The organism is Streptomyces sp. NPDC028907 (assembly GCF_055564995.1).
Genome location: NZ_JBVHVE010000002.1, coordinates 787452 through 902794, shown reverse-complemented (window position 1 = coordinate 902794; position 115343 = coordinate 787452). Strand labels below are relative to the sequence as shown.

Here is a 115343-nt window from a genome sequence, read left to right as displayed (position 1 = left end):
TCGTCGACTCGGGCCGCGAGGTTCAGGGGGCCGATCACGATGTCGTCGGGTTGGCGGCGGTGTGCGTGACCGGGAAGGCGCATGTGGGGAGCCTACAGGGGGGTTCGTGCTGAGTTCCGGGTGCGGCTCATCTGTGGTCGCGCGCGCAGTTCCCCGCGCCCTGAGGGCGTTGACCCGCTGTCCCTCCAGAAGGAAACGTCCTCAGAACAGAACGCTCATGAAGGCGCCGACTTCTTGGAAGCCCACCCTCGTATACGTCCGCCTCGCCGCCGTGTTGAAGTCGTTCACGTACAGGCTCACCACCGGGGCGACGTCCGCCAGGGCGTAGCGCAGTACGGCCGCCATTCCGGGGGCCGCGAGGCCCTGGCCGCGGTACTCGGGAGCCACCCACACCCCCTGGATCTGGCAGGCCCTGTCCGTCGCGGCGCCGATCTCCGCCTTGAAGACGACCTTGCCGTCCTGGTCGAGGCGGGCGAAGGAGCGGCCGGAGCCGACGAGTTCGGCGACACGGGCCTGGTAGAGCAGGCCGCCGTCCCCCGCGAGCGGCGATACGCCGACCTCCTCGGTGAACATCGCCACGCACGCCGGCATGATCGTCTCCATCTCGTCCTTGCGGATTCGGCGGACGTACGGATCCGGGGTGATGTCGGCCGGCATGTGGTCGGTGACCATGAGGGGCTGGTGGGGGCGGACCTCTCGGGCCGGGCCCCAGTTGGGTTCCAGCAGGCGCCACAGCTGGGCGGTGGCTTCGGCGGGGCCGACGATGGAGGAGCAGCGGCGGCCGGCCCGTCGGGCGCGGTCGGCGAAGGCGCGTACGGCGCGGGGGCCCGCGCAGATCGGGACGAGGTTGGCGCCCGCGTAGCACAGGGAGGTGAGCATGCCGCCCTCGTACCAGCCCCACATCTCGCCGCCGAGGCGCCATGGGTCGAGGCCGGCGATCTGGACCCGGGAGGTCACGAAGGCGTTCGCGACCGGCTCGCTGTCGAGGACGGCGAGCGCGGCGTCCAGGTCGCTCGGTTCGAGGACCCGGGAGGTGGTCTGGGTCAACACGTACGGGGCCTCACGCTGGGGTTCTGCTGGTCCCCGCACTGTACCTGCGGAAGCTGAGCCGCGCCGCCCTGTGGAGATTGGCCTGCGTCCAGGAGGCGACGGTGGGACGCGGCACCGTCCCTGGGGGCTGCCGCCGCTGGGCCGGGCGCCCACGAACTCGGGTGGTCGTGGACAGTTGGCGAGCGCGGGTCGTGTGCGGCTGGTCGCGCAGTTCCCCGCGCCCCTGGGGCTGCGCCCCGACCCCCGCTTTCGGGCCTGGAGGGCCCTCGTCCTCAAACGCCGGACGGGCTGGAAATCCAGCCCCGCCGTAGGCCCCTGCGGGTGGGTGGGGGTTCGGGACGGTAAGGGCCTCGCTCCTCGAACGCCGGGCCGGTACATCCAGCCCCTCCGGCGTTCGAGGAGCGGGGTCTGGGGCGGAGCCCCAGAAGGATGGGACGGGTAGGGGCGGCGGGGGCGAGGAAGCCCTCTCAGCCGGCCACCGCCACCGACGGCTCGCCCGACTCCACGCCGTCCGCCTCCATCTGTTCGGCCAGCTTCATGGCCTCTTCGATGAGGGTCTCGACGATCTTGGACTCGGGGACGGTCTTGATGACCTCGCCCTTGACGAAGATCTGGCCCTTGCCGTTGCCGGAGGCGACACCGAGGTCGGCCTCGCGGGCCTCGCCGGGGCCGTTGACGACGCAGCCCATGACGGCGACGCGGAGGGGGACCTCCATGCCGGTGAGGCCGGCGGTGACCTCTTCGGCGAGCTTGTAGACGTCGACCTGGGCGCGGCCGCAGGAGGGGCAGGAGACGATCTCCAGGCCGCGCTGCTTGAGGTTCAGGGACTCCAGGATCTGGATGCCGACCTTGACCTCCTCCGCCGGGGGCGCCGACAGAGAGACGCGGATGGTGTCGCCGATGCCCTGGGAGAGGAGGGCGCCGAAGGCGACGGCCGACTTGATCGTGCCCTGGAAGGCCGGGCCCGCCTCGGTCACGCCGAGGTGGAGCGGGTAGTCGCACTGGGCGGCCAGCTGCTTGTACGCCTCGATCATGATCACCGGGTCGTTGTGCTTGACCGAGATCTTGATGTCCCGGAAGTCGTGCTCCTCGAAGAGCGACGCCTCCCACAGGGCCGACTCGACCAGAGCCTCCGGGGTCGCCTTGCCGTACTTCTGGAGCAGGCGCCGGTCCAGGGAGCCGGCGTTCACGCCGATGCGGATCGGGGTGCCGTGGTCCTTGGCGGCCCGCGCGATCTCCTTGACCTTGTCGTCGAACTGCTTGATGTTGCCGGGGTTCACACGGACCGCCGCGCAGCCCGCCTCGATCGCCGCGAACACGTACTTCGGCTGGAAGTGGATGTCCGCGATCACCGGGATCTGCGACTTGCGGGCGATCGTCGACAAGGCGTCGGCGTCGTCCTGCGTCGGGCAGGCCACGCGCACGATCTGGCAGCCGGACGCGGTGAGCTCGGCGATCTGCTGGAGAGTCGCGCCGATGTCGGACGTACGGGTGGTCGTCATGGACTGGACCGACACCGGGGCGTCGCCGCCCACCGCCACGGTCCCGACCTGGATCTGCCGCGACACACGCCGCTCGGCGAGCTTGGTCGGAACGGACGGCATGCCGAGAGAAATCGCAGTCATGTGCTGTGCAACCCCAAGTCGTGGATCAAGGTCCGGTCCCGTCAGCAGCGGGCTCCAGGCTTCGAGATTACGGCACCAGGGCTCGCCCCAGCACATCACGGTCCGTAAACCCACTCAATGGAAGACGGCCCGGGACATACGATCCCGGGCCGCCTCGAACGCCGTATGACTAGGAGATTCTGACCGGGTTAACGACGTCCGCGACCAGTACGAGAAGCGTGAAGCAGACGAAGATTCCGGCCACCACGTACGCCACCGGCATCAGCTTCGCCACGTCGAACGGACCGGGATCCGGGCGGCGCAGCACCTTCGCCGTGTTGCGGCGCAGCGACTCCCACAGCGCGCCCGCGATATGGCCGCCGTCGAGTGGCAGCAGCGGGAGCATGTTGAAGAGGAACAGGGAGAGGTTGAAGCCGGCCAGGAGGAAGACGAACGTCGCCAGCTGCTGGGAGGCAGGGATGTCCAGTGTCGCGATCTCGCCGCTGACTCTCGCCGCGCCGACGATGCCCATCGGGGAGTCCGGCTCGCGCGGGCCGTCGCCGAAGGCCGCGTCCCACAGGGCGGGGATCTTGGAGGGCAGGGCCACGAGGGAGTCGACGGCCTCGCCGACCCGGTCGGTCATCCAGGTCACAGAGTCGCCGAAGTCCTGTTTGACGACGCCGGTGGCGGCGCTGAAGCCGAGGAAGCCGGCCTGGACGTAGTCGTCCTTGACGTACGCCCCGCTGGCGTCCTTCTTCACGACCCAGTTGGTGGCGATCTTCGCGTGCAGGGTCACTTCCTCGCCCTTGCGGTCGACGACGATCGGGACGTCCTTGCCGGCGCTCGCGCGGATGAGGTCGGAGAGGGTGTTCCAGTCGTCGGTACGCACCCCGCCGAAGGAGACGATCTTGTCGCCGGCCTTCATGCCCGCGGCCGCGGCCGGGGACTTCGCGTCGGACGCCTTGCAGTCGTCGCGGTTCTCCTTCTGGTCGATGACGCACTGGGAGACCGAGCTGACGGTGGTGGTCTGCTGCTGGATGCCGAAGCCCATCAGCACGGTGAGGAACAGGCCCACCGCGAGGACGAGGTTCATGAAGGGGCCCGCGAACATCACGATGACCCGCTTCCACGGCTTGCGCGTGTAGAAGAGGCGGGTCTCGTCACCCGGCTTGAGCTCCTCGAACGCGGCCGAGCGGGCGTCCTCGATCATGCCGCGCCAGGGAGAGGTCGAGCGGGCTTCGAGTCGGCCGTCGGGGCCCGGCGGGAACATGCCGATCATGCGGATGTAGCCGCCGAACGGGATCGCCTTGATGCCGTACTCGGTGTCGCCCTTCTTCCGCGACCAGATGGTCGGGCCGAAGCCGACCATGTACTGCGGCACGCGGATGCCGAACAGCTTGGCCGTGGACAGGTGGCCCAGCTCGTGCCATGCGATCGAGGCGAGCAGCCCCACCGCGAACAGCACTATGCCGAGGATGAACATCAGGGTCGTCATGCACGGGCCTCCGCCGTGTGTGCCGCCAGTTCCTGTGCCCGCCTGCGGGCCCAGGTCTCCGCTTCGAGGACGTCCGCGACGGTCAGAGAAGTTCCCGCGCCCGGCGTGCCGTGCTCCTCCACCACCCGGGTGACGGTCTCCATGATCCCGTTGAACGGCAGTGCGCCGGCCCGGAAGGCCTCCACGCACTCCTCGTTGGCCGCATTGAACACCGCCGGGGCCGTGCCCGCGAGCTGCCCCACGTGGCGCGCCAGGTTGACCGACGGGAACGCGTCGTTGTCGAGGGGGAAGAACTCCCAGGTCGACGCCTTGCTCCAGTCGAAGGTGGGCGCGGCGTCGGGAACGCGTTCGGGCCAGCCGAGGCCGATGGCGATCGGCCCGCGCATGTCGGGGGGCGTCGCCTGGGCGATCGTGGATCCGTCCGTGAACTCAACCATCGAGTGAACATACGACTGGGGATGCACGACCACCTCAATGCGGTCGAAGGAAATGTCGTAGAGCAGGTGCGCCTCGATGACCTCCAGGCCCTTGTTGACCAGGGTCGCGGAGTTGATCGTGATGACCGGGCCCATGGCCCAGGTGGGGTGCGCTAGGGCGTCCTCCACGGTCACGTTCGCCAGCTCGGCCTTCGTACGGCCGCGGAAGGGCCCGCCGGAGGCGGTCACCACGAGCTTGCGTACGTCCGCGCGTGTGCCGGACGCCAGCGCCTGGAACAGGGCGGCGTGCTCGGAGTCGACCGGGATGATCTGCCCGGGCTTGGCGAGGGCCTTGACCAGCGGGCCGCCGACGATCAGGGACTCCTTGTTGGCGAGCGCGAGGGTCCGGCCGGCCTCCAGGGCGGCGAGGGTGGGCGCGAGTCCGATGGAGCCGGTGATGCCGTTCAGAACGGTGTGGCAGTCCGAGGCGGCGACCTGGGTGGCCGCCTCCGGGCCCGCGAGGATCTCCGGGAGCGGCTCCCCCGCGCCGTACTGCGCGGCGAGCGCCTCGCGCAACGCCGGTACGACGTCCTCGCGGGCGACCGCGACGGTCCGTGCCTTCAGCCGGTACGCCTGCTCGGCGAGGAGGGCGACCCGGCCGCCGTTGGCGGAGAGCGCGGTGACCCGGAACCGGTCGGGGTTGCGCAGCACGAGGTCGATGGCCTGGGTGCCGATCGATCCGGTGGAGCCGAGGATCACCACGTCCTTGGGGCCGTCGCCCGCTACGGGGTCGTAGACCAGGTGGGGGTCGGCGAGTGGGGCTGGACTGTCGCTCATCCCCCCATTGTGTCCGGAACGACTGACGGGGAGGACAGGGCGTCCCCATCGGGCGGGTTACAGGATGGTGAGAGGTCACCGCAGGCCGTGACCGGCGGGCGGTGACCCCTCAGCTCTCGATCACCCGGTCATCTCTCGGTCACCTGATCGGACGGTGCACGTTCTCCCGCCGGCTCGGGCCCGGTGTCGCGTCCGCGATCCACGGGGAGCCGTCGTCCGACGGGTCGACGATGCCCTGCTCCAGCCACTCGTACGTGCCCGACATCACGCCCTTGACGACCTTGCGGTCGAGGTCGTCGGTGTTGGTCCACAGGCGGCCGAAGAGTTCCTCGACGCGCAGCCGGGACTGGCGGCAGAAGGCGTCGGCGAGCTGGTAGGCCTCGCGGCCGTGGTCGCCCTGGGTGCGCAGGTGCTCGGCGCGGACGCAGGCCGCGCTCATGGCGAACAGCTCGGCGCCGATGTCGACGACACGGCCGAGGAAGCCCTGCTTGGTCTCCATGCGGCCCTGCCAGCGGGACATGGCGTAGAAGGTGGAGCGGGCGAGTTTGCGGGACGTGCGTTCGACGTAGCGCAGGTGCGGCGAGAGGTCGACGCCCCGCTTGAACTCGCCGTACGCGTAGGGCAGTTGCCCCTGGCCCGCGACCAGCTTCGGCAACCACTTGGCGTAGAAGACACCGGCGCCCGCGCCCGCCTTCGCCTTGTCCTGGAGGGACTTGTCGGGGTCGATGAGGTCGCCGGCGACCGAGAGGTGGGCGTCGACGGCCTCGCGGGCGATCAGCAGGTGCATGATCTCCGTCGAGCCCTCGAAGATGCGGTTGATGCGCAGGTCGCGCAGTACCTGCTCGGCGGGGACGGCACGCTCGCCGCGGGCGCGCAGCGACTCGGCGGTCTCGAAGCCGCGGCCGCCGCGGATCTGGACGAGTTCGTCGGCGATCGTCCAGGCCATCTCGGAGGCGTAGAGCTTGGCGAGGGCGCCTTCGATGCGGATGTCGTTGCGGTCCTCGTCGGCCATCTGCGAGGCCAGGTCGGTCACGGCCTCCAGGGCGAAGGTGGTGGCGGCGATGAAGGAGATCTTCTGGCCGACGGCCTCGTGGTGGGCGAGCGGCTTGCCCCACTGCTCACGGGCCGCCGACCACTCGCGGGCGATCTTCAGGCACCACTTGCCGGCCGCGACGCAGGACGCGGGGAGGGAGAGCCGTCCGGTGTTCAACGTCGTCAGCGCGATCTTCAGGCCGGCGCCCTCGGGGCCGATGCGGTTCGCCGCCGGGACGCGGACCTGGTGGAAGCGGGTGACGCCGTTCTCGATGCCGCGCAGGCCCATGAAGGCGTTGCGGTTCTCGACCGTGATGCCGGGCGAGTTGGTCTCCACGACGAAAGCCGTGATGCCGCCCTTGTGGCCCTCGGACTTCGGTACGCGGGCCATGACCACGAGGAGGTCGGCGACCACTCCGTTGGTCGTCCACAGCTTGACCCCGTCGAGGACGTAGTCGTCGCCGTCGGGTACGGCGGAGGTGGCCAGGCGGGCCGGGTCGGAGCCCACGTCCGGCTCGGTGAGGAGGAAGGCGCTGATGTCGGTGCGGGCGCAGCGCGGCAGGAAGGTCTCCTTCTGCTCCTGCGTGCCGAACAGCTTCAGCGGCTGCGGTACGCCGATCGACTGATGGGCGGAGAGCAGCACACCGATCGCGGGCGAGGCCGAGCCGACCAGGGTGAGGGCCTTGTTGTAGTAGACCTGGGTGAGGCCGAGGCCGCCGTACTTGGTGTCGATCTTCATGCCGAAGGCGCCGAGCTCCTTGAGCCCGTCGATCACGTCGTCGGGGATGCGCGCCTCGCGCTCGATGAGGGCGCCGTCGACCTTGGTCTCGACGAAGTCACGCAGTTTGGCGAGGAACTCCTCACCGCGCTGGGCGGCCTCGTCGGTGGGCATCGGGTGGGGGTGGATGAGGTCGAGGCGGAAGCGGCCGAGGAACAGTTCCTTGGCGAAGCTGGGCTTGCGCCATTCCTGCTGCCGGGCCGCCTCCGCCACCTGGCGCGCCTCACGCTCAGTGACAGTGGGCTTCGTGGGTGCTGCGGACATGAGGCTCACCTCGCCGCGAATCGGGATCTTGGGCCGTTTGGTTACCGACGGGTGCTACCCGATCGTATGTACCCGATTACGGGCGACCCCACCACCCTGCGTGCAGCCGTTCAGCCGATGTCGGTGGAACAGGCCCCGGTGTCCGGCCGGCCTCGTGCCCTTGAAGACCGCGGTACGGACTCGATGCCGTCGACGTACTTGTCGTTGCCGAGCAGGTTGCTCCGTACGAGTGCCGGATGAAGTCGCCGAGGTTCGGCGCCCCTCCCCCATCCCGTTCCATGGCTCCCCACGTCCGGTCGTGGTAGGCAGGGACACGCGCCCCGGGCAGCCCGCACCGGGCCGCCGCGCGCCGATCGACGGCGTCCTCCCCCGAGTCGCGGCCCGGTTCGAAAATCGGAGTCGAAGCGCTTCGACAACCTATGGACACCCACTCCCGGTGGAGCTACTGTCGAACCACCCTCACACCCACCCCTGTACGTAGAGCGCACTGTCGAAGCGCTTCACAAAGCTTGGAGAGCTGGATGGTCACCCTCGCCGAGGTCGCCCAGCACGCCGGAGTCTCGGCGAGCACGGTGAGTTATGTCCTCAGCGGCAAGCGGTCCATCTCCGCGACCACCCGGCAGCGGGTAGAGCAGAGCATCCGCGAGCTCGGCTACCACCCGAACGCGGGCGCCCGCGCCCTGGCCAGCAGCAGGTCGAACATCATCGCGCTGATGATCCCGCTACGCACCGACATGTATGTGCCGGTGATGATGGAGATCGCCATAGCCGTGGCCACCACGGCCCGGACGCACGGCTACGACGTCCTGCTGCTGACCGGCGAGGAGGGCCCCGACGCCGTACGCCGCGTCACCGGCAGCGGACTGGCCGACGCGATGATCCTGATGGACGTCCAGCTGGACGACGAGCGGCTGCCGCTGCTGCGCGGCACCGACCAGCCGTCCGTGCTCATCGGTCTGCCCGCCGACACCACCGGGCTGACCTGCGTCGATCTCGACTTCAAGGCGACCGGCGCGCTGTGCGTGGAGCATCTGGCGATGCTGGGGCACCGCGACATCGCTGTCATAGGCGAGGCGCCCGCCGTCTACGAGCGGCACACCGGTTTCGCCGAGCGCACGCTCGACGGACTGCGGCTGCGCTCCCAGGAGCTGGGGATGCGGCTGCTGCACCGGCCGTGCGAGGGCGGGTACGACGCGATGGCCGTCACCCTCGCCCGGATCCTCGACGAGCGCCCGGGCACCACCGGGTTCGTCGTGCAGAACGAGTCGGCGGTCGAGCCGCTGCTCGCCCTGCTGCGCCAGCAGGGCCGGGCCGTGCCCGAGGACGTGTCGGTGGTCGCCGTCTGCCCCGACCAGGTCGCCGTCCAGGCCTCGGTGCGGCTGACGTCGGTCTCCATTCCCGCGCAGGAGATGGGCCGGCATGCGGTGGAGCAGCTGGTCGCCAAGCTCGACGGGCGTGGAAGCGACGAAGTCGTGCTGATCGCGCCCGAGTTGACGATCCGGGCCAGCACGGGCCCGGCGCCGTCCGCCACCATCCACTGACCGTCCCGCACACTCCCCCTCACTGACACTCCGCACTCACTGCCGCCTCATCGTGCCCCTCCCGGGCACGCCCTTGTCTGCACCCGCTGCCCTCTTCAGGAGCGCCCACGTGAACCAGCCTGCCGAAAACCAGCCCCAGCCAGGCACGGTCAGCCTCGCGCAGTCCTCCCCGACCGTCGGCACGTTCCGTGAGCGGGACGGCGCGCTGGAGTGGAGCGGCCGCCAGGAGACGCTGCGCGTCGAGCCGTGGGGTCCGGACGCGGTCCGGGTGCGTGCCCGGCTCGGCGGTCCGGTCCTCGACGGGCTGCCCGGCGCGCTGCTGGAGGCCGCCCCGGCGACCGAGTCCACCGTCAAGATCGAGGACGGGCTGGGAGTGCTGACCGTCGGCGCGCTGACCGTCCAGGTCGACGCCGAGGGCATGGTCCGGTTCCTGCGCACCGAGGACGGAACGGAGGTGCTCGCCGAGGAGCGCGCGCACTTCTGGTGGCCGGGCTCGCGGCTCTACACCGCCGTCGGCAACGGCTACCACCGTCTGGAGCAGCGTTTCGCCGCCTACGAGGACGAGAAGCTGTACGGCCTCGGGCAGCACCAGCACGGCCGGTTCGACCAGAAGGGTCTGGTCCTCGACCTGATCCAGCGCAACGCCGAGGTCGGCATCCCGGTGCTGGCCTCCAGCCGTGGCTACACCCTGCTGTGGAACAACCCGGCGATCGGCCGCGTGGAGCTGGCCGGCAACGGCACGCGCTGGGTCGCCGACTCGGCCCGGCAGATCGACTACTGGATCACCGCGGGCACCCCGGCCGACGGCCAGCGCCGCTACAGCGCGGTGACCGGCCGTACGCCGATGCTGCCGGAGTGGGCGGCGGGCTTCTGGCAGTGCAAGCTGCGCTACCGCACGCAGGACGAACTCCTCGAAGTGGCCCGGGAGTACAAGCGCCGGGGTCTGCCCATCTCGGCGATCGTCTGCGACTTCTTCCACTGGACGCATCTGGGTGAGTGGAAGTTCGACCCGGCCGAGTGGCCGGACCCGGCGGCGATGGTGCGCGAGCTGGACGAGCTCGGCATCAAGCTGGTCGTGTCCGTCTGGCCGTCGGTCTCCCCGCTCTCCGAGAACCACCCGGTCATGGAGCAGCGCGGCTACTTCATCGGCACCCAGTACGGCCCGATGGCGCACGCCGACTGGCCCGACAAGGAGGTGGCCTCCACGGTCCAGGTGGCGTTCTACGACGCCACGAACCCCGAGGCCCGCGAGTTCGTGTGGTCGAAGGTCAAGCAGAACTACCTCGACCGGTACGGCATCACAGCGTTCTGGCTGGACGCCTGCGAACCGGAGCTGAAGCCCGGCTTCCAGGAGAACCTGCGCTACTGGACCGGTCCGGGCCTGGAGGTCGGCAACATCTACCCGGCCGAGAACTCCCGCACCTTCTACGAGGGCCTGCAGGCGTCCGGCGAGGACGAGGTGATCACCCTGAACCGCTCGGCCTGGGCGGGCAGCCAGCGCTACGGCGCCGCCCTGTGGTCGGGCGACATCGGCACCGACTTCCCGACGCTGCGCCGCCAGATCGCGGCCGGGCTCAACACCGCGCTGTCCGGGATCCCGTGGTGGAACACGGACATCGGCGGCTTCCACGGCGGCGACCCGGACGACCCGGCGTACCGCGAGGTGATGGTCCGCTGGTTCCAGTTCGGTGCCCTGTCCCCGCTGATGCGCCTGCACGGCTTCCGCGACCCGGGCATGCCGCTCGGTCCGGACATGACCGGCGGCCCGAACGAGGTGTGGTCGTACGGCGAGGAGGCCGGCGCGATCCTGGAGCGGTATCTGCGGCTGCGTGAGCGCCTGAAGCCGTACGTCCTACAGGTCATGCGCGAGGCCCACGAGGAGGGTCTGCCGGTGATGCGGCCGCTGTTCCTGGAGTTCCCCGAGGACGAGGCGGCGTGGGCGGTCGACGACGCGTATCTCTTCGGCCGTGACCTGCTGGTCGCACCGGTCCTGACGGCCGGGGCGACGACCTGGACGACGTACCTTCCGGCGGGGGCGCGCTGGACGGACGCGTGGACGGGTGAGACGTACGAGGGCGGTACGACCGTGACGGTCGACGCCCCGCTGGACCGCATCCCGCTGTTTCTGCGGGACGGGGCACGGCTGCCTGTAGCGGAGTAGCCGTGTCGGAGGGGGTGGCCGGACGGTGGAGGTCTTCCGGCCACCCTCTTCGCATGTGCGGCCAACTTGCGCTGTCCGTCGACGAGTTCGCCGGGTTAGATTCCCTGGGTGTCCTCGACTCCGCTCTCCCTCACCCTCGCCAATCTGCTGGTGCGTCCGGCCTTCGGCTCGCGGCGCGATCCCGACCGGGTCTTCGACCGGATCGCCGCGGCCGCCGGGGAGGCGGCCGGTGACCAGCGGTTCGTCGACGACTTCCGGTCGCTGCTGGGCTGGTGGGCGAAGGCGGACCGGCTCACCCCGGTCGGCTGGCAGGCTGCTCAGGTGCATGTGCGGCGGCATCTCACCAACCGGGCCCGGGTGCGGAGGCTGATCGCCGAGCATCCGGAGATCGAGCGGGAGCCGATCGAGAGGCCGGTTTTCGTGGTGGGCCTGCCGCGCACGGCGACCACCGTCACGCACGCCGTCCTGTCCCTCTCGGACGAGCACCGCAGCCCGCTGCTGTGGGAACTGCTCACTCCCGACCTGGAGTTGCCGCCCCGGCGGCGGCGGACGGCGATCACGGCCGGGCGCCGGATGGTCCAGGGCACCGACCTCTTCGCACCGCGCTTCCGCGACATCCACGCGATGGCGGCCGAGGGCCCGGAGGAGTGCACGTTCGCGCTGCCGCACGCCCTGATGCCGTTCTCCCAGGCCTGGATCCCGGACTACCGGGACTGGCACTGCGAGCGGGACTTCGTCCCCGACTACCGGTATCTCAAGCAGGTCTACCAGGTCCTGCAGTACGGCCGGCCGCGCCGCCGCTGGATGCTGAAGTCGCCGATGCATCTGGAGAACCTGGACGCGCTGCTCACGGTGTTCCCCGACGCCACGATCGTGTGGTGCCACCGCGACCCGGTCACCGCGGTGGCGTCGTTCTGCAGCCTGATCGAGCACGGCATGGCCGTCAGCTCCCGCCCCCTCGACCTGGCCGGCATCGGCGCCACCTGGCTCGACCTGCTGAGCCGCGCCATGACACGCGGTCTGGCCGCCCGGCCCGCCATCCCGCCGGAACAACTGGTCGACGCGCCGTACTCCTGGCTCGGCTCCGACCCGGCCTCCGGCGCCCCCAAGCTCTACGCGGCCGTCGGCGCCCGCTGGACCGACTCCGAGGCGGCCCGCCTCGCGGGAGCCGTCGCCCGCCCGAAGGGCACCCGGCGTCACACCTACGACCTGGCCCGCTACGACCTGACGCGCGCCCAGGTGGAGTCCGCGTTCGCGGACTACAACGCGCTGCGGGCCGAGGTCGACCGCGCCTGACGGCACGGCCGGCCCCGGCCCGCGCCGGTTCAGCTGCTGGTGATGCTCATGCTGTTGGTGCGGAAGTCCAGGCCGCCGGACGACGAGGTGATCTCGAAGCCGAACTGGACGTCACCGATGGTCTCGTTGCCCATCCACCTCTTGGTGTCCTTGATCCACTTCAGGACGGGCAGGATCTGCACGGAACCCGAGGTCGAGTCGGAGGTGCGCAGGAACGAGATGACGTCCCAGTAGGTGCCGTCGGGCCGCTGGGCCCGGCCCTTGTAGACGTCCCAGGTGTGGCCGCCGACCGAGACACGCTCCTGGTAGCTGCCGAGCGCCCCGACGGCGCCGTTGTAGTTGACCCAGAGCATGATCTCGTAGTCCTGGTCCGTGTCCCAGACGTCGTACGAGGTGTTGTACGAGCCCGAGGACGGGACGGTGACGTTGTAGCTGCTGTTGAGCGACCCGAGCGAGGTGATGGACTTGTTCACCACCTTCTTGGCGTTCGGGTAGGACTTGATGCCGCCGGTGTTGGGGTGGTCGGCCCAGACACCCCAGTTGGTACCGGAGTTGGCCCAGGCGCACTGGCTGCCGGCCCCGCCGCCCCAGATGTTGTTGTAGAGCGTGTAGCCGTTCAGGTTGGTCTGGCCCCACTGGGCGCAGGAGTTCCAGACCGCGGCGGAGGCGGGGGCGGAGGCCAGTCCGACGGTGGCGCCGAGTGCCAGGGCGGGGGCCAGCAGGGCCTTGGTGACCCTGCTCAGGGTGCGTGATGCCATGGGTGTCCCTTCCATGGGTGGGGGGGTGGGGGGAACTACCACTCCCTCAGGGTGAGGATGTGGTCTTCTCCGGCGACCAGGTGGAGGGATTCCGGGCCGGAGGAAGTCCGGAGTTCGACGCGATGGGTGCGGCCCGGCCGGATGACGGCGGTGACGCTGTCCGGGGTCCAGCTGAGGTCGACCTCTGCCCCGAACCGGGTGCGCACACCGCGCAGCGCCCCGCTGGGGTACGCCGACGGCAGCGCGGGCAGCAGCACCAGTCGGTCCGGGGTCGACTGCACGAGCATTTCGATCAGTACGGCGGGCAGGGTGTGCGCGGCGTCCGCGTTGTAGACATCGCGGTTCGGGTAGTGGGCACTCATCAGGGAGGCGTGGAAGAAGTCGCCGCCCAGGACCTGGTCGAGGGCGTGGGCGACCCGGTCGGCGTCCCTGAGGCGGGCCGCGATGAGGGCGTGGTGGAGGTGGCCGTGCGCGGAGTCGTTCTCGGCGCCGCGCAGTTCGAGGGCGCGGTGGGCGGCCGCCGCGAGGTCGGGAGTGTCGTAGGGGTTGATCTCGTCGAGCGGCCAGACGCCGTAGAGGTGGCTGAGGTGACGGTGGTCGTAGGTGTCCGCCAGGCCGGGCCAGGCCCATTCGGCGAGGGCGCCGTCGGCGTTGATCCGGTGCGGTGGGAGGCGGTCGGCGAGGGCGCGCCAGCGGTCGGCGTCCGGGGTGCCCGGGTGGTGGTCGGCGGCGGTGAGCAGCGCGTGCCGGGCGGCCGAGAGGTCCATGGCGGCGTTGAGGGTGGCCCAGCTCGCGTTGGCCGGGCGGTTCTCGGGTGAGTAGGAGGGGACGACGACCAGGTGGCCGTCGTCGTCGGTCCGGGTGAGGAAGTCCGTGTAGAACAGCGCCACTTCGGCGAGGGCGGCGGCGGTGCGCGGGTCTCGGGTGCCGTGGGTCTCGTCGTGGTCGACGAGGGGTTTGAGCAGCCAGTCGGCGCCGGCGGTCCACAGATGCAGGGGGTATTCGCGGCTGAAGTGGTACGAGTGGCCCGACTCGCCGTCGGTGTGGGCGGGGGCCACCACGCCCCGGGTGCCGAAGACCGCCCGGGCGTTGTCACGCCAGTCGGGCAGCTGCCGTTGGACGAGCGCGGCGTGGGCCTCGGTGACCTCGGGGAGGGCGGCGGCCGCGGCGGAGGCGGTCTGCAGGTTGAGGTTGGCGTCGTTGGTGAAGGCACCCGACCAGGCGGTGTTCCAGTCGCCGGTCCACAGTCCGGTCAGCCGGGGCGGGAAGAGACCGCTCGCGGACAGCAGGTGGTAGCGGCCGGCCGCGAAGAGCCGCTCCAGCAGGGCGGCGGCGCTCGGGCGCTTCAGCAACTCCGATCCGGGGAGGGCCCGTTCGGCCGGATCGGCGGCCAGGTCGAGGGTGACGCGCTCGTAGGCGGCGCGGTGGAGGGCTGCATGGCGTGCGAGGAGTTCGTCGTACTCCATGGCCGCCAGGTCGCGCAGGACGCGGCCCTCCGCGGTCACGTCGAGTTCGCCGGTGTGGCGCCGGACCCGGGTGAGGAGCAGGACGGAGCGGGCGCTCTCGACGTGTGCGCCCGGAGGTGCCAGAGCCGTCCTTCCGCCGGTGACGGCGATCACCGTGACGCCGGTGAAGGCACGGTCGCTGTCGGGGTAGCGGGCGCGCAGGCTGAGCAGGGCGCCCTCGGGGGTGAGGACGGCTCCGTGGCCGACGCCGAGACCGACGGGGGCGCCTGACAGGGCGTGGTCCAGGGAGATGCCGAGGGCTGGGCCGGGGGCCGTGATGCGCTGGACGATCACGTCGTCGGCGCGGGACACGAAGGCCTCGCTGGTCCAGTCGGCGCACTCGGCCCGGACGACGCCCGTGGCGAAGTCGACGGACCGGCGGTAGCCGTGCCCTTCGCCGCAGGGTCGGTGCAGCTTGATCTGGAAAGCGGGGTGGAAGGGCCGCACCCACTGGAGCGGTCGGCCGTCGGTGAAGCCCTCCGCTGCGGTGTGGTCGCCGGCCAGGAGGCGGTCCTGGAGGGCTGGGAGGTCGGCGGCGAGCCGCGGGGGGCGGGTGTCGCTGCCGCCCGGGCGCACCAGGGTGTGATGCGTGACGATGACACGGTCGTCGTTCGGGTCGCCGAACACAAGGGTGCCGTGGTGGCCGTTGCCGCTGAGGAAGGCGTCCTCCCAGCGGGCGGCGGGCTGCGGCTCCCAGGTGCCGTGGACCGGAGTTCGGGTCATGGCCGCAGTACCGCCACGTCGTAGCGGCCGAGGGTGACCCGGTCGTTGACGGTCGCCCCGGTCAGCAGGTCTTGGTGGGTGCCGGGCACCTCGACGGTCACCGGCTCCCTGCCGTGGTTCAGCACGAACAGCACGTCGCCCCGGCGTACCGCCTCGACGTGCTCGGGGAGGCCGTCGAGTACGGGTCGGCCGCCCGCGCCTGCCGCGACGCGGGCCAGCAGGTCGCGCAGCGCGTCCGGTTCCGGGAGCGTGGAGACGTACCAGGCACGCCCCTTGCGCAGGACCGCGGGCAGTCCGTCGAGTTCGCCGCCCTTGTACGGGACGGTCTCGTCGGCGCTGCCGTCGGCCTCCAGCTCCTCGGACCACAGGGATCCCCGGAAGCCCTCGCAGGCGACGGTCTCCCCGGCGTCCAGCGGCCACCACTCGTGCAGGGTGCGGATGCCGAACAGCTCGCGCAGCCGGGCGTCCATGCCGCCGGGGCGGACCCGGTCGTCCTCGTCGGCGACGCCGGTGAGGAAGCCGCAGACGAGGGTGCCGCCCTGGCGGACGTAGGCGAGGAGGTTGTCGATCGCCGTGTCCGTGAGGAGGTACAGCTGCGGCACGACGACCACCGAGTAGGACGTCAGGTCGTGCTCGGGATGGGCGAAGTCGGTGGTGAGGTGGGCCTGCCACAGGGCGCGGTGCCAGGTCTTGAGTACGTCCGCGTGGTCGACCCGCTGGGAGAGGCGGCCGTCCTGGGCGCCGGCCCACCAGGCGTGCCAGTCGTGCAGGACGGCGACGTCGGCGCCGCTGTGCCGGCCGGACACCTCCGGGGCGATCCGCGCGAGGTCGGCGCCGAGTTGCTTGATCTCCTGGTACGTCCGTCCCCCCTCCCCCGCGTGACTGACCATGCCGGAGTGGAACTTCTCCGCGCCCTGCCGGGACTGCCGCCACTGGAAGTAGCAGACTGCGTCGGCGCCCCGGGCCACGGCCTGGAGCGACCACAGCCGGTTGAGTCCCCGGGGCTTGGGGTGGTTCACGCCGCGCCAGTTGACCGGCCCGGCCGCCTGCTCCATGAGCATCCACGGCCCGCGTGCCTGGGAGCGGGTCATGTCCTGCACGAGGGCGCCCTGCTGGGCGCCGAGCGGGTCGCGCGGGTCGGGGTAGAGGTCGACGGAGACGACGTCCTCCTCCTCGGCCCACCGCCAGGCGTCCTGCCCGAACCACAGCGGCATGAAGTTGCTGGTCACCGGCAGGTGCGGAGTGTGGCGCCGGACGATGTCCCGCTCGGCGACGAAGCACTCCAGGAGCATGTCGGAGGTGAAGCGCCTGAAGTCCAGGACCTGGGCGGGATTGCGCATGTAGTGCGGCAGACGGGCCGGCAGGACGCCGTCCCAGGTGTCGTAGCCCTGGCTCCAGAAGGCGGTACCCCAGGCCTCGTTGAGGGCGTCGAGGGTACCGTACTTCTCCCGCAGCCACCGCCGGAAGGCGGCCGCGGCCTCGTCGCCGTGATCGAAGGTGCAGTACTCGTTGTTGATGTGCCACATCGTCAGGGCCGGGTGGCCGCCGTAGCGGGCGGCCAGGTCCTCGGTGATGGCGGCGGCGTAGCGCCGGTAGGTGGCGCTGGAGTGCGAGAAGTGCTGTCGGCCGCCCCACCATTCGGTGCGGCCGTCCTCGGTGACGGGCAGGGTGTCGGGGTGCAGCCGGCCCATCCAGGGCGGCGGCGAGGAGGTCGGGGTGGCCAGGACGACGCCGATGCCGTTCTCGTGCATCAGGTCCATCAGCGTGTCCAGCCAGCCGAACTCCCGTGCGCCGGGCTCCGGTTCCAGCTTCGACCAGGAGAAGACGCCGAGAGTGACCGAGTTGACCCCGGCGGCCTTCATCAGCCGGACGTCCTCGTGCCAGGTCTCCTCAGGCCACTGCTCGGGGTTGTAGTCGCCGCCGAAGAGGAGCCGGCCCAGGGTGGCATCACTCAGGTCGGGCATCAGGCGGGCTCCCCGTACTGCACGCCGCGTCCGTTGGTGGCGATGTACACCCGGCCATGGATGCGGGGGTCGCCGGTGATGGTCGCGCCGATCCAGCCCCACTGGTGCTGGTCGTCGTTGATCCGCACCCAGCTCTTCGCCTCGTCGTCGGAGCGGTACACGGCGGTGATGCTCTCGGTGGAGCCGACCATGTAGAGCGACGGGTAGGAGGCGCCCTCGGCGGCCTTGCCGAAGCCGAGCGTGTACGAGGCCCAGCAGCTGCTGACCTTGGTGAAGGTGGCGCCGCCGTCGGTGGAGCGGTACAGCCCGTTCCACTTGAGACTCAGCCACAGGTCCCCCGAGCGGCCCGGGGTCGCGACCAGCTGGAACTGAGTGTCGCCCGAGTTCAGGCCGGTGGCGCGCGCGGTGAAGGTCCGGCCGCTGTCGGTACTGGCGAAAAGCGTCCCGGTCGTGGTGTCGAAGGCGTAGAAGCGCGTGGCGTCGACCGGATCCGCGACCGGGACTGCGCCCTTCGGGAAGGAGGCGACCTCGGACCAGCCGACGCCGTTGTCCGCCGAGCGGAAGCCCGGGTCGGCCGCGCCGAAGGACCACAGCAGCACGCTGCCGTCGGCGTTGGTCGCGATCGGGCCCGGCGCGGACTTGGCCATGGCCGGCTGGGCCTTGAAGGGCGCCCAGGTCTTTCCGCCGTCGTTGGAGTAGGCGCCGTTGCCGTTGTCTCCCCACCCGGCCCGGACGACGTACGACGGCTTTGCCGCGGCCAGCGCGAGTCCGGTCGCCGTTCCGAACACCGGGTTCGACGCCATGCCGCGGGAGGGGGACGCGGTGAGCCGCTCGTGGTACATCACGCCGATGTCCCCGGACCCGCTGATCAGGTGCGCCTTCCCGACCGGAGGGGAGATCAGCTGGCGGATGGACGCCTCCTCCAGGCCACGGATCTGCGGGGCCCAGTGCTTGAGGTCGCGGGTGCCGTAGAGGGTCGCACCGGTGCCGTAGACGACGTGCTTCGAGTCGTACGGGTCGACGCCGACCGCCTGGATCCACCAGCCGAACTTGGGCTCCTCGGCACCCCACTTGAGGTAGGGGGTCTCGGAGACGTCGAAGACGGCCTTGTCCTTCAGGGACTTCCAGCTACGGCCGCCGTCGGTGCTCCGGTACAGGGTGTCGACCAGCGACCAGCGGTTGTTGGTGGAGACGACGACGGTGCCGGGGCGACAGGCGTCGACGGCGACTCCGCCGTAGGCGAAGGTGTCGGTCCCGCCGTCGTCCGTCGGCCCGCCCGGCTTCACCGGCGTGACCTCGGTCCACTTCCCGTTGGTGGTGCGCAGCTTGTGCACGCTGCCGTCCGACTGGCCGTTGGGGCCGGGAGCGTTGCCGTACGTCACGTACAGCTCGCGCGCGTGCCTGTCGTACGCGGCGCGGATCGGCACCTTGGCCGCGGTGCCGGTGGGCTGTCCGGGAACGGCCTCCCAGGTCGTGCCGTCGGCGGTGCGGTACAGGTTGGGCTTGGCGGCGGTGCCGTCGGAGTCGCCCCAGCCGGCGTAGACGGTGCGGCCCGCGGCGATGAGGAGGGTGACGCCCTGACCGGTCGCGCTGGGGGTGGCCGGGAAGCTCACGGACTGCCAACTGGCGCCCCGGTCTGTCGACTTGAGCAGCCCGTCGTGCCGGGTGCCCAGCCACAGCGTGTCGCTGTCCCGCGGATCGACGAGGAGCCGCTCTCCCGCGCCCCGCCCGTCCTCGTTGGCACCGAGTTTCACGGTGAGGTCGAAACGGGTCCAGGTGGCACCGCGGTCGTCGGACCGCAGCACGGCTCCGTTGGCCGCCCAGGACTGGGTGTAGGTACCGAGGGCGAGGTAGAGGCGGTTGGGGTGGGCGGGGTCGACGGCGATGGCCTCCACACCGAGCAGGTTCCAGTCGTCCCAGCCGATGTGGTCGGTCAGCGGGATCCACCGGTCGGTACGGGCGTCCCAGCGATAGGCACCGCCCATGTCGGTACGGGCGTACGCAAGGCCGCGGACTGAGGGGTGGAAGAGAACACCGGTGATGAACCCGGTGCCGCCCATCACGGCGTTGCGCCACCGGTAGGTACCGCCGACGGGCGTGGCAGCCGTGGGCGCGGCGACGGCCGCCTGCCCCGCGACGGACGGAAGAGCGGTGAGCGCGGCGGCGGCCGCGGTGCCGGCGAGAACGGTTCTTCTGGTGGGCTGGGACGAGCGCATGACGTACCTCGACTTTTACAAAGGGGGACTGGAGAACCTAAGGGGCGCGGGGAACTGCGCGACCAGCCACGGACAGCCTGCAGCCGCCGGACGACAGGAGCACCGATTGCGCGGGCGAAAGATCAGCCCTTCACCGCACCGGTCAACATGCCCTTCTTGAAGTGCCGCTGGACGAAGGGAGACGCGACCGCGACGGGGATCAGCGCGAGGACCATGACGGCCATCTGCAGCCCCAGCGAGGAGAGCTGACCGGTACGCACCGCCTGCTGGAGGCCCGTCGGCGCCTCGGTGTTCTTCTGGACCAACTGGATGAGCACGTTCTGCAACGGCATCATCTGCTGGTCGGTGAGATAGATGGAGGCGTTGAACCAGGCACTCCAGTACCCGACCGCGTAGAACAGCGAGATGACGGCCAGCACAGCCCGCGACAGCGGCATGATGATGGTCAGCAGAATCCGCAGGTCACCGGCCCCGTCGATGCGGGCCGACTCGGTCAGCTCGGGCGAGATCCCCATGAAGAACGCCCGCAGCACAAGGATGTTGAAGACGCTGACCGCACTCGGCAGGATCAGCGACAGATACGTGTCGGTCAGCCCGAGCGACTGCACCAGCAGGTACGTCGGAATGAGCCCGGCGCCGAAGAACATGGTCGCCATCATGGTCATCAGGAAGAACCGGTGCCCCAGACTGCCCGGCCGGGACAGTCCATAGGCCGCGAGCACCGACACCGCCATGGAGAACAGCGTGCCGACGAGCGTGACCCCGACCGAGACCATGATCGCCCGGCTGACCTGGCCGCCGCTGAGCAACTCCGTGTAGTTGACGAAGGTGATGCCCTGCGGGATGACCACGAGGCCGCCGACCCGGTCGATCACCGGCTTCGGGGAGAGGCTGGTGACGATCACGATCCACAGCGGACCGAGCACGCCCAGGCAGCACAGGACCAGCAGGCCGCCCTTGGCGGTGAGTCCGGCCTTGCTGGGCGGCTCCTCCCACACCGGGCGGGCGGGCGCCTTGAGACTGCGGATGAGCTGCGTGTTGAGGCTCACTTCTTGTACACCCCCTGCTCGCCGAGGAGGTGCGCGAACTTGTTCGCGCCCAGGACGAGACAGACTCCGATGGCTCCCTTGACGAGGCCGACCGCGGCCGCGTAGCTGAAGTCGCCGTTCTGGATACCCATGTTCCACACGTAGGTGTCGAGGACCTCGCTGGCCCCCGCACCGACCGCGTACCGCTGGAGCAGGAACTGCTCGAATCCGACGCTCAGCGCGTCACCCACCCTCAGGACCAGCAGCAGTGCGATGACCGGGCGCAGCGCGGGCAGCGTGACGTGCCACATGCGGCGCCAGCGTCCGGCGCCGTCCATGGCGGCGGCCTCGTACAGGTCGGTGCTGACCGCGGCCAGCGCCGCGAGGAAGACGATGATCCCCCAGCCGGCGTCCTTCCAGACGGCCTGCGCGGTGACCAGGTACTTGAAGAGGTCCGCGTTGGTCATCAGGTCGAAGCCGCTCCAGCCGTGGTCCTCCAGGGTCTGGGCGATGATGCCCGCGCCGCCGAAGATCTGCTGGAAGACGGTGACGACGAGGACCCAGGAGAAGAAGTGCGGCAGATACATGATCGCCTGCGCCACGGCCCGCACCCGGGGCCGGATCACGCTGTTGATGAGCAGCGCGAGGGCGATCGGGACCGGGAAGAACAGCACCAGCTGGAGCACGAACAGCACGATCGTGTTCTTCGCCGCGCTCCAGAACAACGGGTCGTCGATCATCCGCGAGAACTGCTCCACGCCGACCCAGGGGCTGTGGAATATCGCGGTGACGCCGTTGCTGGAGACGTACGGGTCGTAGTCCTGGAAGGCGACGACGTTGCCCAGCAGAGGGACGTAGTTGAAGAGCAGGAGCAGGACCATGACGGGCAGCGTCATCAGGATGAGCGCGCGGTCGCGGCGCAGCCGGACCCGAAAGGGCACCTTGCCCGCCTTGCCCGCCTTGCGCGGCACCCGGTCCTTCGCCACCGCGGCGGCGACCGCGGCCGTCGGTTCCTCGACGGCCGCGGGGGGACGAGTCCCGTCGGGCCTGCTCCCGGCCGTGAGAGACATCAGTTGCCGCTGCCGTTCTTGTCGATGAGCTCCTTGTACCAGTCGCGCAGCTTGTCGCCGCCGGAGGACTTCCAGGTGGAGATGGCCTGCTGCACGTCGGACAGCTTCCGGTTGCCGCGTACGAAGTCGATCTCCAGCTGCTCGAACTGGCTGGAGAGGTTGGCGTAGCGGGACGGCTCGACGATGTTCATGCCGAACGTGGACGTCTTCTTCATGAAGGCACCCATCCGCTGCTGCCACTCCACCTGCTTGCGGGCGATGTCCGGGAGGTCGGGGTGGGCGAAGTAGGCGGCCGGCGCGGCCAGCATCACCCAGGCGTTGAGCACCTGGGAGTTGCCCAGGTCGTTCTTGACCGGGACACCGTCCTTGACCGTGTAGTGGGTGCCCTCGACGCCGTAGTCGACGAGCATCCGCTCCTTGGTGCCATAGGGCGCGGCCGCGAAGTTCGCCGCGGCCAGCGCGTTCTCGACCGTCTCCTTCGAGGCGCCCTTGCGGATCAGCGACCAGATGGTGGCGGGCTGGGACGCGTACAGCGTCGGGTTGCCGCCGTCGGCGCCGAAGATGTCCATGGCCTCGATCTGGAGATCCGGGTTGGACTGGGCCTGTTCGGAGGCCTTCCCGTACCAGTCGGCGATGTTGGTGTTGTAGACCAGGATCTGCCCGGCGGTGAACCGCTGGCCCTGGTCGCCCGTGCGCGCCTTGTCGTCGGGGTGGACCACGCCCGCGTCGAACAGCTTGCGCGTCCACTCCAGGGCTTCCAGGTACTCGGGCTGCTCGATGCGGTACGTCAGCTTGCCGTCGTCCCCGATATCCCATCCGACCGTCCCGGAGCTGCGGACACCGAAGAAGCTCCAGGCGGACCAGTTCATGTCGCCGCAGGCCCACACCTTGGCCTTGGCGCTGGTGGCCTCCTTGGCCCAGCTGAGGAACTCGTCGGGCGACTTGGGAACCGAGTAGCCCTTCTTGTCGAAGAGGTCCTTGCGGTACAAGGGCGCGATCCAGTTCGCGGTGGCGGCCGGCATCGGAATGCCGCGCAGCGCGCCGCCGAAGATGGACATGCGCCAGGCGTCGGAGGGGATGGCGGCCAGGTTCGGGTACTTCTTGACCTTGTCGCCCGCCAGGTAGGGGCCGAGATCCATGAACTTCGCGGTGACCGCGTTCGCGATCTTCCCGACCAGCTCCCAGCCCGGCACGACCACCATGTCGGGTATGGAGCTGGAGGCCAGGACGGCGCCGAGCTTCTCGCCGTAGGTGTTGCCGTCCTGGTTCTGCCAGGTGACCTTGGTGCCCGCCGCGGAGTCCAGCGCCGTGTAGTAGGGGTTCCCGGGCTTCGGCGGAGAGCCCCAGAACGGGGACATGATCTTGATGGGGGCGCCGGTGCCGAGCTTCTTCGGGACCGAGGTCTTCAGGGCCGCGAGGTCGACCTTGCCGGTGTAGCCGGCCGCCGAACCGTTCTTCGACGGCAGATCCGGCGTGGCGACCGCGCTGGCGACGAACGTCGGGAGCAGCTTGCCCGCCTCCTTGCCCGACGTGGCCCCCTCCCGTGAGCCTGAGTCCGAACCGCCGCAGGCGGCGAGCAGCGGCATTCCACCGGCCACCGCTGCGGTGGCGACCGCAGTGGAGGCTAGGAAGCTTCTCCGGCTGGGTCCGGAGGGGGCGGAGTCGGCGTTCGGCGTCATTGCGTCAACCCTTCATGGCGCACCTGGACACCCGGCGGTGGGCCGTCGGCTGCGGTGTCTTAAGTGGAACTGGCTGAGCTGAAGCGATCCTGCGACCACGTCCGAGGGGCACCCCGGAAGCGGGCGAGCCTCGTGGTCGAAGTAGTCGAAGCGCTTCGATGTTGCTGCGAGGTTAAGTGAAGGCATGGGGGCGCACAAGGGTCGATTCCAAGATTCCTCCGAGGTGCGGAGGATTCGACCGCCGTCTTACGGCACTTGAAATAACGGTCAGGAGTCGGAGTTGTTGCGCCGGGGTGTCTTGACACCCGCCCCTGGATCGAATCAGCATCGAAGCGCTTCGAAAGTGCCCCGCCGCTCCATCGCAAAGGGAACACCACGTGACCGCACAAACGCCGCCTACGCCGCCGTTCCGTGATCGGCGACTGCCGTTCGCGAAGCGCATCGACGACCTTCTGTCGCGGCTCACGCTCGACGAGAAGATCGCCTTCCTGCACCAGTTCGCGCCGGCCGTCGAACGGCTCGGCATCGACGCGTTCCGCACCGGGCAGGAGGCCCTGCACGGAGTGGCCTGGATGGGTCCGGCGACCGTGTTCCCGCAGGCGATCGGGCTCGGCGCCACCTGGAACACCGAGCTCGTGCGCCGGGTCGGCGAGGCCGTCTCCAAGGAGACCCGAGCGATGCGCGCCCGCGACGACCGCGTGGGACTGAACGTCTGGTCCCCCACCGTCAACCTGCTGCGCCACCCCCTGTGGGGCCGCAACGAGGAGGGCTACTCGGAGGACCCGAAGCTCACCTCGGCCATCGCCGTCGCGTACACCCGCGGCCTGCGCGGCGACCACCCGACGTACTGGCGCACCGCGCCGGTCCTCAAGCACTGGCTGGCCCACAACAACGAGACGGGCCGCGACGTGACCTCGTCCTCGGTCCGCCCGCGCGTCCTGCACGAGTACGATCTGCGCGCCTTCCGCGAGACGGTCGAGGCGGGCGCGACGGCCGGGGTGATGCCGGCGTACAACCTGGTCAACGGCCGCCCCAACCACGTCTCGCCGTATCTGCGCGAGCACCTGCGCACCTGGACCGACGAGGAGCTGCTGGTCTGCTCGGACGCGGGCGCGCCCTCCAACCTGGTCGACTCCGAGCACTACTTCGACACCCACGAGGAGGCCACGGCCGCCTCGCTGCTGGCCGGCGTCGACAGCTTCACCGATCACGGCACCGACAACTCGAAGATCACCGCACGGGTGCGCGGCGCCTTCGACAAGGGGCTGCTGACGGAGTCGGACATCGACACCGCGGTGCGCCGTCAGCTCTCGGTGCGCTTCCGGCTCGGCGAGTTCGACCCGGAGTACGACCCGCACGCGCTGACCAAGGACTTCGACACACCGGCCCACCGCGCGCTCGCCCAGGAGACCGCCGAACAGTCGGTCGTGCTGCTGAAGAACAGCGCGGGACTGCTGCCGCTCGCGCCGGACACCCGGATCGCCGTGGTCGGTCTGCTCGCCGACGAGTGCAAGCTCGACTGGTACAGCGGCACGCTCATCCACCGCTCCACCCCGCTGGAGGGCCTGTACGAGCGGTTCGGCGCGGACCGGGTGGAGTTCGCGGAGGGCGTGGACCGGGTCCGGCTGCAGACCTCGGCCGGAACCTTCCTGCACGTCCCCGAGGCCGAGGCCGACGGCGAGGTGCGCGGCGCCGAGGGCGCCCTCGACCCGGCCCTGCTGGCCGGCCGCACCGATCTGCCGCCGCTGACCACCGACCCGGTCGGCACCGAGTTCGCGCTCGTCGACTGGGGCGAGGGCGTGCTGACCCTGCGCGCCCCCGACGGCCGCTATCTGTCGGTCGCCGACGACGGCCGTGTCCGCGCCTCCGCCGACCAGCCCGGCGGCTGGGTCGTCCAGGAGACGTTCCGCCTGGAACCGCACGAGAACGGGCACCTCCTGAGGCACATCGGTACGGGTCGCCACGTCTCAGTCGCCGCCGACGGCGTGCGGGTTGCCGAAGCGGATCCGGAATCTTTCCAGCTCATCGTCGTCGAAAGCGGCGAAGACGCTGTAACCCGGGTCACTGCGCAGGCGGACGTGGTCCTGGTGGTCGCGGGCAACGACCCGCACATCCACGGCCGCGAGACCGAGGACCGCGCGACGCTGCGCCTGCCGGACCACCAGGAGCGCCTGCTGCGCGCCGCCCGCGCCGCCAACCCGAACACGGTCCTGGCGCTGGTCTCGGCGTACCCGTACGCCGTCGATCACACGGCCCTTCCGGCGCTGCTGTGGATGTCCCACGGCGGCCAGGCGGCCGGCACCGCTCTCGCTCGCGTCCTGGCCGGCGATGTCTCCCCCGCGGGCAGGCTCCCGCAGACCTGGTACGCCGACGACAGCGACCTGCCCGACCTGCTCGACTACGACGTGATCGGCAGCCGCCAGACGTACCTGTACTTCGAGGGGACCCCGCTGTTCCCGTTCGGCCACGGCCTGTCGTACGCGGCCTTCTCCTACGCCGACCTCGCGACCCGCACCACGGACGACTCGCTGCACGTCTCCTTCACGGTCACCAACACGGGCGATGTGCCGGCCGACGAGGTGGCCCAGCTCTACACCCGCGCCGTGGACCCGGCGGTGCCGCGCCCGCGCCGTGAGCTGGTGGCGCACAGCCGGGTGCGGCTGGCCCCCGGCGAGCGGACGGAGCTGGGCTTCGAGGTCCCGCTGTCGGCCTTCGACTTCTGGGACGTGGCACGAGGCGACTGGCGCCGCGAACCCGGCCCGTACGAGGTGCTGGCCGGCGCGTCCAGCGAGGACGTCCGGCTGCGGTCGACGGTGATCCTGGACGGCGAGGCGTCCGCCCCGCGTCCGGTGCTGCGCCGCGGACTGGACGCGGCCGACTTCGACGAGCAGAGCGGCGTCGCGATCGTCGACCGTACGCGGACGGCGGGCGACGCGGTGACGCCGGCTCAGGGCAGGTCGGGTGAACTGGTCTACCGGGACTGCGACTTCGAAGGCGGGGTCACCGCGGTGACGGCGGCGCTCTCCGGCGAGGGTGCGGTCGAGGTGTCGCTGGACGGGGGCGCGGTGCTCGCCGTGCTGACGAACGCGCCGGGGGACGGCGCGAGCCCGTACGACTACGCGACGAAGCGCGCCGAGATCATCGCCGAGGGCGTCCGGGACGTCCACCTCAGGCTGCGCGGGCCGGTGCGGCTCGCGCACGTCGGCTTCTCCGGTTGAGGGTCCGGAAGGAGCCGATGTAAGGAAGAGGCCCGGCACCGGAAGGCATCGGTGCCGGGCCTCTTTCGGAAAGCCTAACTGAAAATGGATCCCATTTACTAGAGTGCGAGACCGGTGAGGACGAGCACCCGCTCGTAGGTGTAGTCGTCCATCGCGAACTTCACACCCTCCCGGCCCACACCGGACTGCTTGGCGCCGCCGTACGGCATCTGGTCGGCACGGTAGGAGGGGACGTCGCCGATGACCACGCCGCCGACCTCCAAGGCCCGGTGAGCGCGGAAGGCGGTCTGCAGGTCGTGGGTGAACACACCCGCCTGGAGGCCGTACTTGGAGTCGTTGACGGCGGCGAAGGCGGCGGCCTCCCCGTCGACCTTCCGCACGGTGAGGACGGGCCCGAAGACCTCCTCGCAGGCGAGGGTGGTGTCGGCGGGTACGTCGGTGAGGACGGTCGGCGCGTACGAGGCACCGTCCCGCTTGCCACCGGCGAGGAGCACGGCCCCGGCCGCGACGGCCTCGTCGACCCAGGCCTCCACGCGCCGGGCGGCGTCCTCGCTGACCAGCGGACCGACGTCGGTCGCGTCGTCGCTCGGGTCACCGGTGACCTGGGCCTCGACGGCGGCGACGATACGCGGCAGGAGCCGGTCGTACACGGAGGCGTCCGCGATCACCCGCTGCACGGAGATGCAGGACTGGCCGCCCTGGTAGTTGGAGAAGGTGGCGATACGGGTCGCGGCCCAGTCGAGGTCCGCGTCGGAGGCGTAGTCGGCGAGCACGACCGCCGCGCCGTTGCCGCCCAGCTCCAGGGTGCAGTGCTTGCGCGGCACCGAGTCCATGATCGCGTAGCCGACCTTCTCGGAGCCGGTGAAGGAGATGACCGGCAGACGCTCGTCCTGGACCAGGGCGGGCATCTTGTCGTTCGGCACCGGCAGGATGCTCCAGGAGCCGGCCAGGAGGTCGGTCTCGGCGAGGAGTTCACCGATGACGAGCCCGGAGAGCGGGGTGGCCGGGGCGGGCTTCAGGATGATCGGCACACCGGCGGCGATGGCCGGAGCGATCTTGTGGGCGCACAGGTTGAGCGGGAAGTTGAACGGCGCGATGCCCAGGACGACGCCCTTGGGGAAGCGCCGGGTGAGGGCGAGCCGTCCCTGACCGCCGAGGTCGGTGTCGAGTCGCTGGGCCTCGCCGCCGTTGAACCGGCGGGCCTCCTCGGCCGCGAAGCGGAAGACGGACACGGCACGGCCGACCTCGCCCCGGGCCCACTTCATGGGCTTGCCGTTCTCGGCTGAGATCAGCCGGGCGATCTCCTCCGTCCGCTCGGCGAGCCGCCGGCTGACGTGGTCGAGGGCCGCGGCACGCGCATGGGCCGGGGTCGCGGCGAAGTCGTCGCGGACGGCGTACGCGGCGGCCACGGCCTCCTCGATCTGCGCGTCCGTCGGCACGCTCACCTTGCCGACGACCCGCCCGTCCCACGGGGAGGTCACATCAAAGCCGTCGTCGCCGCTGACCTGGCGGCCGGCGAGCCAGAAGGCGTGGCTGGCTGCCACATTTTCCATTGGCATCTCGTTTTCCCGGCCCTTCCGCGTTCGGGGGTGTCCTGGTGTGTCGTCGTCCACGGTAGGGGCGCCGGGGCGGAAGGGTGTTTGTCCGCGGTGTAGTGGTGCCGGTGGCGGGTGCGCCGGATTGGCGGAGAGCGGGAGGGGGCCGTGCGGCTACCGCGTCCGGACAGCGGCGTTCCGGCTCAGGAACAGCCACAGCGAGACCAGCAGCACCGTGCCGAGGCACCAGCTGGCCACCACGTCCAGCGGCCAGTGGTAGCCGCGCCGGACCAGCCCGAAGCCGACGCCGAGGTTGAGGGCGGCGCAGAGGGCGAGGAGTGCGCGGCGGGTGAACGCGGAGGTCAGCCACGGCAGTAGGAGCAGGGTCGCGGCGCCGTAGGCGATGACGGCCGTGGCCGTGTGGCCGGAGGGGTAGTAGCCGGTGGCGGGCGGTACGACGGGGGTGCCGGGGCGGTCGGTCAGCAGCTTGAGGGGGACCACCAGCACCGGGACCAGTGCCATGAGAAGGGCCCCCGACGCGGCCGGCAACCACCAGTGGTGTGTACCAATGCGGCGATGCCGCCAGGTGGCGTACCCGAGGGCGAGGGCCAGGACCGGTACCGCGACGGGCACATTGCCCAGGTCGGCGAGGAGTTCGGAGAGCCGGTCCGGGTGGGCCAGGGTCCGACTGAGCGCGGCGTCGGCGTCCAGCAACGGGCCGGCGCTCACCACCTGCCAGGTGATGAGCGCGAAGAGAAGGGCGGGCAGCCCGAGAAGGAGGAAGAGGGAGGTCGGCCGCCCCGGAACAGGGGGGGTGGTTCCGGGGCGGCCGTCCGGATCGGATCGTCGCACGCCCCGGGGGGTTTGGGGCGGGCGACTGTCCGATCGGTGAGGAGATCCGGAGCCGGAAGCTCCGGGTGTGTGCGCGAGGGCACGACCAGGTCGAAGCTGGGGAGGCCTCGGCCCGATGTCGCCCAGAGTCCCCTCTGGGCGGGGTGTATCTCTCATCTGGTTAGAACCTACGACAGGGCGATGGTGTCAGCCAGACGGAATCGCGTCCTGACATCCACCTCGCACACCTTCTTCACACGCTCTGACGGTAGCCGCCCCAGCCCCGGAATCGCGAGCGCTGACAGGGCTGGGGCGGGTGCGGTTCCCGGGACCCGGAATCCGTCGTTCACCAGTGGTTTCGCTGTGGCCTCAGATGCGGGTGAAGGCCTGCTCGATGATGTCGAGGCCCTCGTTCAGCAGGTCGTCGCCGATGACCAGCGGGGGCAGGAAGCGCAGCACGTTGCCGTAGGTGCCACAGGTCAGGACCAGCAGGCCCTCGGCGTGGCAGGCCTTGGCCAGCGCGGCGGTCGCCTCCGGGTTGGGCTCCTTGGTGGCGCGGTCCTTGACCAGCTCGATGGCGATCATGGCGCCGCGGCCGCGGACGTCGCCGATGATGTCGAACTTGTCCTGCATCGCGGTCAGGCGGGCCTTCATCGTGGCCTCGATCGCCTTCGCCTTCGCGTTGAGGTCGAGCTCCTTCATCGTCTCGATGGAGCCGAGCGCACCGGCGCAGGCCACCGGGTTGCCGCCGTAGGTGCCACCGAGCCCGCCCGCGTGCGCGGCGTCCATGATCTCGGCGCGGCCGGTGACGGCGGCGAGCGGCAGACCGCCGGCGATGCCCTTCGCGGTCGTGATCAGGTCGGGCACGATGCCCTCGTCCTCGCACGCGAACCACTGACCGGTACGGCAGAAGCCGCTCTGGATCTCGTCGGCGACGAAGACGATGCCGTTGTCGGCGGCGAACTTCCGGACGGCCGGCAGGAAGCCCTTCGCGGGCTCGATGAAGCCGCCCTCGCCGAGCACCGGCTCGATGATGATCGCGGCGACGTTCTCCGCGCCGACCTGCTTGGCGATCTGGTCGATGGCCTGCGCGGCGGCCTCCGGACCGGCGTTCTCGGCACCGGTCGGCCAGCGGTAGCCGTAGGCCACCGGCACGCGGTAGACCTCGGGCGCGAACGGGCCGAAGCCGTGCTTGTACGGCATGTTCTTCGCCGTCAGCGCCATCGTGAGGTTGGTCCGGCCGTGGTAGCCGTGGTCGAAGACGACGACGGCCTGCCGCTTGGTGTACGCACGGGCGATCTTGACGGCGTTCTCGACGGCCTCGGCGCCGGAGTTGAACAGCGCCGACTTCTTGGCGTGGTCACCCGGGGTGAGCTCGGCGAGGGCCTCGGCGACCTCCACGTAGCCCTCGTACGGGGTGACCATGAAACAGGTGTGGGTGAAGTCGGCGAGCTGGGCGGAGGCCCGGCGTACGACGGCCTCGGCGGAGGCGCCCACGCTGGTCACGGCGATACCGGAACCGAAGTCGATGAGCCGGTTGCCGTCGACGTCCTCGATGATCCCGCCGCCCGCGCGCGCGGTGAACACGGGCAGCACGGAGCCCACGCCCCGCGCGACCGCGGCGGTACGGCGGGCCTGCAGCTCCTGCGACTTCGGGCCGGGGATGGCGGTGACGACGCGGCGCTCCTGCGGAAGTGCGCTCATGAGGGGCTCCTGGGGTTCTGCTGATGGGGCTGTTGCGGACTTCTTGTCTTCTCTTTTCTCGCAGGCTAGGGCGGGGAGCGGGGCGTCGGCATGCGCCATGTGGGCGTTGTCAGGAGCGGCGGTTGTCCGTGGTGGACATAGCGACTCCGGGCGGCGGCCGTGCCGGTCGGGGCATCTCCGGGCGTTCCGTCGGCCGTGTAAGCGGTGAACTCCCCAGGAGAGGGCGTTAGATTGACTCGCTGATGGTGGATGGACCGGCTGGTCAGGGGAAGAGGGCGATGGACAGCGAGGGTGCGCAGGAGGCGCGAGGCACGCATGCGAACCCGGTACCGCGTCCGGCGAGCCCACCGGAGGTGCCGCCACTGCCGCCACGGCCGGCGCACGCTCCGGACCGGCCGACACCATCGGGAACCGCCGACTGGCTGAACGAGCCCCGTCCCGAGACCCGGCTCGGAATCTGGCGGCTGGGTTACCGGCCGCCCAAGGGCGCGGATCGACAGCAGCGGCTCAGCCCGATGACGATCGTCGGCATGGTGATCCCGGCAGTCGTCGGGCTGATCATCTGGTCTCTCTGGCTGCGTGGCGCGGTTCCGTACCAGTGGGCACCCCTGCGGCTGGTCACGCCCGACGACTGGTGGGAGACCGCGACCGAGATCAACGCCAAGCCCGGCGGGTGGGGCATTCAGGCCTTCATCGCCTACCGGGGCATCTCCCTCGCCCTGCTCGTCTGGGCCATGGCCCGTCTCGGCAGCTGGGGCAAGGCGTTCCGCTACTACTTCGCCCGCAAACCGCAGCCCCGGCGGGCCGCGCTCACCGCTCTGTGGGCACTCGTGGCGCTGGCACTCGTGTTCCCCAGCGCGTTCCCGGGTGCCTTCTGGGACCCCGTCCCGGTCGTCGACCCCCTCCTCAACCTGACCGTCGCCCTCTCCCAGGGCTACGAACTCCTCACGTCGCCGCTGTTCGTCTACAGCCTGTACGCCGTCATCACCTTGCTCGTGCTCTGGCCCTTCGCCCGGGTGGGCGACTGGCGGGCCTACGCCAGGGAGCGGCTCGCCGGCCGCCGGTCCGCGGGCGCGGACGGATCCGCGCAGCCGGCTCTCGTGCCGCCCGCCCAGTGGCCGGCCCTCCGCGACGCCGGGCAGCACCAGGCCGCCGACGTGCTCGCCGCCGAGGTGCTCGCCGGGCGGATGAACGACGTGGACTGCGCGCGCATCGAGAACGGCTGGGTCCGCGCCCGGCGCCAGGGTCGACTCGCCGCCTTCACGGACACGGTGCTGCGCCAGGGTGCCGCCGCGTTCACGCATCCTTCCGGCGCCCGCGACCTCCCCGGCAGGGCCGCCCGCCACGACTTGCTCACCGGGCAGGTACGCATCGGACGTTGGGCCGCCGCAGAGCGCACCCCGTCGGCGTACGACGGCGCGGGCGCGGCCCTCGGGCCGGCGGTCCTCGGCACCTCGCTGCTGCTCGTCGGACCGTCGGGAGCGGGCAAGACCCGGCATGTGATCGCCCCGGTGGCCGAGTCCCTCGCGCTGCAGTGCCTCACCGGCAGTTGTGCCGTCGTCGTGGTGTGCGGGGCGGGCACGCCCGTGGGGGCGGACTCGTCGTACGACGTGGTGGTGCGGATCGGCGACCCCGCCTCCGTGCACGACCTCGACCCGTACGCGGACGCCACCGACCCCGACGAGGCGGCCGGGTTCCTCGCCGAGGCGCTGGCCGGGGACCTGGAGACCGTCGGGGTCGAGCGCGCGGCCACGGCCCTGGCCCAGCTCCTGGGCCCTTACCGGGCCGCGTACGGCCGCTTCCCCGCCCTGCCGGTGCTACGTGGGTTGCTGGAAGGGGACCCTACGGCCCTCTCCGGTCTGCGCGAGCGGCTGGCCGACGACCATCACGCGGCGATGCGCCGCGAGCTCGACGCCCGTCTGCGCCAGGCCGGTACACCCAACGACCCCGCTCCGGCGCTCGCCGACCGGCTCGCCCTGTTGGACCGGCCGGTCTTCGCCGACTTCTTCGGCTCGGGTGGCGGCACGATCCGCCCGTTCTCGCTGCGCGCCGTCACCCACCATCCCCTTCGCGTCCGCATCGACCTGCCCGAACACGGACAGGAACAGGTCGCCCGCCTGATCGCCCGGCTGGTACTGGCCCAGTTCACGGGGGTCGTGCGGGAAAACTCACGCGACCACTTCGTCAGCCTCGTCCTGGACGACGCCACTGGAACCGTCACCCCCACGTCGGTACGGCGGATCCAGCGGCTGCGTTCGCAGAACGCAGGTGTCGTGCTCGCGCTGCGCACGGTCTCCGACGTGCCGGAGGCGCTCCACGGGCCGCTGTACGGGGCGGTCGGTTGCCGGATGGCCCTGGCCGGGGTCACGACCTGGGACGGCGGCCGTTTCGCCGATGCCTGGGGCACGGAGTGGGTGGAGGCCAGGGACGTCGCCCAGCACACCGTGTTCGCCGATCAGCCGATGACCCGGGCCATGCACGCCCTGCGCAAGCTGGTGACCGGCGAGGCGGTGACGACGGAAGCCGTCACCGTCCGACAGGTCGAGCGCGAGCGCTGGTCGGCGTCCGAGTTGGCCCACTCGGTGCCGCCCGGGCACGCGGTGCTCTCGCTCACCGGCGTGGACGGTGAGCACGCGCCGCCGTTGCTGGTGGATCTGCGGGGTTAGGTCCGGGCTTCAGGTCACCCCATGACCGTACGGTGAGGCAGAATCATCACAGGCTGTTCATACATGGCGGCCAAAAGATCACAACGATCACACCGACCTGAAGGTCCCATGCCACCCACGCTCGCCTCGCTCGTCCATCACTCCGCGCTGAAGCTGACCGTGCGAGCGGGCGAGGACCGCCTGGACGTGCCCGTGCGCTGGGCGCATGTCAGCGAGCTCGCCGACCCGGTCCCCTACATGGAGGGCGGGGAGCTGCTGCTGATCACCGCTCTCAAGCTGGACGCGGAGAACCCGGACGCGATGCGGCGCTATGTGCGGCGGCTGGCCGGGGCGGGGGTGGTCGGGCTCGGCTTCGCGGTCGGCGTCAACTACGAGGAGATCCCCAAGGCGCTGGTCGAGGCGGCGGACGCGGAGGGCCTGCCGCTGCTGGAGGTGCCGCGCCGTACGCCGTTCCTCGCGATCAGCAAGGCCGTGTCGGCGGCCATCGCGGCGGATCAGTACCGGGCGGTGACGGCCGGGTTCGCGGCGCAACGGGAGCTGACCAAGCAGGCGCTGACCGACGGCCCGGAAGGGCTGCTGGCCGCGCTGGCCTCGCAGGTGGACGGCTGGGCGGCGCTGTACGACGCCTCCGGTGCCGTGGTCGCGACGGCGCCGGAGTGGGCGGGGCGGCGGGCGGCCCGGCTCACGGCGGACGTGGAGCGGCTGCGGGAGCGGCCCGCGCCGGCGTCGTCCGTGGTCGGCGGCCCGGAGAACGAGGACCGGGTCGAGCTGCACAGCCTGGGCACCGGCCGCCGCGCCCGCGCCGCGCTGGCCGTGGGCACGGCGTCCGCACTCGGCACGGCGGAGCGGTACGCCGTCCACTCGGCCATCGCACTGCTGACCCTGACCACCGAGCGGTCCCGGTCCTTGCAGGCGGCCGAGCAGCGGGTGGGCGCGGCGGTGCTGCGCATGCTGCTCGCGGGCGAGCCGGATCACGCACGCGCCGTGGCCGGAGACCTCTACGGCGGGCTCCTGGACGCCCCCTTCCGTGTCATCGTCACCGAGGCGGCGTCGGTGTCGGCGGCGCGGGTCGTCGACACCGCGGCGCGCGAGGCGCTCCCCAAGGCCGCCGCGACCTCCGCCGCCGCGCTGGTCGCCGCCACCGGCACGAACGGCGATCCGCTGGGCGCGCTCACCGAGCTCGTGGAGTCCGCGGCGGCCCGGGCCGGGGAGGCGGTGCTGGTCGTACCGGAGGGCGAGGGGGAGACGGCGCGGCTGGTGGTGCTCGCGACGGACGGGGGCGCGGCGGTGACGGCGTGCACGCAGTACGCGGCGGCGTTGGAGGCGGCGCGTTCGGATGCCGTACCCGAGCAGCCGGGTGCCGACGACGAGGAACTGGTCATCGGCCTGTCGGCCCCGGCCGGGCCCATCGCAGCCGCGGCGGCCTACAAGCAGGCCGAGCAGGCGCTGTCGGTGGCGCGGCGGCGCGGGCGGGTGTGCGTGGAGCACGAGCAGTTGGCGGCAGGGTCCGTGCTGCCGTTGCTCGCGGACGACGCGGTGAAGGCGTTCGCGGACGGGCTGCTGCGCGCGCTGCACGAGCACGACGCGACGGGCCGCGGCGACCTGGTGGCCTCCCTGCGGGCGTGGCTGTCACGGCACGGGCAGTGGGACGCGGCGGCCGCGGACCTGGGCGTGCACCGGCACACGCTGCGGTACCGGATGCGGCGGGTGGAGGAGATCCTGGGCCGGTCGCTCGATGACGCGGATGTGCGGATGGAGCTGTGGCTGGCGTTGAAGGCGACGTCGTCGGAGTAGCCGACCCGGATTCCGCCCGGCCGCCGGCCGAAGCAGCCGTCGAACGTCCGCTGGGACTCCCGGCCGCCGTACCGGTCCGGTCGGGGGTTCAGGGCCCACAGGAGTTCTCGGGGCTAGCGCTCCTCTCCCGCGGCCAGCTCGGCCGCCGCCTCGTGCATGGCCAGTTCGAGCAGTGACGGGTCCGTGAGGGTGCCCGTGCCGTCCGGGGGGACCAGCCAGCGGACGGCGCCGATGGAGCGGCCCGGGTAGGGGACGACGATCCAGGTGCCGGCTCCTGCCGTACGGATGCCGGTGCCGAGCCAGCGGGCAGCCGTGCCGGGCGGCACGAAGAAGCCCATGCGCGAGTCGCCGAAGTCGACCAGGACCGGGCCCGGTTGGTCGAGGATGCGGGTGAGGACGTCGAGGGTCGGATAGCCGAGCTCGCCCGGCAGGATGAGTACGTCCCAGGCCTTGCCGGCCGGCAGCAGCGCCACCCCTAGAGGGTTGCGCTCCCACTCCCAGCGACAGGCCTCGGGATCCGGTGCGGCGGATGCCAGCCACTCGACCGCCGTCTTCGCCCCTGTCATGACGGTGACCTCCCTTTTCTTTCGTGGACGCCGATCGCGTCACGAGGGAGAGGGAGGTCACCCGGCATGCATTACGCGGGTTTTCGCCGCCAGTTCGCGGTGATCTGGGTCACATGCAGAGCCGTGCCGTGGTCAGCTGTCGAAACCCAGGCCCAGCCGGTCCATCGCCTTCAGCCACAGATTGCGCCGCCCTCCGTGCGCGTCGGCGCGGGCCAGCGACCACTTGGTGAGCGCGATGCCCGTCCAGGCGAACGGTTCCGGAGGGAAGGGCAGCGGCTTCTTGCGGACCATCTCCAGCTGGGTGCGCTCCGTGCGCTCCCCCGCCAGGAGGTCCAGCATCACGTCGGCGCCGAAGCGCGTGGCGCCCACGCCGAGGCCCGTGAAGCCGGCCGCGTACGCCACCTTGCCCTGGTGGGCCGTGCCGAAGAACGCCGAGAAACGCGAGCAGGTGTCGATCGCGCCGCCCCACGCGTGGGTGAAGCGGACGCCCTCCAGCTGCGGGAAGCAGGTGAAGAAGTGCCCGGCGAGCTTGGCGTACGTCTCCGGCCGGTCGTCGTACTCGGCGCGGACCCGGCCGCCGTACGGGTAGATCGCGTCGTAGCCGCCCCACAGGATGCGGTTGTCGGCAGAGAGCCGGAAGTAGTGGAACTGGTTCGCCGAGTCGCCGAGGCCCTGGCGGTTCTTCCAGCCGATCGAGGACAGCTGCTCCGCGCTGAGCGGCTCGGTCATCAGGGCGTAGTCGTAGACCGGGACGGTGTAGGCGCGGACGCGCCTGACCAGGTTGGGGAAGATGTTGGTGCCGAGCGCGACCTGGCGGGCGCGGACCTGGCCGTAGGGGGTGCGTACGGCCATGCCGGCGCCGTACGGCTTCAGGGTGAGGGCGGGGGTGTGCTCGTAGATGCGGACGCCCAGGTCGAGGCACGCCTGCTTCAGGCCCCACGCCAGCTTGGCGGGGTTGACCATGGCGACGCCCCGGCGGTCGTGGAGGCCGGCCTGGAAGGTCGGTGAGTCGACCTGGGCCCGGACCGCGTCGGCGTCCAGGAACTCGACGCCGTCGGCGAGGCCCTTGTCCCGCAACTCCTCGTACCAGTCGCGCAGTTCCCACGCCTGGTACGTCTCGGTGGCGACGTCGATCTCGCCGGTGCGTTCGAAGTCGCAGTCCAGCGAGTAGCGGGCGACCGCCTTCTCGATCTCGTCGAGGTTGCGGGCGCCCAGCTCCTGAAGCTTGTGGATCTCGCCCGGCCAGCGCGCGAGCCCGTTGGGCAGGCCGTGGGTGAGGGAGGCGGCGCAGAAGCCGCCGTTGCGGCCGGAGGCGGCCCAGCCCACCTCGCGGCCTTCGAGCAGCACGACATCCCGCTGCGGGTCGCGCTCCTTGGCGATGAGCGCGCTCCACAGTCCGCTGTAGCCCCCGCCGACGACCAGCAGATCGCAGGTCTCGGCGCTGGTGAGGGCGGGTTCGGGGTGGGGCCTGCCGGGGTCGTCCAGCCAGTACACGACCGGCTGGGCGTCGGAAAGGGATCTCGTCCAGCTGTTGCCACGACTCATGGCGCTCGGGGCCATGATTTCAACTCCCTACGGGGGTTTCCCTTTGGCTTTACGCCTTTGTCTTACGCCTTTTGCTTGGTACGGCGATTGCTGATGACCATGGAGGCCAGGACGAACAGTACGGCGACGACGAACATGGCCGTACCGATGACATTGATCTGAACGGGCGTTCCGCGCTGGGCCGATCCCCAGACGAACATCGGGAAGGTGACGGTGGAGCCCGCGTTGAAATTGGTGATGATGAAATCGTCGAAGGAGAGCGCGAAGGCGAGCAGCGCGCCCGCCGCGATTCCGGGGGCCGCGATCGGCAGGGTGACCCGCACGAACGTCTGGACCGGGCCGGCGTACAGGTCCTGCGCGGCCTGCTCAAGACGCGGGTCCATCGACATCACGCGCGCCTTCACCGCCGTCACGACGAAGCTCAGGCAGAACATGATGTGGGCGATGAGGATCGTCCAGAAGCCGAGCTGGGCGCCCATGTTGAGGAACAGGGTGAGCAGCGAGGCCGCCATGACGACCTCGGGCATCGCCATCGGCAGGAAGATCAGCGAGTTCACGGCGCCCCGCGCGCGGAAGCGGTAGCGGACCAGCGCGAAGGCGATCATCGTGCCGAGGACGGTGGCGCCGAGCGTCGCCCAGAACGCGATCTGGAGGCTGAGGGACAGCGATCCGCACAGGCCGGCCACGCCGCACGGGTCCTGCCAGGCCGCCGTGGAGAACTCCTGCCATTCGTAGTTGAAGCGCCCCTTCGGATTGTTGAAGGAGAAAACCGTGACGACGACGTTCGGCAGCAGGAGATAAGCGAGAGTCAGCAGTCCCGCGATGACGACGAGATGGCGCTTGAGCCAGTTGACGAAGGTCATTTAAACCAGATCCTCCGTGCCGGACTTGCGGATGTAGACGGTCACCATGACGAGGATGGCGGCCATGAGGATGAAGGAGAGCGCCGCGGCCGTCGGATAGTCCAGGATGCGCAGGAACTGCGTCTGGATGACGTTGCCGACCATGCGGGTGTCCGTGGAGCCGAGCAGGTCGGCGTTGACGTAGTCACCGGCCGCCGGGATGAAGGTCAGCAGGGTGCCGGAGACGACGCCGGGCATCGACAGAGGGAAGGTGACCTTGCGGAAGGTGGTGATCGGCTTGGCGTACAGGTCGTTCGCCGCCTCGTGCAGCCGGGGGTCGATGCGTTCCAGCGAGGTGTAGAGCGGCAGGACCATGAACGGCAGGAAGTTGTACGTCAGACCGCACACCACCGCGAGCGGCGTGGCCAGCACGCGGTCGCCGTCGGTCATGCCGAGCCAGCTTGTGACGTCCAGGACGTGCAGCGTGTTGAGGGCGCCGACGACGGGGCCGCCGTCCGCGAGGATCGTCTTCCAGGCGAGGGTGCGGATCAGGAAGCTGGTGAAGAACGGCGCGATCACCAGGATCATGATCAGGTTCTTCCAGCGGCCCGCGCGGAAGGCGATGAGGTAGGCGAGCGGGTAGCCGAGGACCAGGCACAGGACGGTCGCCGAGCCGGCGTAGAGCACCGAGCGCAGGAACTGGGGGTAGTACTCGGACAGCGCGTCCCAGTACGTCGCGAAGTGCCAGGTGACCTTGTAGCCCTCCTCCAGGGAGCCCGTCTGCACGGACGTGGAGGCCTGGTAGATCATCGGCAGCGCGAAGAACACCAGCAGCCAGAGGATGCCGGGGAGCAGCAGCCAGTACGGGACGAGACGGCCGCGCCTCCGCGGGGGCTTCTTCTCGGGGGCCGTCGGGGTCAGAGGCGGTGGCGCCTCGGTGAGCGTCGACATCAGGCGGCCGCACCTTCCTCGACCCCGGCGGAGCCCGTTGTCCCAGCAAGCAGGGACTGGGCGGCGTCGAGGCCGAAGGTGTGGGCCGGGCTCCAGTGCAGGACGACGTCGGCGCCGGGGACCAGGCGGGTGTCGCGGTCGACGTTCTGGACGTAGACCTCGAAGTCCGGGCAGACGGCGCTGTCGACGACGTACTGCGTGGAGACGCCGATGAAACTGCCGTTGGTGATCTTGCCGGTGATGCGGTTGCGGCCCTCGGGGATCTCACCCGCGTCGTCGGCGTGAGTGAGGGAGATCTTCTCCGGGCGCACCCCGACCAGCACCTTGCCGCCGGTCGTCGTGGCCGCTGAGCAGCGCGACTCGGGCAGGACGAGCTTGCCGCCGCCCGCCCTCAGCACGATGTCATCGCCGCTCCTGGAGTCGACCTCGGCCTCGATGAGGTTGGAGGTGCCGAGGAAGTTGGCGACGAAGGTCGTGCGCGGGTTCTCGTACAGGTCGGTGGGCGAACCGAGTTGCTCGACGCGGCCCGCGTTCATCACGGCGACCGTGTCGGCCATCGTCATGGCCTCCTCCTGGTCGTGCGTGACATGGACGAAGGTGATGCCGACCTCGGTCTGGATGCGCTTGAGCTCCAGCTGCATCTGGCGGCGCAGCTTGAGGTCGAGGGCGCCGAGGGGCTCGTCGAGGAGGAGCACCTTGGGGTGGTTGATCAGAGCCCGGGCCACGGCCACGCGCTGCTGCTGGCCGCCCGACAGCTGGTGCGGTTTCTTGCGGGCCTGCTCGCCGAGCTGTACGAGGTCGAGCATGTCCCCGACCTGCTTCTTCACCGACTTGATGCCGCGCCGGCGCAGACCGAAGGCGACGTTCTCGAAGATGTCGAGGTGCGGGAAGAGGGCGTAGGACTGGAAGACCGTGTTCACGGGCCGCTTGTACGGCGGCAGGGCGGTGACGTCCTGGTCGCCGAGGTGGACGGTGCCGGAGGAGGGTTCCTCCAGGCCGGCGATCATGCGCAGCGTGGTGGTCTTGCCGCAGCCGGAGGCGCCGAGCAGGGCGAAGAAGGAGCCCTGGGGGACGGTCAGGTCGAGCGGGTGTACGGCGGTGAAGGAGCCGTAGGTCTTGGCTATGCCGGAGAGGCGGACGTCGCCGCCGTGGTCGGTCTTGTTCGTCGTCACGGTGATCACGCCCCTGTCAGCTTCGCGAACTTCTGTTCGAACTCGGTCTCTTCCTTCGAGCTCAGCGAGCGGAAGGGGTGGGACTTCTCGGCCATCGCCTTGTCGGGGATGATCAGCGGGTTGTTCGCCGCATCCGGGTCGATCTTCTCCAGCTCGGCCTTCACGCCGTCGACGGGCGTCACGTAGTTGATGTACGCGGCGAGTTCGGCGGCCGGCTTCGGCTCGTAGTAGAAGTCGATGAGCCGCTCGGCGTTCGTCTTGTGGCGGGCCTTGTTGGGGATCAGCAGGTTGTCGGTCGACGTGATGTACCCGCTGTCCGGGATCAGGAAGTCGATGTCCGGGCTGTCCGCCTTCAGCTGGACCACGTCACCGGCCCAGGCTATGCAGGCCGCGAAGTCGCCGCTGGTCAGGTCGGAGGTGTAGTCGTTGCCGGTGAAACGGCGGATCTGGCCCTTGTCGACGGCCTTCTGGATGCGGGCGACCGCCGCGTCGAAGTCGTCGGTGGTGAAGTCCGCCGGGTCCTTGCCCATGTCGAGCAGGGTCATGCCGATGCTGTCCCGCATCTCCGACAGGAAGCCGACGCGCCCCTTGAGCCTGGGGTTGTCGAGCAGGTCGGAGAGCGACTTCACCTCGACGCCGTCCAGCGCCTTCTTGTTGTAGGCGATGACGGTCGAGATGCCCTGCCAGACATAGGAGTAGGCACGGCCGGGGTCCCAGTCCGGGTCGCGGAACTGCGCCGAGAGGTTGGCGTAGGCGTGCGGGAGGTTGGAGGGGTCCAGCTTCTGGACCCAGCCGAGGCGGATCAGGCGGGCCGCGAGCCAGTCGGTGAGGACGATGATGTCCCGGCCGGTGTCCTGCCCCGCCGCGAGCTGCGGCTTGATCTTGCCGAAGAACTCGACGTTGTCGTTGATGTCCTCGGTGTACTTGACCGAGATACCGGTCCGCTTCTTGAACTGGTCGAGCGTGGGATGGTGCTTCTCGCTGTCGTCCACGTCGATGTACTCGGTCCAGTTGGAGAAGTTCACGACCTTCTCCTTCGCCGAGTGGTCCTCCGCGGAGACACCGCCCTGGGTGTTTCCGGCCGCGGGGATCCCGCAGGCGCTGAGCGTGCCCAGTCCGCCCAGCGCGAGCGCGCCGCCCGTGGAGGCACGCAGCAGGGAACGGCGGGTCATGGCGGCCCGGCCGCCTCGCAGGCTGCGCCGCATGGCGGCCACTTGGGCCGGGGAGAGGCGGTCGGGCTCGTACTGCTCCATGCGCGTGGTGACCTTTCGGGAGATCGGGAGGGAGGGGAGGCCGGGCGGCTGGTCGGGCGGGCGGGCTCCCCCTGTCGTCTGGTCTGGCTAGCGGTCCCCGAAGACGGTGCGGTGCCAGTCCTTCCTGGCGACCGCGGTGTTGTCGAACATGACGTGCTTGATCTGGGTGTACTCATCGAACGAGTACGCCGACATGTCCTTGCCGAAGCCGGACGCCTTGTAGCCGCCGTGCGGCATCTCGCTGATGATCGGGATGTGGTCGTTGACCCACACGCACCCGGCCTTGATCTCGCGGGTGGCGCGGTTCGCCCGGTACACGTCGCGGCTCCACGCGGAGGCCGCGAGCCCGTACGGCGTGTCGTTGGCGAGCCGGATCCCCTCGTCGTCGCCGTCGAACGGCAGGACGGCCAGGACCGGCCCGAAGATCTCGGACTGGACGATCTCGCTGTCCTGGGCCGCGTCGGCGACGAGGGTGGGCCGGTAGTACGCGCCGTTCCTGAGTTCGCCCTGCGGCGCCTCACCGCCGGTGACCACACGCGCGTAGGCCCGCGCACGGTCGACGAATCCGGCGACCCGGTCGCGCTGGACGTGCGAGATCAGCGGTCCGAGATCGGTACCCGGCGCGAACGGATCACCGAGCCGGACGCTCTCCATGAGCGCGGCGGTCCGCTCGACGAACGCCTCGTACAGGGGGCGCTGCACATACGCGCGCGTGGCGGCCGTGCAGTCCTGCCCGGTGTTGATGAGCGCGCCCGCGACGGCACCGTGGGCGGCGGCCTCCAGGTCGGCGTCGTCGAAGACGACGAAGGGCGCCTTGCCGCCGAGTTCCAGATGGATCCGCTTGACGGTGGCGGTGGCGATCTCGGCGACGCGCCTGCCGACGGCGGTGGAGCCGGTGAAGGAGGTCATGGCGACGTCGGGATGCCCGACGAGGTGCTCACCGGCCTCCCTGCCGGTCCCGGTGACGATGTTGACGACCCCGTCCGGGATGCCGGCGTCGGTGGCGGCCTGGGCGAAGAGAAGCGAGGTGAGCGGGGTGAGCTCGGCGGGCTTGAGCACGATGGTGTTGCCCGCGGCGATGGCCGGGAGGACCTTCCAGGCGGCCATCTGGAGGGGGTAGTTCCATGGGGCGATGGAACCGACGACACCGATGGGCTCGCGGCGCACGTACGAGGTGTGGTCGCCGGAGTACTCCCCCGCGGACTGGCCCTGGAGATGCCGGGCGGCGCCCGCGAAGAAGGCGATGTTGTCGATGGTCCCGGGAACGTCGAACTCACGCGTCAGCTTCAGCGGCTTCCCGCACTGCAGGGACTCGGCCCGGGCGAATTCCTCGGCGCGCTCGGCGAGCACGGCGGCGAAGCGGTGCATCGCGTCGGAGCGCTCGCCCGGGGTGGCGCCGGCCCAGCCGGGGAACGCCTCTCGCGCGGCGGCGACCGCGGCGTCGACGTCCTCGGTGCCGGCCAGGTCGTACGTGTACACCTCCTCGCCGGTGGCAGGGTCGACGACGGCGTGGGTGCGCCCCGAGGTCCCCTTCACGAGGCGGCCCGCGATGTACTGCGCGCCGTCCGCGAAGCGGTCCTGGGCCGGGAATCGTTCCGGGGTGGCGGTGCCCGGGTTGTGCATGTCGCTCCCTCCGTGCCCCGAGATGGGGCCGGCGTGGCTCAGGCTCGATTTGAGTGCCGATCCTGGCAGAGCAGGAAGGCTCCAACAAGTGATTCCGTTGTTGCCTTTTGGTTACGCAACGGAATCTGTCGACCAGGTGTCGAGTTGGCCTGGAAAACGCGGGACGGATTGTCGGTGGTGCCTGTCAGACTCGGGGACATGGCGAAGATCGATTCTTGGGATGTCCTGATCCAGGAGGTCCGTGCGGGGACGAGAGTCAGGTATCTGCACTTCTGGGGGCACCGACCACGAGCGGACGGGCAGCTGAGCGCGAGTTGCCTGAGCCAGTGGTGGGCCGCGCCGTTCACGGTGGACGGCGTGTCGTACGCGACCGCCGAGCACTGGATGATGGCCGAGAAGGCACGGCTGTTCGGGGACGCGGAGGCGGAGCGGCGGGCGCTGGCGGCCGGGCATCCGTCCGAGGCGAAGAAGGCCGGGCGGCTGGTGCGGGGGTTCGACGAGGCGACATGGGAGCGGGAGCGGTTCCGGATCGTCGTCGAGGGGTCGGTCCACAAGTTCGCGGCGGATGCGGGGCTGCGGGGATTTCTGCTGGGGACCGGGGACCGGGTGCTGGTGGAGGCCAGTCCGGTGGACCGGGTCTGGGGCATCGGGCTGGCCGCGGGGGACGAGGGGGCGGCGGATCCGGAGCGGTGGCGGGGGCCGAACCTGCTGGGGTTCGCGTTGATGGAGGCGCGGGAGCGGCTGCGGGGTGAGCCGACCGGCGCTTGAGGGGCCGACGCTACGGCCGGCCCCTGCACCTCACCGGGTCCGGGACCTCACAGGGTCCGGGACCTCACAGGACGCCCATGACACTCGCGAAGATGGCGAAGCCCAGCACCGGGAGGATCACGGTGGCCACGATCCCGCAGACAAGACCGGCGGTCGCCGCGCCCTTGTTGGTGGCCTCGCCCCGGTTGGCCTTGCCCCGGCCGATCGCGCCGAAGATGATCCCGAGGATTCCGAGGATGACGCCGAAGAACCACAGGAAGAAGGTCAGGCTGCACACCACGCCGATGATGCCCAGGACCAGTCCGGTGGTGCCCATGCCGTTGCTCGGCTGCATCGGCATGGCATAGCCGGGCGCCTGCGGGTAGGTGCCCGGGTAGGAGGGGCCGGCGGGCGGATAGCCGTACCCCGGGCCGGGCTGCGGGGCCGACGGCGGGTAGGCGTATCCCCCGGCGGGCTGTTGCGGCGGCTGCGACGGCGGCGGCCCGAAGCCACCGGGTCCGGGATTGGCGTCGGACATGAACTGCTCTCCCCTCGTTGACAGTCAGGGCATCGTAATCGCCCTGTTCATGCCAGGGATTCAGCGGACCGCCGCGACGGACACCGGCGCCGACACCGGCACCGGGGAGGCGCCGTAGTAGTCGTCGTCGTAGTCCTCCGAGTTGACGGCGGCCGTGATGCCGATGATGACCAGGACGATCATGAGGACGCCGAGGACGATGCCGATGATGCCCGTGATCAGACCGGCCTGCGCCTGTCCGCGGTTGTCGGCCTCGCCGCGCTCGGCCTTGCGGCGTCCCTGGACGCCGAAGATCACGGCGAGGATGCCGAGGACGATGGAGACCACGCCGTACAGACAGAAGAGGCAGCAGGACAGGATGCCGAGCACCAGGGCCGCGACGCCCATGCCGTTCTGCGGCGGCATCGGCATGCCGGGCCAGCCGTAGCCCGGGGGGTAGCCGGGGAAGCCGTAGCCGCCCGGGGCGCCGGGGCCGGTGGGCGCGATGGGCGGGGGCGGGACGGCGGCACCGGGCGGGGGGTAGCCGTAACCGGGGGCGGGGCCGGTCGGGGCCGTGGCGTCGGGCGCGGCGAAACCGTCGGACGGCATCGACGTGACCGTGGCCTGGTCGTGGACGGACGGCGGCCGCGGCGCGTCGTCGGGCGCCGGGTTCTTGTCCGGCGACGGCCGGTTCTTGTCCAGCGACGGCCGGCTCTCGGGCGGCGCCCACGGGTCGTGGCCTCCCCCGGCCTCCCCGCCGGGCAGCGCTGCGTCCGTCATGTCATGTCCCCCCTGGTGGTTCGTGCCGCCATGCTACGGCCCCCCACCCGCCTTCCGGCGGCCGGTGTCCGACCGTCGGCACCCGCTCTCGTCCCCGCTGCATACGATGGCACCGCATGCGATCAGCCGATCACCCGCGTCCCGCCGCTCACACAGCCGGCCACGGGACGCCGTTCCCGGGGAGGAACCTTGACCGACCATCTCGTCGACGCCAGCGTCCCGCGCGATCTGCACGCCTTCATCGCCGGACTGCCCAAGGCCGAACTGCACGTGCACCACGTCGGCTCCGCCTCCCCCCGTATCGTCTCGGCCCTGGCGGCCCGCCACCCCGACTCCAAGGTCCCCACGGATGCCGAGGCCCTGGTCGACTACTTCACGTTCACGGACTTCGCCCACTTCATCGACGTGTACCTGTCCGTCGTGGATCTGATCCGCACCCCGGAGGACGTACGGCTGCTCACCTACGAGGTGGCCCGCGACCTGGCCCGCCAGCAGGTCCGCTACGCCGAGTTGACCATCACCCCGTTCTCCTCCACCCGCCGCGGCATCGAGGCCGGGGCCTTCATGGCGGCGATCGAGGACGCCCGCAAGGCGGCCGAGGCCGAGTTCGGGACCGTGCTGCGCTGGTGCTTCGACATCCCGGGCGAGGCCGGACTGGAGTCGGCGGAGGAGACCGTACGGCTCGCCACGGACGACCGGCTACGCCCGGAGGGCCTGGTGTCGTTCGGACTCGGCGGGCCCGAGATCGGCGTACCGAGGCCCCAGTTCAAGCCGTACTTCGACCGGGCCATCGCCGCCGGGCTGCACTCCGTGCCGCACGCCGGCGAGACCACCGGACCGGAGACCGTCTGGGACGCCCTGACCCACCTGCGCGCCGAGCGCATCGGACACGGCACCAGTTCCGCCCAGGACCCGAAGCTGCTCGCGCACCTCGCCGAGCACCGGATCCCGCTGGAGGTGTGCCCGACCTCCAACATCGCCACGCGCGCGGTCCGCACGATCGACGAGCACCCGATCAAGGAGTTCGCGAAGGCCGGGGTCGTCGTCACCGTCAACTCCGACGACCCGCCGATGTTCGGCACCGACCTCAACAACGAGTACGCCGTCGCCGCCCGGCTCCTCGACCTCGACGAGCGCGGCCTGGCCGACCTCGCCAAGAACGCCGTCGAAGCGTCCTTCCTCGACGACCCCGGCAAGGCCCGGATCGCGGCCGAGATCGACACGTACACCGCGGACTGGCTCGCCCCCTGACTCCGCGGGCCCCCGCCCCCACCACAATGGCCCCATGCAGAACGTGACCGCCGTCGCCCACCGCGGCGACCCCTACCGCGTCCGCGAGAACACCCTCGACTCCCTGCGCTCCGCGCTGCGACGGGGCGCGGACGCGGTGGAGATCGACGTACGTCTCACCAAGGACGGCGTGCCGGTGCTCCTGCACGACGAGACCCTGAAGCGGCTGTGGGAGCAGGACCGTCCGCTGCTCGCCCTGTCGTCGGCCGAGGTGCGGGGGCTGACGGCGGGCGGCGTGCCGACCCTGGAGGAGGCGCTGGCGGCGTGCGGCGACAGCCGGGTGATGCTCGACCTGCCGGGCACACCCGATGTCCGGGCCGCGCGCCGGGTCGTGGACGTCGTCCGCGCGTGCGGGGCGCAGGACCGCGTCTACTACTGCGCGGGCGCGCCGGCCATGCTCGCCGTGCGCGCCGCCGACCCGGCCGCCGAGATCGCCCTGACCTGGACGACGCTGGCCCCGCCGCGCGCCGGCCTGCTCGAAGCGGTACGCCCGCGCTGGCTCAACTACCGCTTCGGCCTGGTCGACCGCGCCGTCGCCGAACGCGTCCACCGCGCCGGCTACCTCCTGTCCGTCTGGACCCCGGACACCCGGCGCTCCATGCGCCGTCTGCTCGATCTCGGCGCCGACTCGATCACGACCAACCGCATCGACGTCCTGCTCGCTACACGCGGGACTTCTGCGGCACGGTCGCCGCGTCCGCGGGGGTCTCGCGCGTGAGGTACTGCGGGACGGGTGTGTCGTCCTTGCCGGTGTCGCGGACGAGGCCGTAGCGGAGCACGCCGTCGGGCGGCCCCTGGTTGATGTCCTTGTTCGCGGCGTCCCAGTCCGACGGGAAGACGCTGAGGCCGTAGTCGGCGCCCCGCTCGTTGACGGTGAGGCGGACGCTGCCGTCGAGGTAGAAGTACTCGTTCTGCCACATCTGCTGGGTGCCGGCGGGCAGGACGGCGTAGCCGGTGGTCGTGTTGCCCATGCCGGTGGCGGAGGTGTCGCTGACCGGGTCGTCCATGCGGCGGCCGCCGCCGGAGGCCACGTGGAACAGCTCGCCCTTCAGGCCGGTCCAGGTCGGCATGACGAGGCTGCCCGCCCGGTACTGCGGTGAGATCTGCCAGCGGACGAGAACGTAGCCCTGCCCGGTCAGCGTGACGGTGTCGCCGCGGTGGTTCATCACGGCGTGGTGGCCGCCGGTGCTGGTGATGCCGGACTCGCGGCGGTGCGGCAGGACGGCGGGCTCGGCGTTCGGGTCGGGGGCCCGGTCGACGGCGTCCACGACCGTGCCGTACAGCTCGGCCTTCCGGGTCGGTGACGGCGATGGTGACGGGGTCGCCGACGGGGCCACGGTCGGTGGGAGCGAGGGCGGCCGGGCGGTGCTCGCGGCCGTGGGGGCGGCCGCGCGCGGGGGCGGGGCGTCCGGGGTCTCGGTGACGACGTAGGCGCCGCCCGCCACGAGCGTCGCGCCGGCCGTGACCGCCACGGCGGGCTGGGTGAGCGCGGCCATCACCTTCGCCGACCAGCCGACGGAGGTCGCCGTGGCCGTCGCCGCGGCCGCCGTCTTGCCGCCGAGGGCGAGGGAGAGGGTGAAGCCGACCGGGATCGGGACGAGGGCGATGCCGACGAGGAGGCGCTCCGCCGGTACGACGGCCTCGCGGGTGTCGCCGCAGTAGCCGCAGCCCCTGATGTGCCGGGCCAGCCGCTTGCGCCAGACCGAGTCGGGGCGGCCGCCGAAGCGGGCGGTCACCTCGCGCAGGCCGGGGCAGGCGCCGTCCAGCGCCCGGACGATGCCGCGCGCGGTCTCCAGCCGTTCCTTCACCCGCTGGACGCGGACGGCGGCGTGCTGCCGGCTGATCCCGGCCGCGGCGGCCAGTTCGCGCCGGGTCAGCTCGCCCGCGACCTCCAGCCACCACAGCGACAGCAGCTGCCGGTCCTCGTCGTCCAGCCAGCGCACCGCCTCGGCGACCTCGCGGCGCTGTCCCTCCAACTGGAGCCGCAGCACGGTGAGTTCGGCGAAGTCGGTGGCCTCGCGCGCCGCCGACTCGTCCAGTTGCGCGGTCTGCCTGCGGCGCGCCCGGTCCCGGATCTGCCGCATGGCGATGGCGACGAGCCAGGAGCGGAAGCTGTCCGGGTCCCGCAGCGAGCCGAGGTTGCCGACGGCGCGCAGCATGGTCTCCTGGACGACGTCGTCGACATCGGCATGGCCGTTCAGGGCCCGCCCGACCACGTTGTAGACCAGCGGCAGCCACCCCTCGACCAGCTCGTCCAGCGCCTGCCGGTCCCCGGCCTGCGCGGCCGCGATGGTGGAGCGCCACTGCCTGCGGGCTCCCTCGTCCACGTGCGTCCTCTCCCAGGTCATCTGCTGCCCGTACGCACCTTCCTGCCTGACCAGCACCGTTGGCTATATCGGAGATCACATTCCGCTTCCGGAGTGGAGACGCGGTGAAGGCAGCGGGGATAACACTTTTCCGGCAGTCGGCGGCCCGTAAGGGCGATCCCCTACAACACCCTTGTTCCGTACGGAACTTGCTCCAGGGCTCCCCCAGGGTCGAGCACCTCCTCGCCGACGATTCGGCGGCAACCGCCTCGCCCCGACGATGATCACGCACTTCCCGCCGATCTCAGGAGCAGCAGATGCCCCTACGCCCGCTTCCCGCCCTCGTCACCTCCGCGCTCGCCCTGACCCTGACCGCGCTGCCGCTGGCCGGGGCGGCGTCCGCGCGGCCCGCGCCGGCCCCGTCGTCGTGCTCCGCGCGGGCGATCGAGGCCGCCACCCCGGACGGCCCGGACGTGAAGGCCCTGTGCGCCGCGCTCGCCGGGCTCCCCGACCAGGACGCGACGGCCGCGCTGATCCGTGTGGGCGGCAAGGGGAACTGGCACGGGGTGGCCGGTGTGCGGGACATGAGAACGGGGGCGCCGGCGCTGGAGAACGCCCGCTTCCGGGCCGGTTCGACGACGAAGGTGGTGACCGCGGCGGTCGTGCTGCAACTCGCCGCCGAGCAGCGGATCTCCCTGGACGGCACGGTGCAGGAGTATCTGCCGGGCCTGCTCACCGAGGAGTTCCGGCCCATCACGGTGCGGCAGTTGCTGAACTTCACCAGCGGTCTGCAGCCGGGCGCGTCCCTCGGCGACAGCACCGAGGACATGTACCCCCACCGGTTCGAGACCCTGACGCCCGCCGAGGTCGTCGCCGCGTCCGTGGCCAAGGGCCCGGACCCCGAGTACGCGCCCGGTGAGCGACAGGACTACGGCAACATCCACTACACCGTGCTCGCCATGCTGATCGAGAAGATCACTGGCGACTCGTACGCCCACCAGGCCGCCGTACGGATCTTCCGGCCGCTCGGCATGCGGCACACCTCGTTCCCCGACGGCCCCGACCCTCGCGTCCACGGCCCGCACAACCGCGGATACGACTGGATCGACGGCAAGTTGACGGACGTGACCGAGTGGAACATGTCCGACCGCTGGGCGGCCGGCGACATGATCTCGACGACCGCGGACCTGGAGCGGCTTCTGGTGGGCGTGTTCAGCGGGCGGATCGTGCCCCAGCCGCAGCTGAAGGAGATGTTCGCGGTGCCGCATGCGGTCGGCGCCACGATGGGCGCGCCGTTCTCGCCCATCGAGGTGAACGGTCGCACCGTCTGGGGCAAGACGGGGTCCCGCCCCGGCTACCACACGGTTGTCGCGGCCACCCGGGACCTGTCCCGGACCGTCGTCTACTCGGTCAATTCGACGGACGCGAGGGGCGACGGCCTGGCCATCGCCCAGCGTTTCGCCTTCCCGGCGTTCAACCGCTGACGGCGACGGAGGCCGGCGGCACCGCGGGTGCCGTCAGTGCCTCCATCCGCTTGATCTTCTTCCGTACGACGTACAGCGGGATCACCCCGAAGACGCCGAAGGACATGTCGATCACCGACCACCAGAAGGGGATGTCGCGGATCGGCCCGCAGATCAGGGCCAGCGGGACGATGCCGGCGCAGGCGATCATCCCGAACTCGACGACCCAGATGTTGCGGACCGGGTCGCGGTAGGGGCCGTAGAAGGCGACGGCGATGACGAGATGCGCGAAGGCCAGCCAGTCCGTGCCGTAGAGCAGGAAGGGGTAGTCGGCATCGGCGGTGTCCAGACCACGCCGCACCCGCTCGATCCAGTCCATGAGGCCGGGGAGGTGCTCCGGCACGGACAGGGCGCGCAACAGGTCCTCGGTCCAGCGCAGTTCGTGGACGAGGGGGAAGGCCGTGGCGCCGCTGAGCACCAGGCAGACGACGAAGAAGGCCAGCCAGACGCGAATGCCCTTGAGCAGGGCGGCTCTGTCGCTCATGGGGTCAGCCTACGCCCATGATTGAACGTGTTCAAAAAGACCCTCCGCCCTCGGACCGGACCTACGATGTCCGCGGTGAACGGAGGAATCATGGCCCTGGACTTGAGCGGGCGGGCCTACCGCGCACAGCGGTGGGCGGCGCGGGCGGCGTTGGCCGCCGCGGGGCTCGCGGTGCTGGTGCCGCTCGCGTACGGCGGTGTCGGCGGGGTTCTGCTGCTGGTGGCCGGTGCGGCGGGGCTGGGCCTCAGCGCGGTCGCGGTGTGGTGGACGCTGACTCTGCGCGGCCCGCTGCGCTGGGCGGCCGCCGTCGTCGCCGTGGCCCTCCCCGCCGCGCTCGTCGCCCTGTTCGCGGCCACCCTGTTCTGGGCCCTGCTGGCGTCCGTGGCGCTGTGGGCGGTGGCCGTGTGGAGCGGCCGGTACGCGTTGCGGGGCACGGGCAGCTCGCGGGTGCGGGTGATGCGGGAACGCAAGACGCCGCCGCCGCGGCGGCCGTATCTGATCATGAACCCGCGCTCGGGCGGCGGGAAGGTGGTCCGCTTCGCGCTTCAGGAGAAGGCCGAGCGCCTCGGCGCCCGTGTCATCCTGCTCGATCCCGACGAGCACCAGGACGTCACCGCCCTGGCCCGCAAGGCCGTGGACGAGGGCGCGGACCTGCTGGGCGTCGCGGGCGGCGACGGCACCCAGGCGCTGGTCGCGGCCGTCGCCGCCGCGTACGACCTCCCGTTCCTGGTGATCAGCGCCGGCACCCGCAACCACTTCGCCATGGACCTCGGCCTCGACCGCGAGGACCCCTCCAGCTGCCTCGACGCGCTCACCGACGGTGTGGAACTCCGCGTCGACCTCGGTTACGCGGGCGGCCGGCCCTTCGTCAACAACGCGTCCTTCGGGGCGTACGCGGCCATCGTGCAGAGCCCCGGCTACCGGGACGACAAGATCGGCACCAGTCTGGAACTACTGCCCGACCTGCTCACCCGGCAGCAGGGCGCGCGACTCACCGCCCGCGCGGCGGACCGGACCCTCGACGCCCCGCACGCCGTGCTGGTCAGCAACAACCCCTACCGCACGGATGACCCCTTCGGCCTCGGCCGCCGTGACCGCCTCGACGCCGCGGTCCTCGGCGTCCTCGGCATCCGGGTGGACAACGCGGCCGAGGCCGCCGGCCTGCTGCTCGACCCGGCACCGGGCGGCCTGACCATCCTGACCGCACCCCACGTGGTCGTCGAGGCCGACCGCCCGGAGATCGAGGCCGGCATCGACGGCGAGGCCCTCGTCCTGCCGACCCCGGTCCACTGCCGCATCGTCCCCGGCGCCCTACGTGTCCGTGTCCCCCGCAAACGCCCCGGCACCCCACAGCCCGTCCCCCGCCTGGACTGGCGCCGACTGCGGAAGCTGGCGGCGACGGTGGGGCGGACGGCGGTGCATCACCGGCGGCCCTGACCAGCGCCCGCGTCGATGCGCAGCGGCCGGTTGGCCCGGGTGAGCCGCTTGCCGACGCCCCAAGGGGCGCGGGGCTGTACCGATATGCGGCTCCGCCGCGGGGCGCGACCAGCCCCCACGCCCCGGCAGCCGGAATACGACCCCTTACGCGTCCAACGAAGTCATGACGTGCTTGATCCGCGTGTAGTCGTCGAAGCCGTACGCCGAAAGGTCCTTGCCGTACCCGGACTTCTTGAACCCGCCGTGCGGCATCTCCGCGACCAGCGGAATGTGCGTGTTGATCCACACGCACCCGAAGTCCAGCTTCTTCGACATCCGCATCGCACGCCCGTGGTCCTTCGTCCACACGGACGAAGCCAGCGCGTACTCCACGCCGTTGGCCCACTCGACGGCCTGGTCCTCGTCCGAGAACGACTGGACGGTGATGACCGGACCGAAGACCTCCTTCTGGATGATCTCGTCGTCCTGCTTCAGCCCGGACACCACGGTCGGCGCGTAGAAGTACCCCTTGTCACCGACCTGGTGGCCACCGGCCTCGACCTTGGCATGGGCGGGCAGCCGCTCGATGAACCCGGAGACCTGCTTGAGCTGGTTGGGGTTGTTGAGCGGGCCGAACAGTACGTCCTCGTCGTCCGGCCGGCCGGTCTTGGTGTCGGCGGCGGCCTTCGCGAGGGCCTGTACGAACTCGTCGTGGATGCCCTCCTGCACGAGCACGCGCGTGGCGGCCGTACAGTCCTGCCCGGCGTTGAAGAAGCCCGCGACGGAGATGTCCTCGACGGCCTTGGCGATGTCGGTGTCGTCGAAGACGACGACCGGCGCCTTGCCGCCCAGCTCCAGGTGGACCCGCTTGAGGTCCTTGGAGGCCGACTCGGCGACCGACATGCCGGCGCGCACGGAGCCGGTGATGGAGGCCATCGCCGGGGTGGGGTGCTCGACCATGAGGCGGCCGGTGTCACGGTCACCCGTGATGACGTTGAAGACACCCTTCGGCAGGATCGCCCCGATGATCTCGGCGATCAGAACCGTCGAGGCCGGAGTGGTGTCCGACGGCTTCAGCACCACGGTGTTGCCCGCCGCGATGGCCGGCGCGAACTTCCACACGGCCATCATCATCGGGTAGTTCCAGGGCGCGACCTGCGCGCAGACGCCGACCGGCTCACGGCGGACGATGGAGGTGAGGCCCTCCATGTACTCACCGGCCGAGCGGCCCTCCAGCATCCGCGCCGCGCCCGCGAAGAAGCGGATCTGGTCCACCATCGGCGGGATCTCCTCGGAGCGGGTCAGCCCGATCGGCTTGCCCGTGTTCTCCACCTCGGCCGCGATGAGCTCCTCGGCCCGGTCCTCGAACGCGTCCGCGATCTTCAGCAGGGCCTTCTGCCGCTCGGCGGGGGTCGTGTCGCGCCAGCCCGGGAAGGCCCGGGCGGCGGCCTCCATCGCGGCGTCGACGTCCGCCTGCCCGGACAGCGGCGCGGTCGCGTACGCCTCGCCCGTCGCGGGGTTGACCACGTCCGTGGTCCGTCCGTCGGCGGCGTCCCGGAACTCACCGTCGATGTAGTTGCGCAGACGACGCAGCTCGGTGCTCACTGCCGGCCTCCTGTCAGGTCTCACTGATGCTGGCTGTCAGTCCTGGTTGTCCAGTTACTGAGACACCCACCCTAGTCGGCCGAGCCACGTTTTCAACACCCCCGATCGCGCCAAGGCTGCGAAATCCGCAAGTCTCGGTCTCGTAAACAACGAATTTCATCGCTGCGGCCTTGCGGAACTGTCGAGACGTCGTGCACAGTGACGTCGTGGCCAGTCGAAGCGCAGAGCACAGGGACTCCCGCGAGTCCAGGACCGGCGGCGGTCCCCAGCTGGACGCCGTCTCCCTCGCCATCATCGAACAACTCCAGGAGGACGGCCGCCGGCCGTACGCCGCCATCGGCAAGGCCGTGGGCCTGTCCGAGGCGGCCGTGCGCCAGCGCGTCCAGAAGTTGCTCGACCAGGGCGTGATGCAGATCGTCGCCGTCACGGACCCGCTCACCGTGGGCTTCCGCAGGCAGGCGATGGTCGGTGTCAACGTCGAGGGCGACGTGGAGTCGGTCGCCGACGCACTGACCGCCATGTCCGAATGCGAGTACGTGGTGATGACCGCCGGGTCCTTCGACCTGATGGTGGAGATCGTCTGCGAGGACGACGACCACCTCCTGGACGTCATCAACCGCCGCATCCGGGCCGTCCCCGGAGTGCGCTCCACCGAGAGCTTCGTCTACCTCAAGCTCAAGAAGCAGACCTACATGTGGGGAACCCGATAACCGTGAGGACCCGATAACCGTGAGCAGCAACAGCCCTCAGGACCTCAGCAGGACCGCGTACGACCACTTGTGGATGCACTTCACGCGCATGTCCTCGTACGAGAAGGCCCCCGTCCCGACCATCGTCCGGGGCGAGGGCACCCACATCTACGACGACAAGGGCAAGCGCTACCTCGACGGGCTCGCCGGCCTGTTCGTGGTACAGGCCGGGCACGGCCGGGTCGAGCTGGCCGAGACCGCGTTCAAGCAGGCTCAGGAGCTGGCGTTCTTCCCGGTGTGGTCCTACGCCCACCCGAAGGCCGTGGAGCTGGCGGAGCGGCTGGCCGACGAGGCGCCGGGCGATCTCAACAAGGTCTTCTTCACCACGGGCGGCGGTGAGGCGGTGGAGACCGCCTGGAAGCTCGCCAAGCAGTACTTCAAGCTGGTCGGCAAGCCCACCAAGTACAAGGTGATCTCCCGCGCGGTGGCGTATCACGGCACCCCGCAGGGCGCCCTGTCCATCACGGGCCTGCCCGGTCTGAAGGCCCCCTTCGAGCCGCTCGTCCCGGGCGCGCACAAGGTCCCGAACACCAACATCTACCGCGCCCCCATCCACGGCGACGACCCGGAGGCCTTCGGGCGCTGGGCCGCCGACCAGATCGAGCAGCAGATCCTCTTCGAGGGCCCGGACACGGTCGCCGCGGTCTTCCTGGAGCCGGTGCAGAACGCGGGCGGCTGCTTCCCGCCCCCGCCCGGCTACTTCCAGCGGGTGCGCGAGATCTGCGACCAGTACGACGTGCTGCTGGTGTCGGACGAGGTCATCTGCGCCTTCGGCCGCCTCGGCACGACGTTCGCCTGCGACAAGTTCGGCTACGTCCCGGACATGATCACCTGCGCCAAGGGCATGACCTCGGGCTACTCCCCGATCGGCGCCTGCATCATCTCCGACCGCCTCGCCGAGCCGTTCTACAAGGGCGACAACACCTTCCTGCACGGCTACACCTTCGGCGGTCACCCCGTGTCGGCCGCGGTGGGCCTCGCCAACCTCGACCTGTTCGAGCGCGAGGGCCTCAACCAGCACGTCCTCGACAACGAGGGCGCCTTCCGCGCGACCCTGGAGAAGCTCCACGACCTGCCGATCGTCGGCGACGTCCGCGGCAACGGGTTCTTCTACGGCATCGAACTCGTCAAGGACAAGGCGACGAAGGAGTCCTTCAACGACGAGGAGACCGAGCGGGTCCTCTACGGCTTCCTCTCCAAGGCCCTGTACGACAACGGCCTGTACTGCCGTGCCGACGACCGCGGCGACCCGGTGGTGCAGCTCGCGCCGCCGCTGATCTCCAACCAGGAGACCTTCGACGAGATCGAGCAGATCCTGCGGGCGACCCTGTCGGAGGCGTGGACCAAGCTCTAGCCGCGACGGCGGGGGTGCACCCGTAGGAGTGAGAAGGGTGCACCACCCGCCGCGTGCTGTCCCTCGTTCCGGTCCCGGATCCTTAGCGTGCCTGGTAACCGATCGGCCCTGTCTTCGTTCCCCCGCACGGGGGAACGGCACGGGAACTACGGATCTGACGAGGTGTACGCCCATGGAGGCTCCGCCGGACAACGATGTGCTCTGGGCACGCGCGCTGCACTTCACGCACCGCGACGGCTCCCCCGCGCTCGGCGGGGTCTCGCTCGGAGTGCGTGACGGCGAGATCCTCGCCGTCACCGGCCCGCGGGGCAGCGGCAAGACGGCTCTCCTGCGGTGTCTGTCCGGCCTGGTCCCGCCGGTGCGCGGCGAGGTCTGGTTCAACAGCGTCCCGGTGCACACCATGGGCGCACTGGCCCGCGAACGGCTCCGCCGCGACCGCTTCACCTGGATCGACCCGACCCCGACGCTCGTCCCCGAGCTGAAGGTCTGGGAGAACGCCGCCCTCCCCCTGATGCTGCGCGGCACCAGCCGCCGGCGCGCCAAGACAGCCGCGCTGGAGTGGCTGAACCGCCTGGACGTCGGCGAGTCGGCCCGCAAGCGCCCGCACCAGCTGGTCCAGGCCGAACGGCAGCGCGTCTGCATCGCCCGGGCGCTCGCCCCCTCGCCCACGGTCCTGTTCGCCGACGAACCGACGGCCCCGCTGCACCGCGCCGACCGCGCCCACATCCTGCGCACCCTGACGACAGCGGCCCGCTCGCACGGCATCACCGTCGTCCTGACCACCTACGACGTGGAGAACGCGGCCTTCGCCGACCGCGCCATCGCCCTTCTCGACGGACGGCGCGTCAACACGGTGCACCTGCCGCCGGTCACCGCGACGGAAGGCCGGGCGGCGTGCTCGCTCTCCGTCTGACCCGAAGCGCCCAGCCCGCCGTACAGCTGCGCCGGCTGCTCGTGGCGGCGGCCTCGGCGGGCACGGGCTTCCTGCTGCTGAGCGCCCTCGGCCACGCGCTGTCCCACGCCGACCCCGGCGCGTCGACCCTGCGCCTGGCCTGGTGCCTGCCGCCGCTCGCCGCGACGATCCACCTCGCGGTGGCCGTGGCCCGCACCGACCCGGGCACCAGGCCCCGCCCCGGCCTCGCGGCGATCGGCCTCGGCCCGGCCCGCCTGATGCTGGTCTCGGCCACCACCACGGCCCTGTCCTGCGCCCTCGGCTCGATGCTCGCCCTGCTGGTCTTCCTCCATCTGCGCGGCGACCTGACCGGCATGCCCTTCGACGGCGCCGCCGCGGAGTTCCTGGCGGCCGACGCGCCCCTCCCGCTGCCGGCCGCCCTGACCCTGCTGACCCTGGTCCCGGCGACCGCGTCGACCACGGTGGCCCTCGCCCTGCGCCCGAAGGAACCCGGGTCCTCCGCGGTACGGGGCGCCGAGGGGAGGTCGTACGGCCGCTTCGGGGCGCACGGCAGTGCGGCGGCACGGGAGACGTTCGGGGCGTACGGGCGGTTCGGGGCGCGACGGCGAGGTGGCCCCAAGGAGGGCGGCACCCCACCGGGGCAGGCGAGCGAGACGGCCCCCGCACCCGTCGAGGCCGAGACCGACACCGAGGACGCCCAGGAGCCCCTGGACCACGCAACCCGCCTCCCCGTGCCCCCCAAACCCCCCGTCGGCCTCCCCTGGGGCATCGCCATCGTCGCCGCGGGCCTGGCCGTGGAGGCCTACGCCGCCCGTGCGGCGAGCGGCGCCCTCGCCCTGCCCTCCGCCCTTCCCACCGGTCCTGCCGGAGTGCTGGCCGGCTGGCTGCTGACCGCTGTCGGACTGGCCCTGGCCGCCCCCGGACTCACCCACTTCTGCGGCCGCCTCCTCCAGGCCGTACGCCCCGGCGCCGTACGGCTGCTGGCGGGACGTGTGCTCATGTCGGAGGCCACTCGTATCGGGCGCCCACTCGGCGTCGTCTGCGCCGTGGCCTCGGCGGCGTATGCCATGGCTTCGCTCTCGGCCCCCTCGGCCGCCGCGACCGTCGGCCCGATCAGCACCCTCGGCGCCGCCGTGGTCACCGGCTGCACCGTGGCCACCCTCCTCACGGCCGCCGTTGAGGCCAGACAGGCCCGTGCCGACACCACGGCCGCCCTGCTCCGCCTCGGCGCCCCCACCACGCTGCTGCGCAGCGCGGCGGCCCTGCGCGCCGGCGCCCTGCTCGCCTTCTTCGGCCCGCTCACCCTGATCGTGGCCGAGCTGGCCGCACTGCCCCTGGCACGCTGAGGCCGACGCGAGAAAAACTCGTACGAAAAAAATCTTCGCCCGGCGATGAGTTCCGCTCGGCCCCCCGGTCTACCCCACCGAACAGCACACACCCCGATGGGAGAGACCACGATGACCGCCCCCGCGTACCAGCAGATGATCTTCCTGAACCTGCCCGTGAACGACCTCGCCGCCTCCAGGAAGTTCTTCACGGAGCTCGGTTACTCGATCAACGAGCAGTTCAGCGACGACACGACGGCCTCTGTCGTGATCAGTGAAACCATCGTCGCGATGGTGCACACCCATGAGAAGTACGCCCAGTTCACGAAGAAGCCGATCGCGGACGCGACGAAGACCAGCGAGGTGCTGATCGCGCTGAGCGCCGAGAGCCGCGAGAAGGTCGACGAGCTGGTCGACAACGCGCTGGCCGCGGGCGGTTCCGTCACCGGCGAGACCCAGGACCACGGCTTCATGTACGGCCGCGCCTTCGACGACCTCGACGGCCACACCTGGGAGGTCGTCTGGATGGACCCGTCGGCCATCGAGGGCTGAGGCGGGCCGCCCCATCCACGGTGCCTAGCATGGGCGGGTGCAGACGATGCCCGCCCATGCGGCCCACCACAACGACCGTGAGATAGAGACGCTCGAGGAGTTCGACGCGACCGTGTCGGCGCGCGGCTCCCTCGCCGGATTCCGTGTCCAGGCCGTCGATCTGACGGACCGTACGCGCGAGCTGCTCACCACCAGCGCCGCGGGCGCCCTCTTCCTCGGTTGTCCGATGCGCGAGGAGGCCGCGGCGAAGATCCGCACGGACGGCGCCCTCGTCTTCCCACCGGTCCCGGGGCTGCCCTTCGACCCGTACCGGGGCCTGGTCTACTCCCCCGACGAACTCTTCGCCTCCCTGGCGGACGGCCCGGACGGCTACGAGAACACGCCCGACGCTGCCGCGTACGCCTGGTTCCAGCGGACCAAGGCCGACGGCGACGTCTACGCCTCGATGCTCCGCGCGGTCCACGACGACTCCGTGTCGGACGCGCTGGACGAACTCCTCGCCGGGGCCCGGGTGGTGGGCGTCATGGGCGGCCACGCGATGCGGCGCGGCACGGAGGCGTACGAGGGTGCCGCGCGGCTCGGCCGGGAGCTGGCCCGTGCCGGTCTGACGGTCGCCACCGGCGGCGGGCCGGGCGCGATGGAGGCGGCCAACCTCGGCGCGTACGCCGCCCCTTACGACGACGAGATGCTCACCGACGCGCTCCGACTGCTGGCGAAGGCGCCTTTGTTCACGCCGTCGGTCACCGAGTGGGCGACGGCCGCCTTCGAGGTCCGTGCGCGCTGGCCGAAGGGCGGCCGTTCCGTCGGCATCCCGACCTGGTTCTACGGCCACGAGCCGCCGAACCCGTTCGCCTCCCACATCGCCAAGTACTTCGCCAACGCCACCCGCGAGGACGGGCTCCTCGCCCGTTCGAACGCCGGGGTCGTCTTCCTGCCGGGAGCCGCGGGCACCGTGCAGGAGATCTTCGACAACGCGACGCCGAACTACTACGAGTCGCGTGGTGAGCCGACCCCGATGGTGCTGGTGAACAGGGCCCACTGGACGGAGAGGTTGCCGACCTGGCCGCTGCTCCAGGCCCTCGCCCGGGAGCGGTCGATGGAGTCCCGTATCGCCCTGGTCGACCGGATCGAGGAGGCTCCGGCGGCGCTGAAACGTCTCAGCGATTAATAAGAGGGCAAAGCCAACGGCTGTGGACCGCATACGCGTTGACACTGCTTATGCCACGCTTATAAACCTGTGAGACTCCTGGGGACGGTGATGTCACGTCGCCGCCGCCTCGTTCAACCCCCCTCAGTGTGCAACTCGTAAGGACAAACGTGTCCATAAACCGCCGTACCGTCGCACGTTCCGTGCGCGCTCTTGGTGTTGCCTCCGCCTCGGCCGCGCTCGCGCTCGGCCTCGCGGGCAACGCGCTCGCTTGCGACATCAGTGAATTCTCCGCCGAAGCCAAGTGCGACGGCGACAAGGGTGTCATCACGGTCACCGACGTGGACCCCAGCGGTGTCCCGGCGACCGTCAGCGTCTTCCTGCAGAACAACGGCGCCGACCTGAAGAAGGTCGGCGAGCAGGTGGTCAAGGGCACCCGCGAGGGTGTCACCATCACCTTCGAGGAGAACTGGAAGCCGGACGCGGAGTACCGCGTCCACGTCAAGGCCGCCGGCTATGTCGACGAGGACATCAAGCCGAACCTGACGACGCCGTCCACGGCCTGCAAGAAGGACGAGGAGAAGCCGCCGGCTCCGTCGGACACCCCGACCCCGTCGGACTCCGCGTCCACCCCTGCCGAGGAGACCGACTCCCCGGCCCCGACCCCCTCGGAGAGCGAGAGCACCGCCCCCGCGGACACGGTCGGCAGCGCCCCGTCCCCGGCGAACGACGACTCCAACCTCGCCGAGACCGGTGCGAACTCCAACACCGGCCTGATCGCCGGCATCGCGGTCGCCCTGGTCGCCGTCGGTGGCGGCGCGGTCTTCTTCGGCCTGCGCCGTCGCGGGACGAGCAGCGACCGCTGACCCGCCCGCACACGGCAACACCCTTGTGGCCCGTCCCCGTTCCCGGGGGCGGGCCATTCGCCTGCCTCTGCCGGTCAGCCGAAGGTAGCCCGCTCCAGCCAGAACTCCAGCAGCTCCCGCTCACCGAGGACCTCCAACTCCGCGCTGTCCAGCGGCAGTCGACGGTAGAAGGCGAGGAGTACGGCGGTGAGAGTGCCGCGGAGCGCGACGGTCGCCTTCTCGTGGCCGCGCCGCCAGCCGATGACCTCCTCGGAGAGGTCGATGACCCACTCCGCGTTCACGTCAGCCGTGTCGTCGGTGGCGTGCAGATGAATGCTGCAGCCCGGCCGCCGTAGCTCCCGCGCCGGATCGTCCGGCAGCGTCCGCTGGGCCCACTCCACGATCTCCAGCCACTCGTCGATCGCGTCGGCCGCGATGTCCGGCGCGACCTCGTACGGCAGCCCGGCGGCGAGCGTCGCGTCCGCGCGGTGGATCGTGATCTCGTGGGTCATGCGGCGAGCCCAGAACCCGGCGTTGAACTCCCCGGTCCAGCTCCACACCTTGGCGTCCGGACCGGCCTCCCGCAGCGCGGCGACGATCATCTCGCCGGTCTCCGCGAGCCACGCGTCGAGCGCGGCGGCGTCGCCCTCACCGTCGGGGCCGGCGGCCCCCGGCACCTGCTCCTCCTCGATCTCCTCCTGCGCCCGCGTCCGCACCATCAGCTCCACCCAGCGCAGGGCGCCGCCGGTATGCCGCACGAGTTGTTCCAGTGACCAGTCCGGGCAGGTCGGCACGGTGGCGGACAGGTCGGCGCCGGAGGTCACAACGGCCCTCAACAGGCCGACCTGGTGGGCGATTTCAGCACAGTAGCGATCATGCGGGAGTGACGTCATGCCCCGCACCCTATGTGCCGGACGATCAGCCCAGCACGACAATTTCCGCCGCGTCGAACTCCACCCCGACCTCGTCCCCGACCGCGGGCGCTTCGCGCAGCGCACACGCCGCTTCGAGGCGCGGCGCGTCCTCCGGCTGGACGTGCACGGCGACGTGCGTGCCCTTGAAGGTGCGGGCCGTGACCGTGCAGAGCAGCCCCGCGTCCGGGGCCACGAGCCGTACGCCGGCCGGCCGTACGAGCAGCGTCCGCGGCCCCTGTGCGGCCCCCTCGGCCACCGGCAGCTTGCCCCAGGGCGTGTCCGCTGCCTCCCCGGCGACGATGCCCTCGACCACGTTGTCGAACCCGAGGAAGCGCGCCACGAACTCGTCCACGGGCCGCTGCCACACCTCCAGCGGCGTCCCGCTCTGGGCGATCCGCCCGTCCCGCATCACCACGACCCGGTCGGCCAGCGCGAAGGCCTCGCCCTGGTCGTGCGTCACGGCCAGCACGGTGGTGCCCAACCGTCCGAACAGCTCCCGGAGTTCGACGACGAGCCGCTCCCGCAGCGAGCGGTCGAGCTGACCCAGCGGCTCGTCCAGCATCAGCAGCCGCGGCCGGGGCGCGAGCGCCCGTGCCAACGCCACCCGCTGCTGTTCCCCGCCGGACAGGGAGGCCACGGCACGTCGGGCGGCGCCCGGCAGCCCGACCAGGTCGAGCAACTCCCGTACTCGCTCGGCCTGTTCGCCCTTCGAGGCGCCGTGCATCCGCGCCCCGAAGGCCACGTTGCCGCCGACGTCGCGCTGCGGGAACAGCTGATGGTCCTGGAACATCAGCCCGACTCCCCGCCTGTGCGCGGGCACGGCCGCCTGGTCCCGCCCGTCGAGCGACACCCGCCCGGCGTCGAGCGCCTGCAGCCCCGCCACCACCCGCAGCAGCGTCGACTTGCCGCTGCCGCTCGGCCCGAGCACACACACGATCTCGTGCTCGGCGACATCGAGGTCGACGCGGTCCAGCACGGGCTGCCCGTCGAACCGTACGGTCGCACCCGCCAGACTCAACAGCATCTAGAACTCCCCCGTCCGATCCGTACGGAGCCGCTCCAACACCAGCAGCGCCACCGCGCACACCACCATCAGTACCGTCGAAAGGGCCATTGCCTGCCCGTAGTTGAGCTCGCCTGCCCGCCCCAGCAGCCGGGCCACGGCGACCGGCAGCGTCGGGTTGTCGGGCCGCGCGATGAACACGGTCGCCCCGAACTCGCCGAGCGACACCGCGAAGGCGAACCCGGCCGCGATCAGCAGCGCCCGCCGCACCATCGGCAGATCCACCTCACGCCAGACCCGCCAGGGCGACGCCCCCAGCACGGAGGCCGCCTCGCGCAGCCGCTGGTCCACGGCCCGCAGCACGGGCAGCATGGTCCGTACGACGAAGGGCACCCCGACCAGCGCCTGCGCCAGCGGCACCAGGATCCAGGTGCTGCGCAGGTCCAGCGGCGGCTCGTCCAGGGCGATCAGGAACCCGAACCCGACCGTCACCGCGGAAACGCCGAGCGGCAGCATCAGCAGCGCGTCGAAGCCCCGGACGAACCGTCCCGCGTCCCGCCGGGTCAGCGCGGCCGCCGCCAGTCCGCCGATCAGCACGGCGATCAGCGTGGCTACGACGGCGTACTGGAGCGAGTTGCCGATCGCCTCGATCGGCGCGACCAGGAAGACCCCGCCGTCGGCGTCGGTCAGCGCCCGGTAGTAGCCGAAGTCGGGCGCGTCCAGCGAGCGCTGCACGAGCACGGCGAGCGGCAGCAGCAGGAGTACGACGATGACGGCCAGCACACCGGCCAGCAGCGCCCACTGCCCCGCCCCACGCGGCCGCCGCGCGGTGACCGAGGCGTCCACGAGACGCAGGGCGCTCTCCCGCCGCCGTACCGTCCAGGCGTGCACGGCGAGGATCGCACCCACCGCGAGGAACTGGATGATCGTCAGGACGGCGGCGGTGGACAGGTCGAAGATCTCGGACGTCTGCCGGTAGATCTCGACTTCGAGGGTGGAGAAGGTGGGGCCGCCGAGGATCTGCACCACACCGAAGGAGGTGAAGGTGAACAGGAAGACCATGAGCGCGGCGGCTGCCACGGCGGGCCCGAGGGCCGGCAGGGTGACGGTCCGCCAAGCGGCGAGACGGGACGCCCCGAGCATCCGCGCGGCCTCCTCCTGCCGCGGGTCGAGTTGCGCCCAGAGACCGCCGACGGTCCGTACGACCACGGCGTAGTTGAAGAAGACGTGCGCGAGCAGGATGGCCCACACGGTCGTGTCGAGCCGTACGCCCCACAGCTCGTCGAGGAGTCCGCCGCGGCCGAGGAGCGCGAGGAACGCCGTGCCGACGACGACCGTCGGCAGCACGAAGGGGACGGTGACGACGGCACGCAGGATCTGCTTGCCGGGGAAGTCGAAGCGGGCGAAGACGTAGGCGCCGGGCAGCGCGATCAGCAGGGTCAGCGCGGTGGAGGCGAGCGCCTGCCAGGTGGTGAACCACAGGACGTGCCGGATGTCGGACTGCCCGGGGACGTCCGCGAGCCGCCCGAACTGCCATACCCCGTCGACCTGGAGACCGCGCGCGACGATCGCGGCGACGGGGTAGGCGAAGAAGAGCGCGAAGAACGCGACGGGCACGGCGATGAGGCCGAGCCGCACCGCCGCGCCCCTCTTCCGCGAGACCTTTACTTCAGTACGAGCGAGGTCCACGACTTGACCCAGTCGTCACGGTTGTCGGCGATCTTCGCCGGGTCCATGGTCTCGGGGCTCTTGGCCTGCGGCCCGTACTTCGTGAACTCCTCGGGCACCTCTGCGCCGTCCACCACCGGGTAGACGAACATGTTGAGCGGCATGTCCTCCTGGAACGTCCTGGTGAGCAGGAAGTCGAGGAGCGCCTTGCCGCCCGCGGCGTTCTCGGCGTTGCTCAGCAGGCCGGCGTACTCGACCTGCCGGAAGCAGGTGCCCTCGGCCACCCCGGTCGGAGCCGTCGTCGGCTTCGGGTCGCCGTAGATCACCTCGGCGGGCGGCGAGGAGGCGTACGACACTACGAGCGGCCGGTCGGCCTTGGCCTTCTTGCCGCCCGCGGAGCCCGAGAACTCCTCGTTGTAGGCCTGCTCCCAGCCGTCGACGACCTTCACACCGTTCGCCTTCAGCTTCTTCCAGTAGCCCTCCCAGCCGTCGTCGCCGTACTTGGCGGCGGTGCCGAGCAGGAAGCCGAGGCCGGGCGAGGAGGTGGAGGCGTTCTCGGTGACCAGGAGGTTCTTGTAGGCGGGCTTGACCAGGTCGTCGTACGACGTCGGCGGGGCGAGCTTGTGCTCGCTGAAGTAGGCCTTGTCGTAGTTGACGCAGATGTCGCCGGTGTCGATCGGGGTGACCCGGTGCTGGTCCTGGTCGGCCCGGTACCGGGCCTCGATCTTGTCGGCGCCCTTCGGCTCGTAGGACTGGAACAGGTCGTTGTCGAGCGCCCGGGACAGCAGGGTGTTGTCGACGCCGAAGAAGACGTCGCCCTGCGGGTTGTCCTTGGTCAGGATCGCCTTGTTCAAGGCCTGCCCGGCGTCGCCGTCCTCCAGGACCTTGACCTTGTAGCCGGACTGCTTCTCGAAGGCGGCGATGACGTCCTTGGAGACGGCCCACGAGTTGTGACTGACGAGGGTCACGGTCTTGCTCTTGGACTCGGAGGTGTCGCTCCCCGAGTCGGACGACCCGCACGCGGACAGCGTGACGAGACCGATTCCCACGGCGAAGACCGTGGCCTTCGTGGTGATGCTCACTTGATTCCTCCTGGGGTTGACCAGGAAGAGACGCGGCCCTGCCCGGGAGCCCTCTCATCGGCTCCCGGGCAGGGCGCAACAGCTTGAGTAGTGACCGAACTTCCTACCCAGAATGACCTGGGCGAGGTTCAGAGGGTCTGCGGCCCGATTGCCGCACTCTCAGCGCTGTGGCGCTCCCCTGTCGGAATATGAAGATGTACTTACGACAGCCTTACGGTGGTCAGACTACCGCTCGGTCGCGGCGAGCTGCCCACATGCTCCGTCGATCTCCTGACCACGGGTGTCCCGGATCGTCACCGGCACACCATGAGCGGCGATGGCCTCGACGAACGCCTTCTCGTCCTCGGGCCGGGAGGCGGTCCACTTCGACCCGGGCGTCGGGTTCAGCGGAATCAGGTTCACATGCACCGGCTTGCCCTTGAGCAGCCGCCCGAGCCGGTCACCACGCCAGGCCTGGTCGTTGATGTCCCGGATCAGGGCGTACTCGATCGACAGCCGCCGCCCGCTCTTGCCGACGTACTCGAACCCGGCGTCGAGCACCTCACGCACCTTCCACCGCGTGTTCACGGGGACGAGGGTGTCGCGCAGCTCGTCGTCGGGCGCGTGCAGCGAGATCGCGAGCCGGCACTTGAAGCCCTCGTCGGCGAACCGGTGGATGGCCGGCACGAGCCCGACGGTCGAGACGGTGATCCCGCGCTGGGACAGCCCCAGCCCGTCCGGCTCCGGATCGGTGAGCCGCCGAATCGCGCCCACGACCCGGTTGTAGTTGGCGAGCGGTTCGCCCATCCCCATGAAGACGATGTTGGACAGCCGAGCAGACCCCCCGGGAACCTCCCCGTCCCGCAGGGCCCGCATCCCGTCCACGATCTGATGCACGATCTCGGCGGTCGACAGATTCCGGTCAAGACCCGCCTGCCCCGTGGCGCAGAACGGACAGTTCATCCCGCACCCGGCCTGCGAACTGATGCACATCGTCACCCGGTCCGGATACCGCATCAGCACCGACTCGACGAGCGTCCCGTCGAACAGCCGCCACAACGTCTTGCGTGTGTCGCCCTGGTCCGTCGACAGATGCCGTACGACGGTCATCAGCTCGGGAAACAGCTCCTCCCGCAGCTTGTCCCGCGAACCGGCCGGGATGTCGGTCCACTGCTGCGGATCATGCGCGTACCGCGCGAAGTAGTGCTGCGACAGCTGCTTGGCACGAAACGGCTTCTCCCCGATCGCGGCGACAGCGTCCTTGCGCTCACCGGGCGTGAGATCGGCAAGATGCCGCGGCGGCTTCTTGGCTCCGCGCGGGGCGACGAAAGTGAGTTCTCCGGGCTTAGGCATGGCTGTACCAGTGTCGCAGATCGACTTGGGTGACCTGAGCGCCGCACCATGCGGGGGTGCCACGCCTCCCGGAGCAGCTCTCCGTAGGGGTGAACGGGCTGGTCAGCACTTGCGACGGCCGCCGCGATCCCCGGCAGGCCGACGTGATCTCCGGCGCGGCGCAGGGCGAGCGTCTCGACGAGGTCGAGGTCTCGACGGACGACGACGAGGTCGGCCGGGCGGTCGACGACCCGAACCAGGCGATCGAGGACCGCGACCGGGCCGTCCTGAACGCCGACACCGAACCGAGTTCCGGCAGGGTCGACGCCGCGGCGGAGGGGTCGAGGGACGTCTGCGTGTCGTAGGCGGTGCGGTGCGGCTAATCGGTCGAGCGCTCCAGCCTGTCCTTGAGGAGTTGCTCGTCGCGCGGGAGTTCCTTGCGGACCTGCGGGCGGACGACGAGGGGCACAAGGACCTTGCCGAGACCGTGCCCTTCGAAGTCGATGTCGATCGTCACGCGGGAGCGGCGACCGTCGTCGAGCGGTTCGATCTCACCGTGGGTACGGGGCCTGACGGGACCGTCGACCCCGTGCAGATCCCAACTGTGCGGCGGGTCGAGCTCGTCGAACTGCACGGTCATCGGAACCTCGCGGCTGCCGACGCGCCGGGTGACCCGGACCCGGGAGCCCGTCTGGATCGGCCCTTCGTCGAGCTGCTCGGCCGAGACGGCGCTCAGCTGCCACTCCGGCAGATGGGACGGGTCGGTGACATACGCGTAGACCTCGCCGGGTGGCCGGTCGACGTCGATGAATTCTCGGATGATGGCCATGACGACCCCCTTTGCGGTGCCGTGCGGGCGTACACCGGAATCGTCCCACCGGAGACCCCTGGGCACCATCGCGGACCTGAGCCGAAGGCCGAGGAAGGCCGAGGAGCCCCCGCTCGGCAGAGAGCGGAGGCCCCTCGGTGTGGCTCTTCGGACCGGCCCTGCCGTCAGCCGGAACCCACGAACAGCACCATCAGCAACCACACCACCGGCGCCGTGGGCAACAACGAGTCCAGCCGATCCATGATCCCGCCATGACCCGGCAGCAGCGTGCCCATGTCCTTGATGCCCAGGTCCCGCTTGATCATCGACTCGCCGAGGTCGCCCAGCGTGGCACTGGCCGCGACCGCGAGGCCCAGCAGCAGGCCCTGCCACCAGGTGCCGTCGTCGATCAGGAACTGCATGCACAGCGCGCCCGCCACCATCGCGAAGCTCACCGCGCCGAGCAGGCCCTCGCGGGTCTTGCCGGGGCTGATGCGCGGGGCGAGCTTGTGCTTGCCGAAGCGCCAGCCGACGGCGTACGCGCCGGTGTCACTGACGACGGTCAGCAGCAGAAACGTCAGCACCCGCCAGGCGCCGTCGTCGGCCGTCAGCATCATCGCGACGAACGTCGCCAGGAACGGCACGTAGAACGCCGCGAACACGCCCGCGGTGACGTCCTTGAGGTAGCCCTCCGGCGGCTCGGTCATCCGCCAGACCAGTACGGCCAGCGCGGTCAGCGCCATCGACACCCAGGCGCCCTCGGCACCCCGGACGTACCCGGCGATCACCATGGCCGCGCCGCCGAGCGCGAGCGGGACGAGCGGCGCCTTGATGCCCTTGCGCTCCTCGAGCCGCCTGGTCAGCTCCCACAGGCCCACGACGACGGCGACCGCGACCACACCGACGAACACGGCCTTGACGACGAACAGCGAAGCGACGATCACCACACCGAGCGCGACACCGACTCCTATGGCCGCACCCAGGTCGCGCCCCGCGCTCTTCTTCTGCGGCTGGGGCGCCGGCTGTGGGGCGTCGGGCATGGGCTCCGGATTCTGCGGCGCCGCCTCGAAGGGCCGCGCCTGCGGCGTGTCGTACGGCCGCACGCGCGGCGGCTGTTCGCGGAACAAGGGGCCGCTCAGCCGAGCGGCCCCCCGGTCGTCATCCTGGTCCCCGCCATACGCGGGTACGTCGGGCACGATGGGCATGGGGCGAGTCTGCTGCGCCTCAGGCGCATCGTACGCGGGACCCGCCGGGGCAGCCCCCTGGACAGGTCCACGTGCGGCGGCCCCCCAGTAACCGGCTTGCCCGGCTTGTGGCGGTGCCCCCCAGGAAGAGTCGTTCATCAGACCTCGAGAAGCTCCGCTTCCTTGTGCTTGAGGAGCTCGTCCACCTGCGCGACGTACTTGTGCGTGGTGTCGTCGAGTTCCTTCTCCGCACGACGGCCCTCGTCCTCGCCGATCTCGCCGTCCTTGATCAGCTTGTCGATGGCGTCCTTGGCCTTGCGGCGCACGGAGCGGATGGACACGCGGGCGTCCTCGGCCTTGCCCTTGGCGACCTTGATGTAGTCGCGGCGGCGCTCCTCGGTGAGCTCGGGGAACACCACTCGGATGATGTTGCCGTCATTGCTCGGGTTGACGCCGAGGTCGGAGTCGCGGATCGCCTGCTCGATGTTGCGCAGGGCGCTCTTGTCGAACGGGGTCACGACGGCCATGCGCGGCTCCGGCACGGAGAACGAAGCCAGCTGGTTGATCGGCGTCGGCGCACCGTAGTAGTCGGCCACGATCTTGTTGAACATCGCCGGGTGCGCACGGCCGGTGCGGATCGCGGCGAAGTCCTCCTTGGCGACCACGACGGCCTTCTCCATCTTCTCCTCGGCCTCGAGGAGGGTCTCTTCGATCACCACTTGCTCCTGCGTGTCTTGAGTAAAAGGCCCGGCTGCGGTTCCTGGGTGGGGGCGGCGGCCGGCTGCGTCGCGTCTTCTTCCTGCACGGTTCCCGACCGGCAGGACATTGTCCATCCCCCGGTCAGGGTCCGCCCCGTCCGTCCCCCGGACGGGTTCGTTGTCGGAGTTGTCGGAGCGTCAGCCCCGACCGCCCTGCTCACCCACAAGCGTGCCGATCTTCTCACCCTTGACGGCACGCGCGATATTGCCCTCCGCCAGGAGCTCGAAGACGAGGATCGGGAGCTTGTTGTCGCGGCACAGGGTGATCGCCGTGGCGTCGGCGACCTTGAGGTCGCGGGTGATGACCTCGCCGTAGCCGAGGGAGTCGAACTTGACGGCGTCCGGGTTGCGCTTGGGGTCGGAGTCGTAGACCCCGTCCACCCCGTTCTTGCCCATGAGCAGCGCCTCGGCGTCGATCTCCAGGGCACGCTGGGCGGCGGTGGTGTCGGTGGAGAAGTACGGCATGCCCATACCGGCGCCGAAGATGACCACGCGGCCCTTCTCCAGGTGCCGTACGGCGCGCAGCGGGATGTACGGCTCGGCGACCTGGCCCATGGTGATGGCGGTCTGGACCCGGCTGTCGATGCCCTCCTTCTCCAGGAAGTCCTGGAGGGCGAGGCAGTTCATGACGGTGCCGAGCATGCCCATGTAGTCGGAGCGGGCCCGGTCCATGCCGCGCTGCTGGAGTTCGGCGCCGCGGAAGAAGTTGCCGCCGCCGATGACGACCGCGACCTGCGCGCCGTCGCGCACGACGGCCGCGATCTCGCGGGCGATCTTGTGCACCACGTCCGGGTCGACGCCGAGGCCCCCGCCACCGGAGAAGGCCTCTCCGGACAGCTTCAGCAGAAACCGGCCGCGTACTTTGCCGTCGTCGCTCTTCTGGGCCTTGGTGGTCATCGAGATCCCGCCTTTGTTACGTGGTGCACATACGAAGAAGGCCATTGCCGGTTGGGGCGTGTTTCGCATCCCATGCGCGGCAATGGCCTCCTCGTCAGATCTGCTGTCGTCCGTCACGCACGCGTGCGCGGTGACGGAGTCCGCCAACGACTGCCCTCGACCCTATAGGGACCGGGCGCCGATCGCGGCACGGACTCAGATGCCGACCTTGATACGCGAGAAGCGCTTCAGGGTGACACCGGCCTCGTCCAGGATCTTCTGGACGGACTTCTTGTTGTCGAGCGCGTAGGGCTGGCCGAGCAGCGTGGCGTCCTTGAAGAAGCCGTTGAGGCGACCCTCGACGATCTTCGGCAGGGCGGCCTCGGGCTTGCCCTCGGCGCGGGTGGTCTCCTCGGCGACGCGGCGCTCGGACTCGACGACCTCGGCCGGCACGTCCTCCTTGGAGAGGTACTTCGGCGCGAAGGCGGCGATGTGCTGGGCGACGCCCTTGGCGACCTCGGCGTTCGGCTTGTCCAGCTCGACCAGGACACCGATCTGCGGGGGCAGGTCGGGCATCGTCCGGTGCATGTACGCGAGGACGAAGCCGTCGGCGAACTGCGCGAAGCGGTCCAGGACGATCTTCTCACCGAGGTTGGCGTTGGCCTCGTCCACGAACGCCTGGACGGTCTTGCCGGCCTCGATCTCGGAGGCGAGCAGGGCGTCGAGGTCGGCCGGGGAGGTCGCGGCGACGTGCTGCGCGATCTGGTTGGCGACGGCCTGGAACTTCTCGCCCTTGGCGACGAAGTCCGTCTCGCACTTCAGCTCGACGAGGACGCCGGAGGAGTTGTCGTCGGCGATGATCGAGACCACGGCGCCGTTCTCGGCGGAGCGGCCCTCGCGCTTGGCGACGCCCTTCTGGCCCTTGATCCGGAGCGCCTCGACGGCCTTCTCGACGTTGCCCTCGGCCTCGTCCAGCGCCTTCTTGCAGTCCATCATGCCGGCGCCGGTGAGCTCACGGAGCTTCTTGACGTCAGCGGCGGTGTAGTTCGCCATGAGTCTGTGAATCTTTCTCGAAGTCTGGAAGATCGAAGATCTACGGGGTCTGCGGCTCCCGAGGAGTAGCCGGTGCCGCCGACCTTCCGTCGACCTACGGGTGAACGGCGGGAGCGGATTTCATGCCGCTCCCGCCGTCAACGCCGACGGTGTCAGGCCTGCTCGCCCTCGGCGGCCGGAGCCTCGGTGGCCGGAGCCTCCGTGGCCGGAGCCTCCGTGGCGGGGGCCTCGGCGGCCGGAGCCTCAGCGGCGGGCGCCTCGGCAGCAGGGGCCTCGGCGGCGGCCGGGGCCTCCTCGGCCTTCTTCTCACCCTCGAGCAGGTCGCGCTCCCACTCGGCGAGCGGCTCGCCCGCGGCCTTCTCACCCTTGTCGCCGGTGGCGACGCCGGAGCGGGCGATGAGGCCCTCGGCGACGGCGTCGGCGATCACGCGGGTGAGCAGGGTGACGGAGCGGATCGCGTCGTCGTTGCCCGGGATCTTGTAGTCGACCTCGTCGGGGTCACAGTTGGTGTCGAGGATGGCGACGACCGGGATGTTGAGCTTCCGGGCCTCGCCGACCGCGATGTGCTCCTTCTTGGTGTCCACGATCCAGACGGCGCTGGGCACCTTCTGCATCTCGCGGATACCGCCGAGGGTCTTCTCCAGCTTGGCCTTCTCGCGGGAGAGGACCAGCAGCTCCTTCTTGGTCAGACCGGAGGACGCGACGTCCTCGAAGTCGATCTGCTCAAGCTCCTTGAGGCGCTGCAGGCGCTTGTAGACGGTCGAGAAGTTGGTGAGCATGCCGCCCAGCCAGCGCTGGTTGACGTAGGGCATGCCGACGCGGGTGGCCTGCTCGGCGATGGCCTCCTGCGCCTGCTTCTTCGTGCCGACGAACATGACCGTGCCGCCGTGGGCGACGGTCTCCTTGACGAACTCGTAGGCGCGGTCGATGTACGACAGCGACTGGAGCAGGTCGATGATGTAGATGCCGTTGCGCTCCGTGAAGATGAAGCGCTTCATCTTCGGGTTCCAACGACGGGTCTGGTGACCGAAGTGGACGCCGCTCTCCAGCAGCTCCCGCATCGTGACGACGGCCATGGCCGCACTCCTTGAATGTTCTCGGTTGTGCCGCGGATGCCGGACGGCTTCCGCGCCTGACGCCCACATGCGCCGTGCCACGAAGGACCGAGGGGCGCTGATACGGACCGTTTCCGGTGGACGTATCGGGGCGTGCGAAGTCGACCCGGTGACCCGGATCGCCAGAAGAAGTGTACGGGACCCGCGAGGCCCCGGGTGACGCCGCTGTCCACAACCGGAGAGTTGTCCACAGATCCCGGCCATGATCGGCGAGGGTGCGGGACGGTTGCGCCATGCGAGAGAAACGACGGCCGGGGGCGGCACGGACATGCGGACGGCTGATGTTGCTGCTGCTCCTGACGGCGACCGCCCTGCTGGCACCGGTCCCCCGACTGCCCCTGACCCCGAGCGCCATGGTCGTACGCCCTGCCGCACCGGACCCGCCGGTGCCGGCGGTCGGCCGGGCCTGGCCCGTGGGCTCACACCCACCGATCCTCCGCGGCTGGGAACCCCCGAGGAACCCGTACGGCCCCGGCCACCGCGGCGTGGATCTGACGGCTCCCGCCGGGGCTCCGGTACGAGCGGTGGCGGCCGGACGAGTGTCGTTCGCGGGCCGCGTCGCCGGAAGGGGCGTCGTGTCGGTGGAGCTGACGGACACCGGAGATCCACCACTGCGGGTGACGTACGAGCCGGTGGAGGCGACCGTGCGGAAGGGCGACGAGGTCGAGGCGGGAGAGCTCGTGGGAACGGTGGAGCCGACGGGCTCACACTGCACGGCTGTCTGCCTCCACTGGGGCCTCCGGAAGGGCGACACCTACCTGGACCCACTGTCACTCCTACCCCCGTGGCTACTCCAGCGGGGGCCATCGAGGCTGCTGCCGGTACTGGGGGTGCCGCTGCCGCCCTAGCAGACATGGCCGACCACGGCTGACGCTCGCATCGGGCAGCGCGACGCCCAGCGTCAACCCCGACGCCGGGCGCCCACCGGATCCGGGCAGCGCAACCACCCGCCCAGCCCCGCAGGGATCACCGCGGGGCTCAGCCCCGAACTCCCCGCAACGCCATGGAGACAGCCGCGTCCGTGATCGCCGAAGGCTCCTCCGCCGCCCCCAGTTCGATCCGCCGCACAGCCGCGTCCACCACACCCTGCAACAGCATCGCCGCCAGCCGAGGCTCCGCGTGCCCCATCTCCCTCAGCGCCTCGACGATCATCGCGACCAGCCCGCCGTGCGCCGCCCGGATCTTCTCCCGGGCCCCCGCGTCCAGCTCACTCGCCGAGATCGCCACGACAGCACGGTGCCGCCGGTCCCCGACCAGCGCCAGCTGCCGGCGCACATACGCCTCGACCTTGCCCTCGGCCGTGGCCTCCCGTTCCATCGCCGCCGAGACCTCCGCGGCCCACACGGGAAAGTCGACCTCGCACAGCTCCTCGACCACGGCGGCCCGGGAGCGGAAGTACTCGTACACGGACGACCGCGCGAGGCCCGTCCGCTCGGCGAGGGCCGGGAAGGTCAGCGCCTCCGTCCCGCCCTCGGACAACAGGGAACGAGCCGCGTCCAGCAGGGCGGCTCGCTGCATCGACCGGTGCTCGGCCACGGAGGCCGCTCGAATCCTTGGCACGTCAACCACTGTACGGACGCACCCCCGCCGACGGGAGTCACTCCGCGCAACCCCACACACGTCCCGCCAGGTCAACGACCGAAGCCGGCCAGCTTCGCCCGCAGCTGGAGCACGGACTTGGTGTGGATCTGGCTGACCCGGCTCTCGGTCACCCCCAGCACGTTCCCGATCTCGGCGAGCGTGAGCCCCTCGTAGTAGTACAGCGTCACCACGGTCTTCTCCCGCTCGGGCAACGTGTTGATCGCCCGCGCCAGAAACCGCCGAAGCTCCCGGTCCTCGGCCACCTCGACCGGATTGTCCGCGGCGGTGTCCTCCAGCGTGTCCATGACGCTCAGCCCGTCGCCGCCCTCGCCCCCGACGTGCAGCAGCTCCTCCAGGGCCACCACGTTGGCCAGCGACAACTGACTGAACACCGCGTGGAGTTCGTCCACCGCGATGCCCATCTCGACGGCCACCTCCGCCTCCGTCGGCGTGCGCCGCAGCCGCGCCTCCAGCGTCGCGTACGCCCGCTCCACGTTCCGCGCCTTCTGCCGCACCGACCGCGGGATCCAGTCGAGCGCCCTGAGCTCGTCGATCATCGCGCCCCGGATCCGCGTGATCGCGTATGTCTCGAACTTGATCTCCCGGTCGATGTCGAACTTCTCGATCGCGTCGATGAGCCCGAAGACCCCGGAGGAGACGAAGTCGGCCTGCTCGACGTTGGGCGGAAGGCCGACGCTCACCCGGCCCGCCACGTACTTGACGAGCGGCGAGTAGTGCAGGATCAGCTGCTCGCGCAGCCGCTCGTCCCCCGTCGCCTTGTACGACCGCCACAGCTCGTCGAGCGTCGAGGGAGCGGGCGGCCGCACGCTGCCACCGTCACGGGCGGCTGGGGGGGTGGCCGCCCGGTCGGACCCGGAGGTGTGCTGGGGCATTCGTTGCCTTGTGCCGTTCTGCCGTGATGTGGGGGTTCCTGGAGGATCTGTCGGTCTGATGTCGCACTGGTGCCGTTCTGTGGACCTTCCGGTGTCGAGGTGCCGGTCTGCGTCGGAATTCATGTGAGCGTAGCGTGACTGAAGTGTCGCGGTGCGCGAAGGGCGGAGCACCAGCCGCACGCAGATACGTTCCGCTGGACGCCCTGCCGGGGCATCACGGTCGCTCTACGTGATCATCGGAACACCCCAACTGGGGGAATTCACAAGGGCGTCCGTGTTCCCCCGTACGGCCGAACACGCTCGGTCAACATCCACTGCGAGCGGCCCGAACGGAGATCATCGCCTGGCGTGTCAACTTCCAGCCGTCGCTGTGTCGTTCGACGTAACCAAGTGAGCGGAGTTCGTACAGTCTCGCGACCGCGTCGTCCTCGGTGGTCTGCGCGCCGCGTGCCACCTCGTCGGCTCCGGCCGCGCGGCGGCCGGGCAGCGCGGCCAGGACTCTGCGCGCCGCCGGCTCCAGCAGATCGCGCGGCAGGACGGGCCCGCGTCGCTCCGGTGCGAGTTCTCCCATGTCCCCCACGAGTTCGACGACCTCGGCGGCGTCGGTGACGAGCACGGCGTCGGTGCGCAGGAGTTCGTGCACCCCAGCGGAGAGGCCGCTGGTGGCCGGGCCCGGCACCCCTATCGTGTGACGTCCGAGGCGCTGTGCGGCCCGGGCGGTGACCAGTGAGCCGCTGCGGTGGGCGGCCTCCACGACCACCGTGCCCCGGGTCAGGGCGGCGATCACCCGGTTCCGCACGATGAATCTGCTGGGTGTCGGATGGTCCCCCGGCGGCAGCTCACCGATCACGAGCCCCTGTTCGGCGATCCTGTTGATCAACTGGGTGTGACCGCGCGGATAGGGCCGGTCGACCCCGCAGGCGAGCACGGCGACGGTCGCTCCCCCGGCGCCCAGGGAGCCCCGGTGCGCGGCTCCGTCGACGCCGTAGGCACCGCCGGAGACGACCACCCAGCCCCGTTCGGCGAGCCCGCCGGCCAGCGTGGCCGCCATGTGCGCGCCGTACTCGGTGCACGCCCGGGCCCCGACGACGGCCACGGACCGCAACGCCCACATCCGCAGGCTGGCCCGCCCTCGCACCCACAACCCGATCGGCCGGGCGTCCCCCAGATCGTCGAGCTGTCCCGGCCACTCGACATCCCCGGGACGGAGAAAGCGCACCCCCGCTTCCCGGGCGGCGGCGAGATCCCGACCGGGGTCGGCCCGCAGCCCTCGCGCCCGCAGCCCCTCCCACCGCTTGTAGCTCACCCCCGGCAGGGCCTCCGTCCCCTCCCGCAACCGCCGCGCCACTTCCCCCACGCCGTACTCGCGCACCCACCGCCCGGCGACCTCGTCGCCGGGCTCGACGACCCGGCTGAGAAAGACCCGGCCGAGGAGTTCGTCGTCCGGAGTCCCGCTGCCCGTCATGTCAGCGCCCCGATGGCCATGGGCACACCGCGCGGCACACCGGTGCGCAGTTGCAGCGCCAGGGCGACGTCCGTCGCGTCGGGCCGGTCGTGGCCGACGAGGTCGGCGACGGTCCAGGCGACGCGCAGGACACGGTCGAGTCCGCGGGCGGTCAGCACACCGCGTTCCATGTTCCGTTCCGCCTCGTCCATGGCACCGATCGCGGCGTACCAGCGGCTGCGCAGCTCCCGTCCGGGGATCTCGCTGTTGGTCCGCCAGGGCGTACTGGCGAGCCTGGCCGACGCCCGCTCACGGGCCGCCCGCACCCGGTCGGCGACCGTCGCGGTGGACTCGCCCCGGGCGCCGCGCTCGGTCAGCTGGGCGCGGGTGACCCGGTCCACCTCGACGCGGAGGTCGACCCGGTCGAGCAGCGGTCCGGACAGCCGGGCCTGATAGCGGCGGATCGCCGAGGGCGGGCACTCGCACAACTCGTCCGTCCGGGAGAAGCGGCCGCACGGGCACGGGTTCGCGGCCAGCACCATCAGGAACTTCGCCGGGAAGCGCACGACACCCGCGCTGCGCGCGATGACCACGTGACCGGCCTCCAGGGGCTGCCGCAGAGCATCGAGGGCCTGGCTGCCGAACTCGGGCGTCTCGTCCAGAAAGAGGACGCCTCGATGGGACAGTGACACCGCTCCGGGCCGCGCGATGCCCTGGCCACCGCCGACGAGCGCCTGCATGGTCGCCGAGTGGTGCGGGGCGCAGTAGGGGGCGACGTCGATCAGGGGCTTGCCCGGGGGCAGCAGTCCCGCCACCGAGTGCACCGCCGTGACCTCCAGTGACTCCTCCCTGGCGAGCCGGGGCAGGATGGCCGGCAGTCGCTCCGCGAGCATCGTCTTGCCGGCGCCGGGCGGCCCTTCCAGGAACAGGTGGTGCCCGCCCGCCGCGGCGACCTCCACGGCCGTACGCGCCGACATCTGGCCCACCACGTCGGCCAGGTCGTGCCCGTGGTCGGGCTGGGCGGCGCCCATGCTGTGGATGCCCGTGGCCGCGCCCGTCCCCGGCACGCGCAGTCCCGCGAGCAGCGGATCGGGGCGGCCCTGGTCGTCGGGTTCCTCGTCGGGTACGGGTTCGTCCGCGAGGACGGCGATGAGCTGGCGCAGGCTGCGCACGCCCAGGACGGAGACGCCCGGGACCAACGATGCCTCGGCCGCGGCGCACTCCGGTACGACGACCTGCTCGTAGCCGGCGTCCGCCGCCGCCAGTACCGCGGGCAGGATGCCCCGTACGGGACGCACGCGTCCGTCAAGGCCCAGCTCACCGATCATCACGATGTCGGCGAGAACCTTTGGATCGATCCGCTCGCAGGCGCCGAGGACGGCGCAGGCGACGGCCAGGTCGAAGCCGCTGCCCGCCTTGGGGACCGATGCCGGGCTGAGCCCGACGGTGAGCTTCTTCTGCGGCCACTCGCCGCCCGAGTTGACGACGGCCGCCCGCACCCGGTCCCGGCTCTCCGTCAGGCTCTTGTCCGGCAGTCCCACCAGCGTGAACGCCGCGACCCCCGGCTCCAGGTCTGCCTGGACCTCGACCACGACCCCCTCGACGCCCACCAGGGCGACCGAGCATGTCCGCGCGAACCCCATGTCAGGCCACCCCCCGCGCGTGCTCGACCACGGGCGCGCCGCGGTCGGGCAGGACGATGCCGACCAGGTCGATGCGCACGCCGCCGGGTGGAGCGCCGCCGTGCGCGTGGATCCAGTGTTCCGCGAGGCCCCGCAGGCGCCGCGTCTTCTCGGGGGAGACCGCGGCCATCGGATGCTCGTAGCCGCTGGTCCTGCGGGTCTTGACCTCGCACACGACCAGCACGTCGCCGTCCCTGGCGACGATGTCGATCTCTCCGGTCCTGCCACAGCGCCAGTTGCGCTCCAGCACCGTCATCCCGGCCTCGGCCAGCCGCCGCGCGGCCAGATCCTCGCCGTACCTGCCGAGTGCACTGCGTGCGTTCATGTCGGCACCACCTCCGGCGCCAACGATGAGGGCAGCTCAGCGAGCTATTGGATCTTGGTGGACAAGTCCGCGACTGTGGATATCTCCCTCACCCCTGCGGGTGAACATCACCGGGCGTCATCCACTCGGGAGCTCGAGATCACTCTTGTTCAGCTCCTCGATGTTCACGTCCTTGAATGTGAGCACGCGAACCTGCTTCACGAACCGCGCCGGCCGGTACATGTCCCACACCCAGGCGTCCGCCATGGACACCTCGAAGAACACCTCACCCTGGACCGAGTGCACCTGCATCTCGTAGTCGTTGGTCAGATAGAAGCGGCGCTCGGTCTCGATCACATACTTGAACAGACCGACGACATCGCGGTACTCCCGATAGAGCTTGAGCTCCATCTCGGTCTCGTACTTTTCGAGGTCCTCGGCGCTCATGGCATGTTCCCCTTCAGCCGTGCGATCCCACCATTGTGCGCCAGTCCCGTCAGCACCTAGACAATTTCGGGGTCAAGGGTCACGGACCGGGCAGGGGGACCTTCGTCGAGCAGAGTGCGCAGCAGCTCGGCGAGTCTGGTCGGATACACCGTCTCATGTGCCTGGGCAAGTTCCTCACACGTCCACCAGCGCGCTCCGGCGACGCTGCGCCGCTCCAGTTCGGTGAGCGCCACGGCCCGGGTCTCCGTCTGCGTCGTGCGGGCCAGGTAGTACCACTCGTCCTGGTCCCAGCGGCGCCCTGCGAACGGGAAGGAGCACCTTCGCCGCCACAGCACGGGGCCGAGTTCGACCTCCGTGATGCCGGTCTCCTCGGCGAGTTCCCGCAACGCGGCCTGCGCACGGCTCTCGGCGCCCTCGACGCCCCCGCCCGGGGTGAACCACCAGTCGTCGGCGGGATCCTCCGGCTCATGGCCGTGCAGCAGCAGGATGCGGTCCCGCGGGTCCAGGAGGACGACTCGGGCGACCTTGCGCAGCCCGCCGTCGTACGAGTCCCCGTAAGGGTTCGTGCTCGTGTCCGTCGGGTCAGCGGACACTCGCGGCCTCCGTGCCCGACCGGGCCCGCTTGCTCCGCCGGTTCGCGATCGGGCCGTACGCACCGCCGCCGAGGACGAGTACCCCGCCGACGACGATCAGCGCGACCATCGTCCGCAGCGGCCCCGGCGGCGACAGCGCGCCGAGCTGTTCGAAGCTCGTGGGGCGCTCCAGCATGCCGTCCATGGGCCAGACGACGGCGTCCACCCGGGCCGACACGGCGCTGCGCGCGACGGTGCCGCGGGCGGCGTCCGTGAGGTGGGCCGTGGAGTCCAGGGAGCCGCTGCGCTCGTCGCCGAGCAGGAAGAGCCTGCCCTTGGGGACCGTCACCGTGGGAAAGTTCTGGAGTTCGGCCAGGCCGTCCTTGGCCAGATACGGCTCGTCGATCTGCTTGCCGTTGACGGTCAGCTTGCCGTCCGTGCAGCAGGCCACGGTGTCGCCGCCGATCGCGACCACGCGCTTGACGACGGGCGCGTTGCTCACCCAGGTCTTGTCGGTGAAGACGACGACGTCGCCCCGGCGTATCTCGCCGCCGTCGACGCGCTGGGCCAGCACCCGGTCGCCCGCACCGATCGTCGGCGCCATCGAACTGGTGGGCACGGTGTACGGCCGGTAGATCACCGCTCCCCAGACGAACCCGCCCAGGAACAGCACCAGGCCCAGCGCCACGGCCAGCCCGGACAACCGCTGTCCGGTCCGGCTGCCCGCCGGGCCCCTGCTCGCGCCACCGCTACGCGGCGCCGTACGTGTCGTGCTCTCGCCACCCATGGGTCCGCACCCTACCCGGCGGTACCGACAGCGGGCAGCCCCTCCCGAGACCCCTGCGGTCACAGGCTCGGCAAAGCTTTTCCAAGCTCCCGGCACCGGGCGGGGCAGCGAGGTCTGCGCCGCCCCTGGAAGGTGCCGGCCCGTCAGCGAGTCTCGGCCGCCGCGATCCGGCGCCGACGCCACAGCACCAGCGGCACCGCGCCGGCCAGGGCGAGCCCCTGCGGGGCGACCGTCAGGGCGACGGACCGGGCGCTCAGGTTCTGCTCGAAGGTGTCCGGAACCGACAGGTTGTCCCAGCGGTTGATCGGCCAGGCGATCACGATGGCGCGGCCGACGACCTCGTCGACGGGGACCATGCCGTGGTTCTTGTCGGACTGGTTGTAGCGGGAGTCGCGGGAGTTCTGCCGGTGGTCGCCCATGACCCAGATGAAGCCCTCGGGCACCTTCACCTTGAACTGGCCGCCCTGGTCGTCCTGGCTGCACGGCGTGTTGCCCGGATAGACGTAGGAAGCCTCGCTCAGCGCCTTGCCGTTGACCTTCAGCGGCCCGGTGCCCTCGCACTCGATCGTGTCGCCGCCGACGCCGACGACGCGCTTGATGAGGTCCTTCTCCTCCGCCGACGGCATCAGGCCGATCCAGCTGAGGAAGGTCTGCAGGGCGTTCGGGTCGGGGGTGGGCTCGCCGGCCAGCCAGTTGTCGGGGTCGTGGAAGACGACGACCTCGCCGCGCTCGGGCTCGGAGCCGAACCAGGGGGTGAGCTTGTCCACCAGGACGCGGTCACCCTGCTGGAGGGTGTTCTGCATCGAGTCGGACGGGATCGAGAACGCCTGCACCAGGAACGTCTTGATCAGCAGCGCGAGGACGAGCGCGATGCCGATGAGAATGGGCAGCTCCTTCCAGAAGGAGCGCTGCTTCTTCGGCTTGGGGACCGCCCCGGATCCCTCACCGCCGGTCGGGGGCTGCCCGCCCGACCCTCCTGCGTCGCCGTCCCCTCCGGAGTCATTCCCGGAGGTCACGGCGCCGTCCGCGGCCGGGTCGGCGGCGCCCACGGGACGTCCGCGGTGCTCCTCGCCGTCGTGCCCGGACCGTGCGCCAACCGCCACATCCCCCACGCCAACTCCTTACTCTGTGCCGCTGCCTGCCCCATGCGCGGCGCAGGCCCACCACTCCCATAACGAGCGGGAGTTCCGCAGGGGTCGGGAGTTGGATCGTTCCGTTCGAATCGTCGGAAGCAACCCTATGCGACAGCGGGTCGGAGGCGGTCGACCCGGTGGCCGAGTCGGACACGGAAGCGTAGGTATTCGGCTCGTCCAGGCTGCTCCAGTGGCCGAAGGGCCAGGCGATCCACATGGCGCGGCCGACCACCTCGTCCTCGGAGACCGTGCCGCCGTAGTCCCTGTCCTGATGCGCCCGGGAGTCCGCGGAGTTGGCCCGGTGGTCACCCATCACCCACAGCCGGCCCTGCGGGACGGTGATGTCGAAGTCCGTCTTCGACGGGGCGTTGCCGGGATACAGGTAGTCCTCGTTCAGGGGCACGCCGTTGACGGTGACCCGGCCCTGCGTGTCACAGCACTTGACGCGGTCACCGCCGACGCCGACGACGCGCTTGATGAGGTCCTTCTCGTCGTCCGACGGCAGCAGTCCGATGAAGGTGAGTGCCTGCTTGACCTGCTTGATGACGACGGGGTCCTCCCTCTTCACCGTCGTCTGCTCGTCCTGGAGCCAGCCGCCGGGGTCCTTGAAGACGACGACGTCCCCGCGCTGCGGCTTGGATCCGAACCAGGGGGTGAGCTTGTCGACCAGGACGCGGTCGCCGATCTGGATCGTCTGCTCCATGGAGCCGGACGGGATCACGAAGGCCTGGACGAGGAAGGTCTTCAGGACCAGCGCTATGAGGACGGCGACGCCGACGAGAAGGGGTATCTCCTTCATCGCGGAGCGCCTGCGGCGGCGTTTGACCTTGCGCTGGAGCTTGCGCCGCTCCGCGCGGGTACGACCGCCGGCGGGGCTGGCGGCACGCCGGGAACCGGTGGGGAGGAGATTGTCGGCGGCACTGCTGGGTACGCCCCGCGGCTTGCCACGATTACCCATGCGTGCCCTCCGCTGCGGCTGCGGGCACGCGCGCGTAGGCGTCCGGACGGTGCAGTCGGGTCCAGTGGGCGGCCGGCCATACGATCCAGTCGGCGCGGCCGATGACGTCGTCGACCGGGACCATCCCGCCGCCGGGCGAGCCCAGATGGTCGCGGGAGTCACTGGAGGCGCTGCGGTGGTCGCCGAGGACGAACAGCCTGCCGTCGGGTACGAGGACGTCGAAGCGCACCGTGGACGGGCTGTCTCCGGGGAACAGGAACGTCGACTCGTCGACCGACCGGCCGTTCACCTGGATCCTCCCCTCCTTGTCACAGCAGACCACGTGGTCTCCCCCCACACCCACAACGCGTTTGATGTAGTCGGCATCCCCGAAATACCCAGTTCCATCGAACACGACAACATCACCGCGCCGCGGTTCGGCACCGAAACGGTACGCCAACTTATTTACGAGAACGCGGTCGCCGATCCTCAATCCGGACTCCATGGATCCGCTGGGAATCTCGAACGGCCGTAGCACGAACGTGTTGAGCACCAGCAGAAGGGTCAGGAAGACCAGCAGGGTCAGGCTGATCCGCCCGCCCGGGAGCCACTCGGTGATCCGCGACACCAACGCGAAACGCGACCGTCCCTCCTGTCCCTCCGTGTCCGAGATCTCCTCGGAGTCGGAAGGGCGGGAGGAGCGGTCGCGCTCCGTCTGCTGTGCTTCGGTGTCCATCGGGGCCAGATGTTATCCGGCCCCGCTTCGGACCCCGCGGGGGCGAGCCCCCGAAAGCGCTCAGTTCTCGCGCTTCTCCTTGATCTTCGCCGCCTTGCCGCGCAGGTCGCGCAGGTAGTACAGCTTGGCGCGGCGGACGTCACCCTTGGTGACGAGCTCGATCTTCTCGACGATCGGGGTGTGCACCGGGAAGGTGCGCTCGACGCCGACGGAGAACGAGACCTTGCGGACCGTGAAGGTCTCGCGGACACCGGCGCCCTGGCGGCGGATCACAACGCCCTTGAACTGCTGCACACGGGAGCGGTTGCCCTCGATGACGCGGACGTGGACGTTGACGGTGTCGCCCGGGCGGAAGGCCGGGACGTCGCTCCGCAGCGACGCGGCGTCGACGGTGTCGAGCAGGTGAGACATTTCGTCTGCTTTCTTCGCCCATGCCACAGGTCATAGGCGGGAGCTAGGTGTTTCGAAGGATGCTGTCCGTGTCGGGGCGGGCGTCGTGTCCCCCTGTGGCAGGGGCGCACGCCGGACGACGCACAACAGCCGCCTATTCTTCCACGCCCTCTGTCCTGCGCCAAAATCGGCCGAACCGCTCCCCCTCCGGATCGGGCATCCAGCCCAGGATGGAGAGCATCTCGCGGTCCTTCTTGTCGAAGACCTTGGGGTCGCAGCGCTCGATGAGGTCGGGTCGGTTGGCCGTGGTCCGCCGTAGCGCCTCGTCCCGGCGCCAGCGGGCGATCTTGCCGTGATGGCCGCTGAGCAGCACGTCGGGGATGTCCCGGCCGCGCCACTCGGGCGGCTTGGTGTAGACGGGGCCTTCCAGAAGGTTGGCCATCGCGCCGGGCGCGAAGGAGTCGTCCCGGTGGGACTCGGCGTTCCCGAGGACGCCGGGCAACAGGCGCGCCACGGCCTCCGTGATGACCAGTACGGCCGCCTCGCCGCCGGCGAGGACGTAGTCGCCGATGGACACCTCGTGGACCGGCATACGGGTGGCGTACTCGTCGATGACCCGGCGGTCGATGCCTTCGTAGCGGGCCGGCGTGAAGATCAGCCAGGGCTGTTCGGACAGCTCGACGGCGAGTTCCTGGGTGAAGGGCCGCCCGCTGGGCGTCGGCACGATCAGGGTCGGCGCGCCGGATCCCGTCTCGTAGCCGTCGGCCAGCACGGAGTCCAGCGCGTCGCCCCAGGGGTCGGTCTTCATGACCATGCCGGGTCCGCCGCCGTACGGCGTGTCGTCGACCGTGTTGTGGCGGTCGTACGTCCAGCCGCGGAGGTCGTGCACATGGACGTTCAGCTGTCCACGCGCGCGTGCCTTGCCGACGAGGGAGACGTTCAGGGGCTCCAGGTACTCGGGGAAGATCGTGACGACGTCGAGCCGCATCAGTCCTCGGCCTCCGCGTCGCGCGAGGAGGCCACCTCGGCCCGGTCGTCGATCAGGCCGGGCGGCGGGGTGATGACGGCCCGCTGCTCCTCCAGGTCGATCTCGGTGACGATCTCCGAGACGAAGGGGATCATCACCTCGCTCCCGTCGGGCCGCTCGACGATGAAGAGGTCCTGGGACGGCAGGTGCGAGATCTCGGTGATACGACCGACCTCGACCCCGTCCGCGGTCACCACGTCGAGGTCCATGAGCTGGTGGTCGTAGTACTCGTCCTCTTCCTCGGGCAGCTCGTCCGGGTCGATCTCGGCGATGAGGAGGGTGTTGCGCAGCGCCTCGGCGGCGGTGCGGTCCTTGACCCCCTCGAAGCGCAGGAGGAGCCGGCCGCTGTGGACCCGGCCGGTCTCGATGGTGAGCGGCCCGGTGGCGGCCGGGTCGGTGGCCAGGACGGCGCCGGGGGCGAGCCGCAGTTCCGGCTCGTCGGTACGGACCTCGACGGTGACCTCGCCCTTGATGCCGTGGGCGCGGCCGATCCGTGCGACTACCAGCTGCACGAGTTCAGATCTCCTGTCGTACGACTACGGGCCGGGGACGGCCCAGTGGCCCTCCCCGGCCCGAGCCGGTGCTGCGTTCGGCGTCAGCGGACGTGGTCGACGTCGACGAGGTCGACGCGGACACCGCGGCCGCCGATGGCGCCCACGACGGTGCGCAGAGCGCGTGCGGTGCGGCCGTTGCGGCCGATCACCTTGCCGAGGTCGTCGGGGTGGACCCGGACCTCCAGCACACGCCCGCGACGCAGGTTGCGCGAGGCGACCTGCACATCGTCAGGGTTGTCGACGATGCCCTTCACGAGGTGCTCGAGAGCCTCCTCGAGCATGCTCAGGCCTCGGTCGACTCGGACTCGGCCGCGGCCTCGTCCTTCTTGTCAGCCTTCTTCTTCTGGGTGATCGCCTCACCCTTGCCCTCGTCGTCGCCACCGAGGGCCTCGAACGACGGGCGAGCCTTCTTCGGCTCGGCGACGAGCAGCGGCGCCGGGGCGGGCTCGCCCTTGAACTTCTGCCAGTCGCCGGTCTTCTTCAGGATGGCGAGCACGGGCTCGGTCGGCTGCGCGCCGACACCCAGCCAGTACGCGACACGGTCCGCGTCGACCTCGATGACCGACGGGTTGTACGTCGGGTGGTACTTGCCGATCTCCTCGATCGCACGACCGTCACGACGGGTACGGGAGTCGGCGACGACGATGCGGTAGTGAGGCGAACGGATCTTGCCCAGACGCTTCAGCTTGATCTTGACTGCCACGGGAGTGGGTTCTCCTGGATTTGACGTGGTTGGGCACGGCGAGAATGCCGCGTGGGGTTGCGGTACCCGAGTGCCCGATGGACGCGTCAGCCGGAGGAGAGAGGGGTCCTGTGCGACTGTCGAGTACAGCTAGTCATTGTGCCACACCCTGCGGGTCGCCTTGGCCGGGGGCGGCGAGGGGTGCTGGGGCAGGGCACGCCTGAGCGGCGCCGGGCGCTTCAGGTGCCGTCACGGCGTCGTGCAGCCCGGCGCCGCGGGGTGCCGCCCCGGCGGCACCCCGACGCGTCCACGTAAGCCATACGTCCCCGACCGGCAGCCACGAGATGCCGGTGCCCGACGAGGCGCCGTTACGCCGCTCCGACCACCTCGGGAATCCGAAACGGCTTCCCGCAGCCGCCGCACACGATCGGCGCCTGCGCCAGCACCGACGGAACGACCCGGACATTGCGGCCGCAGTCGCAGACCGCCTTGACGCGGACGCCGCCGCCGGAGGAGCCGTGACGGGCGGCCGGGCCCCGGAAGGTCCTGCCGGTGTCGGCGGAGGTCGCCGCGGTGTGGGCCTTCAGGGCGCGCTGGAGGCGTTCGATGGTCGGGCGGTAGCGGCGCTTGGCCTCGGGGTTGAGCGTGACCAGGGAGAAACCGCTGCTCGGGTGCGGTTCCTCGGGATGGTCCAGGCCCAGTTCCTCGGCGATGGCGAGGAATCTGCGGTTGTGGTAGCGGCCGGCCCGGGACGTGTCGCGGACGCCGCGCGCGGCGGCGATGCCATGGACTGCCTCGTGAAGCAGTCGCTCGAAGGAGAGCTCGTGACCGCAGGCGGACGACGACTCCCCGATCAGGGACTCTGGCGCGGCGAGATCCGGCAGCTCGGGGTGGTACCGCTGAATGTCGGCCCACGCCTCTGCCAGCTCTGCGGCGAGAACAGGTGGTGTCTGTGTCGTGCTCACGTAATGACAACGAGCCGGAGTGCCGCTGTGTTCCGATTCCGGGCCATCCCAAATAATTTGCACGTACCCGTCAGTTGCGAATGATGCGTCATGACGAGGGCGGGTGCGCCGATCTGCGGAGAAGCCTCACAGCTCATACCCAACCGGTGCGTAGTCTGACGTACGCGCCGGCGCGTACGCCCCGTCCACGCGCCGGTGTGGCTGTGGTTCGCGGATGCGCAAGAGGCGATTCGGTCGCTCTCGTTCCCCACGTGCGTCCGCTCAGTAAGCGCGTGCCACGACCGCGACGTTACCGGGCGCGTCGTCGGCGTCCGGCACCGACCCGTCCTCGGCGACCAGACACCGTACGGTGACCGCGTGCTCGGCCAGTGTGGCCTCGCCTTCTTCGCCGAGCCTCGCCCACGGGACGCGAGCCCAGCCGCCGCCGAGGGCCGCTTCGACGGCCTCGTCGACCGTCGTCACGTCGGTGGTGCGGGACTCGCGACGCTCGCGGGCCTGGGTCAGCAGCAGCGCCTGGTCCTCTTCGAGGACTGTGGGGAGCAGTCGTACGAGCGACTCGACGGGCACCGGTTCCTTGCCGCCCGGGATGCGGCGGGCCAGCATCGCGGTGCCGTTGTCCAGGTCACGGGGGCCGACCTCGATGCGGACGGGCACGCCCTTGAGCTCCCAGTCGACCGCGCGGCGGCCGAAGGGGGTGTCGGTGCGGTCGTCGACATGGACGCGGATGCCGGCCGCCTTCAGCCGATCGCCGATCTCGCGGACCTTGGCCAGAACCGCTTCGTCGCCCTTGATGGCGAGGACGACGGCCTGGATCCCCGCGAGGCGCGGCGGGACGCGCAGGCCGTTGTCGTCGCCGTGCATCATCACGAGGGCGCCGATCATGCGGGTGGTCGAGCCCCAGGAGGTCTGCCAGACCAGTTCCTGGGTGCCGTCCTTCGACAGGTACGAGGTGTTGAAGGCCTTGGCGAAGTTCTGGCCCAGCTCATGGCTGGTGGCCATCTGGAGGGCCTTGCCGTCGCCCATCATCCCTTCGAGCGTGAGGGTGTTGACCGCACCGGCGAAGCGCTCCTTGACGGTCTTGCGACCGGCCACGACGTCCATGGCGAGGACGTTCACCATGAAGTCCTCGTAGACCTCGCGGTGGATGTGCGCGGCGAAGTCCCGGGCGTCCTCGTAGGTGGCGTGCGCGGTGTGGCCCTCCTGCCACAGGAATTCCGTCGTACGGAGGAACAGGCGCGGCCTGAGTTCCCAACGGACCACGTTGGCCCACTGATTGATCAGCAGCGGCAGATCGCGGTAACTCTGCACCCACTTCGAGAAGTAGTCGTTGATGATCATCTCGGAGGTGGGGCGGACGACCGCCGGCTCCTCGAGCTCCTTGCCGCCGCCGTGCGTGACGACCGCGAGTTCCGGAGCGAAGCCCTCGACGTGGTCCGCCTCGCGGGTGAGGTACGACTGCGGGATCAGGAGCGGGAAGTACGCGTTCTGCGTACCCGTCTCCTTGATCCGGGCGTCCATCTCGGCCTGCATCCGCTCCCACAGCCCGTACCCGTACGGCCGGATGACCATGGTGCCGCGCACCGGACCGTTGTCGGCCAGCTCCGCCTTGGCGATCAGATCCTGGTACCAGCGCGGGAAGTCCTCCGCCTGCGGCGTCAGTACGGGTGCCTTTGCCATGGCGCGATGGTACGGGCCCACGTTGCCGGAATGTGAATTTCGGCCACGTACACAGGGAAGCCTCAAGCAGGGCTCCGCGACCCCTGGACGCGACGTCGGGTGCGGAGTTTCCTGGCATACGTGGGGATGTGAGCGCATGTCACGGGGGCCACGGAATCGGAGCCAGAGGCAACTCTCTGCGGATTGGGGCGCTTTAGATGACACCTACGCTCGTGCGGCAGCACCTGCCTCACGCGGGCGCTGCAGCCCGTGTGGACCTGTGTGCACGCGCGCGTGACTGGTCCGAGATCCAGGAGCGGATGCTGGTTCCGCTCTACGAGGCCGTCTACGAACGAGTGGAAGTGGGGCCGGGCACCCGGCTGCTGGGGCTCGGCTGCGGCAGCGGGCTCGCCCTGCTGATGGCGGCGTCCAGAGGCGCGGCCGTCACCGGAGTCGAGTCCTCCTCCCCCGAACGACTGGCCCTGGCCCGGCGGCGGCTGCTGCCCGAGGGGTGGGACACGCGCGCGCGTACCGACGCGCGGCTCGTCGACGGCTCGCCCGGTGACTCGGCCGACCCCGAGGCACCCGCGTACACGCTGGTGACCGCGTTCGAGCCCATCGGGTGCCTCGCGGGTGACTCGGAGGGGCTGGGCGAGGCCCTCGCGGCCGCGACACCGCGCGCCGAGCGGGGGGCTCCCGTGGTGCTGGCCGGCTGGGGTCCGCCGGAGCGCTGCGCCACGTCGTCCGTGCTGCGGGTCGCCACCAAGCTGGCCGATCCCCTGCGCAGTACGGGCAGTTGGCGCCCCGCCCTGCGCGACGACCTGGAGGAGGTCGCCCAGCGCGCGGGACTCAGGCCCGACGGCTCGGGGCGGGTGGCCTGTCCGTTCGGGTACGCGGACGTGGACAGTGCGGTACGGGGGCTGCTGTCGACGGGGTTGTTCGACGCGGCGATCACGGCGACCGATCAGGCGCAGGTCGACAAGGAGGTCGCGGAGGCTCTGCATCCGCATCTGCGACCGGACGGGACGGTGTGGATGCCGAACGTGTTCCGGTACCTGATCGCCCGGGTGCCCTGAGCCTTACGGGGCGTCGTCCTTCTTCAGCCGCGTGATCCCGGCGATGCGGTACGCCTCGGCCTCCTCCAGCGTCTCGTTCTCCAGCAACGCCTCGGCCAGGGCGTTCAACTGCCCCCGGTGGTCCTGGAGTTTGCGGCAGGCCTCCTCGTAGCACTCGTCGACGATCCGGCGCATCTCGGCGTCGATCACGTCGAGGGTCTGCGGGGCGGCCGCGAGCCCGTACGCCTGCTGGGGGTCGCTCGGCAGGGCGGACAGCCGGCCGACCCGTTCGCTCATGCCCCAGCGGGCGACCATGGCGCGCGCGATGTTGCTGACCTGTTCGAGGTCGTTCTCGGCGCCCGTGGTGACGACGCCGTAGACCACCTGTTCCGCCGCCATGCCGCCGAGGGCGCCGATGATGCGGCCGCGCAGATAGCCCTCGGAGTGTGCGTACCGTTCGACCTCGGGGGTCGACATCGTCACGCCGAGGGCACGGCCGCGCGGCACGATGGTGATCTTGCGTACGGGGTCGGCGCCCGGCTGGAGCATGCCGAGGAGGGCGTGTCCGCTCTCGTGGTAGGCGGTGCGCCGGCGGTCCTCCTCGGGCATGACCAGGGTGCGCTCGGCGCCCAGCTGCACCTTCTCCAGCGCCTCCGACAGGTCCGCGTTGGTCACCCGGTCCTGTTTGCGCTTGACCGCGAGCAGGGCGGCCTCGTTGGCGAGGTTGGCCAGATCCGCACCTGTCATGCCCGGGGTCGTGCGAGCGACCTGGGTGAGGTCCACGTCCTCGGCGAGCGGGATCGCGCGGGTGTGGATGCGCAGGATGGCCTCACGGCCGCCGCGGTCCGGCGGAGAGACGTTGACGACGCGGTCGAAGCGGCCGGGGCGGGTCAGGGCCGGGTCCAGGATGTCGGCGCGGTTCGTGGCCGCGATGACGATCACGCCCTCGGAGCCGGAGAAGCCGTCCATCTCGGTGAGGATCTGGTTGAGCGTCTGCTCGCGCTCGTCGTGCCCGCTCACCGACGCGCCGCCGCCGCGCGCCCGTCCGATGGTGTCGATCTCGTCGATGAAGATGATCGAGGGCGCCACTTTGCGTGCCTCGGCGAACAGTTCGCGGACGCGGGAAGCGCCGACGCCGACGATCATCTCGATGAACTCGGAGGCGGAGGCGGAGAAGAACGGCACGCCCGCCTCGCCCGCGACAGCGCGCGCCAGCAGGGTCTTGCCGGTGCCGGGCGAACCTGCGAGCAGCACGCCGCGCGGCATCTTGGCGCCCATCCTGCGGTAGACGTCGGGATGCTCCAGGAAGTCGACGACGTCGTCCAGCTCGCCCTTGACCTCGTCGATGCCGGCCACGTCGGCGAACGTCGTGCGCTCCTTGCCGGGCTGGAGCTCGACCGGCTTGGGGGGTGCCTTGCGGCCGAGCATGCCGCCCGCGCCGCCCATGCCCGCTCCCATCCGCCGGGCCACGAAGATCCACACGGCGAGCAGGAGCACGATCGGGATCAGGGAGAACAGCAGGTTGGAGACGACGCCGCGCTCCTTCACGACCGGCTGGGCGGTCACCGTCACGTCGTGGCGGTCCAGCTGCTGCCAGAGGTCGTCGTCCGCGAAAGCCGGCCGCTGGGTCTTGAACCGGGTGTAGTCGCCGTCGCCGTCGGGGTTGTCCCGGGCGCTCTTGAGCTCACCCTGGATCGCGTCGCCCTTGGAGTAGATCTTGTCGACATTGCCGGCGTCGACCTGTCTGCTGAACTCCGTGTAGGAGATCGTCGGCTCGTTGCCCCGGTCGAGGTACGTCAGCCCGACATAGGCGAGCAGGAACACGATCACCGCGGTGAGGATCAGGCCCCACCAGCGACCGCGCACTCGTCGGCCACGGGGCCGCCCGGGCGGCTCGTCCGGTGTGCCCTCGGTGCGCCACGGCTGGTCAGGGGCCTTGCGTGGTGGCGCGGCATTGCTCATATCTGGACGTTACGGCAGATGCCGGGCCCTGGCATGCGCTGAGGGCGCCCCCTGCGGGAGGGCGCCCTCGATGACGTACGCGATGAGCTGTCAGCCCTTGAGCTCTCGGGTCAGCCCATGAACTTCTTGAACTCGTCCGGCAGCTCGAAGTCCTGCCCGGCCTGCTGGCCCGGCAGCCCGAGGGCGCCCCCGGCCTGAGCGGCGGCGGCCCTGCGGGCGGCCTCCTCCTGCTCCTGCTGCTTGCGCTTCATCGGGTTGCCGGAGCGCTGCTTGCCCTTGGCCTTCTTCGGCTGCTTCTTCGTACGGCCAGGACCGCCACCCATGCCCGGCATCCCCGGCATACCGGGCATGCCGCCGCCCTGGGCCATGCGGGACATCATCTTGCGGGCCTCGAAGAACCGCTCGACGAGGTTCTTCACCGCGCTGACCTCGACACCGGAACCGCGGGCGATTCGGGCGCGCCGCGAGCCGTTGATGATCGTCGGCTCCTGGCGCTCGGCCGGGGTCATCGACTTGATGATGGCGGCCGTGCGGTCGACGTCGCGCTCGTCGAGGTTGTTGATCTGGTCCTTGATCTGGCCCATGCCCGGGAGCATGCCGAGCAGCTTGCTGATGCTGCCCATCTTCCTGACCTGCTCCATCTGGGACAGGAAGTCGTCCAGGGTGAAGTCCTGGCCCTTCTTCGACGCCAGCTTGGAGGCCATCTTCTCGGCCTCGGCCTGGTCGAAGGTCTTCTCCGCCTGCTCGATCAGGGTGAGCAGGTCACCCATGTCGAGGATGCGGGAGGCCATCCGGTCCGGGTGGAAGGCGTCGAAGTCGTCGAGCTTCTCGCCGTTCGACGCGAACATGATCGGCTTGCCGGTGATCTGCCGGATCGACAGGGCCGCACCACCGCGGGCGTCACCGTCGAGCTTGGAGAGCACCACGCCGTCGAAGCCCACGCCATCGCGGAAGGCCTCCGCGGTGTTGACCGCGTCCTGACCGATCATCGCGTCGACGACGAAGAGGATCTCGTCCGGCGAGACCGCGTCTCGGATGTCCGCGGCCTGCTGCATCATCTCCTGGTCGATGCCCAGGCGGCCGGCGGTGTCCACGATCACGATGTCGTGGACCTTGGCCTTGGCGTGCTCGATGGAGTCCTTGGCGACCTTGACCGGGTCACCGACGCCGTTGCCCGGCTCCGGCGCGTAGACCGCGACGCCCGCGCGCTCGGCGACGACGCTCAGCTGGTTCACGGCGTTGGGGCGCTGGAGGTCGGCGGCGACCAGCAGCGGCGAGTGGCCCTGCTCCTTCAGCCAGCGGCCGAGCTTGCCCGCGAGGGTGGTCTTACCGGCACCCTGCAGACCAGCGAGCATGATCACGGTCGGCGGCTGCTTGGCGAACCGCAGACGCCGGGTCTCGCCGCCGAGGATCGTGACGAGCTCGTCGTTGACGATCTTCAGGACCTGCTGGGCCGGGTTCAGCGCCTTGGAGACCTCTACGCCGAGGGCGCGCTCCTTGACGTTCTTGATGAACGTCCGGACGACGGGCAGCGCCACGTCCGCTTCGAGGAGCGCGATGCGGATCTCGCGCGCGGTGGCGTCGATGTCCGCCTCGGAGAGCCGTCCCTTGCCGCGCAGGTTCTTGAAAGTCGCTGAGAGGCGATCGGAGAGAGTATCGAACACGGCGCTCGCGGTCCTCGGGGTCGGTGGCAGCTGGGAATCGCCCTCCAGGGTATCCCGGCCGCGCAGGTTGCCGGGATCCCTCGGTACAGAGCCTTGGAACAGGGTCTCAGCCCCGCAGCGTCTCCTCCACCTTGCGTGCCACGGCGGCCGCCTCCTCGCTGGGCAGCGGCGCCCCCTCGGGCCCTGTGACATAGAACGCGTCGACGGCGTTGGCACCCAGCGTGCTGACATGCGCACTGCGCATCCGCACCGCCGCGTCCTCCAGCGCCCGGCCGATCCGGAACAGCAGCCCCGGGGCGTCCTGGGCACGCACCTCGATCACCGTGGCCAGCCGGGACGCGGCCGGATGCACCGACACCCTCGGCGGCGGGGGCACGACACCCCGGCGGCGCGGATAGGCCGCGTCCCGCTCGGCGAGGCGGCCCGCGATGTCCAGGGTGCCGTCCAGGGCGCGCACGAGGTCGGCACGCAGCCGGGTGGCCTGCGGCAGGGAGCCGTACTCGGCGGCGACCCGCCAGTTCAGCAGCAGGACGGAGCCCTCGACGCCGTCGGGCAGGTCCAGGGCGCGCAGCTCGGCCGTGCGCACGGTGAGGCGGTGCATCGCGAGGACGCCGGCCACCGCGGGCAGCACGCCCGGCTGGTCCGGTACGGCGATGAGGAGTTCCACGCCGAGCGGCTCGGGATCGCCGGAGGGCTGCTCCTCCGTCGGGGGCTCGGTCTGCGCGCGCAGGGCGAGCACCGGGCTGCCGGTCGCCATCGCCTCGATGGCCAGCCGCTCCTGCTCGGCGGTCGGCGCGGCGGCCTCGGGCTCGTCGAGGTCGTCCCCGGCGAGCACGGCGGCGACCCGTTTCACCAGGTCGGCGACGAGGGAACCGCGCCAGGACGACCAGGCGGCCGGGCCGGTGGCCAGCGCGTCGGCCTCGGTCAGGGCGTGCAGCAGTTCCAGCGTGCCCTGCGAGCCGACGGCCTCGGCGACCGAGCGCACGGTGGCCGGGTCCTCCAGGTCGCGCCGGGTGGCCGTGTCGACGAGCAGCAGGTGATGGCGTACGAGGGCGGAGAGCACGGCCACGTCGTCGCGGTCGAAGCCGATCCGCGCGGCGACGTCCTTGGCGATGATCTCGCCGGCCACCGAGTGGTCGCCGGGCCAGCCCTTGCCGATGTCGTGCAGCAGCGCGGCGACCAGGAGGAGGTCGGGGCGGTGGACGCGACGGGTGAACTCGGAGGCCCGCACGGCCGTCTCGATCAGGTGCCGGTCGACGGTCCAGATGTGCACGGCGTTGCGCTGCGGGCGGCAGCGGACCCGCTCCCAGTCGGGGAGAAGCCCAGTGATCAGGCCTTCGGCCTCCAGCGCCTCCCACACGTCGACCGTGGGACGGCCGGAGCCGAGCAGGGTCACGAGCTGTTCGCGCGCCTCGGCGGGCCAGGGCGTGGGCAGCGGGCGCACGGTGGCCGCCATGCGCCGTACGGCGTGCAGCGAGAGCGGGAGCCCGGCCTGCGCGGCGGCGGCCGCGGCCCGCAACGGGAGCACGGGATCGCGTTCGGGGCGCGCGGCACGGGCGAGCACCACCTCGCCGTCCTGCTCGACCACGCCCTCGGCGAGCGGGGACCTTTCCGCCGTGGGCTTCCCGCCGCCCAGCATGGCGCGCAGCCGCGGCCGCACGGCGCGCGAGCGCAGTACGCGCCGCACTTCACGCCAGGTGACATCGCTGGCGTACGAGATGACCCGCGCCGCCTCGTACACCTGCCGCAGCAGCGTGTCCGCGTCGAGCAGACCGAGCTCGGCGGCGACCTGGTCCTGCTCCTGGAGCGAGAGCCGGTCGGTCGCGCGCCCGGTGGTCAGGTGCAGGGCGTCGCGTACGTCGAGCAGCCGGCGCCGGGCGTCGTCGAGGCCCTCGCGCGGGGCGTCGGCCAGCCAGGATGCGGCGACGGCGCGCAGGATGGTGGCGTCGCGCAGACCTCCGCGCGCCTCCTTCAGGTCGGGTTCCAGGAGGTACTGGAGCTCGCCCTGGCGCTCGGCGCGTTCGGCGGACAGCTCCTGGAGTTCGGGCAGCCGCTTGGGTGCCTGGTTGCGCCAGTCCGCCAGCACCGCCGTACGCAGTCCGGCGGTGAGCCCCAGGTCGCCCGCGATGTGCCGGGCGTCCAGCAGACCGAGCTGGACCTTGAGGTCCTCGCCGGCCGTCTTACGGGCCTCGGCGGGCGTGCGCACGGAGTGGTCGAGGGCGAGGCCGAGGTCCCAGACCGGGTACCAGATGCGGTCGGCCAGGGCGGCCACCGCGCCAGGGTCACCGCTGTCGTGCAGCAGGAGCAGGTCCAGGTCGCTGCGCGGGGACAGCTCGCCACGGCCGTAGCCACCGACGGCGACGAGGGACACCCCGCGCAGCCCCTCGGCGCCGGCGGCGAACAGGCCGGTCAGCCACTCGTCGGTCAGTTCGGCGAGGGCGGAACGGCGCGGCGGCCCGGACCGCGCCTCCTCGGTGAGGAGACGCAGCCGGGCCGCCGCATAGCCGCTGGGTCCCGAGTCCTCTGCATCCTTGGAAACGTCCGTGCTCGTCACCCAGCGACTCCTGTTCTGTTTCCCTGCCTCAGAGCGCGTCGGGCCCGCGCTCGCCGGTGCGGACCCGTACGGCCGTGTCGACCGGCAGGGACCAGACCTTGCCGTCACCGATCTTGCCGGTGCGGGCGGCCTTGACGATGACGTCGATCAGCTGCTCGGCGTCGTCGTCCTCGGCCAGGACCTCGATGCGGATCTTCGGGACCAGGTCGACGGTGTACTCGGCACCGCGGTAGACCTCGGTGTGGCCCCGCTGACGACCGTAGCCGCTCGCCTCGGTGACCGTCAGGCCGTGGACCCCGAAGGCCTGGAGGGCTTCCTTGATCTCGTCGAGCCGGTGGGGCTTGACGACTGCGGTGATGAGCTTCATGCGTCCACCTTCTTGCTCGCGGCCGCGGCGACCGGGGCCTGGGCGGCGGTCCGTGCGGCACCGCCGCCGGCGCCACTGAAGTCGTATGCGGTCTCGGCGTGCTCGGCCTGGTCGATGCCGGCCACCTCCTCGTCCTCGGTGACCCGCATCCCGATCGTCTTGTCGAGGACGAGGGCGAGGATCGCGGACACGATCAGGGAGTAGGCGAGGACACCGCCGACACCTGCGAGCTGCTTCCACAGCTGGTCGAAGCTGTGGTCGCCGTAGAAGACGCCCGTGGCCTCGGACTGGCCCTTGCCGCTGGCGAAGAAGCCGATCAGGATCGAGCCGACCACACCGCCGACCAGGTGGACACCGACGACGTCGAGCGAGTCGTCGTAGCCGAACTTGTACTTCAGGCCGACGGCCATGGCGCACAGGAGGCCGGCGATGGCACCGACGGCGATCGCGCCGACCGGGGTGACCGAGCCACCGGCCGGGGTGATGGCGACCAGACCCGCGACGGCACCGGAGGCAGCGCCCAGCGTGGTGAACGCGCCGTGGCGGATCTTCTCGTAGATGAGCCAGGCCAGCATGGCGGCGGCGGTCGCGACCTGCGTGTTGACGAACATCAGGGAGCCGACGCCGTCGTCGTTGCCGAGCCAGGAACCGGCGTTGAACCCGAACCAGCCGAACCACAGGAGGGCCGCGCCGAGCATGACCAGCGGGAGGCTGTGCGGACGCATCGGGTCCTTCTTGAAGCCGACCCGCTTGCCGATCACGAGGATCACGCCGAGCGCCGCGGCACCGGCATTGATGTGGACCGCCGTACCACCGGCGAAGTCGATCACGCCCATGTCGAAGGCCCAGCCGCCGTCACCCCAGACCCAGTGCGCGACCGGGAAGTACACGACCGTGGCCCACAGCGCGATGAACAGCGCCCATGCCGAGAACTTCACGCGGTCCGCGAGGGCGCCGCTGATCAGGGCGGGTGTGATGATCGCGAACATCAGCTGGAAGACGAAGAAGACCAGCAGCGGGATGTTGTACGTCGTTCCCGCGGAACTCCACAGCTCGCCCTTGTCGACGTTGCTGAGGCCGATCCAGTCGGAATTCCAACCGATGACGCTGCCGGAGTCCTTGCCGAAGGCGAGCGAGAAGCCGTACAGCACCCACAGGATGGTGACGATTCCCAAGCTGATGAAGCTCATCATCAGCATGTTCAGGGTGCTCTTGACGCGGACCATGCCTCCGTAGAAGAAGGCCAGTCCCGGGGTCATGAGCATCACCAGGGCGGAACAGATGAGCATGAAGCCTGTGTTGGCGGGCGACAGCTCTACCTTGTCTGCCGCCGTCATGATGGCTGGTGCCATCGGCGTCTCCTCGTCATTGGTACGGCCCCGTGCGGGCGAAGCCTGAGCGGATTGAGGGGTGGGCCGGTTATGCGCCAAGAGATTGACGCAGCGCCGTTTCGGTGAAAGCCCCTCGTTGTTTCGCCGCCGTGACGAAGGCGCCTCGTGTGTTACGCCTCGATGAACTGCCGGATTGCGGCCGACCTGATCGTTATCTTGGCGCAACCTTCGACGACGATCACCGCAACCATCAATTGAGGAACCCCCACGGTGCCCAGCCACATCCGCGAGAGCGGCGCCGGTTTAGGCGCAAAAGCGGGATCCGGCCGCGGTCGGCCTTCCGATGACCTGGCATGGGGGAGCCGAGTCGGGCGGTTCGGGAGGGCCGGCCGCGGCCGGGGTTCAGGGGTTGCCCCGCGCGGGCACGCGAGGCTCAGACCGCCTCCGCGGTCTCCGGCAGCTCGACGGCGAGCTTGTCCGTCAGGTCCACGACCTCGGCGAGCTCCCCGAAGTCGCGTGCCGCCGTGTCGACCGTCTTTCGAATACGAGTGTTGACGCGCTCGGAACGCACCTTTTTGGCGATGCGCATGGCCTGCTCGGCGTAGACCGCGCTCTGCTCGGGCTCCTGGCGGAGCAGATGCACCGTGGCCATGCCGATGAGGTTCAGTGCGTACGACCGCTGGTGCTCGGCGTCCTTGGCGAACAGGTCGACGGCCTGCTGCATCAGCGGCTCGGCGAGCGAGGCGTACGTGGGGCTGCGGCCGGCGACATAGGCGAGGTCACGGTAGGAGTGGGAGTTCTCGCCGTAGAGCTCGGCCTCGGAGAAGAAGCGGATCCAGTCGGGGTCCGGCTCGTCCCAGTCCACGGACTCGGCGAAGGTGTCCTCGGCCATCCGGACAGCCCGCTTGCACTTGCCGGGCTGGCCCATGTTGGCGTAGGCGCGGGCCTCCATCGCATACAGCATCGACTGGGTGCGCGGGCTCGCGCAGTCCCGGCTGCCGTACTGCGCGAGGTGGATCAGCTCCAGGGCGTCGTCGGGCCGGCCGAGGTGGATCATCTGGCGGCTCATGCTGGACAGGACGTACGAGCCGAGCGGCCGGTCGCCCGCCTCCTTGGCGGCGTGCAGCGCGAGGACGAAGTACTTCTGCGCGGTGGGCTGGAGCCCCACGTCGTACGACATCCAGCCGGCCAGCTCCGCCAGCTCGGCGGCGACCTTGAACAGCTTCCGGGTGGTGGCCTCGGGATGGGGCTCCTGGAGCAGGTCGGTCACCTCGTGCAGCTGGCCCACGACGGCCTTGCGGCGCAGGCCGCCGCCGCACTGCGCGTCCCACTGGCGGAACATCACGGTGGTGGACTCCAGCAGGTCCAGCTCGGGCTTGGACAGCCGGCCACGCGCGCGTGAGGACGGGACGGGCCGGGGCTCCTGGTACGGGGCGGGCGGCGCGGGGACCAGCCAGCGCTGCATCGGCTCGATGAGGGCCGGGCCCGCGGACAGGGACAGCGAGCTCCCGAGGAAGCCGCGCCGCGCCAGCATCAGGTCGCTGCGCGAGAACTCGCTGAGCAGGGCCACCGCCTGCGGGCCCGTCCAGGGCAGGTCGATACCGGACACTGAGGGTGACTGCCGGGCGGCGCGCAGACCGAGGTCCTCGACGGAGACGACGCAGCCGAACCGCTCGGAGAACAGCTCGGACAGGATCCGCGGGATCGGCTCGCGAGGGTTCTCGCCGTCCAGCCAGCGGCGCACCCGGGAGGTGTCGGTCGAGATGTGGTTGGCACCCAGCTGACGTGCGCGGCGGTTGACTTGGCGGGCGAGCTCGCCCTTCGACCAGCCGCTGCGCACGAACCAGGACGTGAGCAGCTCGTTCGGGCGCTTGTCAGCGTGCGATGCGCCACCAGCACTCGTACCGCTTCCGCTGTTGCCGCTCACTGGAACGCCCCCATCCCTTGGACCACTTGTCACCGAGTGCGCCAAGCCCTATCAGAATGCCGGTAAATACGGTCGGCCGTCCGGCACTTGTCACCCTTCGAACGGAAAGTCGACTTGCCCCCGGCATACCCACAAGCGCATGTGCCCCGAGGGTTCGTGCACACACGGTAATCCTACGATCACGCCTCCAGCCATGGCGATCCGGGAAACGCCACCATTCGCCACCCCTTCGAATGAACTAACGGCCGCCTCCACGCGATTCACTTGACATAGGACGGCCGGAAGTGGGCGGAGCGAAGCACTTGGAGGCGCGTGTCGCCGAGCCCGCAACCCTGGGCGCTTCCGGGCGCCGCGTGAGCCGAGCGGTGTCAGAGGGTAACCGGCCACCCAAGAACACACAGGGTCACGTTCCGCATCCGCGCCGTAACCACCCGCGCGCTGGACCCGTTGGAGGGGGCATGGGCTTCACGATCGGCGGCATCCGGGAGATCCGATCCGGCGCGCGTCGACGCGGCCGCTCCTCGGAGTGCACCGCCGTCGCCGAGTTCACCGGACTGTGGGGCTGGGACGTGGTGCCCGGCGCACGGGCCGCGGCGGGCGCCTGTTCATGCGGCCGCTCCGACTGCGACGCGCCCGGCGCACACCCTCTCGACTTCGCGCCCCACGTCCCGGCCGGGGCCACGCTCGACGATGTCAGCAAGGCGTGGTCGGAGTTCCCGGGCGCCTCGGTGATGCTGCCGGTCGGGCAGGCGTTCGATGTGATCGAGGTGGCCGAGGCCGCCGGACGCCGCGCGCTGGCCCGGCTCGAACGCATGGGACTCCCCCTCGGCCCGGTCACCGCCACCCCCGAGGGCCGCGCCCACTTCTTCGTGGCCCCGGGCGCCGCCGCCGAGCTCCCCGAACTCCTCTACCGCCTGGGCTGGGACGACCCCACCCACCTCGACCTTCGCGGCCTCGGCCCGGGCACGTCCATCACGGCCCCGCCCTCCGACCGGGGCGGGCTGGGACCGGTGCGCTGGCTGAGGCCACCGGCACTGGACACGGCTTCGAAGCCGCCGGCGGCACGGTTACTGCTGGGGACGTTGGCGTACGTGGCACATCGGTCGCGGGCGTGACACAGGACCCACCGGCCGCAGTCGTACACAGCGAAGCGCCCGTCCCCCAACTGCACCTTGGGGGGCGGGCGCTTCCTCGATCGAGCACTTACGAAAGTTCGTAGGTGAGGTGGGGTCACTCCCCGATAAGGGCGTCAACGAACGCCTCCGGCTCGAACGGCGCCAGGTCGTCGGCGCCCTCGCCCAGCCCGATCAGCTTCACCGGGACGCCCAGCTCGCGCTGGACCGCGACGACGATGCCGCCCTTGGCCGTGCCGTCGAGCTTGGTGAGGACGATGCCGGTGATGTCGACGACCTCGGCGAAGACGCGGGCCTGGACCAGGCCGTTCTGCCCGGTCGTCGCGTCCAGCACGAGGAGGATCTCGTCCAGCGGAGCGTGCTTCTCGACGACCCGCTTGACCTTGCCGAGCTCGTCCATCAGGCCGGTCTTGGTGTGCAGGCGCCCGGCGGTGTCGATGAGGACGACGTCGGAGCCCATCTCCTTGCCCTCCTTCACCGCGTCGAAGGCGACGGAGGCGGGGTCGCCGCCCTCCGGCCCGCGCACGGTGTAGGCGCCGACGCGCTCGCCCCAGGTCTGGAGCTGGTCGGCGGCGGCGGCACGGAAGGTGTCGGCGGCGCCGAGGACGACGCTGCGGCCGTCGGCCACGAGGACGCGGGCGAGCTTGCCGGTGGTGGTGGTCTTGCCGGTGCCGTTGACGCCGACGACCATCACGATGCCGGGCTTGCTGGCCTCCGGCTCGGTCCTGACCGTGCGGTCGAGGTCGGTGCCGACCAGCTTGAGCAGCTCCTCGCGCAGCAGGCCGCGCAGCTCGGCGGGCGTGCGGGTGCCGAGCACCTTCACGCGCTCGCGCAGGCCGTCGACGAGTTCCTGGGTGGGGGCCACGCCGACGTCGGCGGTGAGCAGCGTGTCCTCGATCTCCTCCCAGGTGTCGTCGTCGAGGTGCTCGCGCGACAGGAGCGTGAGCAGCCCCTTGCCGAGCGCGTTCTGCGAGCGGGAGAGCCGGGCGCGCAGGCGGATCAGACGTCCGGCGGTGGGCTCCGGGACCTCGATCTCGGTCGGCGGGAGCTCTTCGACGACGGGCGGTTCCTCGACGGCGACCCCGGTCGAGCCGTCGGGAAGGTCCACCTCCTCTATGGTCCGGCGCTCTTCGTCGCGCGGTGTCTCGGCCTCGTCGCCGACGTGCGGCTCGGCCGGTGGGGCGGTGATGTCGGGCGCGGCGGGCGGCGGCGGAGGCAGCTGCTTCTTGCGACGGCTGCCGACGATGAGCCCGCCGAGCGCGCCGAGCACGACCACGGCGATGACTACAGCAAGGATGACGATTTCCATAACACGCCCAGTATGCGTGACCCCCCGCTCGGCCGTTCGTTCTCCACGTGGGGCCGCGCGCCCCGCCGGGCCGGGCTGGCCCGCGGTCCGACCTCACGTCGGCCGGAAGCCCCCCGTCATGGCTCATGAGGTGGGCCGTGACACGCCCTCGTCATTCCCAGCCCCTGGCGATCTGACGCTCCGTCAACTACTGTCCTCCCGCCGAGCCGCCCGTCGGAGGGGACCCCCATGCCCGTCACGGTCGTCCGTTTCAACCTCGTCGAGCCCGACGCGACCCCCACCTCCCTCGCCGCCCGCTACCGGGCGGCCCTGGAGATGGCCGCGTACGCCGACGAGCACGGGATCACCACCGTGCAGACCGAGGAGCACCACGGCGCCGAGAACAACTGGCTGCCGTCGCCGTTCGCCTTCGCCGCCGCGGTCTTCGGCGCGACCAGGCGCCTAGCGGTCACCGTCTCGGCGATCATCGGCCCGCTGCACGACCCGCTGCGCCTCGCCGAGGAGATCGCCGTACTGGATCTGCTGAGCGGCGGTCGTCTGGTGACGGTCGCCGGGATCGGGTACCGGCCCGAGGAGTACGCCCAGTTCGACGTGGAGTGGAAGCGGCGCGGCAGACTCCAGGACGAGCTGCTGGAGACGCTGCTGAAGGCGTGGACCGGCGAGGAGTTCGAGTACCGGGGCCGTACGGTGCGGGTCACTCCGCGCCCGTACACCGATCCGCACCCGCTTCTGCTGGTCGGCGGCTCCTCGAAGGCCGCCGCCCGCCGGGCCGCCCGGCTCGGCCTGCCGTTCTTCCCCAGCGCGCATCTGCCGGAGCTGGAGACGTACTACAAGGAGCGGCTCGTCGAGTACGGCACCGCGGGGTGGACGATGATGCCGGCGGCACAGACGCCGCTGCTGCACATCGCCGAGGATCCCGACCGGGCGTGGGCACGGTACGGCGGACACTTCCTGCACGAGGCACGGACGTATGCCTCCTGGCAGTCCGGCGACGTCCGCTCGGCGGTGAAGTCGGCGGCCACGACGGTGGCCGAGCTGCGCGCCGAGGGCGTGTACCGGATCGTGACGCCACAGGAGTGTGTGGCGCTGGGGTTCGACAGCTATGTGCTGCACCCGCTGTCGGGCGGGATGCCGGTGGAGGAGGGATGGCGGAGCCTTCGGTTGTTCGCGTCGGAGGTGCTTCCGGCGCTGGGGGCCTGAGCTGCGTCGATATCCGGTGGTCCGAATTGTCCGGCGGTGGTCCACTGAGCCCATGAGTCGGTGCGCGGATGTGTTCGTGCGTGCCACGAACGGCGAGTGGCAGGTGCTCCGAGGTCCCGTCGCCGAGTTCCTGCGGGAGGTCGCCTTGCTGCGGGCAAACCTGGAGCTGATCGCCGCCACCCCGCGACTGCCGCGAGAACTCCCGGAGTGCCGGAGCCAGATCGAACTGCGGCTGGACAGCATCGAGGCGACAGCGCTGCGCGCGCGGGAACTCGGGGCCGGTGTCCTGAATCTGGTGACGTACGGCGAACCGCCGCCCCGGCTCGGGCAGTGGCCGGGCCGGGGCGGCGGCGGGATACGGGAGGAGGGGCAGCGGGGACTTGGCCCTTCCCCCCGAGTTCGGGGGCCGGTCAGCCCATCTCCTCCAGCTTCTTGCCCTTGGTCTCGGGCACGAACTTGAGGATGAAGGGGATGGAGAGGAAGGCGAACACCGCGTACATGACGTAGGTGAGCGACAGGTTCCAGTCCGACAGGTCCGGGAAGGTGATCGTGATCGCCCAGTTGGCGATCCACTGGGCCGAGGCGGCGACGCCCAGGGCGGCGGCGCGGATCTTGTTCGGGAAGACCTCGCCGAGCATGACCCAGACGACCACGCCCCAGGACATGGCGAAGAAGAGGACGAACGCGTTGGCGGCGATCAGCGCGACGTAGCCCTGCGCGGTGGGCAGCGGGTCGTTGCCGTTCTGGAAGGAGAAGGCCCAGGCGGCCGCGGCGAGCGAGACGCCCATGCCGACGGAGCCGATGAGGGCGAGCGGCTTGCGGCCTATGCGGTCGACGAAGATCATCGCGATCACGGTGCCGATGATGTTGATGATCGAGGTCTCGAACGAGTAGAAGAACGAGCTCGACGGGTCGACGCCGACGGACTGCCACAGCAGGTTCGAGTAGTAGAAGATGACGTTGATGCCGACCAGCTGCTGGAAGACGGAGAGGCCGATCCCGATCCACACGATCGGCAGGAGACCGAAGCGGCCGCCCAGCAGGTCCTTGAACGTGGACTTGTGGTCGCTGCGCATGGCCTGGTCGATCTCGGCGACCCGGGCGTCCAGGTCCATGCCGCCCTCGACGTCGGCGAGCACCTTCTTGGCGTCCTCGACGCGGCCGACGCTGATCAGATAGCGCGGGGACTCGGGGATGGCGAAGGACAGCAGGCCGTAGATCACGGCGGGCACGAGCATCACGCCGAGCATCCACTGCCAGGCCTCCAGGCCCGCGACCGTTCCGCGCTCCTCGCCGTCGGCCATGTTGAGGATGGCCCAGTTGACGAGCTGCGAGACGGCGATGCCGATGACGATGGCGGCCTGCTGGAACGAGGCGAGCCTGCCCCGGTACGCGGGCGGCGCGACCTCGGCGATGTAGGCCGGGCCGATCACCGAGGCCATGCCGATGGCGATACCGCCGAGGACACGCCAGGCGGCGAGGTCCCACGCGGCGAACGGGAGCCCGGAACCGACGGCGCTCACGGCGAACAGCACCGCCGCGATCTGCATGACGCGGATGCGGCCGATGCGGTCGGCTATGCGGCCGGCGATCGCGGCGCCCACGGCACTGCCGAGCAGGGCGCTGGCCGCGACGGTCCCGGTGACGCCGGAACTGAGGTCGAACCGGGCCTGGATGCCGCCGTTCGCCCCGTTGATCACGGAACTGTCGTAACCGAACAGGAAGCCGCCCATGGCGGCCGCCGCGGTGATGAAGACGACGTGCCCGAGATGTTCGGGGTGCGCCGTCCTGGCTCCTGACGTGGGTGCCTGCGCTGTGCTGGTCACGTGGTACTCCTCGGGCCACCGGCAACGCTGCCGGGTGGGGGTCAGCCGCTCCAAGTAGTGATACCTGAAGGTAAAAGCAACGTTGCAGAGACTATGCCTTCAAGTTTCGAAGTCAATAGGCAAGTGGTTGTGAGTTTCGAGACGTGATTAGCTGACATGCGTTCACTTCTTGAAGAAACGGTGATGAGGTCGACCAGGGGCGCGGGGCTGTGTCGAACTGCGGCTCCGCCGCGTGGGCGCGCCGAGCCACGACGGCGCCGCAGCCGAAAGCGGCCGAAGCCGGTGCTAGCGAAGCCGCTGGCTGATGACCTTGGACACGCCGTCGCCCTGCATGGAGACGCCGTACAGCGCGTCGGCGACCTCCATCGTGCGCTTCTGGTGCGTGATCACGATCAGCTGCGAGGCCTCCTGCAGCTCCTGCATGATGCGGATCAGCCGCTGGAGGTTGGTGTCGTCGAGGGCGGCCTCGACCTCGTCCATGACGTAGAACGGGCTGGGCCGGGCCTTGAAGATCGACACCAGCATCGCGACGGCGGTCAGCGACCGCTCGCCACCGGAGAGCAGGCTCAGCCGCTTGACCTTCTTGCCGGGAGGACGTGCCTCGACGTCGACACCCGTGGTGAGCATGTTGTCGGGATCGGTCAGGATCAGCCGTCCCTCGCCCCCGGGGAACAGCCGGCTGAAGACGCCCTCGAACTCCCGGGCCGTGTCCCGGTAGGCCTCGGTGAAGACCTGCTCGACGCGTTCGTCGACCTCCTTGACAACCTGGAGCAGGTCGGCCCGGGTCTTCTTCAGGTCTTCGAGCTGCTCGCTGAGGAACTTGTGCCGTTCCTCCAGCGCCGCGAACTCCTCAAGGGCGAGCGGGTTGACCTTGCCGAGCTGCTGGTAGGCCCGCTCGGCCGCCTTGAGCCGCTTCTCCTGCTCGGCCCGCACGAACGGCTTGGGCTGGTTGCGGGGGTGCTCGGGGTCCTCGGGGAGCTGCTCGCCCTCGGCGGCCAGGGAGGGCGGTACGAGCTGGTGGGGGCCGTATTCGGAGACGAGGCCGGCGGGCTCCACGCCCAGTTCCTCCAGTGCCCTGGTCTCCAGCTGCTCGATCCGCATCCGCTTCTCTGCGCCGAGGACCTCGCCGCGGTGCACGGAGTCGGTCAGCTTGTCGAGTTCGGCCTTGAGGTCACGGCCCTGGCCACGGGCGACGGTGAGTTCCTGCTCGCGCCGGGCCTTCGCCACCTCGGCGGCGGTGCGTTCCTCGTCGGCGCGGGCGAGGGAGACCTCGACGTGCGCGAGCAGCTGCCGGGTGCCGGAGGCCACGGCTTCGGCGACGGCCGCCTCGTGCCGCAGCCGGGCCCGCCGCTGCTCGGCACGCGCGCGTGCGTCCCGCTCAGCTCGGGCGGCGCGGTCGAGGGAGTCGGCGCGGCCGGCGAGTCCCTTGACGCGTTCTTCGTGGGTACGGACCTGGAGGCGGGCCTCCATCTCGGTCTGGCGGGCGTTGGCGCCGTCGGCGGCGAGACGGTCCCGTACCGACGTGTCGGGCTCCTCCTCGACCGGCATCTCCTCGGCCACGGCGAGCCGTTCGGCGAGTTCCTCGACCTCCTGGAGTGCCTTGTCGAGGGCGTCCTGGGCCCGCGCGGCGGCGGCCACGGAGCGCTCCGCTTCGCCGGCCGCGCCCCTCGCCTGGCCTGCGAGCCGGCCGAGTTGCTGGGCGACCGCGGACTTCTCCCGGTCGGCCGCCCGGCGCCGCTCCCCCAGCTCCTCGACGAGCCCCGCGCACTCCTTGCGCCGCTCTGTTGCCGCGTGCTGGGCCTCGGCCAGCTCCTCGCAGCGCACTGCCAGCTCTTCCAGTTCGGCGGCGGCCTCGTCCACGGAGGCCTGTACTTCGAGGAGGCTCGGCGCCCCGGCGGAGCCGCCGTGGGCGAAGTGGGCGCCCAGGAGGTCGCCTTCGGCGGTTACGGCGGTGAGGTCGGGGTGAGCGTAGACGAGCTCCTCGGCGTCCTCGAGGGTGGGGACGACGACGATGTCGTGGAGGAGGCGGCGGATGGCCGGCAGGAGGTCGGAGGGGGCACGGACCAGGTCTGCGGCGGGGCGCCCGCCGGGGGGTGCCAGGTCAGGGAGGTGTGCGACCGCCGGCTCGTCGTGGCTGGTCGCGCAGTTCCCCGCGCCCCCATGAGGCGCGTCTTCGGCGCCCCCTGCCAAGAGCAGCGCCGCCCGGCCCGCGTCCTGCTTACGGAGGAGGCGGATCGCGTCCGCCGCCGCGGACGGGGACCTCACCGCGACCGCGTCCGCCGCCACCCCGAAAGCCGCCGCCAGCGGTACCTCGTACCCCGGCGTCACCGTCAGCAGTTCCGCAGCCGGGCCCAGCAGTCCCGTGAGGCGGTCCTCCGCGCCCAGCAGTGCGCCCGTGCCGTCCTTGCGGCGCAGGCCGAGTGCCAGCGCCTCGTGACGGGCCTGGGTGGCGGCGCGGGCCCGTTCCGCGGCCGTGGCGGCCTCGCGGGCCGCGGTGAGGGCGGCCTCGGCCTCGGTGAGCTGCCGCTTCGCCGCGTCGTGCTGCTCGCCGAGCTCCGCGTCGCCCGCGTCCAGGCCGTCGACCTCGGCCTTCAGGGCCTCGTACTCCTCCTGCGCGGAGAAGGCCCGCTCCTGGGCCTCGTCCCGTGCGGCGGCCAGGCGGTCGATCTCGGCCTGGGCGGAGGCCGCGCGGGAACGGGCCGCGTTGACCTGCCCGTTCAGCCGGGCGAGGCCTTCGCGGCGGTCGGCGATGGCTCGGGCGACGTCCTTGAGGCGCCGCTCCTCCTGCGTGAGCTCGCGTTCCAGTTCCGCTCGGTGCGCGACCGTGTCCTCCAGGGCGCGCTCGGCCGCCTCCAGGGCCGCTTCGAGCTCGGCCTCCTGCTCACGGATGCGGGCGGCCTCGCGCTCCATGTCCTCGGGGTCGCGGCCCCGGCGTTCCTCCGGCGGCGCTGACGTGGCGCTCTTCACGCGCGCGTCGGCCAGCGAGATCGTGCCGCGCACCCGCTCGGCGAGCTGGGACAGCTCGTACCAGGTCTGCTGGGCGTGCTGAAGGCGGGGCGTGAGCTGTCGTACCTCGTCCTCCAGGAGGGCCTCGCGCTGCAGGGCTTTCTTCAGCTCCTGCTCGGCGGCCTCCTTGCGCTCCTTCAGCGCGGCCTCGTCGGCGACCTCGGCCTGGAGCGCCTCGCGGAGCCCTACGAGATCGTCGGCGAGGAGGCGGAGGCGGGCGTCGCGCAGGTCGGCCTGGATGACAGCGGCCCGGCGCGCCACCGCCGCCTGCCGGCCGAGCGGCTTGAGCTGCCGGCGCAACTCGTCCGTCAGGTCCTGCACGCGCGCGAGGTTGGCCTGCATCGCGTCCAGCTTCCGCAGAGCCTTCTCCTTGCGCTTGCGGTGCTTGAGGACGCCCGCGGCCTCCTCGATGAAGGCGCGGCGGCCCATGGGGTCGGCGTGCAGCACGGAGTCGAGCTGGCCCTGGCCGACGATGACGTGCATCTCGCGGCCGATGCCGGAGTCGGAGAGCAGTTCCTGGATGTCGAGCAGGCGGCAGGTGTCGCCGTTGATCTGGTACTCGCTGCCGCCGTTGCGGAACATGATCCGCGTGATCGTGACCTCGGCGTACTCGATGGGCAGTGCGCCGTCGGAGTTGTCGATGGTCAGCGAAACCTCGGCTCGGCCAAGTGGCGGACGGCCGGTGGTGCCGGCGAAGATGACGTCCTCCATCTTGCCGCCGCGCAGCGACTTGGCGCCCTGCTCGCCCATGACCCAGCTGAGCGCGTCCACGACATTGGACTTGCCCGAGCCGTTCGGTCCGACGACGCACGTGATCCCCGGCTCGAACCGGAGCGTGGTCGCCGAGGCGAACGACTTGAACCCGCGGAGGGTCAGGGCCTTGAGGTGCACGCCGCTGGACTCTACCTTCCGCCGGTATCCCACTCCATGAACCCGCGGTTTCACCGATGAACGCGCAGGGCACACCAAACGTTAAAGAGGGTGAAAGGATGCGCGGGGCAGTAAGCCGGGGGCAAGAAAGAAGGGACGCCGAAGCGTCCCTTGCAACTTCTGACGGCTGACTCAGCAGTCGTCTGACAACTACTTAGCGGTTGGATACGGGCAGCCCAACCCCTGCTTGTGCTGTCGGAGCGATGCAGTGATCAGGTGAGCGCAGGCTCCGCCTGGTGTGCGTCGATGCTCTCCATGATCCTGTCGTGAGAAGCGGCAGCCTGCAGAGCGTCGTTCTCCGCCTGGATCCGTCCGAGCTCGGATTCCAGGTCCTGTACGCGCTGCTGGAGCCGTCGCATCTCGGCGAGGAGTCGAGGGTCGGAGCCGCCGACGTAACCGAGAAGCGCCTTTGCCATGATGGATGGTCCTCCACAATGAGTGACCGACCGAAGCGGTGTGGGTCGTGAGGGATTCGCACCCGCGGTTGCTTGGCAGGCCTTGAGTTGTGCTGCCGTTCAGCCACGCCAAACAGCGAAGGTGCGCGGGGCTTTCAGCGTCTCACCAAAAAGTTTGACGGTCAACACGATCACGCCCCGTATTGGCGGGCGAACCCGGTGGCGCACGGCCGGAAAGCGGCTGCGCGGCGACTCCTGCGGGGCCCTCGGGGCGTGGCGATCATCCTTGAGTGCGGAGCCTGCCACCACACGCGCTTCTTGGCAACCACCTGCTCATTTCTGCTCGGGGCAGTTGCCGGTGGCAGGTCCCTCCGCTTGCGCCAGGGCCGATTTACAGAAACGGCTCAGCGGATGGCGAAGCCGTCGTAACCCCCACGAGGTGTGTCCCAGATCTCGGTGACACCGTCCACCCGCCCGGGCGTGTCGTCGCCCTCGAGCCAACCGAGGAGCCCTTCACAGCCTTCTCGCGAGCCCTCCGCGACCACCTGGACCCGACCGTCGGCCAAATTGAGAGCAAAACCACTCAGGCCGCCGATCTCGAGGGCCTTGGCCCGCGTGAACCAGCGGAAACCCACACCTTGGACGCGTCCACGCACCCAGGCGACCAGCCGTACATCCTCGCTCATGACTGCAACCTAACGGGCCAATGTCCCTCTGGGCACTTCCTCCTCGGACTCCATGGGGTACCGTCCCCACCCAATGAATCCCATATGAAACTCACACGATCGAGTGAGTTCTGTGGGGATCTTGAGACCGCAGGGACGAGGAAGGCCAGGACATGGGACGCCACCGACGCTCCGCCGCCGGCCGCGCCGCCACGGGCCGCGCCACGGGGGTCACACATACGGACGGCTCCTTCACGGAGGGCCACGACCCGCTGGACTCGTACGGCGGCGACCGCCCGACGATGGGCATCGCGCCCTATCTGAACCCGGAGGCGTACGCCGAGGCCTACGCGAAGAGCGACGCCTACCTGTTCGCCTCGGACGACGACTACGACCGGATCACCGGCACGACCACGTTCCCGGACACCGGGACGGCCGCGTTCCGCAGTGACGGCTTCACGCCAAGCGGCGGCTCCCGGCGCCCCGGGGGCGGCTCGCACCGCCGACGCAAGAAGAAGGCCGTGGCTCCCGTGAAGACCGGGCTGCTCGGCGTCTCCGCTGCGGTCGCGCTGGGCACGGTCGCGGTCGCCACGGGCGTGGTGCCCGGCATCGACAACTACCAGCTCGGCGGTGGCAGCGGCGCGGACAAGGTGCAGGCCGCCGACACCCCGACCAACGCCCCCACCGAGCAGGGCGGCACGTCCGGCGACGCCGACAGCCAGGACAACGGCTCCTCCACCAGCGGTGACGCCGAGCGGCCCACCTCGCCGGCCCCGTCGACGTCGTCGGCCGCACCGACGAAGACCCCGTCGAAGAAGCCGTCGGCCACGCCCAGCCAGAAGCCGAAGGAGACTCCTTCCCGTACGGCCACGAAGGCGCCGGAGAGGGAGAAGGAGCCCGAGCGCGAGCAGACCGGCGCCCCCGTGGAGATGTCCGCCCAGGCCGCCGCCGCGGCCGAGGTGCTCCAGTTCGTCAACCAGGAGCGCGCCCAGGTCGGCTGCAGCGCGGTCGCCGCCAACAGCTCGCTCACGGACCTGGCCCAGGACTTCAGCGAGGACATGGCCGCGCGGGGGTTCTTCGACCACACCGACCCGAGCGGGGCGTCCCCGTGGGACCGCGCCGCGAAGGCCGGCATCACCGACCTCGGCGGCGAGAACATAGCCCGCGGCCAGGCCGACGCCGCCGCGGTGATGGACGCCTGGATGAACAGCCCGGGCCACAAGGCCAACATCCTGAACTGCGACTTCAAGACCCTGGGAGTCGGCGTGCACTTCGGCGCCGGCGGGCCCTGGTGGACGCAGGACTTCGGTTACTGACGGTCAGTCCTCGGCGAGGCCCAGCGGGCGCAGGGCCGACCGGTAGTCGCCGGTGGTGACGAGATCGTCGATCACCTGGACCATGGCGGGGACGCCCGGGTCCCGGACGATCAGGTTGTCCCAGCAGTAGAAGTACCGGCCGCCGAGGCATTCCCCGGTGTCCTGCCAGCGGTCCATCAGGCGGCGCGCCTCGTCGAGGGTGAAGACGGTCCCGGACCAGCGCTGTCCGTCGGCGAACGTCACCCACATGTCGACGTTGCAGACCTCGTCGAGGTCCTCCCCCGCGCCCGGGACGAAGCAGATCTCGTACCCGTCTCTGCGCACCCGGTAGAACGGGCCGTCCCACACACCTACCCCCAAGGCGCCGCCCCCCGGTGGCCGGCTCAGTGGGCAGGCTACTGCGTGGACGGCGCCTGGTACGCGTTCATTACGACTAGTACGCGTTCATTACGACGTCGCTCAGGCGGCCGCGACGCGTCCTCACGCGAACACCACCGCTAAACTAACCATAAGTTAGCGCAAACCGAGCGCTAGCGCTGCGTTGAAGTACGCTTGAGGAATGGACACCACGCACGAGTGCACGGAGGCACAGCACCTCCCGTACAACGTGTTCGCCAAGGCCTGTCCCTCGCGGGGGACGCTGGAGCACGTGACGGGCCGCTGGGGCGGACTCACGCTCGGCGCCCTGTACGAGGGCTCGCTGCGCTTCAACGAGCTGCGTCGCCGAGTCGACGGCGTCAGCGAGAAGATGCTGTCCCAGACGCTGCACGCCCTGGAGCGGGACGGCCTGGTGCACCGCGAGGCGCAGCCGACCAATCCACCGAGGGTCGACTACGAACTGACGCCGCTCGGACGCGGGGTCGCCGAGCGGCTCCTGAGCCTCATCCACTTCGTGGAGGGGCAGATGAACGACGTGCTCGACGCACGTCAGCGCTACGACGAGACGCGCGGCACCCTCTGACACTTCGGGCAGAAGTAGCTGGACCGGTTCATCCAGGGCCGCCGCCGCATCGGCGTACCGCACCGCTTGCACGGCAGTCCCTCACGGCCGTACGCGTCGAGTGACCGGTCGAAGTAGCCCGACTCGCCGTTGACGTTGACGTACAGGCTGTCGAAGCTCGTGCCGCCGACCGCGAGGGCCGCGTTCATCACATCCCTTACGTGGCCCAGGAGTTCGAGACTGCGCGGGCGCGTGAAGGTCGCGGTCGGGCGGTCGTAGTGGAGGCGGGAGCGCCACAGGGCCTCGTCCGCGTAGATGTTGCCGACGCCGCTGATCAACGACTGGTCGAGCAGGGCCCGTTTGATCGTGGTGCGCTTGCGGCGCAGGGCCTGGTGGAAGACCTCGTCGTCGAAGAGCGGGTCCAGGGGGTCGCGGGCGATGTGCGCGATGACGTCGGGCAGGCCGTCCGCGGTGTTGTCGTGCAACGACAGCCCGCCGAAGGTGCGTTGGTCGACGAACCGCAGCTCGGTAGCGAGCGCGTCCGTGAACCGCACCCGGATCCTGAGGTGCTTCTCGTCGGGCGCCTCCTGCGGCTGGACCAGCAGCTGACCGCTCATCCCGAGGTGGGCCAGGATCGACTGGTGCGTGTCCTCCAGGGGCAGCCACAGATACTTGCCGCGGCGGCTCGGGGTGCCGATCCGGTGGCCCTTGAGGCGGTGCGCGAAGTCGTCCGCACCGGCGATGTGCCGCCGTACGGCACGCGGGTGCAGCACCTCGGCGTCGGCGACGGTGCGGTGGGCGACCCACCGCTCCAGGCCGCGTCGTACGACCTCGACCTCGGGCAACTCGGGCATCGGATCCCCCGTCAACCTGCGTCTGAATGGACCGAGCGCCCGCCCCACGGCGGGGTGCGGGCGCTCGGATCGCTCTGTTCGGTCAGGCGGAGGCCGACGACGTGTCGGCGTCGGACTCAGCGGCGTCCTGCTGGGCGGCATCCGCTGCCGCCTTCGCCTTCTTGGCGCGCTCGTCCGCCGCGGCCCGGATGGACCGCCACGCGGACTCAGCGGCCTGCTGCTCCGCCTCCTTCTTGCTGCGGCCGGTGCCGGTGCCGTACGAGACGCCTCCGACGCGGGCGGCAGCAGTGAAGGTCTTCTCGTGGTCGGGGCCGGTCTCCGTGACCAGGTACTCGGGGACGCCGAGGCCTTCGGTCGCGGTGAGCTCCTGGAGGCTGGTCTTCCAGTCCAGGCCGGCTCCGAGGTTCGAGGACTTCTCGATCAGCGGGTCGAACAGGCGGTGCACCAGCTCCGCCGCCGAGTCCAGGCCCTGGTCGAGATAGACCGCGCCGATCACCGCTTCCAGGGTGTCGGCGAGGATCGATGCCTTGTCCCTGCCGCCCGTGCCCTCTTCGCCCCGGCCGAGCCGGATGAAGGAGCCCAGGTCGAGCCCGCGGCCGACCTCCGCCAGCGCACGCGAGTTGACCACCGCGGCCCGCAACTTGGCCAGCTGGCCTTCGGGCAGGTCGGGGTGGGTGCGGTACAGCGTGTCCGTGACAACGAGGCCGAGAACGGAGTCCCCGAGGAACTCCAGGCGCTCGTTGGTGGGCAGGCCGCCGTTCTCGTACGCGTACGACCGGTGGGTCAGCGCACGCACCAGAAGGGCGGACTCGAGCTTGTACCCGAGCCGCCCTTCCAACAGCGTGTGGGACGAGGCCTGGTTGTCCGCCTTCTTACGGGCGTGTGGGTCCGCCTTGGCGTCTTCCGCCTTCTTGGCAGTGGACACAGTGCCTCTCACCAGCCGCTCAGACCTCGAGGACCTGGCGCTTGTTGTAGGTGCCACAAGACGGGCACGCGATGTGCTGCTGCTTGGGCTCGTGGCAGCGCTCGCACGCAACCAGGGTGGGGACCGCAGCCTTCCACTGCGACCGGCGGTGGCGCGTGTTGCTGCGCGACATCTTCCGCTTCGGAACAGCCACGGCTACTTCTCCTGCTTCTCGTCGACGCCCGCTTCCGCGTCAGCGCCGCTCATCTCGTCCTTCTCGCCGTCTTCGAGTGAACCGGCGAGTCCCTGCAATGCCGCCCAACGGATGTCGACGGCGTCATGGTGGTGGTCCGGGTCGTCCGCAAGGCGCGCACCGCACTCGGCGCACAGTCCTGGGCAGTCTTCCTGGCACACCGGCTGCATCGGCAGTGCGAGCACCACCGCATCGCGCAGCACGGCTTCGAGGTCGAACAGGCCGTCCTCGAGAAAGAGCCTGTCCTCGTCGTCCTCGGCGTCGTCGCCCGGTTCCGCGCTGTGATGGCGGCCCCGGTCGTCGGCGTCAGGGTACGAGAACATCTCCTGGAATTCCGCTTCGACGTCGAGCTGAAGCGGCTCCAGACACCTTACGCACTCCCCCTCGGCCTGTGCACGGGCGGTGCCTGTGACGAGCACCCCTTCCATGACCGACTCGAGTCGGAGTTCGAGCTCGACCGGGGCGCCTTCCGGCACTCCGACGACCCCCTGGATACCGAAGTCCTTGGGGGCGTCGATCGTGCGGGTCAGGCGCTGCAGCGCACCGGGCCGCCGACCCAGCTCGTGTGTGTCGAACACGAGAGGGTTGCGGTGGTCGAGGCGGGCTGTCACGCCATTCCTGCTTTCGATCTGCTGAGCTCAGGGGTCACTGCCCTTCGGTGTTACCCGGGCAGCGTTGATCGCGGACGTACACGCGACCGAAGAGCCAGGATACTGGACCTTTCGCTCACGGCCCAATCCGGCTGTCTCTTACTGTCCTCGCCCCTGCTCGTAGGCCCGCAGCTGCTCCGCGCTGATCATGCTGGTGTCGAAGAGGCTGGTCTCGTCGAGCGCGTAGCCCTGGTTGCCCTGCGCGGTCTGCTGCGGGACCTGGTGCTGGTCCTGGCCAGGGTCGTAGGCGGCCTGCTGGGGGGCGTAGCCCTGGTAGGCGTAGGGGTCGGCCTGCTGGTAGCCGTACGGGTCCTGCTGGCCGCCGTACTGCTGCTGGTAGCCGTACGGATCCGCGGTCTGCTGCTGGTAGCCGTACGCCGGCTGCGCGGTCTGCGGGTCGTACTGCGGCTGTGGCGGTACGGCCGCGGCCGGCTGCTCGGCGGGGGCCGCCGAGGCGTCCTGCTCCGCGAGCGCGGCGAGGTCGGCGAGGTAGTCGGCGTCGCTGGAGTGCTGGACGGTGCCGGTGTCGTCGGCGAGGGCGCCGAGGTCGTCGGTGGCGATCCGGCCGTGCAGCTTCTGCCGGCCGCGGCCGACGGCCTCCAGGGTCTTGGCCAGGACCGCCTCGAAGGCCCCGAGCTTCACGTCGACGTATTCGTCGGCACTGCGGCGCAGGGTCTCCGGGTCGTGGCTGCGCTCGGGGGCGTCCTCGTCCTCGTAGCCGTTCTCGTCGGTGCCGGGGCCGGTGCCGAGGAGCTTCTCGCGGCCGCGGCCGACGGAGCCGAGGGTCTTGGTGAGGACGACCTCGAAGTTGGCGAGCTTGGAGTCGACGTAGTCGTCGGCCTCCGCGCGGACGTCCTCGGCCTCCTTGCG

99 protein-coding genes (2 of these 99 cut by a window edge) are annotated in these 115343 nt (G+C 70.5%); 25 read left to right on the top strand and 74 right to left on the bottom strand.

Going from position 1 to position 115343, the window contains the following annotated elements; translation table 11 throughout:
• The 6 genes from ACZ4UU_RS08585 to ACZ4UU_RS08560 form a co-directional block, all read right to left on the bottom strand.
• Positions 1-83, bottom strand: partial view of a GNAT family N-acetyltransferase gene (locus ACZ4UU_RS08585; RefSeq protein WP_468037718.1) — the 5' portion only. 502 nt of this gene lie to the left of the window's left edge; 83 of the gene's 585 nt are visible here — the first part of the coding sequence; it begins with the start codon at positions 81-83; its stop codon lies off the left edge, out of view.
• Positions 84-201: 118 nt separating this feature from the next.
• A complete protein-coding gene (locus tag ACZ4UU_RS08580; RefSeq protein ID WP_468037716.1) occupies positions 202-1050 on the bottom strand; it encodes a GNAT family N-acetyltransferase in 849 nt (282 codons plus the stop codon).
• Positions 1051-1517: 467 nt separating this feature from the next.
• The gene (gene ispG / locus ACZ4UU_RS08575) at positions 1518-2675 is read right to left on the bottom strand and encodes a flavodoxin-dependent (E)-4-hydroxy-3-methylbut-2-enyl-diphosphate synthase (protein ID WP_468037713.1); all 1158 of its coding nucleotides are present in this window, start codon (positions 2673-2675) and stop codon (positions 1518-1520) included.
• Positions 2676-2844: 169 nt separating this feature from the next.
• Positions 2845-4137, bottom strand: coding sequence for a M50 family metallopeptidase (locus tag ACZ4UU_RS08570; protein ID WP_468037907.1), 1293 nt, complete (start codon positions 4135-4137; stop codon positions 2845-2847).
• An 8-nt stretch (positions 4138-4145) separates the two neighbouring features.
• On the bottom strand, positions 4146-5402 hold the full coding sequence (dxr, locus tag ACZ4UU_RS08565) for a 1-deoxy-D-xylulose-5-phosphate reductoisomerase (protein WP_468037711.1): 1257 nt from the start codon (positions 5400-5402) through the stop codon (positions 4146-4148).
• A 139-nt stretch (positions 5403-5541) separates the two neighbouring features.
• On the bottom strand, positions 5542-7476 hold the full coding sequence (locus tag ACZ4UU_RS08560; protein ID WP_468037709.1) for an acyl-CoA dehydrogenase family protein: 1935 nt from the start codon (positions 7474-7476) through the stop codon (positions 5542-5544).
• Positions 7477-7997: 521 nt separating this feature from the next.
• On the opposite strand from ACZ4UU_RS08560, the gene ACZ4UU_RS08555 reads away from it, so the two are divergent.
• The 3 genes from ACZ4UU_RS08555 to ACZ4UU_RS08545 all read left to right on the top strand — a co-directional run bounded on the left by ACZ4UU_RS08555 (position 7998) and on the right by ACZ4UU_RS08545 (position 12474).
• Positions 7998-9017 (top strand): LacI family DNA-binding transcriptional regulator, encoded by a 1020-nt coding sequence (locus ACZ4UU_RS08555; protein WP_468037707.1) that lies wholly within the window; start codon positions 7998-8000, stop codon positions 9015-9017.
• Between the two features lie 109 nt (positions 9018-9126).
• Entirely contained in the window at positions 9127-11178 is a 2052-nt protein-coding gene (locus tag ACZ4UU_RS08550; RefSeq protein ID WP_468037705.1) for a glycoside hydrolase family 31 protein, read from the top strand.
• A 108-nt stretch (positions 11179-11286) separates the two neighbouring features.
• Complete coding sequence (locus tag ACZ4UU_RS08545; protein WP_468037703.1) at positions 11287-12474, top strand: sulfotransferase family protein; 1188 nt, start codon at positions 11287-11289, stop codon at positions 12472-12474.
• Between the two features lie 29 nt (positions 12475-12503).
• Here the strand turns inward: ACZ4UU_RS08545 and ACZ4UU_RS08540 are convergent, their stop codons facing one another.
• The 7 genes from ACZ4UU_RS08540 to ACZ4UU_RS08510 all read right to left on the bottom strand — a co-directional run bounded on the left by ACZ4UU_RS08540 (position 12504) and on the right by ACZ4UU_RS08510 (position 23417).
• On the bottom strand, positions 12504-13232 hold the full coding sequence (locus ACZ4UU_RS08540) for a glycoside hydrolase family 12 protein (RefSeq protein ID WP_468037701.1): 729 nt from the start codon (positions 13230-13232) through the stop codon (positions 12504-12506).
• A gap of 35 nt (positions 13233-13267) precedes the next feature.
• On the bottom strand, positions 13268-15460 hold the full coding sequence (locus ACZ4UU_RS08535; RefSeq protein ID WP_468037699.1) for a glycosyl hydrolase family 95 catalytic domain-containing protein: 2193 nt from the start codon (positions 15458-15460) through the stop codon (positions 13268-13270).
• The gene (locus ACZ4UU_RS08530) at positions 15457-17424 is read right to left on the bottom strand and encodes a beta-galactosidase (RefSeq protein ID WP_468037697.1); all 1968 of its coding nucleotides are present in this window, start codon (positions 17422-17424) and stop codon (positions 15457-15459) included. Before ACZ4UU_RS08530 ends, ACZ4UU_RS08535 begins: the two co-directional genes overlap by 4 nt.
• Positions 17424-19640, bottom strand: coding sequence for a WD40/YVTN/BNR-like repeat-containing protein (locus ACZ4UU_RS08525; RefSeq protein WP_468037695.1), 2217 nt, complete (start codon positions 19638-19640; stop codon positions 17424-17426). The genes ACZ4UU_RS08530 and ACZ4UU_RS08525 overlap by 1 nt, the downstream gene beginning before the upstream one ends.
• Positions 19641-19762: 122 nt before the next feature.
• Positions 19763-20689, bottom strand: coding sequence for a carbohydrate ABC transporter permease (locus ACZ4UU_RS08520; protein ID WP_468037693.1), 927 nt, complete (start codon positions 20687-20689; stop codon positions 19763-19765).
• Positions 20686-21738, bottom strand: coding sequence for an ABC transporter permease (locus tag ACZ4UU_RS08515; protein ID WP_468037691.1), 1053 nt, complete (start codon positions 21736-21738; stop codon positions 20686-20688). Before ACZ4UU_RS08515 ends, ACZ4UU_RS08520 begins: the two co-directional genes overlap by 4 nt.
• Positions 21738-23417: a type 2 periplasmic-binding domain-containing protein gene (locus tag ACZ4UU_RS08510; RefSeq protein WP_468037689.1), complete on the bottom strand. Its 1680-nt coding sequence runs from the start codon at positions 23415-23417 to the stop codon at positions 21738-21740. Before ACZ4UU_RS08510 ends, ACZ4UU_RS08515 begins: the two co-directional genes overlap by 1 nt.
• Positions 23418-23794: 377 nt before the next feature.
• Between ACZ4UU_RS08510 and ACZ4UU_RS08505 the strand changes: the two genes are divergently transcribed.
• The gene (locus tag ACZ4UU_RS08505; RefSeq protein WP_468037687.1) at positions 23795-26635 is read left to right on the top strand and encodes a glycoside hydrolase family 3 C-terminal domain-containing protein; all 2841 of its coding nucleotides are present in this window, start codon (positions 23795-23797) and stop codon (positions 26633-26635) included.
• Positions 26636-26733: 98 nt separating this feature from the next.
• Here the strand turns inward: ACZ4UU_RS08505 and ACZ4UU_RS08500 are convergent, their stop codons facing one another.
• The 3 genes from ACZ4UU_RS08500 to gabT form a co-directional block, all read right to left on the bottom strand.
• Positions 26734-28188, bottom strand: a complete 1455-nt coding sequence (locus ACZ4UU_RS08500) for an aldehyde dehydrogenase family protein (protein ID WP_468037686.1) — start codon at positions 28186-28188, stop codon at positions 26734-26736.
• A 156-nt stretch (positions 28189-28344) separates the two neighbouring features.
• The gene (locus ACZ4UU_RS08495; protein WP_468037684.1) at positions 28345-29178 is read right to left on the bottom strand and encodes a phosphatase PAP2 family protein; all 834 of its coding nucleotides are present in this window, start codon (positions 29176-29178) and stop codon (positions 28345-28347) included.
• Positions 29179-29370: 192 nt separating this feature from the next.
• Positions 29371-30705 carry a 4-aminobutyrate--2-oxoglutarate transaminase gene (gene gabT / locus ACZ4UU_RS08490; RefSeq protein WP_468037682.1) on the bottom strand — a complete coding sequence of 445 codons (1335 nt, stop codon included), beginning with the start codon at positions 30703-30705 and terminating at the stop codon, positions 29371-29373.
• Positions 30706-30983: 278 nt separating this feature from the next.
• Between gabT and ACZ4UU_RS08485 the strand changes: the two genes are divergently transcribed.
• Together ACZ4UU_RS08485 and ACZ4UU_RS08480 are read left to right on the top strand one after the other, a co-directional pair.
• A complete protein-coding gene (locus ACZ4UU_RS08485; protein WP_468037680.1) occupies positions 30984-33371 on the top strand; it encodes a type IV secretory system conjugative DNA transfer family protein in 2388 nt (795 codons plus the stop codon).
• Between the two features lie 108 nt (positions 33372-33479).
• Positions 33480-35165 (top strand): PucR family transcriptional regulator, encoded by a 1686-nt coding sequence (locus ACZ4UU_RS08480; RefSeq protein WP_468037678.1) that lies wholly within the window; start codon positions 33480-33482, stop codon positions 35163-35165.
• Positions 35166-35278: 113 nt separating this feature from the next.
• On the opposite strand, the gene ACZ4UU_RS08475 is transcribed toward ACZ4UU_RS08480, so the two are convergent.
• From ACZ4UU_RS08475 to ACZ4UU_RS08445, 7 genes are all read right to left on the bottom strand, one after another.
• Positions 35279-35731, bottom strand: a complete 453-nt coding sequence (locus ACZ4UU_RS08475) for a bifunctional DNA primase/polymerase (protein ID WP_468037677.1) — start codon at positions 35729-35731, stop codon at positions 35279-35281.
• Positions 35732-35863: 132 nt separating this feature from the next.
• Positions 35864-37291 carry an NAD(P)/FAD-dependent oxidoreductase gene (locus ACZ4UU_RS08470; protein WP_468037675.1) on the bottom strand — a complete coding sequence of 476 codons (1428 nt, stop codon included), beginning with the start codon at positions 37289-37291 and terminating at the stop codon, positions 35864-35866.
• Between the two features lie 47 nt (positions 37292-37338).
• Positions 37339-38139, bottom strand: coding sequence for an ABC transporter permease (locus tag ACZ4UU_RS08465; protein WP_468037673.1), 801 nt, complete (start codon positions 38137-38139; stop codon positions 37339-37341).
• A complete protein-coding gene (locus tag ACZ4UU_RS08460; RefSeq protein WP_468037671.1) occupies positions 38140-39069 on the bottom strand; it encodes an ABC transporter permease in 930 nt (309 codons plus the stop codon). It lies immediately after the preceding gene.
• Entirely contained in the window at positions 39069-40250 is a 1182-nt protein-coding gene (locus tag ACZ4UU_RS08455; RefSeq protein WP_468037669.1) for an ABC transporter ATP-binding protein, read from the bottom strand. Before ACZ4UU_RS08455 ends, ACZ4UU_RS08460 begins: the two co-directional genes overlap by 1 nt.
• Positions 40247-41494 (bottom strand): polyamine ABC transporter substrate-binding protein, encoded by a 1248-nt coding sequence (locus ACZ4UU_RS08450; RefSeq protein WP_468037667.1) that lies wholly within the window; start codon positions 41492-41494, stop codon positions 40247-40249. Before ACZ4UU_RS08450 ends, ACZ4UU_RS08455 begins: the two co-directional genes overlap by 4 nt.
• A gap of 87 nt (positions 41495-41581) precedes the next feature.
• Positions 41582-43117, bottom strand: a complete 1536-nt coding sequence (locus ACZ4UU_RS08445; protein WP_468037665.1) for a gamma-aminobutyraldehyde dehydrogenase — start codon at positions 43115-43117, stop codon at positions 41582-41584.
• Between the two features lie 198 nt (positions 43118-43315).
• Here ACZ4UU_RS08445 and ACZ4UU_RS08440 point away from each other — a divergent pair, with 198 nt between their 5' ends.
• Entirely contained in the window at positions 43316-43885 is a 570-nt protein-coding gene (locus ACZ4UU_RS08440) for an NADAR family protein (RefSeq protein WP_468037663.1), read from the top strand.
• Between the two features lie 64 nt (positions 43886-43949).
• Here ACZ4UU_RS08440 and ACZ4UU_RS08435 read toward each other — a convergent pair whose 3' ends face one another.
• Positions 43950-44402, bottom strand: a complete 453-nt coding sequence (locus ACZ4UU_RS08435; RefSeq protein WP_468037661.1) for a DUF4190 domain-containing protein — start codon at positions 44400-44402, stop codon at positions 43950-43952.
• 60 nt (positions 44403-44462) lie between these two features.
• Positions 44463-45161, bottom strand: coding sequence for a DUF4190 domain-containing protein (locus tag ACZ4UU_RS08430; protein ID WP_468037659.1), 699 nt, complete (start codon positions 45159-45161; stop codon positions 44463-44465).
• A 129-nt stretch (positions 45162-45290) separates the two neighbouring features.
• Between ACZ4UU_RS08430 and ACZ4UU_RS08425 the strand changes: the two genes are divergently transcribed.
• Both ACZ4UU_RS08425 and ACZ4UU_RS08420 read left to right on the top strand, forming a co-directional pair.
• A complete protein-coding gene (locus tag ACZ4UU_RS08425) occupies positions 45291-46412 on the top strand; it encodes an adenosine deaminase (RefSeq protein WP_468037905.1) in 1122 nt (373 codons plus the stop codon).
• 34 nt (positions 46413-46446) lie between these two features.
• Positions 46447-47169: a glycerophosphodiester phosphodiesterase gene (locus ACZ4UU_RS08420; RefSeq protein ID WP_468037657.1), complete on the top strand. Its 723-nt coding sequence runs from the start codon at positions 46447-46449 to the stop codon at positions 47167-47169.
• On the opposite strand, the gene ACZ4UU_RS08415 is transcribed toward ACZ4UU_RS08420, so the two are convergent.
• Positions 47114-48799, bottom strand: coding sequence for a sigma-70 family RNA polymerase sigma factor (locus tag ACZ4UU_RS08415; protein WP_468037656.1), 1686 nt, complete (start codon positions 48797-48799; stop codon positions 47114-47116). The genes ACZ4UU_RS08420 and ACZ4UU_RS08415 overlap by 56 nt on opposite strands.
• 275 nt (positions 48800-49074) lie before the next feature.
• On the opposite strand from ACZ4UU_RS08415, the gene ACZ4UU_RS08410 reads away from it, so the two are divergent.
• Positions 49075-50241: a serine hydrolase domain-containing protein gene (locus tag ACZ4UU_RS08410; protein WP_468037654.1), complete on the top strand. Its 1167-nt coding sequence runs from the start codon at positions 49075-49077 to the stop codon at positions 50239-50241.
• On the opposite strand, the gene ACZ4UU_RS08405 is transcribed toward ACZ4UU_RS08410, so the two are convergent.
• A complete protein-coding gene (locus ACZ4UU_RS08405) occupies positions 50231-50764 on the bottom strand; it encodes a hypothetical protein (RefSeq protein WP_468037652.1) in 534 nt (177 codons plus the stop codon). The genes ACZ4UU_RS08410 and ACZ4UU_RS08405 overlap by 11 nt on opposite strands.
• Before the next feature lie 90 nt (positions 50765-50854).
• Here ACZ4UU_RS08405 and ACZ4UU_RS08400 point away from each other — a divergent pair, with 90 nt between their 5' ends.
• Positions 50855-52201, top strand: a complete 1347-nt coding sequence (locus ACZ4UU_RS08400) for a diacylglycerol/lipid kinase family protein (RefSeq protein ID WP_468037903.1) — start codon at positions 50855-50857, stop codon at positions 52199-52201.
• Positions 52202-52345: 144 nt separating this feature from the next.
• On the opposite strand, the gene ACZ4UU_RS08395 is transcribed toward ACZ4UU_RS08400, so the two are convergent.
• Positions 52346-53785, bottom strand: coding sequence for a gamma-aminobutyraldehyde dehydrogenase (locus ACZ4UU_RS08395; protein WP_468037650.1), 1440 nt, complete (start codon positions 53783-53785; stop codon positions 52346-52348).
• Between the two features lie 191 nt (positions 53786-53976).
• Between ACZ4UU_RS08395 and ACZ4UU_RS08390 the strand changes: the two genes are divergently transcribed.
• The 7 genes from ACZ4UU_RS08390 to ACZ4UU_RS08360 all read left to right on the top strand — a co-directional run bounded on the left by ACZ4UU_RS08390 (position 53977) and on the right by ACZ4UU_RS08360 (position 60691).
• Positions 53977-54495 (top strand): Lrp/AsnC family transcriptional regulator, encoded by a 519-nt coding sequence (locus ACZ4UU_RS08390; protein ID WP_217215140.1) that lies wholly within the window; start codon positions 53977-53979, stop codon positions 54493-54495.
• A gap of 19 nt (positions 54496-54514) precedes the next feature.
• Positions 54515-55888 carry an aspartate aminotransferase family protein gene (locus tag ACZ4UU_RS08385; RefSeq protein WP_468037648.1) on the top strand — a complete coding sequence of 458 codons (1374 nt, stop codon included), beginning with the start codon at positions 54515-54517 and terminating at the stop codon, positions 55886-55888.
• A gap of 172 nt (positions 55889-56060) precedes the next feature.
• A complete protein-coding gene (locus tag ACZ4UU_RS08380) occupies positions 56061-56801 on the top strand; it encodes an ABC transporter ATP-binding protein (RefSeq protein ID WP_468037646.1) in 741 nt (246 codons plus the stop codon).
• A complete protein-coding gene (locus ACZ4UU_RS08375; RefSeq protein WP_468037644.1) occupies positions 56783-58147 on the top strand; it encodes a hypothetical protein in 1365 nt (454 codons plus the stop codon). The genes ACZ4UU_RS08380 and ACZ4UU_RS08375 overlap by 19 nt, the downstream gene beginning before the upstream one ends.
• A 111-nt stretch (positions 58148-58258) precedes the next feature.
• Entirely contained in the window at positions 58259-58678 is a 420-nt protein-coding gene (locus ACZ4UU_RS08370; RefSeq protein ID WP_468037642.1) for a VOC family protein, read from the top strand.
• 37 nt (positions 58679-58715) lie between these two features.
• Positions 58716-59846: an LOG family protein gene (locus ACZ4UU_RS08365; RefSeq protein WP_468037640.1), complete on the top strand. Its 1131-nt coding sequence runs from the start codon at positions 58716-58718 to the stop codon at positions 59844-59846.
• A 182-nt stretch (positions 59847-60028) separates the two neighbouring features.
• The gene (locus ACZ4UU_RS08360; RefSeq protein WP_468037638.1) at positions 60029-60691 is read left to right on the top strand and encodes an LAETG motif-containing sortase-dependent surface protein; all 663 of its coding nucleotides are present in this window, start codon (positions 60029-60031) and stop codon (positions 60689-60691) included.
• A 74-nt stretch (positions 60692-60765) separates the two neighbouring features.
• Here ACZ4UU_RS08360 and ACZ4UU_RS08355 read toward each other — a convergent pair whose 3' ends face one another.
• The 5 genes from ACZ4UU_RS08355 to rlmN all read right to left on the bottom strand — a co-directional run bounded on the left by ACZ4UU_RS08355 (position 60766) and on the right by rlmN (position 66669).
• The gene (locus ACZ4UU_RS08355; protein ID WP_468037636.1) at positions 60766-61563 is read right to left on the bottom strand and encodes a maleylpyruvate isomerase family mycothiol-dependent enzyme; all 798 of its coding nucleotides are present in this window, start codon (positions 61561-61563) and stop codon (positions 60766-60768) included.
• A gap of 25 nt (positions 61564-61588) precedes the next feature.
• Positions 61589-62608, bottom strand: a complete 1020-nt coding sequence (locus tag ACZ4UU_RS08350) for an ABC transporter ATP-binding protein (RefSeq protein WP_468037634.1) — start codon at positions 62606-62608, stop codon at positions 61589-61591.
• Positions 62609-64276: an ABC transporter permease gene (locus ACZ4UU_RS08345; protein ID WP_468037632.1), complete on the bottom strand. Its 1668-nt coding sequence runs from the start codon at positions 64274-64276 to the stop codon at positions 62609-62611.
• Positions 64252-65337, bottom strand: a complete 1086-nt coding sequence (locus ACZ4UU_RS08340; RefSeq protein ID WP_468037630.1) for a thiamine ABC transporter substrate-binding protein — start codon at positions 65335-65337, stop codon at positions 64252-64254. The genes ACZ4UU_RS08345 and ACZ4UU_RS08340 overlap by 25 nt, the downstream gene beginning before the upstream one ends.
• A 225-nt stretch (positions 65338-65562) precedes the next feature.
• Entirely contained in the window at positions 65563-66669 is a 1107-nt protein-coding gene (gene rlmN / locus ACZ4UU_RS08335; RefSeq protein WP_468037628.1) for a dual-specificity RNA methyltransferase RlmN, read from the bottom strand.
• Between the two features lie 56 nt (positions 66670-66725).
• On the opposite strand from rlmN, the gene ACZ4UU_RS08330 reads away from it, so the two are divergent.
• A complete protein-coding gene (locus ACZ4UU_RS08330; protein ID WP_468037626.1) occupies positions 66726-67013 on the top strand; it encodes a hypothetical protein in 288 nt (95 codons plus the stop codon).
• 14 nt (positions 67014-67027) lie between these two features.
• On the opposite strand, the gene ACZ4UU_RS08325 is transcribed toward ACZ4UU_RS08330, so the two are convergent.
• The 6 genes from ACZ4UU_RS08325 to rpsB form a co-directional block, all read right to left on the bottom strand.
• A complete protein-coding gene (locus tag ACZ4UU_RS08325) occupies positions 67028-67477 on the bottom strand; it encodes an SRPBCC family protein (protein WP_468037624.1) in 450 nt (149 codons plus the stop codon).
• Positions 67478-67641: 164 nt separating this feature from the next.
• A complete protein-coding gene (locus tag ACZ4UU_RS08320) occupies positions 67642-68799 on the bottom strand; it encodes a phosphatidate cytidylyltransferase (RefSeq protein WP_468037622.1) in 1158 nt (385 codons plus the stop codon).
• Complete coding sequence (gene frr, locus ACZ4UU_RS08315) at positions 68799-69356, bottom strand: ribosome recycling factor (RefSeq protein ID WP_147994035.1); 558 nt, start codon at positions 69354-69356, stop codon at positions 68799-68801. Before frr ends, ACZ4UU_RS08320 begins: the two co-directional genes overlap by 1 nt.
• Positions 69357-69536: 180 nt before the next feature.
• Positions 69537-70295 carry a UMP kinase gene (gene pyrH, locus ACZ4UU_RS08310; protein WP_062723113.1) on the bottom strand — a complete coding sequence of 253 codons (759 nt, stop codon included), beginning with the start codon at positions 70293-70295 and terminating at the stop codon, positions 69537-69539.
• A gap of 195 nt (positions 70296-70490) precedes the next feature.
• On the bottom strand, positions 70491-71327 hold the full coding sequence (gene tsf, locus ACZ4UU_RS08305) for a translation elongation factor Ts (RefSeq protein WP_062723114.1): 837 nt from the start codon (positions 71325-71327) through the stop codon (positions 70491-70493).
• 152 nt (positions 71328-71479) lie between these two features.
• On the bottom strand, positions 71480-72403 hold the full coding sequence (gene rpsB / locus ACZ4UU_RS08300; RefSeq protein WP_468037619.1) for a 30S ribosomal protein S2: 924 nt from the start codon (positions 72401-72403) through the stop codon (positions 71480-71482).
• Between the two features lie 272 nt (positions 72404-72675).
• Between rpsB and ACZ4UU_RS08295 the strand changes: the two genes are divergently transcribed.
• On the top strand, positions 72676-73290 hold the full coding sequence (locus tag ACZ4UU_RS08295) for a murein hydrolase activator EnvC family protein (protein ID WP_468037617.1): 615 nt from the start codon (positions 72676-72678) through the stop codon (positions 73288-73290).
• A 130-nt stretch (positions 73291-73420) separates the two neighbouring features.
• On the opposite strand, the gene ACZ4UU_RS08290 is transcribed toward ACZ4UU_RS08295, so the two are convergent.
• The 18 genes from ACZ4UU_RS08290 to proS form a co-directional block, all read right to left on the bottom strand.
• Entirely contained in the window at positions 73421-73978 is a 558-nt protein-coding gene (locus tag ACZ4UU_RS08290; RefSeq protein WP_234763389.1) for a TetR/AcrR family transcriptional regulator, read from the bottom strand.
• A gap of 95 nt (positions 73979-74073) precedes the next feature.
• Positions 74074-74916, bottom strand: coding sequence for an RNA polymerase sigma factor WhiG (whiG, locus tag ACZ4UU_RS08285; RefSeq protein WP_468037615.1), 843 nt, complete (start codon positions 74914-74916; stop codon positions 74074-74076).
• Between the two features lie 304 nt (positions 74917-75220).
• Positions 75221-76381, bottom strand: a complete 1161-nt coding sequence (gene dprA / locus ACZ4UU_RS08280; protein WP_468037613.1) for a DNA-processing protein DprA — start codon at positions 76379-76381, stop codon at positions 75221-75223.
• Entirely contained in the window at positions 76378-78003 is a 1626-nt protein-coding gene (locus ACZ4UU_RS08275; RefSeq protein WP_468037611.1) for a YifB family Mg chelatase-like AAA ATPase, read from the bottom strand. Before ACZ4UU_RS08275 ends, dprA begins: the two co-directional genes overlap by 4 nt.
• 1 nt (position 78004) lies before the next feature.
• The gene (locus tag ACZ4UU_RS08270; RefSeq protein WP_468037609.1) at positions 78005-78367 is read right to left on the bottom strand and encodes a YraN family protein; all 363 of its coding nucleotides are present in this window, start codon (positions 78365-78367) and stop codon (positions 78005-78007) included.
• Between the two features lie 117 nt (positions 78368-78484).
• Positions 78485-78793 carry a DUF2469 domain-containing protein gene (locus ACZ4UU_RS08265; RefSeq protein WP_003993268.1) on the bottom strand — a complete coding sequence of 103 codons (309 nt, stop codon included), beginning with the start codon at positions 78791-78793 and terminating at the stop codon, positions 78485-78487.
• 56 nt (positions 78794-78849) lie between these two features.
• Positions 78850-79386: an NUDIX hydrolase gene (locus ACZ4UU_RS08260; protein WP_468037607.1), complete on the bottom strand. Its 537-nt coding sequence runs from the start codon at positions 79384-79386 to the stop codon at positions 78850-78852.
• Positions 79376-80152, bottom strand: coding sequence for a signal peptidase I (gene lepB / locus ACZ4UU_RS08255; protein ID WP_468037605.1), 777 nt, complete (start codon positions 80150-80152; stop codon positions 79376-79378). The genes ACZ4UU_RS08260 and lepB (ACZ4UU_RS08255) overlap by 11 nt, the downstream gene beginning before the upstream one ends.
• Before the next feature lie 143 nt (positions 80153-80295).
• Positions 80296-81264: a signal peptidase I gene (gene lepB / locus ACZ4UU_RS08250; protein ID WP_468037603.1), complete on the bottom strand. Its 969-nt coding sequence runs from the start codon at positions 81262-81264 to the stop codon at positions 80296-80298.
• On the bottom strand, positions 81152-82243 hold the full coding sequence (gene lepB, locus ACZ4UU_RS08245) for a signal peptidase I (protein ID WP_468037601.1): 1092 nt from the start codon (positions 82241-82243) through the stop codon (positions 81152-81154). The genes lepB (ACZ4UU_RS08250) and lepB (ACZ4UU_RS08245) overlap by 113 nt, the downstream gene beginning before the upstream one ends.
• A complete protein-coding gene (gene lepB / locus ACZ4UU_RS08240; protein ID WP_468037599.1) occupies positions 82236-82958 on the bottom strand; it encodes a signal peptidase I in 723 nt (240 codons plus the stop codon). The genes lepB (ACZ4UU_RS08245) and lepB (ACZ4UU_RS08240) overlap by 8 nt, the downstream gene beginning before the upstream one ends.
• Positions 82959-83018: 60 nt before the next feature.
• Positions 83019-83369: a 50S ribosomal protein L19 gene (gene rplS / locus ACZ4UU_RS08235; RefSeq protein ID WP_194040127.1), complete on the bottom strand. Its 351-nt coding sequence runs from the start codon at positions 83367-83369 to the stop codon at positions 83019-83021.
• 133 nt (positions 83370-83502) lie between these two features.
• Positions 83503-84336 (bottom strand): tRNA (guanosine(37)-N1)-methyltransferase TrmD, encoded by an 834-nt coding sequence (trmD, locus tag ACZ4UU_RS08230; protein WP_468037597.1) that lies wholly within the window; start codon positions 84334-84336, stop codon positions 83503-83505.
• Complete coding sequence (rimM, locus tag ACZ4UU_RS08225; protein ID WP_468037595.1) at positions 84336-84887, bottom strand: ribosome maturation factor RimM; 552 nt, start codon at positions 84885-84887, stop codon at positions 84336-84338. Before rimM ends, trmD begins: the two co-directional genes overlap by 1 nt.
• Positions 84888-84970: 83 nt before the next feature.
• Entirely contained in the window at positions 84971-85210 is a 240-nt protein-coding gene (locus ACZ4UU_RS08220) for an RNA-binding protein (RefSeq protein WP_003973401.1), read from the bottom strand.
• A 2-nt stretch (positions 85211-85212) separates the two neighbouring features.
• Positions 85213-85632 (bottom strand): 30S ribosomal protein S16, encoded by a 420-nt coding sequence (rpsP, locus tag ACZ4UU_RS08215; protein ID WP_062709179.1) that lies wholly within the window; start codon positions 85630-85632, stop codon positions 85213-85215.
• Between the two features lie 347 nt (positions 85633-85979).
• Entirely contained in the window at positions 85980-86576 is a 597-nt protein-coding gene (locus ACZ4UU_RS08210) for a hypothetical protein (protein WP_468037592.1), read from the bottom strand.
• 261 nt (positions 86577-86837) lie between these two features.
• Positions 86838-88253: a proline--tRNA ligase gene (proS, locus tag ACZ4UU_RS08205; RefSeq protein ID WP_468037590.1), complete on the bottom strand. Its 1416-nt coding sequence runs from the start codon at positions 88251-88253 to the stop codon at positions 86838-86840.
• Positions 88254-88450: 197 nt separating this feature from the next.
• Here proS and ACZ4UU_RS08200 point away from each other — a divergent pair, with 197 nt between their 5' ends.
• Positions 88451-89308: an SAM-dependent methyltransferase gene (locus ACZ4UU_RS08200; protein ID WP_468037588.1), complete on the top strand. Its 858-nt coding sequence runs from the start codon at positions 88451-88453 to the stop codon at positions 89306-89308.
• Positions 89309-89311: 3 nt separating this feature from the next.
• Here the strand turns inward: ACZ4UU_RS08200 and ftsH are convergent, their stop codons facing one another.
• From ftsH to nsdA, 6 genes are all read right to left on the bottom strand, one after another.
• Positions 89312-91249, bottom strand: a complete 1938-nt coding sequence (gene ftsH, locus ACZ4UU_RS08195) for an ATP-dependent zinc metalloprotease FtsH (protein ID WP_468037586.1) — start codon at positions 91247-91249, stop codon at positions 89312-89314.
• A 110-nt stretch (positions 91250-91359) separates the two neighbouring features.
• On the bottom strand, positions 91360-92913 hold the full coding sequence (ffh, locus tag ACZ4UU_RS08190) for a signal recognition particle protein (RefSeq protein ID WP_468037584.1): 1554 nt from the start codon (positions 92911-92913) through the stop codon (positions 91360-91362).
• Between the two features lie 106 nt (positions 92914-93019).
• Positions 93020-95467 (bottom strand): [protein-PII] uridylyltransferase, encoded by a 2448-nt coding sequence (locus tag ACZ4UU_RS08185; RefSeq protein ID WP_468037582.1) that lies wholly within the window; start codon positions 95465-95467, stop codon positions 93020-93022.
• Positions 95468-95495: 28 nt separating this feature from the next.
• Positions 95496-95834, bottom strand: a complete 339-nt coding sequence (locus ACZ4UU_RS08180) for a P-II family nitrogen regulator (protein ID WP_055725071.1) — start codon at positions 95832-95834, stop codon at positions 95496-95498.
• On the bottom strand, positions 95831-97186 hold the full coding sequence (locus ACZ4UU_RS08175) for an ammonium transporter (RefSeq protein ID WP_468037580.1): 1356 nt from the start codon (positions 97184-97186) through the stop codon (positions 95831-95833). Before ACZ4UU_RS08175 ends, ACZ4UU_RS08180 begins: the two co-directional genes overlap by 4 nt.
• 412 nt (positions 97187-97598) lie before the next feature.
• Complete coding sequence (gene nsdA / locus ACZ4UU_RS08170; RefSeq protein ID WP_468037577.1) at positions 97599-99092, bottom strand: transcriptional repressor NsdA; 1494 nt, start codon at positions 99090-99092, stop codon at positions 97599-97601.
• 458 nt (positions 99093-99550) lie between these two features.
• On the opposite strand from nsdA, the gene ACZ4UU_RS08165 reads away from it, so the two are divergent.
• Positions 99551-100207 carry a bifunctional DNA primase/polymerase gene (locus ACZ4UU_RS08165; RefSeq protein ID WP_468037575.1) on the top strand — a complete coding sequence of 219 codons (657 nt, stop codon included), beginning with the start codon at positions 99551-99553 and terminating at the stop codon, positions 100205-100207.
• A gap of 115 nt (positions 100208-100322) precedes the next feature.
• Here ACZ4UU_RS08165 and ftsY read toward each other — a convergent pair whose 3' ends face one another.
• Complete coding sequence (ftsY, locus tag ACZ4UU_RS08160) at positions 100323-101534, bottom strand: signal recognition particle-docking protein FtsY (RefSeq protein ID WP_468037573.1); 1212 nt, start codon at positions 101532-101534, stop codon at positions 100323-100325.
• A gap of 228 nt (positions 101535-101762) precedes the next feature.
• Here ftsY and ACZ4UU_RS08155 point away from each other — a divergent pair, with 228 nt between their 5' ends.
• Positions 101763-102734, top strand: a complete 972-nt coding sequence (locus tag ACZ4UU_RS08155; RefSeq protein WP_468037571.1) for an LLM class flavin-dependent oxidoreductase — start codon at positions 101763-101765, stop codon at positions 102732-102734.
• A gap of 410 nt (positions 102735-103144) precedes the next feature.
• Here the strand turns inward: ACZ4UU_RS08155 and ACZ4UU_RS08150 are convergent, their stop codons facing one another.
• The 4 genes from ACZ4UU_RS08150 to ACZ4UU_RS08135 form a co-directional block, all read right to left on the bottom strand.
• Positions 103145-104560 (bottom strand): sugar porter family MFS transporter, encoded by a 1416-nt coding sequence (locus ACZ4UU_RS08150; protein WP_468037569.1) that lies wholly within the window; start codon positions 104558-104560, stop codon positions 103145-103147.
• 285 nt (positions 104561-104845) lie between these two features.
• Positions 104846-108457 (bottom strand): chromosome segregation protein SMC, encoded by a 3612-nt coding sequence (gene smc, locus ACZ4UU_RS08145; RefSeq protein ID WP_468037567.1) that lies wholly within the window; start codon positions 108455-108457, stop codon positions 104846-104848.
• Positions 108458-108708: 251 nt separating this feature from the next.
• Positions 108709-108912 carry a hypothetical protein gene (locus ACZ4UU_RS08140; RefSeq protein WP_007493378.1) on the bottom strand — a complete coding sequence of 68 codons (204 nt, stop codon included), beginning with the start codon at positions 108910-108912 and terminating at the stop codon, positions 108709-108711.
• Between the two features lie 383 nt (positions 108913-109295).
• Positions 109296-109577 (bottom strand): acylphosphatase, encoded by a 282-nt coding sequence (locus ACZ4UU_RS08135; RefSeq protein ID WP_217215096.1) that lies wholly within the window; start codon positions 109575-109577, stop codon positions 109296-109298.
• Between the two features lie 152 nt (positions 109578-109729).
• Between ACZ4UU_RS08135 and ACZ4UU_RS08130 the strand changes: the two genes are divergently transcribed.
• A complete protein-coding gene (locus tag ACZ4UU_RS08130; RefSeq protein ID WP_468037565.1) occupies positions 109730-110872 on the top strand; it encodes a CAP domain-containing protein in 1143 nt (380 codons plus the stop codon).
• Between the two features lie 3 nt (positions 110873-110875).
• Here ACZ4UU_RS08130 and ACZ4UU_RS08125 read toward each other — a convergent pair whose 3' ends face one another.
• Positions 110876-111232, bottom strand: a complete 357-nt coding sequence (locus ACZ4UU_RS08125; RefSeq protein ID WP_468037563.1) for a hypothetical protein — start codon at positions 111230-111232, stop codon at positions 110876-110878.
• Between the two features lie 199 nt (positions 111233-111431).
• Here ACZ4UU_RS08125 and ACZ4UU_RS08120 point away from each other — a divergent pair, with 199 nt between their 5' ends.
• Positions 111432-111833 (top strand): winged helix-turn-helix transcriptional regulator, encoded by a 402-nt coding sequence (locus ACZ4UU_RS08120; protein WP_468037561.1) that lies wholly within the window; start codon positions 111432-111434, stop codon positions 111831-111833.
• Here the strand turns inward: ACZ4UU_RS08120 and mutM are convergent.
• From mutM to ACZ4UU_RS08095, 5 genes are all read right to left on the bottom strand, one after another.
• Complete coding sequence (gene mutM / locus ACZ4UU_RS08115) at positions 111806-112666, bottom strand: bifunctional DNA-formamidopyrimidine glycosylase/DNA-(apurinic or apyrimidinic site) lyase (protein ID WP_468037559.1); 861 nt, start codon at positions 112664-112666, stop codon at positions 111806-111808. The genes ACZ4UU_RS08120 and mutM overlap by 28 nt on opposite strands.
• 82 nt (positions 112667-112748) lie before the next feature.
• Positions 112749-113603: a ribonuclease III gene (rnc, locus tag ACZ4UU_RS08110; RefSeq protein ID WP_468037557.1), complete on the bottom strand. Its 855-nt coding sequence runs from the start codon at positions 113601-113603 to the stop codon at positions 112749-112751.
• A gap of 7 nt (positions 113604-113610) precedes the next feature.
• Positions 113611-113784, bottom strand: a complete 174-nt coding sequence (gene rpmF / locus ACZ4UU_RS08105; protein ID WP_003951102.1) for a 50S ribosomal protein L32 — start codon at positions 113782-113784, stop codon at positions 113611-113613.
• A gap of 2 nt (positions 113785-113786) precedes the next feature.
• Complete coding sequence (locus ACZ4UU_RS08100; protein WP_468037555.1) at positions 113787-114434, bottom strand: YceD family protein; 648 nt, start codon at positions 114432-114434, stop codon at positions 113787-113789.
• A 138-nt stretch (positions 114435-114572) separates the two neighbouring features.
• Positions 114573-115343, bottom strand: the 3' portion of a protein-coding gene (locus ACZ4UU_RS08095) for an ATP synthase F0 subunit B (RefSeq protein ID WP_468037553.1). It continues 312 nt past the right edge of the window; only the last 771 of its 1083 coding nucleotides appear in the window; its start codon lies beyond the right edge, outside the window; the stop codon is at positions 114573-114575.

Coding starts and splice junctions, on each gene's coding strand:
- ACZ4UU_RS08465 (WP_468037673.1), bottom strand. CDS start 38,139: ATGACCTTCGTCAACTGGCTCAAGCGCCATCTCGTCGTCATCGCGGGA.
- ftsY (WP_468037573.1), bottom strand. CDS start 101,534: ATGGAAATCGTCATCCTTGCTGTAGTCATCGCCGTGGTCGTGCTCGGC.
- lepB (WP_468037601.1), bottom strand. CDS start 82,243: ATGGGTAATCGTGGCAAGCCGCGGGGCGTACCCAGCAGTGCCGCCGAC.
- ACZ4UU_RS08570 (WP_468037907.1), bottom strand. CDS start 4,137: ATGTTCATCCTCGGCATAGTGCTGTTCGCGGTGGGGCTGCTCGCCTCG.
- ACZ4UU_RS08400 (WP_468037903.1), top strand. CDS start 50,855: ATGGCCCTGGACTTGAGCGGGCGGGCCTACCGCGCACAGCGGTGGGCG.
- proS (WP_468037590.1), bottom strand. CDS start 88,253: ATGGCAAAGGCACCCGTACTGACGCCGCAGGCGGAGGACTTCCCGCGC.
- ACZ4UU_RS08130 (WP_468037565.1), top strand. CDS start 109,730: ATGGGACGCCACCGACGCTCCGCCGCCGGCCGCGCCGCCACGGGCCGC.
- lepB (WP_468037605.1), bottom strand. CDS start 80,152: ATGGGTGGCGAGAGCACGACACGTACGGCGCCGCGTAGCGGTGGCGCG.
- trmD (WP_468037597.1), bottom strand. CDS start 84,336: ATGCGGCTCGACGTCGTCACGATCTTCCCCGAGTACCTGGAGCCCCTG.
- tsf (WP_062723114.1), bottom strand. CDS start 71,327: ATGGCGAACTACACCGCCGCTGACGTCAAGAAGCTCCGTGAGCTCACC.
- ACZ4UU_RS08380 (WP_468037646.1), top strand. CDS start 56,061: ATGGAGGCTCCGCCGGACAACGATGTGCTCTGGGCACGCGCGCTGCAC.
- ACZ4UU_RS08420 (WP_468037657.1), top strand. CDS start 46,447: ATGCAGAACGTGACCGCCGTCGCCCACCGCGGCGACCCCTACCGCGTC.
- ACZ4UU_RS08320 (WP_468037622.1), bottom strand. CDS start 68,799: ATGAACGACTCTTCCTGGGGGGCACCGCCACAAGCCGGGCAAGCCGGT.
- pyrH (WP_062723113.1), bottom strand. CDS start 70,295: ATGACCACCAAGGCCCAGAAGAGCGACGACGGCAAAGTACGCGGCCGG.
- ACZ4UU_RS08480 (WP_468037678.1), top strand. CDS start 33,480: ATGCCACCCACGCTCGCCTCGCTCGTCCATCACTCCGCGCTGAAGCTG.
- rlmN (WP_468037628.1), bottom strand. CDS start 66,669: ATGCCTAAGCCCGGAGAACTCACTTTCGTCGCCCCGCGCGGAGCCAAG.
- ACZ4UU_RS08440 (WP_468037663.1), top strand. CDS start 43,316: ATGGCGAAGATCGATTCTTGGGATGTCCTGATCCAGGAGGTCCGTGCG.
- ACZ4UU_RS08540 (WP_468037701.1), bottom strand. CDS start 13,232: ATGGCATCACGCACCCTGAGCAGGGTCACCAAGGCCCTGCTGGCCCCC.
- rplS (WP_194040127.1), bottom strand. CDS start 83,369: ATGTCTCACCTGCTCGACACCGTCGACGCCGCGTCGCTGCGGAGCGAC.
- ACZ4UU_RS08405 (WP_468037652.1), bottom strand. CDS start 50,764: ATGAGCGACAGAGCCGCCCTGCTCAAGGGCATTCGCGTCTGGCTGGCC.
- ACZ4UU_RS08410 (WP_468037654.1), top strand. CDS start 49,075: ATGCCCCTACGCCCGCTTCCCGCCCTCGTCACCTCCGCGCTCGCCCTG.
- ACZ4UU_RS08200 (WP_468037588.1), top strand. CDS start 88,451: ATGACACCTACGCTCGTGCGGCAGCACCTGCCTCACGCGGGCGCTGCA.
- ACZ4UU_RS08370 (WP_468037642.1), top strand. CDS start 58,259: ATGACCGCCCCCGCGTACCAGCAGATGATCTTCCTGAACCTGCCCGTG.
- ACZ4UU_RS08460 (WP_468037671.1), bottom strand. CDS start 39,069: ATGTCGACGCTCACCGAGGCGCCACCGCCTCTGACCCCGACGGCCCCC.
- ACZ4UU_RS08495 (WP_468037684.1), bottom strand. CDS start 29,178: ATGAGAGATACACCCCGCCCAGAGGGGACTCTGGGCGACATCGGGCCG.
- gabT (WP_468037682.1), bottom strand. CDS start 30,705: ATGAGCGCACTTCCGCAGGAGCGCCGCGTCGTCACCGCCATCCCCGGC.
- ACZ4UU_RS08275 (WP_468037611.1), bottom strand. CDS start 78,003: ATGGGGTTCGCGCGGACATGCTCGGTCGCCCTGGTGGGCGTCGAGGGG.
- ACZ4UU_RS08325 (WP_468037624.1), bottom strand. CDS start 67,477: ATGGCCATCATCCGAGAATTCATCGACGTCGACCGGCCACCCGGCGAG.
- dxr (WP_468037711.1), bottom strand. CDS start 5,402: ATGAGCGACAGTCCAGCCCCACTCGCCGACCCCCACCTGGTCTACGAC.
- ACZ4UU_RS08450 (WP_468037667.1), bottom strand. CDS start 41,494: ATGGAGCAGTACGAGCCCGACCGCCTCTCCCCGGCCCAAGTGGCCGCC.
- ACZ4UU_RS08445 (WP_468037665.1), bottom strand. CDS start 43,117: ATGCACAACCCGGGCACCGCCACCCCGGAACGATTCCCGGCCCAGGAC.
- ACZ4UU_RS08555 (WP_468037707.1), top strand. CDS start 7,998: ATGGTCACCCTCGCCGAGGTCGCCCAGCACGCCGGAGTCTCGGCGAGC.
- ACZ4UU_RS08435 (WP_468037661.1), bottom strand. CDS start 44,402: ATGTCCGACGCCAATCCCGGACCCGGTGGCTTCGGGCCGCCGCCGTCG.
- ACZ4UU_RS08270 (WP_468037609.1), bottom strand. CDS start 78,367: ATGAACGCACGCAGTGCACTCGGCAGGTACGGCGAGGATCTGGCCGCG.
- ACZ4UU_RS08485 (WP_468037680.1), top strand. CDS start 30,984: ATGGACAGCGAGGGTGCGCAGGAGGCGCGAGGCACGCATGCGAACCCG.
- ispG (WP_468037713.1), bottom strand. CDS start 2,675: ATGACTGCGATTTCTCTCGGCATGCCGTCCGTTCCGACCAAGCTCGCC.
- ACZ4UU_RS08525 (WP_468037695.1), bottom strand. CDS start 19,640: ATGCGCTCGTCCCAGCCCACCAGAAGAACCGTTCTCGCCGGCACCGCG.
- ACZ4UU_RS08135 (WP_217215096.1), bottom strand. CDS start 109,577: ATGAGCGAGGATGTACGGCTGGTCGCCTGGGTGCGTGGACGCGTCCAA.
- dprA (WP_468037613.1), bottom strand. CDS start 76,381: ATGACGGGCAGCGGGACTCCGGACGACGAACTCCTCGGCCGGGTCTTT.
- ACZ4UU_RS08220 (WP_003973401.1), bottom strand. CDS start 85,210: ATGCTCGAGGAGGCTCTCGAGCACCTCGTGAAGGGCATCGTCGACAAC.
- rpsB (WP_468037619.1), bottom strand. CDS start 72,403: ATGGCCGTCGTCACGATGCGGGAGCTGCTGGAGAGCGGCGTCCACTTC.
- ACZ4UU_RS08140 (WP_007493378.1), bottom strand. CDS start 108,912: ATGGCAAAGGCGCTTCTCGGTTACGTCGGCGGCTCCGACCCTCGACTC.
- lepB (WP_468037599.1), bottom strand. CDS start 82,958: ATGGACACCGAAGCACAGCAGACGGAGCGCGACCGCTCCTCCCGCCCT.
- ACZ4UU_RS08155 (WP_468037571.1), top strand. CDS start 101,763: ATGCCCGTCACGGTCGTCCGTTTCAACCTCGTCGAGCCCGACGCGACC.
- ACZ4UU_RS08560 (WP_468037709.1), bottom strand. CDS start 7,476: ATGTCCGCAGCACCCACGAAGCCCACTGTCACTGAGCGTGAGGCGCGC.
- ACZ4UU_RS08165 (WP_468037575.1), top strand. CDS start 99,551: ATGGGCTTCACGATCGGCGGCATCCGGGAGATCCGATCCGGCGCGCGT.
- ACZ4UU_RS08510 (WP_468037689.1), bottom strand. CDS start 23,417: ATGACGCCGAACGCCGACTCCGCCCCCTCCGGACCCAGCCGGAGAAGC.
- ACZ4UU_RS08350 (WP_468037634.1), bottom strand. CDS start 62,608: ATGCTGTTGAGTCTGGCGGGTGCGACCGTACGGTTCGACGGGCAGCCC.
- ftsH (WP_468037586.1), bottom strand. CDS start 91,249: ATGAGCAATGCCGCGCCACCACGCAAGGCCCCTGACCAGCCGTGGCGC.
- mutM (WP_468037559.1), bottom strand. CDS start 112,666: ATGCCCGAGTTGCCCGAGGTCGAGGTCGTACGACGCGGCCTGGAGCGG.
- ACZ4UU_RS08475 (WP_468037677.1), bottom strand. CDS start 35,731: ATGACAGGGGCGAAGACGGCGGTCGAGTGGCTGGCATCCGCCGCACCG.
- ACZ4UU_RS08430 (WP_468037659.1), bottom strand. CDS start 45,161: ATGACGGACGCAGCGCTGCCCGGCGGGGAGGCCGGGGGAGGCCACGAC.
- ACZ4UU_RS08535 (WP_468037699.1), bottom strand. CDS start 15,460: ATGACCCGAACTCCGGTCCACGGCACCTGGGAGCCGCAGCCCGCCGCC.
- ACZ4UU_RS08355 (WP_468037636.1), bottom strand. CDS start 61,563: ATGACGTCACTCCCGCATGATCGCTACTGTGCTGAAATCGCCCACCAG.
- ACZ4UU_RS08530 (WP_468037697.1), bottom strand. CDS start 17,424: ATGCCCGACCTGAGTGATGCCACCCTGGGCCGGCTCCTCTTCGGCGGC.
- ACZ4UU_RS08470 (WP_468037675.1), bottom strand. CDS start 37,291: ATGGCCCCGAGCGCCATGAGTCGTGGCAACAGCTGGACGAGATCCCTT.
- ACZ4UU_RS08295 (WP_468037617.1), top strand. CDS start 72,676: ATGCGAGAGAAACGACGGCCGGGGGCGGCACGGACATGCGGACGGCTG.
- ACZ4UU_RS08120 (WP_468037561.1), top strand. CDS start 111,432: ATGGACACCACGCACGAGTGCACGGAGGCACAGCACCTCCCGTACAAC.
- ACZ4UU_RS08415 (WP_468037656.1), bottom strand. CDS start 48,799: ATGACCTGGGAGAGGACGCACGTGGACGAGGGAGCCCGCAGGCAGTGG.
- ACZ4UU_RS08515 (WP_468037691.1), bottom strand. CDS start 21,738: ATGTCTCTCACGGCCGGGAGCAGGCCCGACGGGACTCGTCCCCCCGCG.
- ACZ4UU_RS08175 (WP_468037580.1), bottom strand. CDS start 97,186: ATGGCACCAGCCATCATGACGGCGGCAGACAAGGTAGAGCTGTCGCCC.
- ACZ4UU_RS08265 (WP_003993268.1), bottom strand. CDS start 78,793: ATGAGCGCCGAGGACCTCGAAAAGTACGAGACCGAGATGGAGCTCAAG.
- ACZ4UU_RS08180 (WP_055725071.1), bottom strand. CDS start 95,834: ATGAAGCTCATCACCGCAGTCGTCAAGCCCCACCGGCTCGACGAGATC.
- ACZ4UU_RS08500 (WP_468037686.1), bottom strand. CDS start 28,188: ATGGAAAATGTGGCAGCCAGCCACGCCTTCTGGCTCGCCGGCCGCCAG.
- whiG (WP_468037615.1), bottom strand. CDS start 74,916: ATGCCCCAGCACACCTCCGGGTCCGACCGGGCGGCCACCCCCCCAGCC.